Raw genomic sequence first — 110,444 nt, 5'->3', positions numbered from 1 at the left:
TTTCCTTTCAATTCGAGATCAGGTGGCGACGAGACGAGATCAGGGGCCGGGCGCTGGAGCACGATCGCCCAATAGGCGGCCGTGCCCCAATGGAGGACGCGATTTGCTCACCGGATTTCGGACAAGGGAAATTCCGAAGTCAGCGGCTGGGCGCCGGCCCAACCGCTTCGGCGACGAAGGATGCCGCGATCAGGTCGTCGGCATCCAGTTGCAAGGAACCGTCGCCAGATCCCATGATGGCGGCCACCTTGTGAAAGGTTTTCATTTCATGGCCGGAAATTTCGGCGTCTTGCATTCGGGCCCTGAGATCGGCGATACGCCGCCCCAAGGCAGGGGACGTTCCAATTTCACGTTTCGACATAGCCTTGTTTCTCCTCCCCCAACCCGCGCTTGTTTTGCCCACCCGTTCGCTTGCCCGCATAGTGCCTTTATGAGGCTCCACGAATACAAGGCCCCGAACGCGTAGTTTTGGCCAAGGTTCCAACAGGGCCAGATCACGAAATAATTCCAGAGCCCTGCGCGGGCCGAACTCTGTTCCGGCTTCCGGTAAGCGGCGTGGCAGCACTGGCAGGCAGGGGTAGGATCGCGCGACCGCGTGAGGTCATGCAACATAAGCCATTGAAATTATTGGCGATCCCGACAGGATTCGAACCTGTGACCATCGGCTTAGAAGGCCGGTGCTCTATCCAGCTGAGCTACGGGACCGTCGGCCGGCCAACGGCCGGCTGGATGCTTGGGCCTGCCGCCTTTCAGTGCGTCCAGGGCGTCCTGCGGTCATAGCGGAAATTCTCCGCATAGGAAATCTGGCGGCGCTTGGTCTCTTTCGGTTCCTCGACACGGAAGGCAAGCCCTTCCTTTTCCGCGTAGGCCACCGCTTCTTCGCGGGTGTCGAAGGTGAGCCGGATCTGGCTTCTCATGTCACCCGACGTGGTGTAGCCCATCAAGGGATCGATCTTCTTGCGCATCTCGGGGTCGAATTCCAGCACCCAATGGCCGGTCTTGGCCTTGCCGGACTGCATCGCGGTTTTGGCTGGGCTGAAAATGCGCGCGGACATGGCCACCTCTTTGTTGGCAAGGCGGCATCGCCGCCTCTTCGCCCGTCATTACTGCGCATTGGCAGCGGCGGCAAGGTTTTTGCACTTGCCATGTACCACCGAAATGAATAGGCAACAGACCGTTCGGAGTGTAGCGCAGGCTGGTAGCGCATCTGGTTTGGGACCAGAGGGTCGGGAGTTCGAATCTCTCCACTCCGACCATTTCTCATTTAAAATGCGACACCGATGACACCGAAGGGGTTTTGGCCCTTATCCGCGTGTCATTATTTCAGGCTCGCTTCCATCGCCATTGCCGGCTTAAGCTGGGGCAAACGGGGGGTGGCGGTGCTTGGGATAGATGCTTGGGTGTCGCTGTTCGGGCCGGCCTATTTCGCCTATGCGGGCGTGACGGTTCCGTTCATGGTGGCATGGGCGATCGCCTGTGCCGCCTTGGCGACGTGGAACAATCGCGAGAGCCGCAGGCACGGCAGGCTCGCACCTGGCATCGTCGCCTCCCGTTCGTGGGCAGCCAGCATCGGGATTTTTGTGCTGGTCGCGGCCTGCTATATTGCCGCGCACTCGGCCGTCTATCTGTTGGTCCGGCATTTCGTCAGAATGTGGCTGTGATTGGCCGCAAGCTCACCGGCCGGCAGTGTTACGTTGAGAGCACACCCTCTATATCGGTTTTCGAAAAATCGGCTCCGACATACAACAGCCGGCAAGCGTGCTCCTTCGCCACCTCGTAGGAGAAACAATCGCCGAAATTGAGCGCGGCCGGATGGCTGCCCTTGCCCCATCGCGCATAGGCTTCGGCGATACGCCGGGCCGAGGCCGGCGTTACCACCACCACCTCGAAACCAAGCCCGTCAATCAGGCTGGACAGCTCGGCGGCGACGCCACGATGGGCCGCGACGATCAGCGCCTCGGCAACGGTGCCGGCGGAGATCAGGAGGTCGTTCTCGGCTGCGAGCGCGGCCATGCAGGCGTCGGCCTGAAGTTCATTCAGGACGATCGCCATAAGCGCCGACGTATCGACCGCGATCATTCTGGCATGCCGTCATCGCCATAAAGGAAGTCCTGGCTGCGGGCAGCGGATGGTCCGGCCTTCATCTTGGCCGCCCCTGCCGCACGCGCCGCTTCCATGAGCGTCCGGCGACCTTCCTTGCCGGGCATTGCCTTGATGGGAACCAGCCGCACGGCCGCATGGCCGTGACGGGTCAGAATGACCTCGTCGCCCGCCTCAGCGCGGCGCACCAGCTCGGTCAGCTGTCCCTTGGCGTCGGTAACGGATACCTGCATCGAATACTCCGCATGGACCATTCTCCGGTCCAAATCTTTCAATCGAGAAATAGACCATCGAGTGGTCTATTTCAAGAGTTTCGACAATGCGGGGGTGGTCCGTGTCGTTGGGATGGATGTCCGCTGCGGCGGCACCCGCTCGACGCATTTTGAACGCAAGCTCGCCGGGCGAGAACCCCAAGCGCCTCATTCCCGGCGAGCCTACAACCTGATTTGGAACGCAATCAGGACCGGGGTCAGCCGGCAAGCTCACGCAGCAAGATGGATGCCAGTCTTGTTTCCCAAAATGGGACTCAGGTCGAGACGGAGGACCGCCGGAACCGTGAGGTCATCAAATCTCGAACTCGCCCTGCCCTTCGTCCATGGCATTGACGGTTTCGGCGGCCAGCGTCCTTGTAATCGGCATCTTGCGCTCCAGGGCGGTACGATCCAGGCGCTCCACCACACGCATCGCGGTTGCCAGAGAACGCTCGATGCGCCGCACCAAATACTGCACGACATGCGGCTCGACCTCGACCTGGCGGTCGGCGAACAGCTTGGTGATGACACCGGCGAGCAGGAGATCATCGGGCTCATGGATCTCGACGGTCGCCGCAGCCTTGAGCCGCGATGCAAGATCGGGCAGCGATACACCCCAGGCCGAGGGAAAGCGGCGTGCGGTCAAAAGCAGCGTCGAGCCGGCGCCACGCACCGCATTGATGAGATGGAACAGGCCCAGTTCGTCGACCGCGCGTGCGTCGACATCATCGATCAGGGCCGGGCGGGCACCAAGATTTGCGATGCTGTCGCCAATGCGCCTGGCGTCGACAGTCACCGCCTTGGCGCGCGCACCCCAGATCGAGGCCAGATGCGTCTTGCCGGAGCCGGCTGGGCCCGCCAGCACCACCACCGGTGCTGGCCAATCCGGCCAGCGGTCGACCAGTGCGGCCGCCTGGTTGTTGGTACCGGAGACGACCAGCTCGTCACGCGAGTAACCGGTGCCATGGCCGAGATCGAGCGGCAACTGGCGTGGCGGGTCGGTTCGCTGCGCGGTCACTTCAGCGACGCGGTTGCGAGCGGTGGCCGCCGCCGCGATCGGCTGGCAATGCCGGCGCGGGTTCTGTCGCATGGCCTTTGTAGAGCGGCGATTCGAGATAACGGGCGATGGCAAATCGCACCAGCACCGCAACCGCCGCCGAAGCCGGCACGGCAATCAAAAGGCCGACGAAGCCGAACAGCGCGCCGAAGGCGAACAGCGCGAACATCAGCCATACAGGATGCAGGCCGACGCTTTTGCCGACCAGCCTGGGCTGCAGGATGTTGCCTTCGATGAACTGGCCGATGAAGAAGACCACCGCAACCGCGACGATCATCGTCCAGTCCGGCCAGAACTGAACGAAGGCGACGCCGACGGCCAGCACCAGCCCGGTCAATGAGCCGACATAGGGGATGAAGGAGATCAGCCCGGCGAACAGGCCGATGAGGATGGCGAAGTTCAGCCCGGTCAGCGTAAGGCCGGTGGCGTACATGGCGCCCAGCACCAGGCAGAGCGTACCCTGGCCGCGCACGAAGCCGGCAGTGGCGGTGTTGACGTCGCGCGCGATGGCGCGGACCGTGGCGACGTTGTCGCGCGGCACCCAGCTGTCGATGACCGCCACCATGCGGTCCCAGTCGAGCAGCATGTAGAAGGCCACGACCGGCGTCACCACGAACAGGCTGACCACCGAGACCAGCGCCACGCCCGAACTCCAGATCGAAGTGAAAACCGTCGTGAGCAGGCCGAAACCGGAGGTCAGCAGTGAGTTCAACCCATCGCGCAAGCCATTGGCGTTGACGCCGAATTTCTGTTCCAGCCACTTCGGATCAAAGGAGGTGATCAGGCTCTGCAGCCGGGTCAGGTACTCCGGCAGCTTGCCGGCGAAATCGGCCATCTGTGTCGCCAGCACCGGAATGAGGATGACCAAGGCCAGCACCAGCACGATCAGGAATGTGATGAGGATGACCACCGTCGCCATGAAGCGGCTGAGGCCGAGCCGCTGCAGACGGTCGGCGACCGGATCGAGGAAATAGGCAAGCACCATGCCGGCGACGAAGGGCAGCAGGATGTCGCTGAAGACATAAAGGAAGAGCGCCAGGATCGCGGCACCCGCCAGCCAGAAGAATATCTGGCGCCGGAACGTGGCCGACGCCTCGGCCTCTGCCGCCGTCTCGCCTTCCGGCACGACGACAACCATCTGGCCGTCGTCGGTCTTGCCCAGCGCCGCCTTGCGGGCGGCCGGCTTGCGGGCAGGCCTGCCGTCGATGGGCTTGTCAGCCTGATTTACCGCCTTCGCCATAGCCGCTCATATGCCTCAGCCAAGCCACGAGATAGGCCGCGGCCGAAGCCACGGTCAAGACCCCGGACAGCAATATGAGGCCTGGCCGCAGAGGGTCGAGGTGCACGGCAAAGGCGAGTTCGCCCAGCACAACCGCCGCCAGCACGATCTGGACGGCGGTATTCGCCTTCGAGACCAGGAACGGTTTGATCTCGACCGGATGGGCCATCGCCGTGGACAACAGGACCGCGCAGACGATCAAGGCGTCACGCGACACCATGGTGACGACCAGCCACAGCGGCAACTGCCCGATGATGCCCATGACGACGAACACCGAAACCAGCAGCAGCTTGTCGGCGATCGGATCGAGATAGGCGCCGAACCTGGACTGCTGGTTGAAGCGGCGGGCGATGAAGCCGTCGACGCCGTCGGAAATGCCGGCAACGACGAAGCCGGCAAAGGCCCAGTCCCAACGCGCCTGCAGCATGGCCAACACCACGGCAGGCACCAGGACAACGCGCAGCATGGTGATCAGGTTGGGGATGGTCAACGCATTGTCCCGCCGTATTATGCGTTGAGATAGATGAGGGAGATGGAGGGCCGAGGCAAGGGAGAGCCGGCTGGGGCCAGCCGCAAGCACTGAGTGCGATGCCCCCGGCTATCCACGCTTTTGTCGGCCAAACGAAGCCCGGTTCGGCCGTTATCCTTGCGGACCGAAACCGTTCATGCGAAGAGCCCGCAAACGAGCAGGAACATTGCGATGAGCAAGCGCGAAACCGGCCAGCATAAAACGGGCCAGAACAAAACGGCCAAGCGCGGAAACGGGCTCACCTATGCGCAGGCGGGCGTCGATATCGATGCCGGCAACCTCATGGTCGAGAAGATCAAGCCGCTGGTGCGCGCGACGCGCAGGCCGGGCGCCGATGGCGAGATCGGCGGCTTCGGCGGCCTGTTCGATCTGAAAGCGGCCGGTTTCACCGATCCGGTGCTGGTAGCAGCCAATGACGGCGTCGGCACCAAGCTCAAGATCGCCATCGAGGCGGGAAAACACGACACGATCGGCATCGACCTTGTCGCCATGTGCGTCAACGACATCGTCGTGCAGGGCGCCGAACCGCTGTTCTTCCTCGACTATTTCGCCACCGGCAAACTCGATCCCGATCAGGGTGCCGCGATCGTCGGCGGCATCGCACAGGGCTGCCGTCAGGCCGGCTGCGCGCTGATCGGCGGCGAGACGGCGGAAATGCCGGGCATGTATCACGGCAAGGACTATGACCTTGCTGGCTTTGCCGTGGGTGCGGCCGAACGCGGCCAGCTCCTGCCCACCGACGACATCGTCGAGGGCGACGTGCTGCTCGGGCTGGCCTCTTTTGGCCTGCATTCGAATGGTTTCTCGCTGGTGCGCCGCATCGTCGCCGCCAGCGGTCTGGCGTGGAACGATCCAGCACCGTTCAACGACGAGGCGACGCTTGCCGAGGCACTGCTCGAACCCACCCGCATCTACGTCAAGTCGATCCTCAAGGCGATCCGCAACACGCATGGCATCAAGGCGCTGGCGCACATCACCGGCGGCGGTTTTCCGGAAAACATTCCGCGCGTGCTGCCCAAGGACTTTTCCGCCGAACTTGACCTCAATGCCATCGACGTGCCGCCGGTGTTTTCCTGGCTGGCCAAGACAGGCGGCGTGGCGCCGGAGGAGATGATGCGCACCTTCAATTGCGGCATCGGCATGATTTTGGCTGTCGCTTCCGGTCAGGCGGCGCAGGTCGCTGCCGTGCTGCAGGAAGCCGGCGAGACGGTGACGCCGATCGGCCGCATCGTGCCGCGTCGCGACGCCGGCGTCATCTATCGAGGTTCGATCGGCCTATGAGCACGCAGAGAAAACGCACCGTTGTCCTGATTTCGGGGCGCGGCTCCAACATGACCGCGCTGATCGCGGCGGCCAGCGATCCGGCCTTCCCGGCCGAGATTGCCGGCGTCATTTCCGACAAGGCGGACGCCGCCGGCCTCGGCATCGCCAGGGCACGCGGCATCGCCACCCAGGTCATTTCCCGCGCCGACCATGGCAGCAAGCAGGCGCATGACGCGGCGATCGACGCGGCACTTGCGGCCTTCAACGCCGACATCGTGGCGCTGGCCGGCTATATGCGCATCCTGACCCCCGGCTTTGTCCAGAAATGGCAGGGCCGCATGATCAACATCCACCCTGCCCTGCTGCCGGCCTTCAAGGGGCTCGACACCCATGCCCGCGCATTGGCCGCCGGCATCCGCATCCACGGCTGCACGGTGCATTTCGTCACGTCCGAGATGGACGATGGCCCGATCATCGCGCAAGCGGCCGTGCCGGTGATGGTCGGCGACAATGCCGATACGCTGGCCGCGCGCGTGCTCAAGGCCGAGCACCGGCTCTACCCGCTGGCGCTTGGACTGGTCACCGAAGGCAAGGCACGCATGGAGGACGGGCATACGGTTCTTGCCCACTTCGCCGACGATGCCGACAACGGCACCTCGGTGGTGATGGCGCCCGATCCGCTGCGCGAGGAAGCCGACCTCGAGCACCTGGCGCGGATCACGCCCTGAGCGAGAGCGCAGCGATGAAACAGCTGCTCCTGCTGCGTCACGCCAAATCGAGTTGGGACGACCCTGACCTCAACGGTTTCGACCGACCGCTGGCGGAACGTGGGTTGAAGGCGGCCCGGCTGATCGGCCGCGAGCTTGGAGCGCGCAACTGGCTGCCGGATCAGGCGCTGGTGTCGCCGGCGCTGCGCACCCGCGATACCTGGCGGCTGGTGGCGGCGGAACTGCCAGTGCATCCCCGGGTCGCGTTTGCCGAGGCGCTCTACGATGCCGCAGCGGCGGATATTCTGGGTCAGCTACGCAAAGCGGACCCTTCGACCAGCTGCCTGCTGGTTCTCGGCCACAATCCGGGCCTTGAGGAGCTGGCAAAACAGCTTGCCGGACCGGGATCGGAGGCGAAGGCGCGCAAGAGGCTCGAGGAAAAGTTTCCGACAGCAGCCCTCGCGCGCTTCGTCCTTGAAGACGATTGGTCCGGGGTGTCGGCCGCCAGGCTGACACATTGCCTGCGGCCGAAGGATCTGAGCTAGAAGTCTAATGTCCGCGGGTGCGGCAGATCAGACCCGCCGCAGCCGCGACATCAGTTGCCCCAGATGCCCTGGCCAGGCTCGGGCCAGTCGGTGGCTGGCTTCATCTTGGTGTCGGCGGTCTTGTGTTTGATCATATCCGTATCGTTGACGGCGCCCGCGGCGGCGTGATCCACGCCGGCGACCGGGGCGACGACCGGCTGGTTGGCATTGTCGGAGCCATAGTGGTCGCTGCCGGCGAATGCACCCCCGGCTGCGACAAGGATAGCGGCGGTAGCGAGAGCAAGTCTGTTCATTTCAATCTCCTGTTCATCCGTTGGGCGGCGTCTTGGGAGGACGGTTCCGCTGAGGAGAAGACCAGAAGCAGCCTGGTTTTATTCCTGGACGTGAGATGTTTTGCCGACTGAGAAGATCGGCGGCCTTCGGTCTGACCTCATTCAAAACAAGAGCGGCGGGCCAGACCAACCGCTCTTTGTCGTCAAGCCAGGCGAGGCCGGCGTGGATCAGTTGCCCCAGTTGCCCTGGCCGGGATCAGGCTGATTGGAATCGGGCGTCAGCTTGAAACCGCGGTGTTCGACCGGCTTGCGGATCGAAGCCGTGTAGCTGTGGTCAATTTTACCCACGGGCGCGGTGACCGCCGGCTGATTGACATTGTCAGAGCCATAATTGTCGCTGCCGGCGAACGCGCTGCCCGTGGCAACGAGAATGGCAGCGGCGGTAAGTGCGATCCTGTTCATTTCTCTACTCCGATAGGTCTGGTCTGTCCGTCAAGTGGCGTGCCTTTGGGAGGAATTTCGCGTCGCTCGGACCAGCTGAACGTGGGTTTTTCGTTCGTCGGCTTCCAATCACGAAGATGTTCCTTCACGGCCCGATTTCGCACCTCAAGGCTGGATAACGGATTTCGGCAGAAGTGTTTTCATCAACATTATCAGCCGCTTGTTGCGCAACTCACGGAGCATTACGCTTTGTTTCGCCGAGGCGGCGTTCGCCGGGCGCTCACGGCGCGTCAACATTAATTGAACCAATTGGTTCGATCCGTGACCGGCGCGCTGGCCGGCACTTGTTCGACGGCTATCCGGCACGACTGAACCCGACTGGCTCGCCTGATTCCATTTGTCACAAAAAACAAGAGCGGCGGGCCAGGCCCACCGCTCTTTGTAGTCACGCGATGCAAGAAGGGATTAGCGGCCCCAGATGCCCTGGCCCGACTGGGCCGGAACGTTGGCATTGGCATCGGCCTGCGCCTTGTCCGCCTTCAGGATCGAACCGGTGTGGAAGGTGTCGACGTTGGAGGTCGACTGGCTGGCAACCGGCTGGTTGGCGTTGTCGGAACCGTAGTTGTCGCTGCCGGCAAAAGCGGTGCCAGTGGCAACGAGGATGGCAGCGGCGGTGAGTGCGATTTTGGTCATTTCAAGTACTCCTGAATTCAAAGTTGGATGGATTGGCAGTCGCGATTAGCGGCCGAAGAGGTTGCGGTCAGCGCCCTGCGGAGCCTGGACCGACGCGGCCGTCGACTTCGAGGTCGAAGCAGTGACCGAATGGTCGACAGTGGCGGCAGGCTGGTTGGCGTTGGCCGAGCCATAATTGTCGCTGCCGGCAAAAGCAGTGCCCGTGGCAACGAGGATGGCGGCGGCGGTAAGAGCGATCTTGGTCATTTTATTTACTCCAGAATTTCTTTGTTCTGTCCGTCTAGTGGCGTGCCCTTGGGAGGATTTCGCGTCGCTCGGACCACCTCCAGATGGGGAAGGCCCTTTGGAATTACCAGTCGCGTCGGCTTTGCAGTATTTCATCATATTATGGACAATGCATATTGCATTGCAGCATTCTTAGCCTGAATTCTCAAACGTTTTCAGGAGATTAGCGTTTCTCCCGCAGACGCAAACACCAACCGACTCACGCCTATTGTTCACTGTTTACGATACAATCCGTCAACCAGAACCGAACCGTTCGGTTCGATCTATGTTTCAAACGAGGCATCTAGCCCGCGAAAACCCATCGCCGGCCGCAGCCAAGCCGCATTTGCCTTGCGTTGCGATCGATACTATCGATCATCCGGGTTCCGATTGCCGAATGGGATCGTCGATCGAGCCTTGGTGGCCGTTGAGACCGAAGTGGATGCTGGAACGGCAATAGACATGCGATTGCTGCTTGTGGAGGACAATCGCGAACTGGCGGACTGGCTAGGCAAGACCTTGCGCCAGGCGAATTATGTCGTCGACATCGTCCATGACGGCGAGGATGTCGAGCACGCGCTTGCCGCCGGCGACCACGCGCTTGTCATTCTCGACCTTGCGTTGCCCCGCATGGGCGGACTGGAAGTGCTGCGCATGCTGCGAGCCCGCGGCAACCGGGTGCCGGTGATCGTACTGACTGCCAATGCCAGCCTCGATGGCCGGGTCAAAGGCCTCAACGAAGGCGCCGACGACTATCTGGCGAAGCCCTTCCAGGTAGAGGAACTCGAAGCGCGCATCCGCGTGCAACTGCGCCGCGCCAATGACCGGACGGCACCGGTCGTTGCCTGCGGCGACCTCATCTTCGACACCAACACCAGGCTGTTTTCGCTCGGCGGTGAAACACTGGCCCTGACACCACGCGAACATGCCGTGCTTGAACAATTGATGATCAAGGCGGGACGCACGGTAAGCAAGGCCGCCCTGTCGGCAGCGATCTACGATTTCGAGACCGACGCCGATCCAAGCGCCATCGAGATCTATGTGCACCGTGTGCGCAAGAAGCTCGAGGGGTCGCGGGTCCAGATCACCACTTTGCGTGGCCTCGGCTATCTCTTGCGCCATGAGGACCTGGCGCCATGATGATTTGGCGCTATGAAGACTAACAGCCTGCGCCTGCAATTGCTGGCCTGGGTCGTGCTCCCCCTGGCCGGGCTTGCGACGATCAATCTGTGGACCAGCCAGCGCAACGCTCTGGCAACCGCCGATCTGGTCACCGACCGCATGCTGGTCGGCTCGGCCCGCGCCATCGCCGAGCAGGTCGCCATGGCCGATGGCGTACTCGATGCTACCATCCCGCCGGCGGCGATCGAGATGTTCGATACCGGCGATCGCGACAGCGTCTACTATCGCGTCGAGACCGCCGGAGGACGGTTGCTGACCGGTTACCCCGATTTGCCGCAAGCGCCGCGGCATGCGAGCGCCGAGGCGAGCTATCGCGACCATATGTTGCGGCTCTTGACGCTCAGCCACGCGGTGATCGGCGCCGGCGGCGATTCCCCCATAACGGTCACCGTGGGCATAACGCTCTCCGGGCATGATGCGATGGTGAAGCGGCTGTGGTTCAGCGCCTTCGTCCAGCAACTGGCGCTGGTGGCGATCGCCGGCGTGTTCGTGCTGCTTGGCCTGCGCCGCGGCCTGGCGCCATTGATGAGCCTGCGCGACGCGGTGCGTTCGCCAAGCCGAAGCGACCTCGATCCGGTTGACGTGCCGGGCGCGCAGAGCGAAATCCGGCCTCTGATAGAGGCGCTCAACGCCTACATGGAACGGGTGCGCGCGCAGATGGGAGCGCAGCGCCGTTTCATCGCCAATGCCGCACATCAATTGCGCACGCCGCTGGCGCTGCTATCGACGCAGGCAAGCTATGCGCTACGCGAAACCGCCACCGATGCGCGCCAGGAAGCGCTGGTGGCGCTGCAGGCCAGCTCCGGCAAGCTGGCGCGGCTGGCCGAACAATTGCTCACCCTGTCGCGTGCCGAGCCTGGCAGCCGGCGGCCACGCGCCGATCGCATCGACCTGACAGAAGCCGCCCGCCATGTACTGGAAACGCAGGCGCCCGCGGCGATCGCCCGCAAGATCGATCTCGGGCTGGAGGAAACAGGGCCGGTTGCAGTCATTGGCGACGGCACCATGCTGCGCGAGATGATCGTCAATCTTGTCGACAACGCGCTGCGTTACTCGACGGCAGGCGCCAGCGTGACGGTGAAGCTGGCCGCCATCGATAGCGAAGCCGTGTTGACGGTAGCCGATGACGGACCCGGCATCCCGGCCGAAGAGCGGGATCACGTGTTCGAGCGCTTTTATCGCATCGCCGGTTCGACCGAGGAAGGCAGCGGCCTGGGCCTCGCCATCGTGCGCGAGGTTGTCGAGAATGCCGGCGGCCGCGTCACCCTCGGGGATGGCGCGGCCGGCGGTCTGGTGGTCGAGGTCAGGTTGCCCCTGGCCTGAACCGACCCGCACCAAGCGCGGGCTCGTACTGTCCTCGGAACAAAATCAGGTGCCCTGCTCGTTGAACGGCGCCGGCCGCCACTTGACGACATAGTTCTCGAAGCGGGTGATGATGAATTCCACCACCAGCGCCATAACCGCCAGGATGATCATGGCGGCGAAGACGCCATTGGCGTTGAAGGCGCCCTGCGCGGTCGAGATCAGCAGGCCCATGCCTTGCTTGGCGCCGAGGAATTCGCCGACCACGGCGCCGACCAAGGCAAAGCCGAAGCTGACATGCAGGCTGGCCAGGATCCAGCTCATCGCCGACGGGATAATGACGGTGCGGGTGATCTGGAACGGCGAGGCACCGAGGATCTGGGCGTTGGCGATCATTGCCCTGTCGGCCTCGCGAACCCCCTGGAAGGCGTTGGCGAAAACGACGAAGAACACCATCACCACGGCGAGCGCCACTTTCGAGGCCATGCCGAGCCCGAGCGCGATGATGAAGACAGAGCCGAGCACGACGCGCGGCACGGAATTGGCGATCTTGATGTAGATCGAAAAGACATCGGCCAGCAGCCGGTTGCGGCCGAGAATGATGCCGGCGGCGATGCCGCCCAGTGCGCCGATGGCGAAGCCGAGGAAGGTTTCCTCCAGCGTCACATAGATCTGCAGCCAGAGCGGTCCCTGCGAGGTGCCCTCGGTGATCCAGGACCAGATCTGTTCCCAGATGCCCGAGGGGCTGGCGAAGAAGAACGGGTCGATGATGTTATAGTCGGCGCCGAGTTCCCACAGGCCAAGGAACGCAACGAGGATAGCCAGGCGCAGGCCGATGACCAAAGCATGGCGGCGGCGCAGCCGGGCCCTCGCCCGGGCCTCGGCAACGGCAATGGAGGCATCGCGGACGGCGGCATGGGAAGCGGTGGGAGAGATAGCGGTCATGTTGGTGTCTCCTCTCAATGCCCGCTCTGCAAGGTGCGGCTCTGGCCGAGCTGCACTTCTTCGCGCAGGTCGTTCCAGATCACCTTGGCGATCTCGACGAATTTCGGGTCGTAACGGATGTCGGCCATGACACGCGGACGCGGCAGGTCGATGCGGTAGACGCTCTTGACCGTTCCCGGCCCGGCGGTGAGCACATAGACCTTGTCGGCCAGCGCCACCGCCTCCTCCAGATCGTGGGTGACGAAGACGACGGAGGATTTCTGTTCCGACCACAGGCCGAGCAATTCGTCTTGCATGGCCGTGCGCGTCTGCATGTCGAGCGCACTGAACGGCTCGTCCATAAGCAGAATCTTCGGCTGGTTGATGAAGGTGTGGGCAAGGGCGACGCGCTTGCGCATGCCGCCCGAAAGCTGGTGCGGATAATGTTTTTCGAAGCGGCCGAGGCCGACGCGGGCGATCCAGTCGCGGGCCCGATCATAGGCCTGCGCCTTGGGGATCCCGCGATAAAGCGGACCGGCGGCGACATTGTCGATGACGCTTCGCCAGGGAAAAAGCGCATCGGCCTGGAAGACGAAACCGATGTCGCGGCTGATATCGGTGACCGGTTTGCCCATGACGCGGACATGACCTGTGGTCGGCCGCAGCAGGCCGGTGACGAGGTTGAGCGTCGTCGACTTGCCGCAGCCGGTCGGCCCGACGACGCAGGCGAATTCGCCACGCGCCACCGTCATGGTGAAGTCGCGGATCGCCGTCATCATATGGCCGTCGGGCGTGACGAAGCGTAGCGTCACATCATCGATAGCGATCGCGGCATCGGCCGGCGGCGCGGCCTGAGACAACTTCTCAGCCGCCATCGTTTGCACTTGCATGGCATACTCCTGTGGCGATGATGCGAGAATGCCTGCGGCCAAAACTTGTGGTCGCCATCTCTCGACATCGGTAGGAGCGCCGCTGCCAAATCGATTCAGGCCAGCGGCGCAACTTGTTGTTCCTCAAGAGCGAACCGGGTAACCCGCCTCGCCTGCCTGCCTACTTGGCGGCGTCGACGAATTCCGTCGTGAAGGTTTTCGACAGGTCGATCTGCTTGCCCTGCAGGCTCTTGGAGAAGGTCGACAGAACTTTCAGCACCGTCTCGGGGCCATCGGCCGGCATGCGTCCGTCGGGCGTGAACATCGCCTTGCCGCCGGCGAGCCCCTGGATATAGAGATCCTTGTTGCCGGCGTAATAGTCCTTCGGCATCTTGTCGGCGATCTCCTCGGCCGAATGGCCGGCGATGAACTTCATCGTCTTGACGAAGGCATTGGCGAGCTTCTGTGCTTCGTCCTTGTGGCCTTCGACCCAGGAAGACTGGACGTAGAAGGATGCCGCAGGATAGTCGCCGCCCAGCGCTTCCTTGGTCTTTTCGGGCGTGCGCATGTCGACCAGGACACTGGCCTCGCCGGTCTTGAGCAATTTCGCGATGGTCGGCTCCGTGGTCATGCCGGCCTGAATTTGGTCCTGCTTGACGGCGGCGATGAAGGTGTTGCCGGCGCCTACCGGCAGCAGCGTGTAATCACCCGGCTTCAGGCCGCTGCGGACGGCAAGATATTGGGTCAGGAAATCGGTCGACGACCCAAGCCCGGTGACGCCCAGCGTGGCGCCCTTGAAGTCGGCCGGCGACTTGATCTCCGGGTGCTTGGCGGAGACCAGTTCGACCTCGCCAGGGGCCTGGCTGAACTGGACGATCGACTCGATGTATTTGCCCTTTGACTGTAGGTCGACAGTGTGGTCATAAAAGCCGACAACGCCCTGCACGGCGCCGGCCAGCAATTCATTCTCGGCCTCGACGCCGGCTCGCGAGTTGATCAGTTCGACGTCGAGCCCCTCATCCTTGAAGTAGCCGAGCTGCTGGGTGAGCACGGCCGGCAGGTAAATCTGCTTTTCCATGCCGCCGACGATGATGGTGATCTTGTCCGCGGCGGACGCCGCGGTCGCGCCCGTGCCGACAATGGCGAGCGTCAGCGCCGCCGAACGCAAGATGCACTTCGAGATCAAACCGGTCATGTAACTTCCTCCACCTGGGCGGCGCGCCATCCAGGCTGCGCCGCATTCCTCCTGCCGGCCACTCCCGCACCGGTCACGCGGCGAACGCCGCAATGAATCAATTGCATGCCCAAGCTTTCAGCTGGCTTTCAGCCACTTTAGCAACCGGGGAATGAAAACAGCCAGGATTTGCTGGTTACGACGCGCCAAAACCCAATACGTCGCGCATGTCGTATTCGCCGGGAGCGCGGCCCGCCACCCACAATGCCGCGGCGATGGCGCCGCGTGCAAACATGATGCGGTCGCCAGCCGAATGCGCCAAGGTGACGGTCTCGCCTTCCGTGCAGAAGCTGACGCTGTGCTCACCAATGATGGCGCCGCCCCGCGCCACCGCGAAGCCTATCTCGCCCGCCGGCCGCGCGCCGGTGACGCCATCGCGGACGCGCCTCGCAACCGTCTCCAGCCCGATTTCGCGTCCGCCGGCAACAGCCTGCCCCAGCATCAGCGCCGTGCCCGAAGGCGCGTCGATCTTGTGGCGATGATGCGCCTCGAAAATCTCCACATCCCAGTCATCGGGGTCGAGCGCCCGCGCTGCCTGTTCGACCAATCCGACCAGCATGTTGAGCCCGAGCGAGAAGCTGCCGGAGCGCACGATGGCAATGGTTTTCGCGGCATGGGCGATGGTGGCCATCTCGGCGGCCTCGAAGCCCGTCGAGCCAATCACCAGGGCTGGCCCGCCCCTCCCGGCACACAATCTGGCCAGTTCCACGGAGGCCGCCGGCGTGGTGAAGTCGACCACCACGTCGGCTGTGGCGAGCGCCTCGTCGCGGCTCACCAGCCCGTCGCCGACACTGCCCGGACGGTGAAAGCAGCCGGTGAGCGCCAGACGCACATCGGCCCGCACCGCATCCGCCATCTGGCGACCCATGCGGCCGAGAGCGCCTGATATGGCGATCCTGATCGGCGGCTGCGGCATCGGCTCCTGCTATTTCCACATGCCGCGCATGCGCGCGCCAATATCGACGCGCACCTCCGGCCGAGGCGCCCTGTCCTGCGCCGCTTGCGCGGCCGGCCACGAAAGCTGCTGGAACGCGGCGAGGATGGAGGCCGGAATGAAACGGGTGCGCGAGGCGTAGACATGGCGGTCGCCGCGTGCCGCCTGGCCATGCGGAAAGAAGCGCTGGGGCATGACGAGGTTGAGATTGTCCTTGGCCCGTGTCATCGCCACGTAGAGCAGCCGTCGCTCCTCCTCGATATCTTCCTTGGTGCCGACACCGAGATCGGCCGGAATGCAGCCATCGACCGTGTTCAGCACGAAGACGTTCTTCCACTCCTGGCCCTTGGCCGAGTGGATGGTCGACAAGATCAAATAGTCCTCGTCGCGGTGCGGAGGGCCGGCCTGGTCGCTGGTTGCGTCCGGCGGATCGAGCGTCAGCTCGGTCAGGAAGCGTTCGCGCGAAGCATAGCCCAAGCCGATTTGCTCGAGTTGCAGCAGGTCGGCGCGGCGCGTGATCGCATCCTCGTGGATGCGCTCCAGATGCGGTTCGTACCACAGCCTGACCTGTTCGAGATCGGCCGGCCATTTGGCGCCGGCGCGCAAGCCGGAATAGAGCGAGACGAAGCCGGGCCAGTCGTCGGCGGCGCGCTGCGGCGGACGCCAGCCGGCCAGTCCCATCGCCTCGTCCAGCGCCGACGTCATGGCCTCGACGACCTGCGCGGCCGCGGAAGGGCCAATGCCGGGAAGAAGCTGCAGCACGCGAAAGCCGGCGACACGATCGCGCGGATTTTCGGCAAAGCGCAGTACCGCCAGCACGTCCTTGACATGCGCGGCATCGAGGAATTTCAGGCCACCGAACTTGACGAAAGGGATGTTGCGCCGCGTCAGCTCGATCTCCAGCGGCCCGCTGTGGTGCGAGGCGCGAAACAGCACCGCCTGCGACTTCAGCGCGGTACCGGCCTCGCGCTCGGCAAGGATGGTGTCGCAGACGAAGTTCGCTTGCTCGACCTCGTCGCGCACGGTCACAAGTCTCGGTTTGTCGGCGGATTTGCGTTCCGACCACAGGTTATTGGTGAAGCGCTCCGAGGCTTCGCCGATAACCGCGTTGGCGGCCGCCAGAATGGTCTCGGTCGAGCGATAATTGCGCTCCAGCATCACCACATCGGCGGTCCGCGCGAACTGTCCGGGGAAGTCGAGGATGTTGCGCACTTCGGCGGCCCGGAACGAATAGATCGACTGCGCGTCGTCACCGACGACCGTCAGCCCGGCGCCGTCGGGCTTGAGTGTCATCAGGATCGAGGCCTGCAGCCGGTTGGTGTCCTGGTATTCGTCGACCAGCACATGGTCGAACCGTCCGCCCAGATGCGTGGCGATTTCAGGCTCGGCGGTCATCTGCGCCCAGTAGAGCAGCAAATCGTCGTAATCGAGCACATTCTGCGCCTGCTTGGCCTCCACGTAACCGGCAAACAATTGCTTGAGCTGCTCGGCCCAGCCGGCGCACCAGGGGAAGGCGGACCCCAGGACCTCACCCAGCGGCGCCTGCGCGTTGACGGCGCGCGAATAGATGGCAAGGCAGGTGCCTTTGGTCGGAAAGCGCGCTTCCGTCCTGGAGAAACCGAGTTCGTGGCGCACGAGATTCATCAGATCGGCGGAATCCTCGCGATCATGGATGGTGAAGGCCGGATCGAGGCCGATCTCCAGCGCATAGTCCCGCAGCAGCCGCGCGCCGATACCATGAAAAGTGCCGGCCCAGGTCAGTGCGTCCGTGATCACCGCGGCGTCGCGGCCGAGCACTTCGCCGGCGATGCGCTCGACACGTCTCGCCATTTCGGATGCGGCGCGCCGCGAAAACGTCATCAGCAGGATGCGGCGCGGGTCGGCTCCCCTGACGATCAGGTGGGCGACGCGGTGCGCCAGCGTGTTGGTCTTGCCGGAGCCGGCGCCGGCGATAACCAGCAGCGGGCCTGCAATCTTGCCGTCGCCATGTTCGACGGCCTTGCGTTGGGCGTCGTTCAGCCGGACGAGATAAGCCGGCTGGCCGGTCTGTTCCAAAAACGTCGAATCATGGGCGGCGAGGTTCATCGCCCATCAAGCATCGTTTCCGCTTTGTTCGCAACAGAGAAGCAGCTCCGCCAATACAGCGGGAGCAATCAGCGTTTCGGGTCAACGCCCATCGACGCCGACTGCCGGCGTAGCGCCTCGCGGTCGTTTGCGGGCGCTGGCAGCAAGAGCGGATCGACACTGTCGGGAACCTCGTCGATCATCTTGCGGGCGAGACGGTAAGTGACAAAGGCCAGCGTGCCAACCAGAAGCAAACGGATCATGCGGCGGTCCTCCTTCGCTGGGTCAACCTGAGGCAGGGGATTTTGTTCCCTCGGCGCAATCGTGCAACCAAACCGACACCGCCTCGTTCTGCGGGTGGAGGAAGTAGCCATGAAAAAGCTGGGACTGATCCTCGCGCTGGTGACTTTGGCTTTCTCGGCCTGCGACAACAAATTGCCGCCGACAAAGGCGACTGGGGCCGATCAAGATCTCGCCATTCCTGTCGTGAACAATGGCATTGCCAGCCAGTGAATGGAGCATTGCGCAAAAACGATTGCGGGATCTTCACCGCATTGCCGCGATGCATTCCTCGAGACGCTCGAGGCGGAACTTGGCATTGCGCAGCTCGTGGCCTGCGTCCTGGCGCAGCTGTCGTGTCTGCGCCGAGGCGGCGGTCAAGTCTCGTTCGAGTTGAGCGATGCGGGCGCGCACCCGCCGCGCTTCGTCCTGACGCACCGCCTTTATCCAGCTCCGCCCGCGCATCTATGAACCCGCAGCATCCAAAAGCGTGCCACAGCCATGACAGTAAAACCCTAACTTCCGCCGAGCGCGAGCGTTCTAACTTTAACGAAATCTAATTTAGCATGCAGGAGAGAAGGCCGGCGCCGCTTGGGAGGTAATCTGATAGCGCCGGCCAGGCGGATATCAGGTCCGCCGCGTGAGCGAGGCTAGCTGAGTCTTGCCGTAGCGTCATGCCAGATCAAGGATTTCGGCCTTTCCCCGGCGTTTTCCCCCGCTAAATGCCGCGAAAATCCCCCCGGGGGTTCAGGTCCCAAGCCGCTGCCTGGCGATGGCGGCATGGAAACTGGCGCCGAACAACAGCCCGTCGTCGTTGAAGTCGTAACTGGAATTGTGAAGCGGTGCCGAGGCCTCGCCGTTGCCGAGGAAGACGAAGCAGCCCGGCACGTGGTCGAGGAAGCGGGCGAAATCCTCCGACGCCGTCATCGGCTCGCGGGCGACCGCGATATTGCCGCGTTCGAAAACAGTCCCGGCGGCGGCAAAGGCCGCGTCGACCAGTTCGGCATCGTTGCGCAAAGGCACGAATTCCCTGGTGTAGTTGACCTCGGCGGCAACGTTGTAAGCGGTAGCGATGCCTTCGGCGATGATGCGCATCTGGCATTCGATCTTGGCGCTCACCTCGGGGCGGAAGCTGCGCGCGTCGCCAAGGATGCGGGCGATACCCGGCAGTGCGTTGCGGGTGCCATCGGTGATCAGTTCGGTCACCGAAACCACGGAGATGTCGGCCGGGCTCAGCCGGCGCGAGACGATGGTCTGCAGGTTGGTAACCAGCGCACAGGCGGCGACCAGCGTTTCCTGACCCGAATGCGGCCGCGCAGCGTGACCGCCCAAACCCCTGAGCACGATCTCGAAGACGTCTTCGGCCGACATGACCGGGCCGGCGCGGGTCTCGAAATGTCCAACCGGCAAGCCCGGCATGTTGTGCAGGCCAAAGATCTCGTCGAAGGGAAAGCGCTGCATCAGGCCATCGTCGAGCATCGCCAACGCGCCTTTTCCCCATTCCTCCGCCGGCTGGAAGATGAAGCGCACGGTGCCGTCGAAACCGCCCTCCCCGGCCATGAGCTTGGCCGCACCGAGCAGCATCGCCGTGTGGCCGTCATGGCCGCAGGCATGCATGATTCCGGGATTGCCGGAGCGGTATGGCGCGGTTGATTGCTCTGATATGCGCAGAGCGTCCATGTCGGCTCGCAGCGCGATCGCGCGGTTGCCGCTGCCGCGCTTCAAAGTCCCGACGACCCCGGTGCCGCCGACACCCTCGGCGACATCGTCCAGGCCGAATTCGCGCAGCTTGGCGGCAACGAAGGCCGCGGTGCGCTCCTCCTCGAAGCCGAATTCAGGGTGCGCGTGCAGATCATGCCGCCATTCGGTCATCTCCAGCTTCAGCACATCACGATCGATTTCAGCCATCGCCTGATACCTCCTGATCCGCAAGCTGGGCGACGATATCAAGCAGGATGTTGGCGCCGGCGACAAGCTCGGCATCGGCGGTATGTTCGCGCGGATTGTGGCTGATGCCACCGGCGCTCGGCACGAAAATCATCGCCGCGGGCGCGAGGCGCGCCATCATCTGCGCATCGTGGCCGGCGCCTGAGGTCATGCGCTTGGATGCATACCCGCGCTTCTTCGCGGCAGCTTCGATCAATTCGACAATGCTGATATCGAAGATCACCGGCTCGAAGCGGGCCAGCCGCTCGACCGAGATCGTGACGCCATCATCGGCCGCGAGGTCCTCAAGAAACGCGGCGAGTGCGGCTTCCTCGGCTTGCAGGCGATGCTCGAAAGGGTCGCGCAGGTCGACGGTGAAGACGGCGCGCGAGGGAATGACATTGATGGCGTCTGGCTCGAACGCATCGTGCCGACCGTTGCAACGGTCGGCGTGTTCGAAGCTTTGGCGCGGTCGTGCAGGAACGTGACGACACGCGCGGCCGCATGCCCGGCGTCATTGCGCATCGACATCGGCGTGGTGCCGGCGTGGTTGGCGACGCCGTCTATGGTGATGCGCTGCCAGGAGATGCCTTGCAGGTTTTCCACAGCACCGATCGGCACGCCTTCGCGTTCCAGAACCGGGCCCTGCTCGATATGCAATTCGAGATAGACGTGCGGCTTGAGGAAGCCTGGCTCCTCGTCGCCGGCATAGCCGATGCGGGCCAGTTCCTCTCCCAGCACGCTTCCGTCGGTGCCGACGGCCGCCAGCGCCTCGTCGATACCGACGCCGCCGGCATGGACCAGTGAACCCATCATGTCGGGGGAATAGCGAACCCCTTCCTCGTTGGTGAAGGCGGCGACCGCGAGCGGTCGCGACGGGACAAGAGCCGACGCCTTCAACGTCTCGATCACCTCCAGCCCGGCGAGCACGCCGTAGCAGCCGTCATAGATGCCGGCATCGATGACGGTGTCGATATGCGAGCCGACGAGGATCGGCGCATGGCCGGCATTCGCCGGCGCCTGCCAGACGCCGAACATATTTCCCATGCGATCGATGGCGATTTCGAGACCGGCCTCGCGCAGCCAGCCGACGAAGCGGTCGCGACCCAGCCTGTCGGCGTCGGAGGCGGCCAGCCGCACCAATCTGCCCTCGCCATCACGACCGATGCCGCCGAGTTCGCGGATGCGGCCAAGCAACCTTTGTGCGTCGATCGAGGTCATCGCATCGATCAAGGTCATGGCGTCGCTCCAGAAAGCACCTTGCCGGCAAGCACATCCGCCGGACTCGTGCCGACGAGTTCGGCATAGCGGCGGGGATCTGTCGCGCCTTCGGTGTTGACGACCAGCACGCGCGAAGTGGTGTCGAGGCCAAGCTCGGCCTTATGATCGGCCATCGCCCGGATCAGCCCGGCAAGGCCGACCCCGCCGCTTTCACCGGCAACGATGGCCGGATCGTTGCCGGCCGGGCGTGCCAGCCGCCGCATCACGGCGATGGCTTCGTCCTCGTCGACGGTCATGAAGGCATCGGCGACGCGTGCCAGCACGCGCCAGGCGACCGGCGAGGCCTCGTAGCATTCGAGCATCGCCATGACTGTCGCCCCGCCATGCGCAATCTTGACCGGGTGCCCGGCCTTGGCGGCGCCGAAAACGCAGGCGGCACGGGCGGGTTCCACCACCGTGAAAACCGGCCTGGCTTCGCCAAGCACGATGGCGAGATGGCCGGCGACCGCCGCCGCGATGCCGCCGACGCCGGCCTGCACGAAGACATGGGTCGGCGGTTCGGATGTCTGACCCAGCGCCTCACGCACGATCGCGGTGTAGCCCTGCATGACGAGGCCCGGAATGCGTTCGTAGCCCGGCCATGAGGTATCGGAAACCACCGTCCAGCCCTTCTCCGCAGCGACGCGCGCCGCCTGCCTGACCGAATCGTCGTAATTGCCGTCGACGCGGATCATCTCCGCCCCATAGCGGGCGATGGCCGCGACGCGCCCGTCACTGACGCCGGCATGGACAAAGATCGCTGCCTTTGCGCCGACAAGCTGGGCGCCTTGCGCGACGGAGCGGCCATGATTGCCGTCGGTAGCACAAGCAACCGTCATGGTCGCCGCGACCGACCGGACTTCGGGCCGATCGAGATCGCCGACATCGACGGAGCGGCCGAGCCGCTTGCTTGCCTCCTCCAGGACCAGGCGGAAGACCGCATAGGCGCCGCCCAGCGCCTTGAAGCTGCCTAGGCCGAGGCGAAAGCCCTCATCCTTGACATGCAAGGTGCCGAGACCGAGTTCGCCAGCCAACGCCGGCAGGGCGTGCAGCGGCGTCGCCAAGTGATTGTCACGGCGGGCAAGGAAACGCTCGACAGTGTCGGCCCCGGCGATGCCGAGGGTTTCGGCGTCGGCCTCGTCCAGCGGCTGGCGGTGCAAGGCATGGCGATTGGGCAGGAACATTGGCGGTCTCTCCTTGGCGTCCAAGAGAAGATATATTGCAAACCCTGCGCAAAAAGCGCCGTAATTTGGCTCTCGAAATGCAAGTTTGTTTCGTCAGGATAGCAATGTCTCAGTCGCCAGCCTCACTCGACAGCTTCGATCTCGCCATCCTTGCCATCCTGCAGCGGGACAACACGACGCCGCAACGGCTGATCGGCGAGGCGGTGAACCTGTCGGCGCCAGCCGTGCAGCGCCGCATCAAGCGCATGGAGCAGACCGGCGTCATTACCGGCAATGTCGCCATTGTCGAGCCGGCGGCCGTCGGCCAGCCGATCACTATCTTCGTCGAGGTGGAGCTCGAGAGCGAACGCACCGAACTGATCGACGAGGCCAAGCGGCAATTCTCGGCGGAGCCGCAAGTACAGCAATGCTATTATGTCACCGGCGAGGCCGACTTTATCCTCGTCATCACCGTGGCCGACATGGGCGCCTACGAGGCGCTGACGCGAAAACTATTCTTCGGCAGCAACAATGTGCGGAAGTTCCGCACCTTCGTCGCCATGGACCGCGTCAAGGTCGGGTTGACGGTGCCCCTGCCTGGATGAGCCGGTGCACCCTTGCCACGTTTCTGACATTCTGGATCGCCAATTGGAGGGGGAGGCGCGCATGGGCGAAACCACGAAAGTCGCGATCATCGGTGCCGGGCCGGCGGGCCTGGCGGTTGCCGCATGTCTTCGCCAGGCCGGGCAGGACTTCGTCATGCTTGAAAAGGAGCAGCAGGCCGCGCCAGCCTGGCGGCGTCACTATGACCGTGTGCATCTGCATACGACCAAGCGTTACTCCTCGCTGCCCTTCGTTCCCTTCCCAAGGGATTATCCGCGCTATGTGCCGCGCCACCTCGTGGTCGAGTATCTCGACGCCTATGCAAAACGCTTCGCCCTGGAGCCCCGCTTCGGCGAAACGGTGCGGGCGGTCGCCAGGGAGGGCCGCGGTTGGCGGGTGGAATCGACCTCCGGCGCCTTACGCGCTTCGCATGTGGTGATCGCGTCCGGCTACAATGCCGAACCCTTGCTGCCCAGATTTGCCGGCATCGAGGCCTTCAAGGGCAAGACGCTGCACAGCGCCGACTATCGCAACGCCGCGCCTTTTGCCGGCCAATCGGTGCTGGTCGTCGGCATGGGCAATACCGGCGCGGAGATTGCGCTCGACCTGGTGGAAGGCGGCGCCCGACCGACGATCTCGGTGCGCGGCGGCGTTCACATCGTCCCGCGCGAACTGTTCGGCGTGCCGATCCAGATGGTCGGCATGGCGACGCGGCTCGGGCCGCAGCGCATCAACGACGCGCTGTTCCCCGTCATCCTCGATCTGGTGCTGGGGAGGCTGGAGAAGTTTGGGCTCAGACGGCCGAAGCAGGGACTGCTGCAGCAGATCGCCCTTGCGTCGCGCATTCCGGTGATCGATGTCGGCACCATCGGCAAGATCCGGGAAGGTGCGATCAAGGTGGCGCCCGACATCGCCGAAATCTCGGAACGGGGCGCCCGTTTTGCGGACGGCAAGCACGGCGAATTCGACGCCATCCTCTTCGCCACCGGCTACCGGCCAGGCTATGCTAGGTTCCTCGAACCCGGCGTGGAGCCCGGCCCCAGCGGCGTCAATGTCCAAGCTTCGGATCTCGGCCTCTATCTGGTCGGCTTTCACAACGCGGTCACCGGGCTGTTGCGCGAAATCGGCATCGAAGCCCAGGCGGTCGCCGATGACATCCGCCAGCGGCAAAACAGGAAAAAAGTGGCCGAAACACTGCCGGTGTGATCCCAAGCCGCGCCCTCAATCCACCGCGGGCGATGTCCTGAGCATCATGCCGGCGATCTCCTTCGTCAGTTTGGCGGCGACAAGTGCCGTCATGTTGGAGAGGTCCTGGCTCGGATTGTATTCAACGATATCAGCGGCAACGATCGGCTGGTTGATGCTTTGAATCAGGTTGATGACCTGCCGCGTCGACAGGCCGCCGGGCTCGCGGTGGGAGACGCCGGGCGCAAAGGCTGGATCGAGCCCGTCGAGATCCATCGAGATATAAACCGGGGTCTTGAGATCAAGCGTCAGGCTTTCGCCGAAATGCGCGGCCTCCTCGACCTCGACGCCAAAGCGCTTGAACTGATCGCGGTGATGGTCGTTCACGGCGCGCAGGCCGATCTGGATCAGCCGGTCGGCTAGCCGTTCCTCCATGATGCGCGCGAAGGGCGAGGTGTGCGAACGCGGATTGTCACCGTAGGCATGATAGATGTCGGGGTGGGCATCGATATGCACGATCGTCAGGCTCGGGTGGCGACGGCGCACCGCGCGCAGCACCGGCCAGGTGATCGCGTGGTCGCCGCCCAGGCTGATCAGCGGGTGGCCTGCCTCCAGGGCGCGACCGACTTCGCTTTCGATGCGCTGCCAGGGATCGCCCGGTTTGTCGAAGTCGATGTCGCCATGATCGATGAAGCGGCCGGTCAGGTCGAAGCCGGTCTCGCTCCATGAGGAGTAAGCATCGCTGGTGAGTTCGCGCCTGATGAGCGGCGGCGCCTTGGCCGCACCCTGGAGATAGGATGAATTCTCGTCATGCGGTATTCCCAGAAGCGAAATCGCGCCAGCCATCGACACTCTCCCATTGCGACGGACGAATTGACATCAGGCGCAATCGATAATCGCGGCCGCTATGCACTCAGCTCTTGCGTCCGGCGCAGCCAGACCTTGTTGTCGTGAAAGGCAGCGCCGCCATAGGGTGCGGGGGCGTCGGCGCCGGTCAGCACATTGATGCCCTCGCCGCGCTCATGCGCGCTGTTCGGCCAGATACCTTCGGCGATCACGACGCCGCGCTTGATGCCGTCGAACAATCTGGCGTGCAGCACCACCTCGCCGCGCATGTTGCCGATCTCGACACGGTCGCCCTCGGCCAGCCCTAGAGCCGCCGCGTCCTCGGGATGCAGCAGGAGTTCCGGGCGGCCTTCCTTGGCCTTCGACACCGGTGTTTCGGAAAAGGTCGAGTTGAGGAAGTTGCGCGCCGGCGATGTCGTCAGCCGGAACGGATGGGCTTCGTCAGCCACCTCGATCAGGTCGACATGATCAGGAAATTCGGGCAATCGCGCCACCGGGCCGAACAGGCCCATGCTCTTCGGCGGCCGGTTGGGAGCCGCCTGCCCGGTCCAGTCGGCGCGAAAGCGGAATTTGCCATCCGCATGGCCAAAGCCCCGGATGAAATGCGCCGTGTCGAAATCCGGCTGCAGATCAATCCACTTCTGCTCTTCCAAGCTGGCGAAGCTGCCCAACCCGCGCTTGCCGAGGATGATGTCGATATGCTGCTGCTCGGTCAGCCCGAAGCCCGGCCTGTCGGCGACACCAAGGCGCTCGGCCAACTGCTCGATGACGAAATGGTTGGTGCGCGGCCCTTCCGGCGGTTCGATCAGCTTGGGGCCGAGCGTGATGTGCTGGTTGCCGCCGCCCTTGTAGATGTCGTCATGCTCGACGAACATCGTCGCCGGCAGCACGACGTCGGCCAGCTTGGCCGTGTCGGTCATGAACTGCTCGTGCACGCAGGTGAACAAATCGTCTCGCAAAAATCCCTGCTTCACCAGCCGCTGCTCGGGCGCGACATTCACCGGATTGGTGTTCTGAATCAGCATCGCCGTCACCGGCGGTCCGCCATAGAGCGCGTCACTGGCGCCGGTCAGCACCGGGCCGATGCGCGAATGGTCGAGATAGCGGATCGAGGGATCGCGCATGCGCGTGCCCTCGAGCACCTCCTGGTTGAGTTTGAAGATGCCGGAATTGGAATGGAAGGCGCCGCCGCCCTCATACTGCCAGGCGCCGGTGACGGCGGCGATGCAAGACGCGGCATGCATGTTGACGGCGCCGTTGCGCTGGCGGGCAAAGCCGTAGCCGAGGCGAAAATAGGTCTTTTTCGTCGTGCCGACGAGGCGCGCGAAGGTCTCGATCTCGGCGACCGTCAAACCGGTAATATCAGCCGCCCATTCCGGCGTGCGGGTAACGAGATGCGCCTCCAGGCCCGTCGGATCGTCCGTATATTTCTGCAGATAGGCGCGGTCGGCCAGGCCCTCGCGAAACAGGACGTGCATGACGGCACAAGCGAGCGCGCCGTCGGTGCCGGGCTTCAGGACCAGACCGATGTCGGCCTGCTTCATCGTCGCATTCTCATAGACGTCGATGACCACGATCTTCGCGCCGCGTTCCTTGCGCGCCTTGATGGCGTGGGTCATCACATTGACCTGCGTGACCACAGCGTTGGTGCCCCAGATCACCACGCAGTCGGATTTCGCCATCTCCCGCGGGTCCGGTCCGCGCAGCGCGCCTGCCCCCATCATCCAGCCGGTCCAGGCGAGATTGGTGCAGATCGAGCCGAAGAAGCCCGAGTACTTTTTCGCGTGGCGCAACCTCTCAATGCCGTCGCGCTGCACCAGCCCCATCGTGCCGGCATAGTAATAGGGCCAGACCGTCTCGGAGCCGTACTTCGCTTCGGCCGCGTCGAATTTCTCGGCGACGAGGTCGAGAGCGGCCTCCCAGCTAGATTCCTGCCAGACGCCCTCGCCCTTGGCGCCCTTGCGCACCAGCGGCTTCAGCAGACGATCGGGATGATGGACGCGGTCGGCATAGCGGGCGACCTTGGCGCAGACGACGCCCGATGTGTAGCTGTTGGCCTTGGCGCCATGGACCCGGCCGATGCGGTTGCCGTCGAGCAGTTCGACCTCGAGAGCACAGGTCGACGGGCAATCATGCGGACAGGCCGAATGGCCGATGCGGAGGTTGGCGTGCTGGTTCATGGCCCCTGTTTAGCGGGTTTCGGGAGTGGCGTGTAGGGCCAGATAATCAGCCAATCTCCCCCTCGTCGGGAGATTACGCATCCTACTCCGCCGTGCCTTCCTCATATTCGGCCGACATGGTCAGCCATTTTTCCTCGTGGCCTGCCAGCGTCTGCGCAAGCTGCGAGCGCTCCTTGGCGAGCCGCGTCGCGGTCGAGGGGTCCTTTTCATAGACCGCCGGATTGGACAGCTCGTCCTCGATGCCGTCGATGCGTTTGCGGATGCGATCCATCAGCGCCTCGGTGGCGCGGATTTCCTTGGCCAGCGGTTCGAAGGCGGCACGGCGAGCGGCCGCGTCGCGGCGACGGTCGGCTTTTGACGCCTTGTCCGCTTCGCGCTTGCCACGGCGGTCGCCGGAGACGCCGGTGACCAGCGTCTTATAGTCCTCCAGGTCGCCGTCATAGGAATTGACCGCACCGTCCTTGACCAGCCACAGCCGGTCGGCGGTCGCTTCCAGAAGATGGCGGTCGTGCGAGATCAGGATAACGGCGCCGGGAAATTCGTTCAGCGCATGGATCAACGATTCGCGGCTGTCGATGTCGAGATGATTCGTCGGTTCGTCGAGGATGAACAGGTTCGGCCCCTCGAAGGCAGACAGGCCCATCAGAAGGCGCGCCTTCTCGCCACCGGACAGGTCCTTGGCGGGCGTGTTCATTTTCTCTGTCGTGAGGCCGAACTGGGCGACGCGGCCGCGCACTTTCGATTCCGGCGCCTCCGGCATCAGCCGGCGGACGTGCTCATAGGCATTTTCCTCAGGACGCAGATCGTCGAGTTGGTGCTGGGCGAAGATCGCCACCTTCAAACCCGGCGCCACCGTCATGGTGCCGGTTTCCTGCTTCAGACGACCCGACAGAAGTTTGGCGAAGGTCGACTTGCCGTTGCCATTGGCACCGAGCAGCGCGATGCGGTCGTCGGCATCGATGCGCAGCGTCATCTTCTTCAGGATCGGCTGACCCTCGGTGTAGCCGACATTGACGTTGTTCAGCGCCACGATCGGCGAGGCCACGGTCTTCACAGGCTCGGGAAAAGAGAACGGCCGTACCGTGTCGTTGACGATGGCCGAGATCGGCTTCATCTTTTCCAGCGCCTTGATGCGCGACTGTGCCTGCCTTGCCTTGGAGGCCTTTGCGCGAAAACGCTCAACGAAGGATTCCATGTGCTTGCGGGCGGCTTCCTGCTTGACCCTGCCCTTTTCCTGCAATTCCTTCTGCTCGGTATACTGGCGCTCGAACTGGTCGTAGCCGCCGCGCCAGAACGTCAGCTTCTTCTGGTCGAGATGAACGATCGAATTGACGGCACGGTTGAGCAGATCCCGGTCGTGCGAAATCAGAAGCACCGTGTGAGGATACTTTGAAACATAGTTCTCAAGCCACAGCGTCCCTTCAAGGTCGAGATAGTTGGTCGGCTCGTCGAGCAGCAGAAGGTCGGGCTCTGAAAACAGCACGGCGGCCAACGCGACGCGCATGCGCCAGCCGCCGGAGAAGGACGAGGCCGGACGGCGCTGCGCGGCGTCGTCGAAGCCTAGGCCGGCCAGGATGGTGGCCGCGCGAGACTCGGCCGAATGGGCGTCGATATCGGCCAGCCGCATGTGGATGTCGGCGATGCGGTGCGGATCGGTGGCGGTCTTTTCCTCTTCGACGAGCGCGGAACGTTCGAGGTCGGCCTTGAGCACGATCTCGATCAGCGGGTCCTCGGTGCCGGGCGCTTCCTGCGCCACCTGACCGATCCGCGTATTCTTCGGCAGGCTGATCGAACCCGTCTCGGAGGGAAAATCGCCTGTTATGGCCTTGAACAGCGTCGTCTTGCCGGTCCCGTTGCGGCCGACAAGACCGGCCTTGGTGCCGGCCGGCAGGGTGAGCGAGGCGTGGTCGAGAAGCAGGCGCCCCGCCATGCGGAGCGAGAGGTCGTTGATGATAAGCATGGCCGCGCTTTTGCACCGGACATCAACGCTTCGCAAGACCTTGCGGGCCAGTTGGCCGCACAAGGCCTGGAAACGGCGCCCACAACCGCGCCGTCAGAGCCGCGACAGCGCCCGCCGTGCAGTCGGCAAAGGCTCAGGCAGCCGCCTTGCCGCGCTTGGTCGTCTTGGCCACGACTGCCGGCGCAGCGGCCGGCTTGCGGCCAAGTCCCGTTGACTTCGCCAACGCCGACCGGGTCGCGGAGTAATTCGGCGCGACCATCGGGTAGTCCGGCGGCAAGCCCCATTTGGCGCGATAGTCGTCAGGGCTCAAACCGTAGTCCGTCCTGAGGTGTCGCTTGAGCGACTTGAACTTCTTTCCGTCCTCCAGGCAGATGATGTAGTCGGGAAACACCGACCTTTTCGGATTTACGGCCGGAACAAGGCTCGGGCTTTCCACGACAGCCGCACCAGCCAGCTTTCGAACCGAGGCGCTGACGCTGGCAATCAAGTCAGGCAGGCCCGAAGCCGGGAGCGGATTGTTGCCTACATAAGCCGAGACAATATCGGCGGTTAGCTCGATAACGATCTTATCCTCGATATTTGACAATTCTTTCACCCTGTTTGCGACAAAGTCGTCTACCCCAGTGAAGACTTCTGTCGATGTATCTCTTTAACCGCGCCCCCAACGGACCCGCCAAGTCCCAAAACGAATCAAGACTTGGCGTCAACTACTTTTATGGGAAATCGACCTCGTGCAAATTAGAAAATCTAATACTTGGATACGGCAGACTTGGTTGAACGGCTGTCAGCCAATATCTCAAGAATACGCTTCCAGCGGGCACAACGCCCGAAATCCTTCTGCTCGATCGCCTTTTCGGCCTTCATCGCCGCGTAAAGTGGTGCCTCGGCGCCAAATTCCTTGATCAGCCAATGCGCTTCCTGCCTGGCGAGACGTTCATTGTCGTCAAACATAGTTTTCCGCCTCCGAACGTTCCAGTCCGACCGCGATGCAACTGCCTATGACAAGGACGGCTCCGGCAATGGCTGTCGTCGTCAACCGTTCGCCGGACAAGGTCAGCAGCAGTGTCGAAGCGATCGGCGTGAGATAGGCAATGACAGCCACCTTCCCGCTGCCTCCCAGTTTCAGGGCCCGCGACCAGAAGTAATAACCAAGCCCCATGGGGCCGGCACCGAGATAGAGCCCGAGGGCCAGATCCACCCCGGTGGGCCAGGCGACGCCTTCGCGAGCGGACCATATAAGCGTCAAGGCGACGCCAACCAGCGACGATGGCAGCAACAGGCGGTCCGGCGAAGGGGCGAGCCGTCCCACCATCACCGAATAGAAAGCCATGCACAGCGCGGACCCGAATGCGCACAGATAGCCGGCGAGATCACCCTGAAACCAGGTGCGGTCGCGGCCTCCCGAAATCACCAGCGCGACGCCCACGAACCCAAGGGCCGCTGCAAGACCCAGCAAAGCCGGACGCCGGGGATTTTCGAAGGCGATCACGGCCGCGGCAACCATCAAGGGCCAGGTGTAGGCCACGAGATTGGCTTCGATCACCGGCATCGAGGCGAAGGCGATATATTGCAGCACCATGGTGCCGACCAGACCGATGAAGCCGACCGCGAGCGGCACCAGCGCGGTGCTCGCCGTGATTGCCGTGGCTTTCTCCCGGCTCATCAACCGGATGGCCGCGAAGACCAGCGTGGCCCCTACAAATTGCAGGAACTGCACCTGCGACACCGGGTGACTGGCCAGCAGGGATTTGCCGACCAGCGCATTTGTCGACCACAACGCCACCGCGCCGGTGGCGAAGACCAGCGCGGACATCGAGCCTGATCCATGCCGAAAGAAGCGCCATGGGGCTCTATCTCTGCGTTCGACCATGATCCTGTCCGAAAACCGGCTCCCTTTTTTCCGGATCATGGATCGTTACCATGATTCCCTGGCCCCACCCGGAACCGGTGCTTCGGCCGGGGCCGGCGTCGGATGTTCCGCCTCGAACCGGCGATAGGCCGGCAGCTGATTGGTCCACACGTCCTCGGCCAGTTCATTGACCCATTCGCGGTCGTGATCATTGTCGGCGGCAAGGTAAAACATCCTGTTGTCGTCGACATAGGGCTTGGCCACGGAGCGCTGGTTGAGCACCAGGGTGACGCGTTCGCCGAACTGGATCGGCGCCGTGCGGTGCAGGACGCCGAGGAACTGCCCGAGCGTCGCATATCTCATCTTGTGATCGATGCGCATGATACGGTTGCGCGGAATCTCGCGGCCGGATTCGAGAATGGCGCGGCCGGTCTCGGAATCATCGCAATAGATTTCGAGATGGCCGCCGACCAGCGGATCGCTGATCGACAGCGGAATGAGTTCGGTGACCGGGACGCCGTCGCAATGCCATTCGACGGCGCCATCCCTGGGATTCATGAAGGTAACGGTCGAACCGACGATCGACAGCGGATAGGGTTCCAGCTTCGTGCCCATCATGTCGGACAGGCGCTCCAGGCGCAACTTGTCGTTCAGCAACTCCTTGATTTCAGGTATGAAACGGTCGGCGCCGGTGATGAAGGTCAGATCGAGATGCTTGTGCACGGCATGGCTGGCCTTGAGCTTCAGGGCGGCCTCCTCGATCGCGGCAAGCAGTACCGGATCATAGCCATGCAGATACTGCGCAACGCCGAAGCTCGACACCTTCCAGGCGGTTTCGTGGCCGATAATGGCCTCGCGGCTCATCGCATAGCGCAATTCGGGTATCGTATGTGCGTTCATTGTACTTCTCCAAGTGGGGGCAAACACTTGGCTAACAGTCGATTAAATTAGCTCCCCCTGTAAAATTAGGAATGCTAGTGCTACCGTAAGCCAAGCTTAAGGTCGAAACCGTGCGTCTGCTCAGTCAGGTCAACCTCAATTCGCTGAAAATCGTGGAGAGTGCTGCGAGGCACGGCAATTTCACGCGTGCCGGAGAAGAACAGTTCATCACCGCATCGGCGGTCAGCCAGCGCGTCAAGAGCCTGGAGGACCAGCTGCGTTTCAAGATTTTCCAACGCGGCGGCAATGCGGTATCGCTGACACCGGAGGGCGAGACCTATGTCTCGCGCGTTCGCGAGGCGCTGGAGCGTATCGTCGCCGCCAGCATGGAAGCGACCGGGCAATCACAGGAACATGTGCTGAAAATATCCGTGCTGCCGACATTTGCCGCGCGCTGGCTGTTTCCGCGCCTGCCGCTGTTCCAGCAGCAACATCCCGATATCGTGATGCGGGTTTCGACCTCGTACGCGACGCATGAGTTCACGACTTCCGAATTCGATCTGGAAATCCGCTATGGCGACGGCCATTTCAACGGACTGCCGTCCGACCTGCTGTTTCGGGAAGACCTGACCCCGGTATGCAACCGCAAATTGTTCCATGAGGTTCTCGGCGACAAGCCGGTATCAAAGGTGACGCCGGATGACCTCAAGCACTTCACGCTGCTGCATTCCGACACCTGCACACAGAACTGGCAATCCTGGCTTGGTTTCGCCGGGGCCAGTTTTGTGCTCAGCGAGACCAAAAGCATCTATTTCGACTCTTGCATGATGTCCTACGAGGCGGCCAATGCCGGAATGGGTTTTGCGGTCGCCAACCGTGCCTATATGGCCAGCGACATCCGCGCCGAGAGGCTGGTCGCTCCCTTTGCCGTCCACCATCCGAACACGGCCGGCTGGTATTTCGTCTCGCCCCACAAGAGCCTTGCCGCGCGCAAGGTGCTGCGGTTCAAGCAATGGGTGATGGCGGAAGCGGCTCTGACACAGAGCCAATTGGATGGCGAAGTCACCGGCCTGGCTTCCGCGGCTGTGTGAAAATGCGGAGATGGTCCGCGCCAACCGCTTGCCCTCGCCTCTAGAAAGAACAAGTTGGATCAGGCGAAAGCCCTGCCCTCCTCGGTGCGCTGGAAATGCGCCAGATCGAGCGGCACTGACGGGCGACCCAGGACCGTCAGGATCATATGCGCCTGGCCGCGGTGATGGGTCTGGTGGTTGAAGACATGAGCCAGCGCGGGCGCCAGGCGTTGCGAGACGGTGCGCATGTCCGATACGGTCATATAGGTGAAACGACCCGACAGCGCCTTGTCGCTCAAGCCGCTGAGCCAGTCGATAATCCGCCGGTCCTCGGCCTCGCGCGCTGTCCTCAGGACAGGCAAGGCCCGGTACAATATAGCGTCCAATGTCGTTGGCGCGGCGCCTTCGCCGGTGAAGCGCTTCATCCAGATGCGATCGGCGGCGAGCAGGTGGTTGAGCGTGCCCATCAGCGAGCCGAAAAAGACGCCGACGTCGCGATTGAATTCCTCGTCGTTGAGATCGTCGGCGGCATCGTAGATGCGGCCATTGGCCCATTGATTGTATGCCGCAAACATCATGAAGTGCTGTTTCATTTTTTCCCGCCGGTCCGTTTCGGGTGTCGGGAGCGATACCTAGACCGCAAAGGAACCCGCGCCAATGACCATTCTGCTTTACGAACTCGTCGGGCGTGACGAGGGCCGCCCGTTCAGTCCACATTGCTGGAAGGCAACAATGGCGCTGGCCCACAAGGGGCTCGAAATGTCGACCGCGCCGACGCGTTTTCTCGAAGTGCCCGCCGTTGAGGGCGGCGTTTCGAAAACCGTTCCGGTGATCCGCGACGGCGACAAGGTCGTCACCGATTCCTTTGCCATCGCGCTCTATCTCGAAGAGGCCTATCCGGATCGGCCTAGCCTGTTTGGCGGCGAAGGCGGCAAGACGATGGCGCGCTTCATCGAGCGCTGGTCGCAATCGACCATCCACCCTTACGTCACCACGGCGGCGCTCGTCGACCTTCATGCCATGCAAGACGAACAGAATGGCTCGTATTTCCGCCAGAGCCGGGAGCAGCGCTTCGGCAAGCGGCTGGAGGACGTCGTCGCCGCACGCGACGCCGGCCTGGCAACCTTCCGGGCGGCACTGGAACCGCTGCGCTCCATGTTGAGCTACCAGCCATTCATCGGCGGCGCCTCGCCGCTATTTGCCGACTATATCGTCTTCGGCGCATTGCAATGGGCGCGCATCGCATCGCCGTACAAGTTGCTCGAAGACAGCGACGTGGTGGCGCAGTGGTTCACCCGCTGCCTCGACCTGCATGGCGGGCTTGGACGAAAGGTTGCGGCGGCGGCGTGACGCCGCAAAGGCCTTCTATCCGCAGGGCAGATCGAGCCTGTCAGCCTGTTGCGAAAATCAGGGGCCGAACAGCTGACCTTACTTCGCCGCCTTACTTCGCCGCCTTCTTTGGCTTGCTGGCTTTCGGCTTGCTGGCTTTGGCGACGAGCTTTTCTTGCTTGGGCGCGGCTTTTGCCTTGCTGGCGTCAGGTGCCTTCTTGGCCGGCTTCTTGCCCACCGTCGGCTTCCCCGCATCCTCCCGGTCGACGTCGGCTGCCGCCTGATGCCAATGGCGTTCGTGCTGACCGGCCGGGTGCCCTTCTTCCTGCCAGATCTGATGTGCACGGTTGCGAATGCGCTCCTGACGATCGTCTGTCATGGTCATGTTGTCTCCATTCGGGCCGACTTCAGCGCGGCGCCGACCGGGCGACTATAGCAAGCAAACCGTTGCTGTGCAGCCGTCTGATGCCGACGGCCGACGGGATCAGTCACGGAAGCACCGACCATTCCGGCCCTGAGCTGTCGCTCCGGGCGTTCGCTTGGCGGACCACGCCTCACCCCTCTCCTCAGCCCTCTTGGCAATCAGCCGGGCGGCTTGTATAGAGCCCGCCACTCTCAATTCGAATTCAGACAAGGACGACCCATGGCGCTCGAACGCACTTTTTCCATGATCAAGCCGGACGCAACGCGGCGCAATCTCACTGGCGCGATCACCAGGATGCTGGAAGAGGCCGGCCTGCGCGTTATCGCCTCGCGCCGGGTGTGGATGAGCCGCCGCGAGGCGGAGGGCTTCTACGCCGTCCACAAGGACCGCCCGTTCTTCGGCGAGCTGGTGGACTCCATGTCCTCGGGCCCGACCATCGTGCAGGTGCTGGAAGGTGAGAACGCCATCGCCAGGAACCGCGAAGTGATGGGCGCCACCAATCCGGCCAACGCTGCCGAAGACACCATCCGCAAGGTGCATGCGCTCTCGATCGGTGAGAATTCGGTGCACGGCTCGGATGCGCCGGAAACGGCCGCGCAGGAGATCAAGTACTGGTTCTCGGATACCGAGATCGTCGGCTGAGCCGACACTGCACGTTCCAGGCGAGAAGGCCGGTGTTTCGCCGGCCTTTTTCTTTGCTGGCGCTCAACTCTCGCGCACGAATCGCAGCACATCGGCATGCAGCCGATCCATATGGGTGTACATGAGGCCATGCGGCGCGCCCTCGTAAACGAGGAAACGGCAGTCCGGAATGAGCCTGGCGGACGGAATGCCCGTCAGCTCGATGGGCGCCGAGCGGTCGCGGTTGCCATGGACGAGCAAGGTCGGCACGGTATTATTCGGATGGCGGCCGCTTCCAGCGCTGGGCTGCCTGGGCATCGGTTTCCTTGGCCTCGACCCAGCCGCCCTCGGAGCCGTCGGTGCGATGTTCCTTCTTCCAGAAGGGTGCACGCGACTTGAGATAGTCCATGAGGAAGTCCGCCGCCTCGAACGCCGCCTGGCGGTGCGCCGAAGCGGCTACCACCAGCACGATGTTCTCTCCCGGCGCGATCTTGCCATGGCGATGGATGACGGTGAGGCCTTGCAGCGGCCAGCGCTCGCTGGCTTCGGTTGCGATGCGGCCGATCTCGGCTTCAGCCATGCCCGGATAGTGCTCGAGTTCGAGTGCCGAGAGCGCGCCCTGCTCGTCGCGGCACAGGCCTGAGAAGGTGACCACCGCGCCAATGTCGACGCGGCCTTGCGTCAGTGCGGCGATCTCGGCGGCGACGTCGAAATCCTGGCGCTGAATGCGCACGGTCGCTACCAGGACGGCCGACATGACTGTCAGCCCCCGGTCATCGGCGGGAACAGCGCGATTTCGCGCGCGCCCGATATCTTCTCGCGGTGGTCGACATGTTCTTGGTCGATGGCAACGCGGATCACGTCGGGATACTGCAATGCGTGTTCGTAGCCTTCGCCGCGCGACCGCAGCCAGCGCAAGAGGTCGGCGACCGTCTCTATGCCGGCCGGCAGTTCGACATCTTCTTCCGGCATGCCGATCCGTTCGCGAACCCAGGCAAAGTAGATGAGACGGGTTGTCATCTCACTCGTCCATGATGTGCTTGAGGCCGGCGCGGAAATAGTCGTAGCCGGTGTAGAGCGTCACGAGGGCCGCGATCCATAGCAGCACGAGACCGGTCTGCGTTGTCAGTGGGAAGACCTTGTCGCCGGCCGGCCCCGCCAGCAGGAAAGCGATGGCGACCATCTGAATGGTGGTCTTCCACTTGGCGAGCTGCGTCACCGGCACCGAGACCTTGAGTGCCGCCAGATATTCGCGCAGGCCAGAAACCAGGATTTCGCGGCACAGGATGATGATGGCCGCCCACAGCGACCAGCCGGCGATGCCGGCATGGCGGTCGGTGTCGGCCGCAAGCAGCAAGAGGCACGTGGCGACCAGCAGCTTGTCGGCGATCGGATCGAGCATCTTGCCGATGTTGGAGGTCTGCTGCCAGGCACGCGCAAAATAGCCATCGAAATAATCGGTAACGGAAGCCAGCAGGAAAATGACCAGCGCCGACCAGCGAGCGAAGTCGCTCGATTTCAGATGGCCTTCGAGAAAAAAACACAACACGACCAGCGGCACCGCGACGATACGGGCGTAGGTCAGCATATTAGGCAGGTTGAACGCGCGCTGGGCCATGTCTGGTGGACTCTTTCTGCCTGCGTACTCAAATCAGAAGCTGTTGTAGGGGGTCAACAGGCCAGATTCGACTGGCCAGCTGAAAATGTGCGAATTTTTTCAACTTTCGTGGAAATGATTGTAGACCAATTTGGCGACCTGCTCGGAAATGCCATCGACTTTTCTCAGATCCTCGATCGCGGCGCGGCTGACCGCCTTGGCGGTTCCGAATGCCAGCAGCAGGGCGCGCTTGCGGCCGGGGCCGATGCCGGCGATTTCATCGAGCGGGCTCTTGACCATCTCCTTCTTGCGGCGGGCCCGGTGCGAGCCGATGGCGAAGCGGTGGACCTCGTCGCGCAGCCGCTGGACGAAATAGAGCACGGGGTCGCGAACCGGCAATGAAAACGAGTCCCTGCCCCTGACGAAGAAACGCTCGCGGCCGGCATCGCGGTCCTGCCCCTTGGCGATGCCGATGGCGACGACCCGGTCCTCGATGCCGAGATCCGACAGGATCTTGCGCACCGCCGTCATCTGGCCCTGGCCGCCATCGATCAGGATGACGTCCGGCCATGCCGGGAAGCTGCCGGAAATGTCGTCCTCGATATCATCGCCCGCCTCGGCCGCCATCGCCTCGCCCGCTGCCGCATGCTCAGCCACGGCGACATCGCCATGCTCCTTGAGCAGCCGCGAAAAACGCCGCTCCATCACTTCGCGCATCATGCCGAAATCGTCGCCTGGCGTGATCTCGGTCGAGCGGATGTTGAATTTTCTGTACTGGTTTTTCACAAAGCCTTCCGGCCCCGCGACGACCATGGCGCCGACCGCGTTGGTGCCCATGATGTGCGAATTGTCGTAAACCTCGATGCGCACCGGCGGCTTGGCCAGGCCGAAGGTCTCGGCAAAGCCGGCAAGCAACCGCGCTTGCGTCGAGGTTTCGGCCAGGCGACGGCCGAGTGCCTCACGCGCATTCTGCAGGGCGTTGTCGGTCAGGTCCTTCTTCTCGCCGCGCTGCGGCACGGAAATCGCCACCTTGCGGCCGGCGCGGGTCGAGAGCGCCTCGGCCAGCAGTTCCTGGTCCTCGACGGTCTGCGACAAGAGAATGGCACGCGGTGTCGGTTTGTCGTCATAGAATTGCGCCAGGAACGAGCCCAGGACTTCCGATCCCTCCAGCGCCGGATCGGCCTTCGGGAAATAGGCGCGGTTGCCCCAGTTCTGGCCGGTGCGGAAGAAAAACACCTGGATGCAGACCTGGCCGCCTTCCTGGTGGATGGCGAACACATCGGCCTCGTCGACGGTCGCCGGGTTGATGCCCTGATGACTCTGCACGTGCGACAGGGCCGCCAGACGATCGCGATAGATGGCGGCGCGCTCGAAATCGAGGTCTTGCGAAGCCTGCTGCATGGCAGCCGAAATCTCGGTCTTCACCTTCTGGCTGCGGCCGGACAAAAAGTCCTTCGCTTCGGCGACCAACTCGGCATAACCCTCATGCGAAATTTCGCCGGTGCACGGACCCGCGCAGCGCTTGATCTGGTAGAGCAGGCATGGCCGCGTGCGGTTCTCGTAGAAAGAATTGGTGCAGCTTCTGAGCAGGAAGGCGCGCTGCAGGGAATTGATGGTGCGGCCGACGGCACCGGCCGAGGCAAAGGGGCCGAAATAGTCGCCCTTGCGCGACCGCGCGCCGCGATGCTTGTAAATGCCGGGCGAGACATGGTCGCCGGTCAAAAGGATATACGGGAACGACTTGTCGTCCCGCATCAGCACATTGAATCGCGGCCGCAAACGCTTGATGAGATTGGCTTCGAGCAGCAGCGCCTCGATCTCGGTGCGGGTGACGACGAATTCCATCGTCGACGTCTCGCGCACCATGCGGCCGATGCGGTTGGTGTGGAATCTGCCTTGCGCGTAGTTGGTGACACGCTTCTTCAGGCTGCGCGCCTTGCCGACGTAGAGCACGTCGCCGGCGGCGTTCATCATCCGGTAGACGCCGGGCGCATTGGGCAGCCGCTTGACCAGCGTCTGGATCACCTCGGCGCCGACCATGCCTTCGGCATCGCCTGCATGCGGCGTCCAGTCGATGGCCGTGAAGGCGACATCCGGGCCAACCGGTTCGACGATCTCCTCCAGCGCCTCGTCCTCGAGGTCGATTTCGGGAGGAAGATCATCAGCGCCGCCGCGCGCCTTGTTCTTGTGATCCAAAGGACTCATTCCGCCATGCCTGTCACATCGGGCGTCTGCCATGCAAGATGCTGGCCGCCGTCGAGCGCGACCATCTGACCGGTGACCGAGCGCGCCTGCCAGAGATAGCGGATGGTGGCGCCGAATTCCGGCAATTCCGGGCCGCGCCTCAGAATGAGGCCAGCGACCTGCGCGTCAAAATCCGAATCGTCCTGGCGCACGTTCTTCAGCGTCGGGCCTGGCCCGATCGCATTGACGCGGATGCGCGGCCCGAGCGCCTGGGCCAACATCTGCGTCTGCGTCCACAATGCCGATTTCGATAGCGCGTAGGAAAAATAGCGCGGCGTCGGCCGCCAGACGCGCTGGTCGATGATGTTGACGATCAGCCCGTCCTGCCCTTCCGGCAAGGAACGGGCGAAGTTCTGCGCCAACAGCGCCGGGGTTTTCAGGTGAATGGCAAAATGGCGGTCCCAAGCGCGCCAGTCGAAATCCTCGACGGAATCATCGACGAAGAGCGAAGCATTGTTGACCAGCAGCGAGATTGGGCCCAGCGCGGCCTCCGCCTGGCCGACAAGGTCGCCGACGGCATCCATGTCGGTCAGGTCGGCCGCAACCACGGCGGCGCGCCCGCCCGACCGGTTGATCCCCGCGGCCAGCGCATCCGCCGCATCGTGCGAGCGATTGGAATGGATGGCGACCGCAAAGCCATGGCTGGCAAGGTCCTCGACAATCGCCTTGCCGATCCGTTTCGCCCCACCGGTCACCAGCGCCACGGCAGTGGCTTTGCTCATATGTGTCAATCCTCAATTTCGGCCCGAAAACGCGACGCCGACGAAATATGGCCCGGCATGCGTTAAACGGCGTTCGCACCTGGGGCAACATTGTGGCGAAGTGCCCAGTTCGACGTGCCGGGCCCTCTTGGACTCGCAACCGCCGGACCGCAATATAGGTCGCTGGAGTCCTTGCACCAAGCCGCGTGCAGCGCAGCACGAACTTGCTGCTGACATTTCGCTGTTGCGAAGATGCAACGTCAAGGTTCTGCCTCATTCGCGCCGGGGAATGACCCAAGTTCAGGTTCGGTTCAGCCGCATTTTGACACGACATTTGGAACCGACGAACGCCAGATCCGTTTCACCCCCCGGACGGGTCGATGGCGATCGTGAGAAACAAGCCTGTGTCCTGTGGCTTAAGGAGTAAAGAACAATGCAAGCCAATCTCAAATTCGCACGGCCGCTGGCTGTTGCGCTCGGGCTCTTCGCCCTCGGTGGTACCGCTTATGCCGCGGACGTCGTTTCGGAAGAGCCGCCGGCACCCGCTCCGGTCGCCGAACTTCCGGTCGCCTCGTGGGCCGGTCCCTATGCCGGTATCAACCTTGGCTACGGCTTCGGCGGCAAGACCAAGGAAAAGGATTTCGGCGTTTCGACCGATACCAAGGGTTTTGTCGGCAGTGTCTTCGGCGGCTATCAGTGGCAGCAGGAGAACTTCGTGTACGGCGGTGAAGCCGAACTCGGCTACAACGGCGTCAAGGGTGACGACAACGGCATCCACTCCAAGGGCGGCATCGAAGGCTCGCTGCGTGCCCGTCTCGGCTACGCCGTGACCCCGGAAATCCTGCTCTATGGCACCGGCGGTCTCGCCGGCAGAAGCCTGAAGGTGGAAGACTCGGTCATTCCTGCCAGCGACACCGCAACCATGCTCGGCTGGACCGCTGGCGTCGGCACCGACATCAAGCTGACCGACAATGTCTTCGGCCGCGTCGAGTATCGCTACACCGACTTCGGCAGCAAGAGCTTCGACGGTATCGGCAAGGTCAAGGCGACGGACAACCGCGTCACCTTCGGCCTCGGTATGAAGTTCTAAGTCGTTCAAGCCACGACACGAAAAGCCGGGCCTCGCGCCCGGCTTTTTTTGTGCCGGTCGCTCAGGCCGGAACCGCGGACTTCAGCTCTGGGAATTTTTCGTCGAAACGCGCCGCCCAGCGGGTCAACCGGCCGCGCCCCTTCTCCCACCGACCGCCAAAGCGGAGCGAGAGATAGCCGAGGCAGGCACGCAATGCCAACTGACCGGCCGTGATCTTCTTCGGCAGCTTTGGCGGATTGGCGTTGAGCAGATCGAGTGCCGCCATGATCTTCGCCCACTGCCGGTCGAGCCAGGGCTGATAGACCATCTCTTCAGGCCGGGTGCGGCGTTCGTAGACCATCGACAGCGCGCAATCGCAGATACCGTCGGCCAGCGCCTCCAGCACTTCCGCTTCCAGACGCCTGTCGGGATTGCGTGGAAACAAGGCGTTCTTCGAAATCCGGTTGAGGTGCTGGGTAATGGCGCGGCTGTCGTGAACCGAACGGCCATCGTCGAGCACCAGCACCGGGATCTTGCCGAGCGGATTGGCGCCGATCAGTTCGGCCGGCCTGTCCTCGGTCTTGACCGGCACCTCATCGAGGGCGATCCCGGCATAGGCCGCTGCCATCCTTACCTTGGAGCTGTAGGGAGAGGCGGACGCGTAGAGCAGCTTCGGCATGATCGGTTTCCTGTTTGCAAACATCCAGTGTTGACCGCAGGACTGTCGCGATCAATTGCCAGAGTGCAAAAAAACAGCGGCCAGAAACCGGCTGCGGTTTCCGCCCTGGCATCACGACAAGCCTGATACCGGTACTCTGGAAAGTATCAGCAGGCCACGACAAAAAGCCGCCCGATTCGAACGTGCGCCCACACTTTTCCGGCACCCATGCTTCGCAGGCGCTAAGCGTCACGCCGATACATTCGCCAACCACCGCAAGGAGCAAAAAAGTTGGGCGAGCGAGGCAGCCAACCGGCGCCTCGCTTTGCTTGCCCCTCGGCCCCTTCCCGATGCTCAGCCCAGAGGGCTGAACCCGCTGCCGAACATGCTCCGATCCAGAGCGTCAGAGCGTCCTTGCTGGATCCCGAAGGACACGCGACGCCAACGATCCGTCTACTTCTTGGCCGGAGCCTTCGCCTTCGCAGGCGCTGCCTTTGCCTTCGGCGCCGCGGCTTTCTTCACCGCCGGCTTGGTCGCGGCGGCGGCTGCTTTCGCAGCTGGCTTGGCCGCCGGCTTCTTGGCCGGTGCCGCTTTTGCTGCCGGCCTCGTCGCGGCTTTCGCGGGAGCCGCCTTCTTGGCAGCGGGTTTGGCTGTGGGTTTGGCCGTCGCCTTGGCAGCAGGCTTCTTGGCCGGCGCCGCTTTCGCCGCCGCTTTCGCGGGCGCCGCCTTCTTCACTGCCGGCTTCGCGACAGTCTTGGCCGCCGCCGGTTTCTTGGCCGGCGCCTTCGCTGCCGGCTTTGCCGCCGCCTTGGCAGGCGCTGCTTTCTTCACTGCTGTTGCGGCCTTCGCCGCGACTGCTTTTGCGGGTGCTTTCTTTGCCGGTGCCTTGGATGCCGGCGCTTTAGATGACTGCTTAGCCATGTCATGCCCCTTCACGTTATGCCGATGGCCGTGAATGACCCCGGCGCGCAATGCATATCTGACTCGCGTCTCGCTAGCCAGCGAAGCAATGGTATGATTTTCTCAACTTAAATTTTAGTTGCGATCCACACACAATCACACTCATCATCGCAAAAATCCGCTGCTGATCTTCTGACGTCGCCAGCAAATCGATACCGGCATTCCCGATGCGATCTCGCCATCAAGATCCGAAGATTAGCGAGCGGCTTCACGCGTGATCCTTGGCCGTGAACATCATAACCCGCCGCGTCATCGAAGCGATCATCTTTTGCAGGCGCGCGGTTCGCGCGGATCACGAGCGCGATGCGACGGTCGATCTGAAGATCACCTTGTCAAGCATGGCTTGAGCATCGGCTTTCCGACTGACAGAATACTCTGTAGAACAGAGTATTCTGTATGAGATGCGATTGCGCCGTCGGTTTCGGCCATACAGAAGCAAATGGCACCGCAAAATCGCCAAGCCATATGGCGACAACCCAAGGCTTTGCCGCATTGGAGCCTGTTGATGAGCGCCGATGACATTATCCACCAGAGTACACGGCTCAGGATCATGGCAGTCCTGAACATGTTGGAAAGGCGCGAGACCCTGGAGTTCGTCCAGTTGAAAGCCATGATCGAAGTCACCGACGGCAATCTCGGAGCACATCTCGATACGCTGGCCAGAGCTGGCTATGTCGATATTGAAAAGCTTTTCGTCGGACGCCGGCCGCAGACACGGATCAGGGTCACGACGGCCGGGCGGCGGGCCTTTCGCGGTCACATTGCCTTTCTTCGCAAGATCATCGATCAGGCAGAGGCAACGCGTCGCAGAAAATAGCAAAGCGACGAGCCTTGGTTCACCGCCTCACGATACGGCGAGCCGCCCGTCGACAGTTCGACGGCGGCGGAATTGCCGCGTGTTTCGACAAGGAGCGCGTTGTGATCACCGCTGATAGCCGAGACAGATGGCGCCGAGCGCGACGACGGCGCAGGCGCCGATCCGCCGGGGCGTCAGCGTCTCGCCCGCGCCCTCTTCAGGCCGCAGGCGCGAAAAAGATCGGAAGGAGAACGAGGTGCGTTCAGCGCAGGACGCGGCAACGGCCGTTATAGACCATCCAGCGATCGAAGCCCGAGACGCAGAACTCGACATTGTCGCCGATCGAGGCAAAGCCCTGGCCTTCCTCGATCAGATAGAAGATCGACCGGTCCCGGCCATCCGACAGGCTGACGGTTGCCCGGCAATAATGACGGCCGATCGGCCATTCCTCGCTCGCCTGCTGATAGCGATGCTGGCGAATGTCGCGAAAATCGGTGATGGCGACGTCGGGCAGATGGGGCACGTGATGCACCTGGTAGGAGAACCGATGCGTGATCTTGCTCAGCACCCATGTCTCGCCACAGATGCTGCCATCGTCCTCAGTATAGACGCCGAGGTCGGCCGCCTGGACCGCCCGGGTGACACCGAGAGGCGCGGCAAGGGGCGTGCAGAGCGAAATCAGGGCAGCAAGTGCGGATTTGGCGAAGCGAGTCATGGCAGCCTCTCAAGGTCGATTGCGCGCACTGTGCGGATTCGCTCGGCGGCGGTCAAGCGGTTGCCGAAACAATGGTTTCCAGAAACCGGCGCCGGGCAGTTGCTGTAAGCAGCAACCCGCGGGTAACGGCTAAGTTCCCCAAGGACTGATCGTGCGGTCGTAAGGAACGCGGCGATCGAAACTGGCTATCCCGGCGGCGGGACCTGCTCGCCGGCCAGCCATTCCAGCGACCAGTGGGCCGGCTTGCCCACGGCGAGCAATTTGTGCAGTGCCGGCAGCATGGTTCGCAGTTCGCCTTCCAGCGTGAAGGGCGGATTGACCACCACCATGCCGGTGCCATCGAGGCTGGGATCGGAAGAGGCTGGCCTGATCTCGAATTCTATGTCGAGGATTTTCGAGATGCCGGATTGCTTCAGCGCTTTCCTGAAGGCGATCACCGCCTTGCGGTCCTTGATCGGATACCACAGCGCGTAGATGCCACTGGGCCAGCGCCTGTGCGCCTTCACCAGCCCGTCGACGAGGCGGCCGAACTCACCCTCTTCCTCGAAGGGGGGATCGATGAGCACCAGGCCGCGCTTTTCCTTCGGCGGCAGGTGCGCTCCGAGCGCAAGCCAGCCGTCCAGTTCCATCACCTTTGTCTGAAAATCGCCGGCGAACTCGATCTTCAGCCTGGCGGCGTCTTTCGGGTGCAGTTCGATCGCCGACAACCGGTCCTGCTTGCGCAGGAGATTGCGCGCGAGCAGCGGCGAGCCCGGATATTTCTTTACGCCGCCCTCCGGATTGAGCGAGCGCACCGCCGCCAGATAAGGCGCCAGCAGCGCCGCCGCCTTCGCATCGAACGCGGCATCTATCAGCCTGCCGATGCCGCCCTGCCACTCGCCTGTCTTGTGCGCTTCGAGTGACGACAGATCGTAGCGGCCAATGCCGGCATGGGTGTCGATGACGCGAAACGCCTTGTCCTTCTGCTTCAGGTAGTCGAGCAGGCGCGTCAGCACGACATGCTTGACGACATCGGCAAAATTGCCGGCGTGGTAGGCGTGGCGATAGTTCATGTGGGACCCCTGCCCCAACGTGGCGGCGGCGGCTGCGAATTCGGATTTTCCGGTCGCCCGCCAGCAGAACGCAAGGACAGCAAGAAACCGATCAGGCCGACCGCCATCAGCGAGAAGCCTATCGGCCGCGCGCGGCCGTCGATTTCCCCGACACCGGAGCGCAAGACAAGGTCGACCGCTCGCATCGGCATCGCCCGGGCCGACCGTGAAGACGTAAGCGCCAGGGCTGACGGTGGCGATCAGGCCAGCCTCGTCGCGAAAGATCTTGTCGGGCAGTTGCGGGCTGGCCTGGCGCGGATTGTCCACATGGTTGAACTGCAGCGTCGAGGCAAGCACCGTGCGGCCATTGGTGGCCGCGGTCAGCGTCAACACAGTGCGCTGCTGCGAAACGATGCGTTCGGCCCTCGCGGTCAGGTCCACCAGCACCCGCACCGGCGCATCGCGATCCCTAAGCGATACGGTCAACGGCTTGAATCGGCCCTGCTCGTAGACCCGCCAGGTGCCGATTTCGCGGCCGGAAAAATTGGCCGTCGCCCAGGGATAGATGAGACCGATGCCGGTGCCGGCCAGCAGGATCAGGACGAAGAGAAAGCGCATTCAGGCGGTCACCTTGCAATCAAACCTTGCCGGACGGTCGGCTTATATCGGCGCCGTCGCGCAGGCGTTCCATTTCGTCCAGCAGCATGTCGAGGCCGAGTTCGAAGGTCTTGTCGAATTCGGCGGCGCCAAAAAAGCGCCCGGCCTCCACGACGTTTGGATAGTCCCTGGCCAGTTGCTCGTCGCTGACCGTGTTCACCGCGGACGGGCCTCTGGAATAGCCCGCGTTCTCGTCCAGCACCGCGCCCATCAGATAATAGCCCACGGCGCGGAAGAGCCGCGCACTGAGTTCCGCGTCGAAGCCGCCATCCTTGAACAAGCCGATAATGCCGTTCAACCAGGCAAGGCAAGTCGGCGAATTCATCCGGTAGGTAACAATGAAAGTGGAATAGGCGGGATGCTCGCGGCCGATGCGGCGGAAATCGTCGACGGCAACACGCATTCTTTGCCGCCAGGGAAGGCTGGTGTCAGGCACTTCAAGGGCGCCGATCAGCCGGTCGATCAGCGCCTCGTGCAGATGCGCCACCGAGGGGAAGTGATGATAGATGCTCATGGCCTCGCAGCCGAGCGCGGCGGCGAGCTTGCGCATCGAAAAGCCGGAAAGGCCCTCCCTCTCGATCACCTCGAAAGCCGCGTCCTCGATCATTTCGCGCGACAGACGCCCGCGCGCTCTCTGTTTCGTGATTGATTGATCCATGGCGCCGCTTGACAACTTACAGTGTAAGGTTCATTTTCGCCGTCACCTTACATCGTAAGGCTAACAAAGACCAGAGGAGAAAACCATGTCGTACCATCGCATCGTCAAATCCGTGCAGTCTTCGTCCCAGCATGTGTTCTTGTCCGCCGCCGCGGCCTGTATCCTGTCGCTTGGCTCCGCGCCTGCCCATGCCGACGACTATGATGCAACCCTCAAGGACATACAGTCGACCATGGGCGGCGTACCAAGCTTTGTAAAACAGTTTCCCAAAACCGGTCTGCCCGGTGCCTGGGCCGAGGTCAAGGCCATCGAGCTCAGCGACAAGACGGCGCTGCCGCCCAAGGTCAAGTCGTTGATCTCCTTGGCCGTGGCGGCGCAGATTCCTTGCACCTACTGCATCTGGTCGGACACGCAGGACGCCAAGCGCGCCGGCGCCACGAACGAGGAGATCGAGGAAGCCGTGGCGATGGCGGCGCTGACGCGCCACTGGAGCACTATATTCAACGGCATGCAGGTCGATTTCGACACATTCAAGAAGGAAATGGGCGGGCAGTAAGCCCGCCGGCAAGAAGGAAATGGGCGGGCAGTAAGCCCGCCGGGCGGGCAGTCCCGCCGGGAGTAACATAGCCAAGCTGGAGCACCGCGCCGCGTCAGGAGCGGTCTGCCACACGACAACAGGCGTCCCTGTTTTGTGGTTGCCTGAACGAGATGGCCCGCTGAGAAACGGACCATCTCGACCATTTTTGCGGCCCGCGCGCCAGTGCGGCGGTCAACCTGGATGCGTGGTCGCGCCATGGACAGCAGCTAGCCTATGCCCTCAAATGCCATTGCCGAGATGGCCGGCATTCCACTATGACTTCGATGCGCCTGCAGGCGAGAAGGGGATGTCGACTCATACCTTGGCGGATGAGGGCCTCGAATGCACAGAGGACACGGGCGGCCCGACAGAGAGAAATCGGCGTTAAAAGTCATTCCTGCGGGCCGATTTTGCCTTCTAATTTTGACTCTTGGTCTGCTCTGCGCCGCTGCCAGTTGCGACGTGGATTCCGTCAGCAGAGAGATACTGGCAAAGTATTCACGGCCAGGCGTTTATGTCTGCAGTCCCAGCGGATTTGGGCAGCAATCTCATTGCAACCTGAAGATTTGACGCCTTCTGAATCGCTCTTCATTTCAGACAGTGCCCAGGGGCGACCCACCCCAATGATCTCACAAGGATACTCCGCCCTATTCCTCGACATCAGGCTTTTGATGGCACCCGAGAACAGATCGCGGCTGCCTGCGAAATCTGCTTGGATCGAGCCAATATGCTGATTCAAAATGAAGAACCGCGCCATTGGCGATCCGCGCCCGCGCCGGGAACGCGTCGGCCATGATTAACCAATGGCAAACACAATTGGTTAAGAAATCTCTAATTTAGTTGACTTGAATTTCCACAGGTATATTTTCAGGGCGTTGGGATGTGCAATTTGGGCGAGCAATCGGCGATGATGGCATGGGGCGCGTGATCGCGATCTTGGGGCGCATGGACTGCTGAACGGCAGATACAAGCCGGGCGGCAGCGGCCTCGTAACTCAGCTAGTGACAAGCGCACATCAGTGATGGCGATCCGCGGATGCGGAGATTGCCGCGTTTAAGGACGTGGCCGGGCAGTGCTTTGCCCTGCCCGGCGGTAGCGTGTGCGGTGCGTGGAGGAAAGCATGAGTAAGGTCATCAAGGTTCTGAAACTTGGTTCCAGAAACGATCAAAGGGGCAACGGCAACGACCATAACCGAGGCCGTGCGCTGGTCGCTGGAGGCGCGGGCTTCCTGGGATCGCATTTGTGCGAACGACTTTTGCAGGACGGATACGACGTCGTCGCACTGGACAATTTCCATACCGGCAAAAGATACAATCTCAATACGCTGCTGCGCGATCCGAGATTCAGCTGCATGGAGCACGACATCGTCGATGCTTTGCCTTTGGACCTTCGGTTCGACGAGATCTACAATCTAGCCTGCCCTGCTTCTCCGCCACATTATCAGGCAGATCCGATCCATACCTTCAAGACCAGTGTGCTTGGCGCGCTGAACCTGTTGGAACTCGCGCGTCGGAACAATGCCAAGATATTCCAGGCCTCGACTTCCGAGGTCTACGGCGATCCGTTCGTGCACCCGCAGCCCGAAAGCTATTTCGGCAATGTGAACACGCACGGACCGCGCTCCTGCTATGATGAAGGCAAGCGTTCGGCCGAAACCCTTTTTTTCGACTATTCGAGGACGTATGGCCTCGATATTCGCGTAGCCCGTATCTTCAACACCTACGGTCGTCGCATGCAACCCGATGACGGGCGCGTCGTCTCGAACTTCATCGTCCAGGCGTTGCGTGGCGAAGACCTGACCGTCTATGGCAGCGGCCTGCAGACCCGCTCCTTCTGCTACGCCGACGACCTGATCGAGGGCTTCATGCGGCTGATGAATGCGCCGAGTGCGCCTGCCCATCCGGTCAACCTCGGCAATCCCGGCGAATTCACCATCATGGAACTCGCGACACTGGTTGTCAGCTATACCAACTCCAGATCGAAAATCGTGCATCGGCCATTGCCGATCGACGATCCCAGACAACGCAAGCCGGATATTTCCTTCGCCAGGAGCAATCTTGGCTGGGAGCCGAAGATCAGCCTGGCCCAAGGGCTCGCGCATACCGTCGACTATTTCGACGCCCTGCTCTACGGGAGCCGGATTACCAAAGGGGCCGCGGCTTCATGAGCCAGCCGGCAGTCCTGGTGACAGGGGGAGCCGGCTTTATCAGCAGCCATACGTGCAAGCTGCTTGCCGCGGCCGGTTATCTGCCGGTGGCATTCGACAACATGTCCCGCGGCAATCGGAAATCCGTTGCCTGGGGTCCGCTTGTCGTCGGCGATATCCGCGACCGGGATGCATTGCGGGCGGCGATCGAAGCCTATCGGCCCGCATCCATCATCCATTTCGCGGCGCTCGCTTATGTTGGAGAGTCCGTCGATCAGCCGGCCGAATACTATTCCACCAATGTCACGGGCACCATCGCCGTACTCGACGCCGCACGCGCGCATTCGATTGAGAACATCATCTTCTCCAGCAGCTGCGCCACCTACGGCGTTCCGGAAGCGCTGCCTATTCGTGAGACCTCTCCGCAAAATCCGATCAGCCCGTATGGGCGCACCAAGCTGATAGGCGAACAGATCATCAGCGACTATGCCAACGCATACGGAATGAAGTTCGCCATCCTGCGCTACTTCAATGCCTGCGGGGCCGATCCCGACGGGGAGCTCGGCGAGTGGCATTCGCCGGAAACGCATCTGGTTCCCAGGGTGCTGATGGCGGCGTCAGGCATCATCGACGAGGTCGAGGTCTTCGGCACGGATTATGAGACATCGGACGGGACTTGCGTGCGCGACTATATCCACGTCAGCGATCTGGCCCGCGCCCATTTGAAAGCTCTCCAACATTTGGAGGGCGGTGGACAAAGCCTGGCGGTCAACCTCGGCACCGGGCGAGGCGTGTCCATCAAGGAGATTGTCCAGGCGGTCAGCCGGATGACGTCAAGACCTGTTCCGGCCGTCTTCAGGGCCCGGCGCCCGGGAGATCCGGCCGAACTCTATGCCGACCCGAGCAAGGCGCGCGCGCATCTTGGCTTTGTGCCGCAGCTTTCCGACATCGACACGATCGTCAGGACCGCCGCCCCATTCTTCGGGCTGCGGACGAAACCGGTGATACTGCCACCAAGCGACGGCGCGGTAGCGGTCGCTGCTCGATAGATCAGAGATAGCGCGGGTGGCAGCTTGCGCGTTGGCCAAATCCGCTGGGGCTGCAGATGTAAGGCGAGCCTCCTAACAACTCACCTTCATCGACAGGACTGAAAGCGACCTTCACGGGTCCCGTTGTGCGGATCGCGATCGGCGGTGGCGGAGCAAAAGCGTAAGTTCTTTCAGTGGTGCGGATAGTCCTTGTCATCAGCACCTCAGGCTCGATCCTGAGCGAACGCACGATGTATCCAGCCTGGACCGGTCGGACTGAAGGCTTGCTCCGGAGCGGATGCGCGACCGGTGCAATGAGGACGGAACCGGTTCTGGTCGTATCCATCCCCTGACATCCTGCAACCAGAGAGGTCATCGTCACCACAACAATAGAGAGAGCTTTCTTGCTTAGGCGAGAAGCGCCCATTGCGGAATTGTTCCCCATGTGTCCCTTGCCTTTGAGTATAAGCTGGGGCGCGTTGCGACACCTGCGCCGCTTCACGCCGTTTCAGTGACCACTCGCACATCACACACAAATATTAGACATCACTAATTATTAAATTTCATGAAAACCATATGGTGTTGGATCCATCGTCTCGTCGTCTGTCAGAGAGAAGTGATTGCGCCAATCGGCGGTCGGTGCGCCGACAATTCCAGCCGGACTGCTCAGCGTTTTATAAGCGATTCGCAAGCTTCTTCACAGGCCTGGCAAAAGCGGCCTGCCTGAATCCGCCCCTCCGGACACGCCGTCACCGATGTGGTATCGGGAGGGGCCAACGGAGCCAGGAACGGCGCCTGCCGCGGCGAATAGGATTCGCCCGACCTGCTGTAAGCTTCTGATTTCGTGCATGTCGTTGTCCCGGAACCGAGGACACTTCCGAGCCATATGCATCAGTTCTTGGAGTCGATCAACTTGCGGGCCTCTTCGAACCGCGCGGCCTTGGTATCACCAGATTCGAATTTTCGGTATTCGTCGGAAGGACCTTCGGGAGTTCGTTTGAAACTGTACCATTCTCCGTCCGGATCCTTGCGTTGCTCGATCGTTCCATCCTTGATTCGGTGGCTGTAGCAGGTGCGGCGCTGTTTGCCCTTGTAGCTGTTGGACCGCCAAGCGACATCCATGCACATCTTGCCGTCTTTGGTCACCAGCCACCTGCCCTCTGCGACAGACGCTGAATCCTGCCCCGACGTCCAGGCCTCAAGGCGCCGATTGCCCTTCGCGAAATAGGCCGCTCCATTTTCCCATATCCATGTGCGATCGGCATACAGAAGCTGCAGCTCATAGGCAGTTGGAACAGTGGCGGCAATTGGAGCAATAGCGCTATCCGCTTTTGCAGGTGCGCTGTCCTTGGCGGCAGCCGCGTGGGACGTTCCCGGGAGGGCCACCTGGCCGCAGAGGGCCAGGACAAACAGGAGCAGCGTGAAACGTGCGGACCGACGACGTTCCCTGCGCCGCAGACGATCTACGCCATGCGGCGGCGACCTGGTCGGAGCTATCGGTACAATCAGCGTTGGCATGTCTGTGCGGCCCAGGGCAGCGCTATCGGCGCGACAGCCTTTGCGAATTATTTAACAGCCGCGGGAGCTGCGATGTCAACTTTCGCGGCGCCCGCTGTCGCCAAAATTAAGGATTGCGTCGTATACTCCCTCGCCTTTGACAATCGCGCGCAAAAGCAACATCCGCAGACGTCAGAGAGGACGCGGTTCCAAATGGGCGACGATCCGGAATTGAATCAGGCCGAGGTTCAGCAATACCTGCAGCAGCCGATCGCTCGGGACCCGGCTGCTCGCAATTACCTGAACCTCGACACGGCGATCTTGCTGGGGATCCTGTTCATCGCGGTCGTGTTCAGGTTCCACAACATAACCTTGCCGCTGGTCGACGCTTTCAGCTGGCGCGAGACAAGCACGGCAATGATGGCCGACAATTTTCAACAGCGCAGCTGGAACATCTTCTTCCCGGAGGTGAGTTGGACCGGACCCGGCCCGAGTTATCAGGGCCGCGAGTTCCAGATCGTCAGCTATCTGACCGCCCTGCTCTACCAACTCTTCGGCTGGCACGACTGGTTTGGCCGCGTGGTTGCGGCCTTCTTCGGTCTGGTGACGGTGTTTTCGCTGCACAGGTTGACGGCGCTATGCTGGGGCCAAACGCATGCCCATGCGGCGGCGCTCGCCTACGCGCTGATGCCGGCGGCGATCATGATCGACAGCTCGTTCCTGCCCGATCCGTCGATGCTGGCACTGGTAACAACAGGCGTTTGGCTGTTCGCCAAATACTGGGCTGGCGGCAGCCGATGGCTTTTGCCGCTCGCCGCCGTCAGCTTCACGCTCGGTGCGCTGGCAAAGCCGCCGGGCGTGGCGGCGGGCGCCGTCATCTTCTACCTGATGGTGCGCTGGATTCTGCAGAAGAAACGACGGCAGGCGACCGAGGTCTTCCTGTGGGGATTTTTGAGCCTGGCCATCATCGGCGCCTATTTCAGCTGGGCCATCTATCTCGGCCGCAGCTATCCACCCTATCACGTCGCAGGCAGCGGCTACATCTGGAACTCCGGATTGTGGACGTTCGTCAATGATGGCTTCTACTTCAAATCCGTGTGGAACACCTCTGTCTGGTGGTTCTACGGCTATCCGTTCATGGCGCTGATCGCGGTCGGTTTCTGGATACCGCCCGGCCCCGCCGAAGACCCGACGCAGCGCACCCTTTCGGCCATTCCCTATATTTGGCTGGGTGCGGCCATGATCGTCTACCTGGCGGCGGCGCGCGAAATCACCAGCAACCCCTGGAATTACCACATTTTCCATGTGCCGTTCGCGATGTTCTGCGGCCGCGGCGCGCTTCTTCTGGCAACGTTTGCATCGGGAACCGTTCTGTCGCCGGTCGTGCTGCGTTCGATCTGTATCGTTGTCGTGACCCTCGTGTGGTCGACCTTTCCTCTCGTGAGGACAATGAAGGCGCCGGTCGCGATGAACGGCAAGCTGCTCGGCGAGGAGTTGGCGCGGTTGGCGCAACCGGGCGACCTCGTCGTGGCCATCGCGCCGGAGGTCGGCGATCCCGTCGCCGTCTACTACAGCAGGGCACGCGGCTGGGTGTTCCCGCCTGGCGGAGGCGATGTCGAATGGTCGAAATTCGTCGCGGACGACGCCACCGCGATCGCTCAGCTCGAGGAGTTGCGCGGTCAAGGCGCGGATCTGTTCGGCACGGCCAAGAACGCTGCCGACAATCAGGACCAGTTGTTCATCGAGCATCATGGGGGGGTCGTCGACTATCTGGACAAGACCGCAACCAAGCTTGTGGATTCGGATGCTTTGCTGGTCTATAGGATCACCCGTCCATGAGAGCTGCGACAGCTGTGGGCCTTGACAGGATATGGCCCGACGGCTCAGCGGCCACGCATCCGCCCCGCGGAAGGCCGGCAAGGCGGTGGGCCAGGCGAACCGCCCCAGGATGACGCCTTGGACGTTCAGTCGCCACGATGCCGCCGCTGGAACTGGGCGGTGAAAACCGGCGGAGAATTGGTTGAAAAGAGCAATCTCGATAATGGTGACGCTGGCCCTGCTGGCTTGGCTGGCAAGCGACTCGCGCTGGCGGATGGTCGGCGATGCCTTCGACCGCATCACGCCAGCTACGTTCGCGGTGGCGACGATCGCCTTTTTCGTCACCTATGTCTTGCGTGCGCTACGCGTCTGCGACGAGTTCCGCGACGAGGTGAATGGCCGTTTCGGAGCCTGCCTGCGCGTCATTCTGATCCACAATGCGATGATCAACGTCGTACCCTTCCGGGGCGGCGAGACGGCCTTTCCCTTGCTCCTGCGCCAGGTCTTCGGCGTGCCGATCATGCGCGCCAGCGCCTCGCTGCTGTGGTTCAGGCTGCAGGACGCTTTCGTCGTCGGCGTGCTGGCGCTGGCGGTGTGGCCGGGCCTGCATGCGGCGATAAGGATCGCTGGAATCGCCGCCTTGATCGCTGCCGCCTGGTACCTGCCGCGCTGGGCGCGCGCGCCGCATGACTGGGCCGGGCGCGGCAGGATCGTGGCGAAGCTCGGCCTGCTGCGCGACACCTTCACCGAGGCGACCGGGCGCTCGCGTTACGGCTGGTGGTGGACGATCGCCAACTGGTCGCTGAAGCTCGCCGTGCAGGGATGGCTGCTGGCCCTGATACTGGGAACATCCTTCACGACGGCCTTTCCAGGCGTCGTCGGGGCCGAAGGCGCCGCAATATTGCCGGTGCAAGGCGTCGCCGGCTTCGGCACTTATGAAGCGGGAGCGGCGGCGGCGCTGCTCACATCCGGAATTGCGATGAAGAGCGGTCTGCAGGCGGCACTGGCGCTGCACCTGTTCATCTTCTGCTCGGCTATCGCCACCGGCGCGATAGCCTGGCTGTTTCCCTCGAAATCGACGCTGCCAGGGACTCCGGCCGTCGGACCTGCAAGGAAGCCATCCCAATGAACATATTGCCCATCCCTGCTTCGGGGCTGCCTGATGGCGCGGTGATGCCGGACCATACGCTGTCCATCGTCGTGCCCATGTACAACGAAGCCGAAAACGTCGAGCCGCTGCTGACGCGGATTCACCAGGCGATGGAGCGCTACGAGCAGCCGTGGGAGGTCGTGCTGGTCGATGACGGCAGCACCGACGCGACGGTGAGCGAGATCAGGCGCCTGGCTGCGCATTATGGCCCGCATGTGCATGCGGTCGAACTCGTGCGCAATTACAAGCAGACCGCCGCGATGCAGGCCGGCATCGACGCGGCGCGCGGCGATGTCATCGCCACGATCGACGGCGACCTGCAAAATGATCCCTTCGACATCCCGCGCATGGTCTACCGCCTGCTGAGCGAGGATCTCGACTTGGTGGTCGGCTGGCGCAAGGACCGTCAGGAGGGGCTTTTGATGCGCAGGCTCCCTTCGCGTATCGCCAATGCGCTGATTGCACGCGTCACCGGCGTGCGCCTCAAGGACTATGGCTGCAGCCTCAAGGTCTATCGCGGCAGCGTCATCCGCAGCGTCAAGCTCTATGGCGAGATGCACCGCTTCATCCCGGCATGGCTGGCTACCGTGACGACCCCCAGACGCATCGCGCAGGAGGTTGTGACGCATCATGCCCGCATCCACGGCCAGTCCAAATACGGCATTTCGCGCACCTTCAGGGTCGTGCTCGATCTGGTGTTCATGTATTTCTTCATGCGCTATCGCACACGGCCCGGACATTTCTTCGGTGGCATCGGCATCGCGCTTGGCGCGCTAGGTTCGCTGATACTTGCCTATCTGCTTTGCCTGAAGCTGTTTTTCGCGCAAGACATCGGAACACGGCCGATGCTGTTCACTGGCTTCTTTCTGCTGATCGCCGGAGTGCAGATGGTGACGTCGGGCGTGCTGGCGGAAATGCTGGCCCGCGTCTATCACGAGGCAAACGGATCATCGGCCTATGTCGCGCGGCCACGGCCGGCGCCCGGCGACGATGACGGCTGGCTCCGCCCGAGCCGGCCTTCATGAGGAGATCGGAACGCCAGGGATATTCATGGCCACGAGCCCGTGGCGGTCGAAGGGCAAGAGATAAGGCGCAACCCTGCGCCCACCTCTCGCCCTCGACTCGCGCCCCCAGCGAAGACCTCGGCGGCAGCCCTCGGTCAGGCACCGCCACTTACACATGTCGCGGCGAATAGGATTCGCCCGACCTGCTTTAAGCTTCTGATCTGCATGTCGTTGTCCCGGAACCGAGCACACTTCCGGGCGACATGCATTTAGGTCCAATGCTCTAGTAACGCGAACGGCAGCTGGCGCGCTGGCCGAAACCGCTCGGGCCGCAAATCCAGGGCGAATGCCCCAGGAACTGACCGCCATTGCCCGGGCTGTAGGAAACCTTCACCGGTGCCGGCCTATCAATCCGTTGCGGCCGCACGAAGGCCGCGTAGGCCTCCTCCCTGGTACGCGTCACGACACTCATCTGTGTAAGCGGTTTGCGGTAGAGAAGCTTTGTCTTGACGTGATGGACCTTCCCAGCGTGATGGGCCATTTTGCCGAACCCGTAGTCGATGGTTCGCCCGTTGATCGAGCCGGTCTTGGTTGTATCCATGGTCTGGCAGCCGGACACCATCGAGACGAGCACAAAAGCAGCAACAGCACAGGTATATTTTCTGCCGTTGTTGGCCAAACTTTCCATAAACCTGTTCATCTACGGCTCCCTAGCTTTAAACATAACTCGGTTTTGTGCGGGCGGTATACTTTATAGTCTGCTTCTTTCCGCACTTTTTAAGTGATCATCTCCGCTCAATCTGCATACGTATATTAGCACGAACTTATTAAAATTCGTGCAAACAGCATAATGAACACAGTCTTTCGGTGTTCGCTCGGATATGACGAAAATTCGATTGATTGCATCGGAGGCTGGCGGGGAGCCTGGCGTGGGGGTGCTTCGGCAAACGAAGCCTTCGCGCCGGTGGCAACGGCGATCAGCGCTCAGGCTGGCAGAGTCGGAAGGGCTGTTGCAGGTGTTAGGGGACGCTCAGCGCTGCGTTTCCCAACCTGGATCGAAGTAGAAATTGCGGGCGCCGATTTCGCCCATGCCGGCGCCCGAAACTGGGAAAGCCATCTTGACGAGATGAACGGCGCCGGCACCCTGCTGCAGTCCGTAAATGCCCTCCAGGCCGCGGCCGTAAAAACCCGCGAGCGGAGCCGTTAAAGCCATGCCGGCGAGCGAAGCCTGCAAGACAAATTTGCCGATACTCGGCCGCAGGGAAATCTTGTTCTCGGTGACGTGCTTGGCAATGATCACGATGGTCAGCAGGCTATATAAAGCTGCATTGAACGCGGCGAACCAGTAAAAACCCGTGGCGCTCTGCGGATTTTGTACAAGGAGCACGGGCAACGACGCACCGACGGCAAGCGCCACATAGGGGATGACGACACGAACCGGCAGGAGATCCTTCGGGCCGCGGCCCTTCGGTGTGACGCGAAAATCGACAAACGATTTGGTCAGATAGTCGCGGACGGCCGACAGCGTGCCCGCCAGCACCCACGGCCAGCGCGCGAAGAAATGAAACAGCATACCTTCCCAGCTGAGTGCCTTGGCCGTTACCGGTCGTGAGAGCGCGAACGCCTTCAACATCATCACCAAGACGATCGGCGTAACCGAACTCGGCGCATAGTGGAGAATGAAATCCAGATACGTCACATTGGCGAAGTTCCGGCCAGAAAACAGCGCGTAGATCGGCATGAGATACGTGGAGAGCGCGAGCAGTGCGAACAGCGGGTACCAAAGCTGGCAGAAAACGAACTGCAACCTCAATCGCAACCTCAGCTTGGAGAGATACATGGGCGAGTATTCGAGCAGGATGGTGGTCAGGCTCCTCGACCACTGGAATTCCTGAGTGACGAGGTCGGCGAAAGTCTGCGGGCCATCACCGTGCGCAATGGCGTCGATTGCATGCACGCCGCGCCAGCCCCCCGCGTTGATCAGCATGGAGGTCGAGTGGTCTTCGGCCAGTTCTGGGCCAAGCCCGCCCGCCTGCTTCAATGCGGCGGTGCGCACTGCATAGTGCGAGCCTATGCACAGTGGCGCTCCGACGCTCGTGTAGCCGGACTGCAGCAGGCCGTGCAGCATTCCCTCCACGAACAGTCGGCCGCGGGCCGACCAACTCTCGGCGGCATTGTTGTCGCAAATGCTCGGCGCCGAGACATAGCCGACAGCGGGGTCGGCGAAGGCCGCCAGCATCTCGCGCAGATAGGTCTGCGTCGGCACGTGATCGGCGTCCATCTGCGCGACGAAGTCGTAGCGTTCATAGCCGTAGTGATCATAGAAGAAGGCGAGATTGCCTTCCTTGCAACGGGTTCGGCGCGGCCAGGTCTTGCGATGATAGTCTTCCCGGCCTCGCCGCGTCGAAATCTGGATGTTTCGCGCCTCGCACCATGCGATCGTCTCCTCGGAAGGGTCCTCGTCGGCAAGCCAGGTGTCGTGAGGATAATCCTGCGCAAGCATCGCCTCGAGCGTGCGCGCAACCACGAAAAACGGTTCGGATGGCGCTTTCGTCACCACCATCGCCACACTCGAACTCGCAGCGACCGTGTAAAATTTGGACGGCCTTTTCGACACAAGCACGAATAACAGGAAATACATCGGCATCAGCGTCAGCCAGGCCAGCACCGTCGTCGCGAAGGCGTATGGCCCGATGTACTCGACATGCTCGGGCCTTAGCCACCAGATCCAGAAAAAACCGAGCGTGACGAACCAGAATGCCAGCGCCAGCCTCAGGATCCATTGCTGAGTGGCAGACAGGACGGGAACCAGAAAAGGGCCCTTCTGCGCCGCCTTGGCCAGAGCCGCCCGAGACCCGCGTTTCGGCCTCGTCTTACCGCTGATGGTCGCTACGTCCGCGGAAACACTCATACACGTACCGCCGCCACTCTAAGCGTCAGCCGAAGACGGCCGACAACCTTCAACCCCGGCGCCAGAATCCATCGCAAATTTATTAGAGTCAACTAAATTAAGAGCTTCTTAACTATGCTTCTTGGGAACTGGTTAACCTAGCGCCTTTGAAGCGCCGGGCCGATCCGGCGGTCGCGTGCGCCCGACCAGCGCTGGACAGGCAAGCCGGACGTTTTGCGTTGAGGAATTCACCGAGAGGGGGATGGTCCCCATGTCTGGATGAGGACAAGCAGCGTTAACCACGTTGCGAGCGCCAAGGTTAAGCAACCGTTAATTGTGCTTGACTCTTGGCCCCGACCGGCTCTTAAATTAGCTAGGGATGATATATCGGGATGTTGACGCGAATTTGTGAGTATCGCGGCGAACTTTCTCTCTGAAGCTCTTCAGTATCGGAGCCTTGGGGATAATTTTGGGTGGGTCCGTGCAAAGTTCGCACACTCGCCAATGGTCGCTCCGAAATCCCGCAGATTACGCCAATAGAGCCGATGGGTGTTGGATGGGCGTGTCGATCAGGCATCAACGCGCCGGGCGAAGCCTTGGCTTTCGTAGGAAGTCGGGCCTTGGGAGGCAAACAATGAAACGCTCCGCAGCAAATGCGCTTGTAGTCACGCTGGTTTTGGGCGGAAGCGCCGCGTTCCCCACGGCGGGAGGCGCCGGCTCCGTCCCCGTGACGGACCCCGTTCAGACGAGCAGCGCCGCGTCGGCATTCGGGTCGTACGATCCGTATGGCGATTTCACCAATGACAAGACCGCCAGCATCGAGGAACTGTTCCTGCCTTGGGAAGACGTCGATTTATCGACGCTGCCTCTGGCCGATGCTTATGCCCAGCAGCGCGGGCGCTCGCTGTTGATCACGATCGAGCCGTGGACCTGGTCGAAGGACTGGCGCATCACCCCGCCCGAGCTGCGAGACGGCATATTGGGCGGCAGATATGATGCCAATATGCAGGCGATCTGCGGCTTGGTGGGACAGATGAAAAGCCCGGTGACCATTCGCTGGGCGCAAGAAATGGAAGACAAGAACGGTCGCTTCACCTGGGCCAACTGGGCACCGAAGGACTGGATTTCCGCCTACAAGCGCGAAGTCGATATCTGCCGCAAGGCCGCCCCCACGGCCAAATATATGTGGTCGCCCAAAGGCGATGAAGGCTTGGAAAAATACTACCCTGGTGACGACTATGTCGACGTGATCGGCCTGTCGGTGTTCGGCCTGCAGAAAAAGGACAACGACGAGGCCGGTCACGACCGTACGTTCGCCGAGTTGCTGAAGCCAGGCTATGATCGCGTTGCGGGGTTCAACAAGCCGATCGTGGTGGCGGAACTCGGCTATGTCGGCAAGCAGGACTATGTTTCGAAGTGGCAGGACGATTCTCGCAAGTCCTATGCGGAGTTCCCGGCGCTGACTTCAGTTGTCTACTTCAACCAGAAGGAAGTGTGGCCGTGGCTGGGGGGCTATGGTCTGCCCGACTGGAGGGTGACCCAGCACGTCCTGCCGTAGACGCGTCGTCCCGATGCGTCCCGACACGATCGGGATGGATCTCCATCTTTCTGTTTGTTTGCCATCCATGCCGAACCAGCGTTTCGGCATGATGGTGAGGCGTGGCGTGAATCAGTCCGTGGAGTAGTTCCGTGAAACGAGTGCTGGGTAATTGTCTTGGAGCGGCATTCGCCTGCTCCGTTCTTGTTCTTGCCTTACAGGTCCCCGCGACAGCCAAGACAGCGGCCAAAATCGCCGAGCAGGCGCAAAAGGGCGCCGTGGTGCCCGACGAAGGCGTCTACCAGATCTATCAGAACCGTTCGTGGATGTGGGGCAATCACGGGGCCGCGTTCTTTGCCGTCAGGCAGCGGCAATTTAACGCCTGGTCGACGGAAAAGGGCCAGCCGGGCTATGGCGACGGGATATGGTTCATCCCCGGCGGCGGCAAGTTGTGCTACCGCGCGCAATGGCACGGCTCCTGGGGCGTGAAGGGCTCAATGACCTGCTTCGAGCATCGCCAGACCGGCAAGGCGATCTACAAGCGCAAGTCGCCTGATGGCGAGTGGTACGTTTTCAGGAGTTCGCATCGGAACCGGTCGGACGAGTCCGCGAAATTGAAATACGGCGACTACGTCACCAGGAAACAGACACGGATCAAGGCAAGGCTTTAGAACCGTCCTCCGCGAAAGCCGCCGGGCTGGAGTTGTTCATCGTTTCCAGGCGAACGTCGAACTGCTCTTCGTTCTAGCGCAATTCGCCAGGCAAGGCGCTGCGCGCTTTTCCCGGGATAGGTCCACACTTTCCGTGGAATTGCTCTACGCCTTGCGCTCCCAGCGGCGGTCCGCGGCTTGCTGCCAGTAGGTCACGGCGTGGCCGGCGTCCTTCATCGTCTTCCAATGCGCCCGGGCCATCTCGACCTGGGCCGCGTCATGGCCGTCGAACAGGAACACCGCACGCTCATAGCCGCCGAGGTCGGGCGGAGCCGCGCCGTCTACGAGGAACCTGATCTTGGCTTGGTTGGGATTGCCCTCGCCGGTGGTCAACAGGATTGGCTGTTCACCGGGATAAGCTTCGCGATCGGTCGCGTGCGCCAGGAAAGAATCGTCGCGGAAAGTCCACAGATGCTGGTCGAGCGCGTCGCGCCGCTCCTCGGTGCCGGTCTGCACCACGGCGCGCCAGCCGCGATCGACGCTGCGCTCGAGCAGGCCCGGCAGCGCATCCTCCAGCGTCGATTCGGTCAGATGGTAGAACAGCACATCGGCCATGGACGAACGTCAGCTCTCGTAGTGATCACGCACCAGCCGGTCCAGCAGCCGAACGCCGAAACCCGAACCCCAGGACTGGTTGATCTCGTTCAACGGCGAGCCCATCGCGGTCCCGGCAATATCGAGATGCGCCCAGGGCGTGTCCTTGACGAAGCGCTGCAGGAACTGCGCGGCAATGATCGCGCCGCCGTAGCGGCCGCCGATGTTCTTCATGTCGGCGTTCTTGGAATCGATCAGCTTGTCGTATTCAGCGCCGAGCGGCATGCGCCACAGCCGTTCCTGCGTTGACTGTCCGGCCGCGGTCAGCCTTTGCGCCAGTTCGTCGTCGTTGGAGAACAGGCCGGCATAATGCAGGCCGAGCGCAACCATGACGGCGCCGGTCAGCGTTGCCAGGTTGACCATGAATTTCGGCTGGAAGCGGTCGTTGCAGTACCACAGCGCGTCGGCCAGAACGAGGCGCCCCTCCGCGTCGGTGTTGAGCACCTCGATGGTCTGTCCGGACATGGAGGTGACGATGTCGCCGGGGCGCTGGGCATGACCGTCGACCGCGTTTTCGACAAGACCGATGATGCCGACGACATTGGCCTTGGCTTTGCGCGCGGCAAGCGCATGCATCAACCCGGTCACGGCGGCGGCCCCGCCCATGTCGCCCTTCATGTCCTCCATGCCCGAGGCCGGCTTGATCGAATTGCCGCCGGTGTCGAATGTGACACCCTTGCCGACGAAGGCGACGGGCCTGTCCTTCGGCTTGCCGCCGTTCCACTGCATGACCGCCATGCGGGCGCCCCGGGGCGAGCCTTGCGCGACGCCGAGCAGCGAGCCCATGCCGAGCTTCTTCATCTCCTTCTCGGTCAGGATCTCGACGTTGACGCCGAGTGCCTCGAGTTCCTTGGCGCGGGCGGCGAACTCGACAGGTCCCAGCACGTTTGCCGGTTCGTTGACGAGATCGCGTGCCAGAAGCACACCGTCGATCACCGCCTCGGCATCGCTGAATGCTTTCTTGGCGCCTGCGGGGTCGGCGGTATGGATGGTCACCTTGACCGGCTTTTTCGGATCGGGCTTACCGTTCCCTTGGCCGCCCCCCTGGCCGCCCCCTTGGCCGTCGTCCTTATCCTTCCTGGTCTTGTACTTGTCGAAGGAATAGCTGCGCAAAAGAATGCCCGCCGCGAGGTTCGCGGCGTCCTTGCCATCGGGCGAAGCGCCGGCCAGGTCGAGCACCACGGCCACGTCGGTTGCCTTGCGCAGCGATGCCGCAATGGTGCCGCCGAGCTTCAGCCAGGCATATTCGTCGAGCCCCGCGACCTTGCCGGCGCCGATCGCGACCAACCTGTCGAGCGACGTCGTTTCCGGCGCCAGGATTTCAACGATGCCGGCGAGCTTGCCGGTAAACTCGGCGATCGGGAAAGCCCGATCCAGCGTCTTGCCCGGATCGTAAGCCCTGGCCGCATCGCTCAGGCCGCCATTATCCGCCGACAGCACGAAGACCGTGCCCTTCCTGCTCGCCGCCGCCTGGGGCGCGGCGAATTTCGCAAAGGCGATCGACGGTCTCGGGTTCATCATGTCCTGCTTTCGGGGATTGGGCGACTTTGCGCGAAGCGGTTTGAAGTGATCCGCGACATTTGGTCGTTTTCCGGCATTTGGCAAGACTTTGCCAAAATGGCTACCCATATGAGACGTGGAATCGAAGGCGATTCGTCGCGGCACGGCCCCGCTTCATGCCGCAACCTGTTGTTAACCATCGATGTTCGTCCTTTCTTATCCATTGCCGCCGACACTCCGACCCGCTGCGGCACGCGACGTGGGACGGGAACCGGATCGCCTGCCTGATGCAGCCCAACGGAGCCAGTTGTGCGGGCGTCGCCGGACAGCTACCCTTAGCGTGGTGGCATGATGCCGTTCGAGAAAATCGAGTAAAGCCTTCATGAAGGTCATTGAACGCTACATCATGCGGCGCACTTTCGTTGTCTTCATCGCAGCGCTGGTCTGGACGCTGGCCATCGTGTGGACGACGCAGGTGCTGGCCAAGATCAATCTGGTCACGGACAGCGGCCAGTCGGCCTTGACCTTCTTCGAGGTCGCGTCTCTCATTCTCCCTTCCATCGTTCCGATCGTCGTGCCTTTCGCGCTCGTGGTGGCGGTCGCGCAGACACTCAGCGTGATGAATTCGGATTCGGAACTCGCGGTGGTCAATGCATCGGGTGCCTCGCGCTGGACCATCGTGCGGCCGATCATGCTGCTGGCGCTGGCCGCCAGCGTCTTTTCATTCGCCGTGGACAACGGCATCGACCCCTATGCACGACAGAAGAACCGCGCCCTGGTGGCGGAGTCGCGCGCCGACCTTTTGTCGCTGATCATTCAGGAAGGCACCTTCCGCAAGATCGAGGAAGGACTGTTCCTGCAGATTGGCGAGCGGCTTCCCGACAACCGGCTGGGTGGCATCTTCGTCGCCGATTCCCGTGAGGAAGGCGTCAATCTCGTCTATTATGCCAAGACCGGCAGCATCATCGAGCGGGGCGGCGAAAAGGTGCTGATGATGAATGACGGCGTCATCCATCGCAAGACGCTGACAGGCGACCTCAGTGTTATCCGGTTCACGTCCTATGCCTTCGACATGTCAGCCTTCATGTCGGCGGCCAACCAGGTGACGCTCCTGCCAAAAGACCAGACCACCCAGTACCTGCTCAATCCAAGCCCCAACGACAAGAACTACCAGCAAAGTCCGCAGGAGTACCGGGCGGAGATCGACCAGCGGTTTTCGGAATGGACATACTCCATGGTTTTCGCACTGATCGCGCTCGCGGTCGCGGGAGACGCGCGTTCGCATCGCGAGGCGCGCGTCAATCCGCTGATCACCGCCATCGCGATATCGCTGTTCGTACGCTGGCTGGGGTTCTTCGCCGCAAGCAAGGCCGACGAGGTCCCGCAATATTCCTATGTGGTGTATGGCATACCGATCGCGGCTTCCGCGGTGGCGATCTGGTTCATCGTGTCGAACCGGACCATGGAACTGCCGGTTGCCTGGGCGGACTGGATGACAAACCTGGCCAGCCGCATCGGTGACGGGTGGAATGCCCTCAAGTCTCGTTTGTCCAGGCGCGACACCTCGGGCCAGGGAGTCGGCTGATGGGCTGGACGCTGGGCCGTTACTTCTTCTTCCGTTACGTGGCGATCACGATCTGGTTCTTCATCGGCCTTCTGGCGCTGGTGTTCCTGATCGATTTCACGGAATTGTCGGGCCGCACCACTGGCCTGCCGGGCTTCACCTATGGGACGGCGATGGCCATTTCAGGCCTTCGAATGCCCATGATCATGCTGCAGACGGTGCCGTTTGTCGGCTTGTTCTCGGCGATGGCGACGCTGGTTTCGCTCAACCGGCGTTACGAACTCGTCATCGCGCGGTCCGCGGGCGTCTCCGCCTGGCAGTTCCTTTTGCCGTGCTGCATCGGCGCGTTGCTGTTCGGCGTCGTGTCGGTCGGGATCATCAACCCGCTTGCCGCCCACGCTTTCTCCTTGTCCGAACAGATCGAGACCGAGCTGCGCTCCGGCAAGTCCAATACCGTTTCAGCCGATGCCGCGCCCTGGATTCGCCAGAAAACCAGTTCCGGTGACACGATCATCGGCGCGCGGGCCATCCTCGACCAGGGCCTGGAGATGGCCGACGCCGTGTTTTTCATCCTCGACCAGCAAGGCAACATCGTCGAGCGCAAGGACGCCGCACGGGCCTACCTGCGCGACGGCTATTGGGAATTGCAGGATGTAAAGACGTTCAGGAACGGCACCATCCAGCCCGTCGCGAGCGATCGTGTGCAGACCAATCTGAAGCCGGAATTCGTGCAGGAGCGGCTGGCGCGCCCGGAGACAATTCCCTTCTATGACCTGCCCGGAAAAATCGAGGTTGCCCGTTCCTTCGGCCTCAAGGCAAATGCCTTTGCCATGCAGTTTGATTCGCTGGTGGCGTTGCCGTTCCTGCTCGTCGCCATGACGCTGATTGCTGCAACAGTTTCAATGCGATTTGCGAGGATGGGACAATCGGCAACGATGATTCTGGGTGGCGTCGTTGCCGGGTTTCTGCTTTATGTCGTTTCGGTGCTGGTGAAGGCGTTCGGCGTGGCGGGGTTCGTGCCGACTGCCATAGCCGCCTGGGTGCCGGTCGTGGTAGCTATGTTCTTCGGGGTGACTTTCCTGCTATACAAGGAAGACGGCTAGTGAGGGAGGCGTTTTTGCCCAGCGACAGGCAGGCCCATTTGGCGCGCCTTTATGCGGCGAGCGCCTTGGCGTGCCTGCTTGCCTGCGGCGTCCCGCTGCCGGCCTTCGCGCAGGAGGTCGGCAACTTGGCGACCACCGTTCCATCCGGTTCGCAGATGCTGCTGGCCGCCGACACGCTGGAATACAACAACGACAACCAGACCGTGACCGCCGTCGGCGGCGTGCAGATCGACTACGGCGGCAACCGCCTCGTCGCCCAGAAGGTCGTCTACAACCGCAACACCAAGCGGATGGTTGCCAGCGGCAATGTCGAGATCGTCAACAGCGACGGCACCAAGATCAATTCGCAGCACATCGACATCACCGACGATTTCGCCGACGGTTTCGTCAACGCGCTGCGCGTTGAAACGGTCGACAAGGCCTATTTCGCCGCCGAAAGCGCCGAACGCATGGGCGGCGTGCTGACCACCTTCCACAATGGCGTCTACACCGCTTGCGAACCGTGCGAGGACAAGCCCGACAAGGCGCCGACATGGCGCGTCAAAGCCAGGAAGATCATCTGGAACGGTGAGAAGAAGACGGTTCGCTTCGAGAACGCGAATTTCGAGTTCTTCGGCTTTCCGCTGGCTTACCTGCCGGCGTTCGAGATCGCCGATCCCACCGTGAAGCGCAAGAGCGGCTTCCTGATCCCCAGCATCGGCTACAACAGCCATCTGGGGTATAGCGTCAAGGTTCCCTATTATTTCGCCCTTTCGCCGACATATGATCTGACGGTGACCGGAAGCGGTTACACCAAGCAGGGCTTCCTCGGCGAAGCCGAATGGCGCCAGCGCTTCAACAACGGCGAATACACATTTAAGGTCGCCGGGATCCAGCAGCAGAATCCGGACGCCTTCCTCGACAGCGCCGCGTTCCCCTCGACCGCTGGCCACAATATCGATTCCGGCGCGGTGGGCGATCCGAACAAGTTCCGCGGCATGATGGGCACGCAAGGGCAGTTCGCCATCAACGAACGCTGGAATTTCGGCTGGGACGTGTTGCTGCAGACCGATAAGAATTTCTCGAATACCTACAACATCGCCAAGTACAATTCGTATGTCCATCAGTCCTCGGTCTACCTGACTGGTCTCAACGACCGTAATTATTTCGACGTGCGCGCCATGCATTTCGAGGTCCAGGAAGATACGCCGAACGACAATGCCGCCGCGCGGAGCGGCCAGCAGCCGTGGGTGCTGCCCTCGCTCGACTATGCCTATATCCCCGACACATCGGTCGCCGGCGGCCAGTTGTCGCTCAACGTCAACACGCGCGTCATCCGCCGCGAAGATCTCGACGAGGCTTTCAACACGCCATACGACTCTTCTACGCTTGCTCAGCGCGTGCGCGGCATCGAAGGCGAGTCCGGCCGCCTCACCGCCGAGGCCGAGTGGAAACGGAGCTTCGTCACCGATGATGGGCTGGTATTGACACCGCTGCTGGCATTCCAGGGCGACGTTGATTACGTCCGCGCTTCATCAGCTTCGCTTGCGGCCATTCAGGAGATGGCCGCCAACCCTGTGATAAATACCAGCGAAGACATGCGCTCGTCCTTTGCCCGCTACATGGCGACCGCCGGGATCGAGATGAGCTGGCCGCTGTTGTTCTCGCTGGCCAGCGGGTCGAGCCACGTTGTCGAGCCGATGGCACAGGTGTTCCTGCGTCCGAACGAACAGTATGTCGGCGGCCTCTCCATTCCCAATGAAGACGCGCAGAGCATGGTTTTCGATGCGACCACGCTGTTCGAGCGCGACAAGTTCTCCGGTTATGACCGTATCGAGGGCGGCTCGCGTGCCAATGTCGGGCTGCGCTATTCCGGTTCCTACATCAATGGCTGGGGGACCAATGCCATCTTCGGCCAATCCTATCAGATTGGCGGCGAGAACTCCTTCGCGGCCCCCGACCTGGTCAATGTCGGCGCAAATTCAGGCCTTGAGACCACCAAGTCCGACTATGTCGGCCTGTTTGGCATAACCAGCCCCAATGGATTCGCGGCCTCGGTCAGCGGCCGGTTCGACGAACAGAGCTTCGAGATCCGCCGCGCCGAGCTGAAAGCTGCCTATTCCGGCCTGCCGGTGTCGTTGAGCGCCAAGTATGCCTTCATCCAGGCCCAGCCGCTCTACGGTTTCACCACCGACCGTCACGAGGTAACGCTCGGCGCATCCACGCATCTTGCCGAGAACTGGCGCGTGTTCGGGACAGGAACCTACGATTTGCAGGAGGGCCTGCTGGTCAAGGACGGGGTGGGCTTCGCCTACAACGATTCCTGCTTCACCTATCTGATGACGTACGCACAGTCGCGTGACCTGAACACCAGGGAAGTGACGCAAAGCATCGGATTCAACCTCTCGTTCCGCACCCTCGGCGACTTCGGCTCGTCGAGCAACGGAGTCGACACCATCCAATAGGCGGCGACATCGTTTCGCCGCATAGGGCTGGCACGGATTCGCGCATCCGGAAGGGGCATCCGGAAGGGGACGGAACGGGCGGAGCCGGGAATAGAATTGGGATGCCAAGGATGAGGAAATACCTCTTTTCAGCAGGGTTCGCGTTGCTTGTGGCGGCGACGTCCGTATCAATGACCGTCATGACGCCGCCGGCTTTCGCCAGCGAGATCAAATACGTCGTCAACGACATGCCTATCACCACCGGTGATATCGCCCATCGTGCCGCCTTCTTGAAGCTGCAGCGCAAAAAGGGTGATGCTGGCCAGGAAATGATCGACCAGACGCTGCGGCTCGCCGAGGCCAGGCGGCTTGGTATCCGCATCAGCGATGCACAGGTCGAGGCCGCCTATCAGCGCTTTGCCACCAACAACAAGATGCAGCGCGGCCAGCTCGACGGCGTCATGGAAAAATCCGGCGTCGGCAAGGACCATTTCAAGGAGTTCATCCGCGCCCAGATGGCCTGGAACCAGGCCTTGAGCGCGCGCTACCGTTCCGGCGAAGGCGGCAGCGTGACCGAACAGGACGCGGTGCGACGCATGCTCGACAAGGGCGGCGCCAAGCCGAGCGCCATGGAATACATGCTGCAGCAGGTCATCTTCGTCGTGCCGGCGGCCGAACGCAGCGCGACGCTGGCCAAGCGCAAGCGCGAGGCCGACGCCATGCGCGCTCGCTTCAACGGCTGCAACACGACGCGCGAGTTCGCCAAGGGCCTGATCGACGTCACGGTTCGTGATCTCGGCCGGGTTCTGGCGCCGCAACTGCCGCCAGACTGGGCCGAGCAAATCAAAGCGACCAAGGTCGGCGGCGCCACCGTTACGCGCGAGACCGAACGCGGCGTCGAATTCATCGGCATCTGCTCGTCGCGCGAAGTGTCGGACGACAAGACCGCCCAGATGGTGTTCCAGAGCGAAGGCTCCAACGACAAGGCCGCCGACGATCTCAGCAAGAAATATGTCGACGAACTGAAGGCCAAAGCCCGCATCGTCAAGCGCTGACGTGAGTAGCGCGATGACCGCGCTGGCGTTGAGTGTCGGCGACCCATCCGGTATCGGCCCTGAAATAGCCATCGCCGCCTTCCTTGCGCGTGACGCTGTCAGCTTGCCCCCGTTCTATCTGCTGGCCGACCCGGCTGTGGTCGCCGCGCGCGCGCGCCACCTTGGCGTTTTGCTGCCCGTCGAGGAGGTGACGCCGGTGCAGGCGATCGAGGTCTTTGGCCACGCCTTGCCGATCGTTCCGCTGACGGCGCGCTTCATCGACAGCCCCGGCCGGCCGGACCCGGCCAATGCGGCCGGCACCGTCGAAGCGATCGACCGAGCGGTCGCCGCCTGCCTTGCCGGTGAGGCCGCCGCGGTCGTGACCTGCCCGATTGCCAAGAAGCCGCTCTATGATGCGGGCTTCCTTTTTCCCGGCCACACCGAATATCTGGCGCATCTCGCGGCTCGGCACAGCGGCGTCGAGGCGATGCCGGTAATGATGCTGGCAGGCCCCGACCTGCGCACGGTTCCCATCACCATCCACATCGCCCTGGCCGAGGTGCCGAAAGTCCTGAGCACCGAATTGATCGTCGCGACCGCGCGCATCACCGCGGCCGACCTTGCCAGCCGCTTCGGCATCGCCAGGCCGCGGCTCGCCATTGCCGGCCTCAATCCGCATGCCGGCGAAGGCGGCTCCATGGGCACGGAAGACGAGCACATCGTGCGCCCGGCGGTCGACATCCTGCGCGCCGAAGGCATCGATGCTTTCGGCCCCCTGCCCGCCGACACGCTGTTCCATGCCCGGGCGCGGGCGGGCTACGACGCGGCGCTTTGCATGTATCACGATCAGGCCTTGATCCCGGCCAAGGCGCTGGCCTTCGACGAGGCGGTCAACGTCACGCTGGGGCTGCCCTTCATCCGCACCTCGCCCGACCACGGCACCGCCTTCGACATCGCCGGCGAGGGCATTGCGCGGCCCGACAGCCTGATCGCGGCGCTGAAGCTCGCCAGAAAACTCGCCGACACCGACGCAAGGGCGGCGGCCGCATGAGCATCGATGGGCTGCCACCGCTGCGCGACGTCATCGAGCGTCATGGACTGCAGGCGAAAAAGGCGCTTGGGCAGAACTTCCTGCTCGACCTCAATTTGACAGGCAAGATCGCGCGCAGCGCCGGCGACCTGACAAATGCCACAGTGATCGAGGTCGGGCCCGGGCCCGGAGGGCTGACGCGAGCGCTGCTTTCCAACGGCGCCCGCCGGGTCGTCGCCATAGAGCGCGACGAACGCTGCCTGGCAGCGCTTGCCGAAGTCTCGGCTCATTACCCCGGCCGGCTGGAGGTGATTTCGGGCGACGCGCTGAAGACCGACTTCGCCGCCCTCGCCGCGGCGGCTGGAGATAGTAGGCAGGTGCGGATCGTGGCCAATCTGCCCTACAACATCGGCACGGAACTGCTGGTCCGATGGCTGACGGTCACGGACTGGCCGCCCTTTTACGCCTCGATGACATTGATGTTCCAGCGCGAGGTCGCCCAGCGTATCGTCGCAGCGCCCGACAGCGACGCCTATGGCAGGCTGGGTGTGCTCGCTGGCTGGCGCACGCAGGCCAGGATCGCCTTCGACGTGCCGCCTCAGGCCTTCACGCCACCGCCCAAGGTCACCTCTTCGGTGGTGCATCTCGAGCCCCGCGCGACACCCCTGCCCGCCGATGTGAAGAAACTCGCTCGGGTCACGGAAGCCGCCTTCGGCCAACGCCGAAAAATGCTACGGCAGAGCGTGAAAAGCCTCGGCGGCGAGGCCTTGCTCGAACGAGTGGGGATCGACCCGACACGACGCGCCGAAACGCTTAGCGTCGAGGAGTTCGTGCGGCTGACTAATGCGGTGTAGCTCTCTTCTCGCCGCTCACGCAGGGCTATCCGGGAGAAGGAAAAAAGCGGTCAATCCGTCTTCTCGTCCAGCAAGCCCGACACGAAATCGAAAAGACCTGGCCGGCGGTCGCGGCGCAGCCGCTCGGCCACGACGATGCCGCGTACTTCGGCGAAAGCACGGTCTAGATCGTCGTTGACGATGACGAAGTCATATTCCTTCCAGTGCTCGATCTCGTTGCGGGCGTTCTTCAGCCGCGTTTCGATGACTGCTTCCTGATCCTCGGCGCGGCGCTTCAGCCGAGCCTTCAATTCCTTCATCGACGGAGGCAGGATGAAGATCGAGACGATGTCGGCGCGCATCTTCTCCTTGAGTTGCTGGGCGCCCTGCCAGTCGATGTCGAACAGCATGTCGCGTCCCTGCGCCAGCGCCAATTCGGCAGGTTCGCGCGGCGTCGCATAGCAATTGCCATGCACCTCGGCCCATTCGAGCAGCGCGTCGGAATCACGCAGCCGCTCGAATTCGCGCATCGTGCGGAAATGGTAGTGAACGCCCTCGATTTCCGAGCCGCGGCGAGGCCTTGTGGTGACCGAGACTGACAGTTCGAGGCTGGAATCGCTCTCCAGAAGGTTGCGAGCGATCGTCGACTTGCCGGCACCCGATGGTGACGACAGGACGAGCATCAACCCCCGGCGGCGGATGCGGGACCCCAAATCCCTGGCAACCATCGGTTCCTTGGCAACCATCGGCTACTCCAGATTCTGGACCTGTTCACGAAACTGATCGACGACCGCCTTCAGTTCCAGTCCGATCGCGGTGACGGCGGCGGCATTCGACTTCGAACACAGCGTATTCGATTCGCGGTTAAATTCCTGTGCCAGAAAATCGAGCTTGCGGCCAACGGCGCCGCCGCCCTCGAGCAAGGCCCGGCCAGATGCGACATGCGTTTTCAGCCGGTCGATCTCCTCGCGAATATCGGCCTTGGTGGCAAGAAACGCCGCCTCCATGTGCAATCGGCTTGCATCCAGATTGGCGGATGCATCCATCAACAGCCTGACCTGCTCGGCGATGCGTTCGCGGATCGCCGCCGTATCGCGCGACGGATCCGCTTCCGCGCGCAGGGTCAGTGTCTCGATGACGTCGATATGACCGGACAAAAGCAGGGCCAATGCGGCACCTTCGCCTTGCCGGGCCTGTTCCAGGCCGTTCAGCGCCACGTCGAGCGCGGCCATAATGGCGGTGTCGAGCGCGGCCCGCGCCTCGTCGGTTTCGATGGTTTCGGGAACGTCGAGCACACCACGCAGCGACAGCAAACCGTCAGCCGTTGCGGGCGCAACGCCGAACTGTTCCTGCAATCGCTTGGCCAGGCCGGCAAGATCCTTCAAAAACACCTCGTTGACCACAGGTTGCGCCTGCGCGCCGGCGGCACGGCCGATGGTCAGCGTCGCCTGGAAGTTGCCGCGCGCGAAACGCTTCTGCAGCGTTTGCCGAAGCACAGGCTCCAACCGCTCGAACCCCTGAGGCAGCCGCAACCGCACCTCGACGCTCTTGCCGTTGACGGATTTGACTTCCCAGGCAATGGAGGTGCCGTCATGCTCGGCGACGGCGCGCGCAAAACCAGTCATGCTCTGCAAATTCATGTCGCCTGCACATCCCTAGCGCCTCACCCCGAAACCGGTTTTCCGGAGGGACGAGTGCGGCTTAACTTAAAATGACCATTCCGCGAATACGTCGAAATTGGACGCCTGGCGTTCTTCAAATGTCAGGCCGCCGCCTTCCAGGCAACGCTTTTCTTTGCCTTACTGGGCCGCGCCCGCATCACCGCCAGCATCGCCATTGTCGCCATCGATGCCGCTGTCAATGGCAGGCTTCTCGTCAGCTGGCTTCTCGTCAGCTGGCTTGTCGTCAGCAGGCTTGTCGGCACTGCCGCTGGCACCGGCGGCAGCAGCGGCCTTGGCTGCCTCATCGGCCTGCTTCTTCTGCAGGGCGCGATAGCGGGCGACGTTTTCATTATGCTCGTTCAGCGTCGAGGCAAAGACGTGACCGCCCGTGCCGTCGGCGACGAAATAGAGATCGTCGGTCTTCGACGGGTTGGCCACGGCCTCGAGGGCCGCGCGGCCTGGATTGGCGATGGGCGTCGGCGGCAAGCCGCTGATCACATAGGTGTTGTAAGGCGTCTGCTTCTGGATGTCGGACTGATAGATCGGGCGATCCGCCGGCTTGCCCTTGCCGCCAAACAGACCGTAGATGATGGTCGGATCGGACTGCAGGCGCATGCCCTTGGCCAACCGGTTCAGGAAGACGGCGGCCACGCGCGAGCGTTCGTCGCCCTTGCCGGTTTCCTTCTCGACGATCGAGGCCAGGGTGACAAAGTCCTCGACGCTGGCCAGGGGCAGATCCGGCGCGCGCCGCTGCCACACCTCATCGACCAGTTTCTTCTGATCGGCGAGCAGCTTGTCGACCATCTGCTGACGCGTTGCGCCACGCGTGAAGCGCAGCGTGTCGGTGGCAAGGCTGCCTTCAGGGGGTGTCTTCGCCGGCATATCGCCGCTCAAAGCCGGTTCGTCGGCGATGCGCTGCAAGGCCTGCTCGACCGTCAGCCCCTCGGGAATAGTCAGCGAATACATCACCGACTTGCCGCTCTTCAGCAGTTCCATGATGTCGCGCATGGATGCCCTGGGCTTGATCTCGTACTCACCGGCCTTGAGCGCGGAATCGTTGCCGAAGGCACGCACCCCGAGGCGGAATACGCGGGCGTCGCTGATCAATCCGCGGCGCTCGAGCTGGTCGGCAATGTCCTGAACGCCGGTGCTGGGCTTGACGAGGAAAGTGTCGCCATTGGCGGATGGGCCGGGTTCGGTAAACTCCTGCTTGCCGAAATAGAGGGCCACGCCCGCCGCCAGAACGATCAGCATCACCGCCGAGATGACGAAGTTCATGAACACGACGACCTGGCTGCGCGAAGCACGCGAGCGTTTCGGCGGCGGTGTTCCGGCTTCCGGCCGCAAGGCTTCGCTGGCCGTTTTCGGCACGATCGGCCCGGTGTTCGCCGGCCTTTGCCCGAATTCTCCGTTGCCCGACGGATTAGTGTTCATGTCGCCCTACCGTTCGATCTCTCAACGAATCCCCTGCGGCAGAGTAGGGGCGAATATGGCAAAATTGACGGCACGCCAAAGCATTGCCCGGTAACCGGACCGTCAGCCATTATACCGCTGGAAGACGAGCGAGGCGTTGGTGCCACCGAAGCCGAAGGAATTGGACAGTGCCACGTCGATCTGGCGGGCGCGTGGCTTGTTCGGCACCAGGTCGATCGCGGTTTCGCGTTCTGGATTGTCGAGGTTGATGGTCGCCGGTGCGATATTGTCGCGGATGGCGAGGATCGAAAAGATCGCTTCGGCCGCGCCTGCCGCTCCCAGCAAATGGCCGATCGACGACTTGGTCGACGACATCGAAATCTTCGACGCCGCATCGCCGACCAGCCGCTCGACGGCGCCGAGTTCGATCGTATCGGCCATGGTCGAGGTGCCGTGCGCATTGATGTAGTCGACATCGGCCGGCGTAAGCTTTGCCCGGTTCAACGCCGCCGTCATGCAACGGAAAGCGCCATCGCCATCTTCAGCCGGTGCGGTGATGTGATAGGCATCGCCGGTCAGGCCGTAGCCGGTCACCTCGGCATAGATCTTGGCGCCGCGCGCCTTGGCATGCTCAAGCTCCTCCAGCACGAGGACGCCGGCGCCCTCGCCCATAACGAAGCCGTCACGGTCGCGGTCATAGGGCCGCGAGGCCGTTTGCGGGGTATCGTTGCGCTCGGTCGACAGCGCCCGGCATGCGGCGAAGCCGGCGAGCGACAGCCGGGTCACCGGCGATTCGGCGCCGCCAGCCAGCATGATGTCGGCATCGCCGAAGATGATCAGCCGGGCGGCGTCGCCAATGGCGTGCGCGCCGGTCGAGCAAGCGGTGACGACAGCGTGGTTGGGGCCTTTCAACCCGTGCCGGATCGAAACCTGGCCCGACACGAGATTGATGATGTTTCCGGGAATGAAGAACGGGCTGATGCGACGCGGGCCGCGTTCCTTGAGGATGATCGCGTTCTCGGCGATGCCCTCAAGACCGCCGATACCGGAGCCGATCAGCACACCGGTGGCGCAACGCTCCTCCTCGGTTGATGGCTGCCAGCCGGAATCCTTCAGCGCTTCATCGGCGGCCGCGATCCCGTACAGGATGAAGTCGCCGATCTTGCGGAGTTCCTTCGGCTCAAGAATGGCTTCGGGATTGAGCGTGCCGTTGGAGCCGTCGCCGCGCGGAATGACGTGGGCGATCTTGCAGGCAAGATCGTCCACCTCGAACTCGGTGACGCGCTTGGCAGCGCTGCGGCCGGTCAGCAGTTCCTTCCAGCCGTGCTCGAAGCCCATACCGAACGGCGAAACCAGGCCAAGGCCCGTGACGACGACACGCCTCATCGCAGGTCCTCCCCGGTGACGACTGCGAAAAGCGTCAGGCCGAAGCCTTGTCGATGTACTTCACCGCATCGCCGACCGTCAGGATGGTCTCGGCCGCGTCATCGGGGATCTCGACGCCGAATTCTTCTTCAAACGCCATGACGAGTTCAACCGTGTCGAGGCTGTCAGCGCCCAGATCATCGATGAAGCTCGCCTGCTCCGTCACTTTGTCGGCATCGACGCCAAGGTGCTCGATGACGATCTTCTTGACGCGCTCTGCGGTGTCACTCATTTGGGGCATCCTCGTCTATTGTTTGTCTGTCTTCGTTAGCGGGCGGAATGCCGCTAATCAAGCTGAAAGATGGTCCTGCCGGAAACGCAACGGCCACGGACCGGTTTTTGCCCGAACCGCCGGGTTGCGGGCCGCATTACACGAAAAATAGCCGAGGTCCAAGCCGAAATGGTGGGTTTTCACAGCCCGTCGGCGTTGCTGTCGGACCTCGCTCAGATCATCGCCATACCGCCATTCACATGTATGGTCTGCCCGGTTACGTAGGCGGCCTCGTTCGAAGCCAGATAAGCAACGGCGGACGCCACTTCGGCACTGGTGCCCATGCGCTTGGTGGGGATCGCCGCCATGATCGCCTCTTTCTGCTTGTCATTGAGCTTGTCGGTCATCGCCGATTCGATGAAGCCCGGCGCGACGCAGTTGACGGTGATGTTGCGGGTGGCGATCTCCTGCGCCAGCGATTTGGACAAGCCGATCATGCCGGCCTTGGAGGCGCAGTAATTCGCCTGGCCGGGATTGCCGGTCACCCCGACCACCGAAGTGATGTTGATGATGCGGCCATGGCGGCGGCGCATCATTGGGTGAGTGAGTTCACGGGTCAGCCGGAAAACGGCGGTGAGATTGACCTCCATCACCGTATCCCAGTCGGCGTCCGACATGCGCACGAACAGGCCGTCCTTGGTGATGCCGGCATTGTTGACCAGGATGTCCACGCCTTCGAGATCGGCCTCCGCCTTCTGGCCGAGTGCCTTGACCTCGTCACGGTTCGACAGGTTGGCCGGGAACAGCTTGACCCGGTCGCCCAATTCGGAGGCCAGCGTCTCCAGTTTCTCAACGCGCGTGCCGTGCAGGCCGACGGTCGCGCCTTGCGCATGCAACACCCTGGCGATCGCCTCGCCGATGCCCCCCGATGCGCCGGTGACAAGCGCCTTGCGGCCGGTCAGTTCGAACATCTCTTGTCCTCTTCTCAAATCGTACGGACGGTTATCGATAAACATCACCCCGATGGCCAATCGTTACCACCAGAATGACCAGCCGCTTGTCCTGTACATCGCAGATTACGCGGTAATCCCCAATCCGATATCTCCAAAAAGTCGTCAAAGAAGATGTCGGCGGCGAAGAATTCAAGTCACAGCGCAGCCACAGCCGCCTCGACCTCGGGTGCGGAACCCACGGAGGCGGTGGCGATGTCGCGGTTGATGCGACGAGCCAGTCCTGAAAGCACCTTGCCGGCACCGATCTCGTAAAGCGTGGTGACGCCGTTGGCGCCGAACCATTCCACCGTTTCGCGCCAGCGGACGCGACCGGTCACCTGCTCGACCAGGCGCCCGGCGATCCCGTCGGGATCGGTCAACGGCTGCACCGATACGTTGGACACCACGGGAACGATTGGCGCGGTCTTTGTCACGCCGGCAAGTGCCTCGCGCATGACATTGGCGGCCGGCGTCATCAAGGCGGAATGGAAGGGCGCCGAAACCTGCAGCATCAGCGCCCGTTTGGCACCTTTTTCGGTGCACAGTTTCGCTGCCAGTTCAACCGCCGCCTTCGCGCCTGATATGACCAGTTGGCCGCCGCCATTGTCGTTCGCCACCTGGCAGACGGCCCCCCTGCCAGCCCCCAGGGCGGCCTCAGCACAGGCGGCTTCGACATCGGCCTGCTCCAACCCGATGATCGCCGCCATGGCGCCCTCGCCGGCCGGCACCGCTGCCTGCATGGCGTTGCCGCGGATGCGCAGCAGGCGGGCGGCATCGGCAACGGAAACGAAGCCGGCGGCGGCGAGTGCCGAATATTCGCCCAGCGAATGGCCGGCGACATAAGCGATCTTGTCCTTCAGCGAGAAGCCGCGCGATTCCATCGCCCTGATGGCGGCAAGCGACACCGCCATCAGCGCCGGCTGCGCGTTGGCCGTCAGCGTCAGCGTCTCTTCGGGACCTTCCCAGATCAGCTTCGACAGGTTTTCGCCGAGCGCGTCATCGACTTCCTGGAAAATCCTGCGTGCCTCGGGAAAGGCATCGGCAAGATCCTTGCCCATGCCGACAGCCTGGCTACCCTGTCCCGGAAAGGTGAATGCAACGGCCATGCGAGGGCTCCCCTGACTGGTTTTGCTTGCCTGATACTACGAATTTTCCCTGCCTGTGACGCAAGGCAGGCCGCCAAGTCAAGCCACTTCAGCCCATGCCAATGGGCCTATCCCCGCGCGAGTGCCTGTTCCGAAAGGCTTTTTGGCGATCACACCTGATGAAAACCGCTCACGAATCGTTCGCTGGCTCTTCTTATTTCCGCCACAGGCGCTAGCTTTGCGTGACAATTATATGACAATCGAATGACGTGGGTTGTCTTTGGGCGGGAAGTTGAAGTGGCAAAGAGTTTCAAACGTGCCGGCAACGCGGCGCCGCAGTTCCTGGAAGACGATCCGTCCACCGGCTATCTGCCGGGCCGTAGATGGCCTGTTGTCCGCTACGGGCTGATCAGCCTGGCGATCTCGGCCGTCCTGGTGTTCGCCATCGAACTGATCGTGCGCGGTGATGTCGCCGGCACCGTTTCCTTCTTCCTGCAGCCGTTCAAGCCGGGCTGGACAACCATCGTCGTCTTCGCGCTGGTCCTGATCGGTCTCGACGCGGTGCTCGGCCGCAGCCATCAGAGCCTGATGATCGTCGCGCCGCTGACCTTGTCGCTGGCCTTTGTCGGCCACCAGAAGTCGCATTATCTCGGCGATCCGCTCTACCCGACGGATTTCCTCTACGCCCGCCAGATCTTCGCCCTGCTGCCGCTCTTGGTGCGCGAGCGGCCAATGACAGCGCTGGCCATGGTCGCGGGCATCGTCGCCGGCCTGTCCCTGCTCGTCTACGGCTGGCGGCTATGGCGCCGCAAGGTTCCGGCCCTCAGCCGCAAGGGCCGCCTTGCCCGGCTGACGCTGGCGGTGCCGCTGCTCGCCTTCTTCGTCTCGATCATGGATTACGCCACCTTCTCGTGGACCAGGGACCGGCTGCAGATCATCCCGATCATGTGGGACCAGAAGGAAAACTACGCCTCCAACGGCTTCGCGCTCGCCTTCGCGCTCAACGTGCCGATGGCGCATGTCTCGGCACCGCCGGGCTATTCCGACAAGGCGATCGCGGCGATCGAGCGGCCCGAGGTGACCGCCTCGGTGCCGGCCCAGAAGCCGGACATCATCATCGTCATGAGCGAATCCTTCTGGGATCCAACCAAGCTGCCCGGAGTCACCATCACTCCCGATCCGATGCCCAATGTGCGGGCGCTCCGCTCGGGCTCGATGTTCTCGCCCGAATTCGGCGGCATGACCGCCAACATCGAATTCGAAGCGCTGACCGGCTTTTCCAATGCTTTCCTGCCGGCCGGCAGCATCCCCTACCAGCAATATGTCCGCACCCCGACGCCGTCGATGGCGACCTTCCTGAAAAGCCAAGGCTACAGGGCACGCGCCATCCATCCAGGCACGAACTGGTTCTGGAACCGCGGCGCGGTCTATGCCGATTTCGGTTTCAACGACTTCAAATCGGAAGAGACGCTGCCGCCCATGGAAAAGCGCGGACCGCTGGCATCCGACGCGGCGATGACCGACGAGATCATACGCGAAGCGGACGCCAGCGAGGACCCGGTGTTCTTCTTCGCCGTCAGTCTGCAGAACCACGGCCCCTATGAACCGAACCGTTATTCGAATCCGACCCATTCGGTGCAAGCGCCGATCAGCCAGTGGGCGCGCGACTCGCTGCTCTCCTACGCCGAAGGTTCAGCCGACGCGGACCGCGGCCTTGAACGGCTGATCGAATGGGCCAAGAGGCGCGAGCGGCCCACGATTGTCGCCTTTTTCGGTGACCACCTGCCGCCGCTCGGACCGGTCTATGTCGAGACCGGCTTCCTGAAGGACAACGTCGCGCCGCGCAAGGAACCGACGCCGGAAGCCGCCCTCGAACATCACGCGACACCGCTGATCATCTGGTCGAACCGCTCCGGCCCGGTCGAGAATCTGGGCACGGTCAGCCCCGCGTTCCTGCCCTATCATATCCTCACCGCCGCCGGCATCACCCACCCTTACTACACCGGTTTCCTGGGCGAGATGCGGGAGCGCTATCGCGTCGTCGACCGCAACCTGCTGCTCACGCCGGCCGGGGCGGCCACGCCAGACTGGTCGCGTCAGAAAGAGATTGACCCGGCGATCCGCGACTTCCGGCTGATCCAGTACGACATGATGTTCGGCAAGCGCCATGCCGCGCCCGACTTCTTCCCCGAAACGGTCGACAAGATCGTCGCCCATACGAGTTGAGCCGATCGGCGGGCGCTTAATTTCCCCTGCCGCCCGCCTTCGGAGCAGCCGCTCAGTTCGTCAATTGCAGCTTCGAAAATTTGTTGGCGATCTGCAGAAACACGTTCGGCAGCTTGGCCGGATCATTGATGGCATAATAGTCGCTGGGATTCGAGGCGGAGGCGCTGTAATGGGTGCGGTTGGCGACCGTTGACGGCATGGCTCAACCCTGTGCGACCTGACATTGCGGTTAAGGGCCGGTTGCCGGGAAAATCGCCGGCCTTGCCGGGCGCTGCCACGTGGGTTCCTGCGGCCTGCGACATCAGGGATGCCGCTTGGCCTTGCTTTATCAGCGGATTGCTTTATAGACGCCGCCAATCTGCCGGTCCCAGCTGGGGGCTGAACGGAGGGCCGGAGGTTTTTTCGAGAACCTTCGTGTGAAGCCAGAAGCGTTTCCGCCTCCCGTGTCTCCGCTCTCGACCGTCTCGTCATGCTCCTTTCTTCCCCGCGCCTTTCGAGGCACATGCGGGTCAGAGAAGTTGCAGAGGCTTTTGCCGCCGGGAACCGGGAGAGAAACGAAGAAAGGCACCAAGACATAATGGCTCTTTACGAACATGTGTTTCTTGCCCGGCAGGACCTCTCGCAGCAGCAGGTCGATGCGCTTGTCGAACAGTACAAGGGCGTCATCTCAGCGAATGGCGGGTCTGTCGGCCGGGTCGAGAACTGGGGACTGAAGTCCCTCACCTACCGGGTCAACAAGAACCGGAAGGCATACTACACGCTGATGGACCTCACCTGCCCGCCGGCAGCGCTCAACGAGATGGAGCGCCAGATGGGTCTGTCCGAGGACGTGCTGCGCTTCCTGACCATCAAGGTCGAGGCGCATGAGGAAGGCCCTTCGGCCATGATGCAGAAGCGCGAAGAGCGCTCCGAGCGCGGTGGCTTCGGCGATCGCGACCGTGGCGATCGGCCGGCCCGCAGCTTCGGCGACCGCGGCGATCGTGGCCCGCGTTCGTTCGGCGATCGCGAAGGCGGCGACCGTGGTCCGCGCCGTCCACGCGAAGGTTTTGAAGGGGGTGCAGAATAATGGTCGACATCAACCAGATCCCGACCCGGCGCCCTTTCCATCGCCGCCGCAAGACCTGCCCGTTCTCCGGCGCCAACGCCCCGAAGATCGACTACAAGGACGTGCGTCTTTTGCAGCGCTACATTTCCGAGCGCGGCAAGATCGTGCCGTCGCGCATCACCGCCGTCAGCCAGAAGAAGCAGCGCGAGCTCGCCAAGGCGATCAAGCGCGCCCGTTTCCTCGGCCTGCTGCCCTACGTGGTTCGCTAATTCTTCCGAACGGGCGGTTCGCCGCCCGTTCCTGTCACCGGCCATGACGGGCATGACCGGTTAGCGTCAAATCCCGAGTTGAGGTCAAAACCTCTAACTGCCGCGACAGGCAGGACAGCGACACCGGCGGCAACGCCCTTTTGCTTCCTGACCTGTTCCAAAGAATTCGGCGTCGGCCTTGTGGACGGACGCCCAACCAAAAGGAACATAATCATGGACGTCATCCTTCTCGAACGCGTCTCCCGCCTCGGCCAGATGGGCGATACCGTCAAGGTCAAGGACGGTTTTGCCCGCAACTTCCTGCTGCCGCAGGGCAAGGCGTTGCGCGCCAACGAAGCCAACAAGAAGAAGTTCGAAGGCCAGCGCGCCCAGCTCGAAGCCCGCAACCTCGAGCGCAAGTCGGAAGCCGCAGAGGTTGCCGAAAAGCTGGACGGCAAGAGCTTCATCGCCGTTCGCTCGGCCGGTGAGACCGGTCAGCTCTACGGTTCGGTGTCGACGCGCGATATCGCCGACCTGCTGACCGCGGAAGGCTTCACGGTCAACCGCAACCAGATCCAGCTCAACCAGCCAATCAAGACCATCGGCGTCACCAATGTGGCAATCGCGCTGCATCCGGAAGTCGAAGTCACCATCACGCTCAACATCGCCCGCACGGCTGACGAAGCCGAGCGCCAAGCCAAGGGCGAGACGCTGACCACCGCCGAAGCCATTTATGGCGACGACATCAACGACAATGCGCGGCCGGAAAACTTCTTCGATCCGAATGCCGAGTTCGAAGGCGGCGAAGAAAACGCCTGATCACATACGCTCCGAGCGCCGGACCGGCGCTCCGATCGTGCTGTCGATTTCCAGTCATTTCTGGACCAATGCCCGGGCCTCTCGCCCGGGCATTTTTGTGCCAAAAGGAACTTTTCGAAACCCTATATATTGATGCAGAGTAGGACAGCCTGTCTGACCGTGAGGGGACACCGGACCATGAATATTCTGTTGAAGCGCGTTCTCGACCGCCTGGTGCGCACGGGCAGCCTCAAGGTAACCGGGCCGAAGGGCACGACGTTCATCTTCGGCGACGGCAGCGGCGAGCCGGTGCACATGCACATCAAGACCAGGCATGCCGAGCGCGCCATCACCTTCGATCCGATGCTGGCGGTGCCTGAATCCTACATGGACGGCGAGCTGGACATTCTCGAAGGCGGCGTGCTCGGACTGATGCGCATTGCCTTCCAGAACATGGGCAGCGGCGGCATCGACGCGACATGGTCGAAAGCCATCGAGGGCCTGCGCCACGCCTTCCGCCGCCTGCAGCAGATCAACACCGCCGCTCGCTCGCGCCGCAACGTGCAGCGCCACTACGATCTGTCGGGCGAGCTTTACCGGCTCTTCCTCGATGAGGACATGCAGTATTCCTGTGCCTATTTCGAGCAGCCGGACATGACGCTCGACGAGGCGCAGGCCGCCAAGAAACGTCATATCGCCGCCAAGCTCAGGCTGAAGGCCGGCCAGACGGTGCTCGACATCGGCTCCGGCTGGGGCGGGCTCGGCCTCTATCTGGCCAAGGCCTTCGATGTCGACGTGCAGGGCGTGACGCTGTCGACGGAACAGCATGGCGTCGCCACCGACCGGGCCCATGCGCAAGGGCTGGAAAACCACGTCCATTTCGAGCTGAAGGACTATCGCGAGCTCAACGAACGCTTCGACCGCATTGTCTCGGTCGGCATGTTCGAGCATGTCGGGGTCAACCATTACCGCACTTTCTTCGACAAGGCGGCAACATTGCTGAAGCCTGATGGCGTCATGCTTTTGCACACGATCGGCCGCTCCGGCGTGCCGTGGGCGACCAGCGCCTTCATCCGCAAGTATATTTTCCCGGGCGGCTACATCCCGGCGATGTCCGAGGTGCTGCCGGCGATCGAGAAGTCCGGCCTCGTGGTCACCGACGTCGAGATCCTGCGGCTCCATTATGCCGACACGCTGAAGCATTGGGGCCTGCGCTTCGCCGCCAACCGCGACAAGGCAAAGGCGATCTATGACGAACGCTTCTGCCGCATGTGGGAGTTCTATCTGGCTGCCTCGGAAGCTGCCTTCCGTTGGCAGGACCTGGTGATTTTCCAGTTCCAGATCACCAAGAAGAACGACACGCTGCCGATGACGCGCGACTATATGGCCAAATGCGAGAAGGCGCTGGAGTTGCGCGACATGGGCCGCCGCGAGGCGGCTCCTGTCGAGAAGTCCGCCAAGCCCGCCCGCCGACGCAAGGTGGCGGAATAGGAACAGCGCTGACAGGACGCGTTATTGGCGCTTGCCATTATAGGCTCCTGCCCCGAAAAAGGCCTCGTGATCGTCGCGAGGCCTTTTTTCATGACTTATCTCCTCTACACAGCCGCGGCGCTTGCCGAGATCGCCGGCTGCTTTTCGGTGTGGGCGTGGTGGCGGCTGGAGAAATCGCCGCTCTGGCTGCTGCCTGGCTTTGCCTCTCTGATTGTGTTCGCCTGGCTTCTGGCGTTGGTCGACACCAATGCAGCCGGCCGCGCCTATGCAGCGTATGGCGGTATCTACATCGCTGCCTCGCTCGCCTGGTTGTGGCTGGCCGATGGCGTGCGGCCCGATCGCTGGGACCTTGCCGGCGCGGCGCTCTGCATGGCCGGCGCCTCGATTATCCTGCTTGCACCCAGGGGGGCATAGGCCGTGGAGCTGCCGGCCGCTCTTCGACAGGGTGTCGATCGCCTTTTGGAAAAGGTGGCGCTGCCGGACCTGAAGCAGGCGGCGAAAACCCTGTCCAACCGCTACCGCGCCGAATTGCGCGACGGTCGCCTGCACATGGCGCAGGACATGGCGGTCAAGGCCTATCTGACGACGCGCATGCCGGCGACCTACGCCGCGGTCCGCGCCAGCCTCGATGCGCTCGCCGAAGCCCGGCCGGATTTCGCACCGGCGACGTTGCTCGACGTCGGCGCCGGTCCCGGCACCGTGCTTTGGGCCACCAGTGATCTCTGGCCTGAACTGGAACTGGCCACGCTGCTTGAGGCGAGTGCCGCGGTGCGCAAGGTCGGTGAGACGCTTGCCGCCGATGCGATCACGGCCCGGACCGTCTGGCGGGCCGGTGATGTCACGACCGACATTGCCGACCTGCAGTCCGCCGACCTCGTCACATGCGCCTATGTGCTGGACGAGATCGCGCCGGCGGCCCTGCCCAAAATGGTCGACCGGCTTTGGCAACTCACCAAGGACACACTGTTGATCGTCGAGCCGGGCACGCCGGCGGGCTGGCTGCGCATTCTAGCTGTACGCGCACAATTGATCGCGGCCGGCGCGCATGTGCTGGCGCCCTGTCCCCACGAGGCGCCCTGCCCGCTCAACCCGCCGGACTGGTGCCACTTTTCCCGCCGCGTAGCCCGCTCGCGCCTGCATCGCCTGGCCAAAGAGGCGGAAGTACCGTGGGAAGATGAGAAATTCATCTATGTCGCCGCTTCGCGCCAGCCGGCTGCCTTCCACGCCGCGCGGATCGTCGCGCCGCCGAAATCCGGTTCCGGCAAGGTCGTGCTCAAGCTTTGCGAGCCAAATGGCAGCGCCGGCGAAAGGCTCTTCACCAAACGCGACGGTGACGCGTTCAAGGCGGCGCGGCGGGCGGATTGGGGCGATGCACTGGCGTGAGGATGAAAGAGACACGACAGCCTCGCAATCCGGTGTCGCCAGCGCTCACTTTCCTGTTTTGTTCTCCTGCGAGAAACGCTAAGTTGCCAACTCTCGATTCGAGTCAATTGCGATTCTTTCCACGGAAAAATTTTGGCTGTGAATCGCGAGTACCAAAGCCGCTTCTTCACGGGCTGTTGCAGATAAGTCAGCACTGACTTGTCCAGTTCTGATATCGACAGACGGGGATCGAAATCGGGGACATCATGGCAGAGGCAGCACGAAAATTCGGCGTGGCAGAGCAACCGCTCTATCGCGAATCGCCCAACAACATCGAGGCCGAGCAGGCGCTGCTTGGCGCTATACTTGTCAATAACGATGCCTTCTACCGGGTGTCCGACTTCCTGAAGTCCGGCCATTTCTACGAACCCCTGCACCGCAAGATCTTCGATGTCGCGGCCGAGCTGATCCGCATGGGTAAGGCGGCGACGCCGATCACGCTGAAGACCTTCCTGCCGGCCGACGAAAAGGTCGGCGACATGACGGTGGCGCAGTATGTGGTGCGGCTGGCGGTGGAAGCCGTCACCGTCGTCAACGCCACCGACTACGGCCGCGCCATTTATGATCTGGCGACGCGCCGGGCGTTGATCACCGTCGGCGAGGACATGGTCAACATCGCTTATGACGCCCCTGTCGACATGTCGCCTTCCGAACAGATCGAGGACGCGGAGCGCCGCCTGTTCGAGCTGGCCGAGACAGGGCGCTATGACGGCGGCTTCGAGAGCTTCACCGACGCGGTCAAGACCGCGGTCGACATGGCCAACGCCGCCTATATGCGTGACGGCGGTCTGTCGGGCCTCGCCACCGGCATGCGCGATCTCGACCGCCGCATGGGCGGCCTGCAGTCGTCCGATCTGATCATCATCGCCGGCCGTCCGGGCATGGGCAAGACATCGCTCGCCACCAACATCGCCTTCAACATTGCCGAGATGTATGAGCCGGCGCAGCAGGCCGATGGCTCCTTCAAGGCGGCCAATGGCGGCGTGGTCGGTTTTTTCTCGCTCGAAATGTCGTCCGAACAGCTCGCAACCCGCATCATTTCCGAACAGACGGAAATTTCGTCCTCCAAGATCCGCCGTGGCGAAATCAGCGAAATGGACTTCGAAAAGCTGGTCGCCTGTTCGCAGACCATGCAGAAGATCCCGCTGTTCATCGACCAGACAGGCGGTATTTCCATTGCCCAGTTGTCTGCCCGCGCGCGTCGTCTGAAGCGCCAGCGCGGCCTGGACCTGATCGTCATCGACTATATTCAGCTGATGCAAGGCTCATCCGCCAAGTCTTCGCAGAACCGCGTGCAGGAAATCACCGAGATCACCACCGGCCTGAAGGCGCTGGCCAAGGAGCTGGCCGTGCCGATCATCGCGCTGTCGCAGCTGTCGCGCCAGGTCGAAAGCCGCGACGATAAGCGCCCGCAACTCTCCGACCTGCGCGAATCCGGTTCGATCGAGCAGGACGCCGACGTGGTCATCTTCGTCTATCGCGAGGAATATTACCTCAAGAACCGCGAGCCGAAGCTCGGCACTGAGGAATACGTCAAGTGGGAAAACGAGATGAACGAGATGCGCGGCAAGGCCGAGGTGATCGTGGCCAAGCAGCGCCATGGGCCGACGGGCTCTGTCACGCTCGCCTTCCACGGCGAATTCACCCGCTTCTCCGATCTCGCGGAAGAGCACCATATCGCGGAAAGGTTTGAGTAGCCTCTTGCCAGCGACCTCGCCAATAGCAACGGGTCTCGGCGCTCTGCGGCGCCCCGCTCTGTCCTGCCGGACATCTCCTCTACACGGGGGGAGATTGGCTGTCGCGCGCGGCGCCCGCCAGCGGGCGGGAAGGTAAAGCGTGGTCAAATCCCGCGTCCAGTTCATCTGCCAGAATTGCGGTTCGGTGCATCAGCGCTGGGCCGGCAAATGCGATGCCTGCGGCGAGTGGAACACGCTGGTCGAGGAAGGCACATCTGGCGGCATCGGCTCGGGCCCTGCCAACACGCGCAACGCCCGCAAGGGCCGCGCGGTGGTGCTGACCACGCTTTCGGGCGATATCGAGGACGCGCCGCGCATCATCTCGGGTATCGGCGAACTCGACCGCGCCACCGGTGGCGGTTTCGTTCGGGGCTCTGCACTTCTGGTCGGCGGCGATCCCGGTATCGGCAAATCGACGCTGCTCACCCAGGCCGCGGCCGCACTTGCCTCCAAGGGCCATCGCATCGTCTATGTCTCGGGCGAAGAGGCAGTTGCCCAGATAAGGCTGCGTGCGCAGAGGCTCGGCGTCGCCTCGGCGCCGGTGGAACTCGCGGCCGAAACCAATGTCGAGGATATCCTTGCCACGATCGCCGACGGCAAGCGGCCCGATCTGGTCATCCTCGATTCGATCCAGACGCTGTGGACCGACCTTGCCGATTCGGCGCCGGGCACCGTCACACAAGTGCGCGCGGCCGCGCAGGCGATGATCCGCTACGCGAAATCCACGGGTGCCGCGATCGTGCTGGTCGGCCATGTCACCAAGGAAGGCCAGATCGCGGGTCCGCGCGTGGTCGAGCACATGGTCGATGGCGTGCTCTATTTCGAGGGCGAAGGCGGCCACCACTTCCGTATCCTGCGCACGGTGAAGAACCGCTTCGGACCGACCGACGAGATCGGGGTGTTCGAAATGTCGGACAAAGGTCTGCGCGAGGTCTCCAATCCATCCGAGCTTTTCCTTGGCGAACGGCACGCGAAATCACCGGGAGCAGCGGTTTTCGCCGGCATGGAAGGCACCAGGCCGGTTCTGGTCGAAATCCAGGCGCTGGTCGCGGCCTCCTCGCTCGGCACGCCGCGCCGGGCGGTGGTCGGCTGGGACGGCGCGCGGCTGTCGATGATCCTGGCAGTGCTGGAGGCGCATTGCGGTGTGCGTTTCGGGCAGCATGACGTCTACCTCAACGTCGCCGGCGGCTACCGCATCAGCGAGCCGGCGGCCGATCTCGCGGTCGCAGCCGCACTGGTTTCCTCGCTCACTGGTCTTGCCCTCCCCGCCGATTGCGTCTATTTCGGCGAAATCAGCCTTTCGGGCGCGGTGAGGCCGGTTGCGCATGCGCAGCAGCGCCTCAAGGAAGCCGAAAAACTGGGTTTTGGTAGCGCGGTTCTGCCCTTGGGCAGCGAGGAACTTGCTGGGGGGATTGGGGCCGGCGCTTTCCAACCCACCGAGCTTGCCGACCTCGTGGCGCGCATAGCCGGCTCACGGCGCGGCCGTGCCGACGATGAAGAATGACGCGGCTCGTCGAGTCGTGAACAAGAGATCGGAGTGGGGCCAAAGACATGCCGATTACGCTGCTTGACGGAATTCTCGTCGGCTTCACCCTGGTCTCGGCGATGCTCGCCATGGTTCGCGGCTTTTCGCGCGAGGTGCTTTCGGTCGTCTCCTGGGCGGCGGCGGCGGCGGCGGCCTTCTTCTTCTACAAACCGGTCCTGCCCTACCTGAAGCCCTATATCGACAATGAGAAGATCGCCATGGCGGCGGCCGCAGGCGTGGTCTTCATCATCGCGCTGATCGTGGTTTCGGTCATCACCATGAAGCTTGCCGACTGGATCATCGATTCGCGCATCGGCGCCCTCGACCGCACGCTCGGCTTCCTCTACGGCGCCGCGCGCGGCGTCCTGGTCGTCGCTGTCGCGCTGCTGTTCTTCAACTGGCTGGCCGGCGCCAAGGCCCCGGCCTGGGTCACGGAAGCCAAGTCGCGGCCGCTGCTGGAACAGATCGGCGCCAAGCTCGAGAGCCTGCTGCCTGAGGACCCGGAAAACGCCATCCTCAAGAAGCTCAATCCGAATCAGCCGGCCGCCGAGACGCCCGTCGCGCCCGACGCACCGGCGGCGGATGCACCAGCCGGCGGCGACGACGCCAATGCGCCAGCGCCCGACGACAACGACGCCGGTCCTGCCGACAACACCACCAAGCCGGCGCCAGCGCCCGCGAACTGAGGTCCGAACGGGGCGTCTGGCGATCGATCCATGTGAACGATCGCACGCGGTGCGTTGCTTTCGACGCGCGACCGCCTTATATGGCGATTTTAGCGGAGCTTAAGATGGCAGACGCAGACGACGTGCTTTCCGCCGAGGCTGACGATCATTTCCATGACGAGTGCGGCGTGTTCGGCATCTTTGGCCGGCAGGATGCGGCGGCCATTGTCACACTCGGCCTGCATGCGCTGCAGCATCGAGGTCAGGAAGCGGCCGGCATCGTCTCCTATGACGGCACCCAGTTCCATGTCGAACGCCATGTCGGCCTGATCGGCGACACCTTCACCAAGCAGCGCGTCATCGACAGCCTGCAAGGCAACCGCGCCATCGGCCACACGCGCTACGCGACCACCGGCGGCGCCGGCATGCGCAACATCCAGCCCTTCTTCGCCGAATTGGCCGATGGCGGCTTTGCCGTCGCCCATAACGGCAACCTCACCAACGCCATGACGGTGCAGCGCGCGCTGCAGAAGCAAGGCGCGATCTTCTCCTCCACCTCCGACACCGAGACGCTTTTGCATCTGGTCGCGACCAGCAAGGAGCGCGACCTCAACTCGCGCTTCATCGACGCGGTGCGTCAGGTCGAGGGCGCCTTCTCGCTGGTGGCGATGACGGCCAAGAAGATGATCGGCTGCCGCGATCCGCTCGGCATCCGCCCGCTGGTGCTGGGCGATCTCGACGGCGCCTGGATCCTGGCCTCCGAGACCTGTGCGCTCGACATCATCGGCGCGCGTTTCGTGCGCGACCTGAAGCCCGGCGAGATGGTCGTCGTCACCTCCAAGGGCATTGAGAGCCTGTTCCCGTTCGAACCGCAGAAGACCCGCTTCTGCATCTTCGAATATGTCTATTTCGCCCGACCCGACTCCTCGGTCGAGGGCCGCAATGTCTATGAGGTGCGCAAGCGCATCGGCGCGGAACTGGCTCAGGAAAATCCGGTCGACGCCGATATCGTCGTACCGGTGCCGGATTCCGGCACGCCGGCGGCAATCGGCTTCAGCCAGGCGGCGGGCATTCCCTTCGAACTCGGCATCATCCGCAACCACTATGTCGGCCGCACCTTCATCCAGCCTGGCGATTCGATCCGCCATATGGGCGTCAAGCTCAAGCACAACGCCAATCGCCGCATGATCGAGGGCAAGCGCGTGGTGCTGGTCGACGACAGCATCGTGCGCGGCACCACCAGCCAGAAGATCGTGCAGATGGTGCGCGACGCCGGCGCCAAGGAAGTGCACATGCGCATCGCCTCGCCGCCGACCAGCGCATCGTGCTTCTATGGCGTCGACACGCCGGAGAAGTCGAAGCTGCTGGCTTCGCGCATGTCGGTGGAAGAGATGGCCGAGTTCATCCGGGTCGATTCGCTCGGTTTCCTCAGTATCAACGGTCTCTACCGCGCCGTCGGCGAGGCCAGCCGCGACGACGAGCAGCCGCAGTTCTGCGATGCATGCTTCACCGGCCAGTACCCGACCCGCCTGCTCGACTTCGAAGGCCACGACAATGTGCGCACGCTATCGCTTCTGGCGACAAGCGGGTCGTAGAATTGGCGGATCCTCATCAGCCTTAGCCAGAGTTCCGGAAGCCATCGCATGACCCTCGACCTTACCAGCCGCGTCGCGGTCGTCACCGGCGCCTCGCGCGGCATTGGCTATTTCATCGCCAGGGAATTGGCTGCGGCCGGCGCGCATGTCATTGCGGTTGCCCGCACCGTCGGCGGGCTGGAAGAACTCGACGACCAGATCAAGGCGGCCGGCGGCCAGGCGACATTGGTGCCGCTCGATCTCGCCGACATGGCCGGTATCGACCGGCTGGGCGGCGCCATCCACGAGCGCTGGGGCAAGCTGGACATCCTCGTCGCCAATGCCGGCGTGCTTGGCGTCATCTCGCCGATCGGCCATGTCGAGGCCAAGACCTTCGAAAAGGTGATGACCATCAACGTCACCTCGACCTGGCGGCTGATCCGCTCGGTCGACCCGCTGCTGCGGCTTTCGGATGCCGGCCGGGCGATTATCCTGTCGTCCAACGCGGCGCATTCGGCGCGCGCCTTCTGGGCGCCTTACGCGGCATCGAAGGCGGCGGTGGAGACCATGATGCGCTCCTGGGCGCATGAGACGCAAAGTCTGCCGCTGCGCGTCAATGCAGCCGACCCCGGCGCCACCCGCACCGGGATGCGCGCACAAGCCGTGCCCGGTGAGGATCCCGAGACATTGCCGCACCCCTCCGAGATCGCCAAACGCATCGTGCCGCTGGCCAGCCCGGATCTCAAAGAGACCGGCCTGATCTTCCAGGCCAAGCACAACCGCTTCGTCGCCTACCGGCAACCGGAATAAAACGCGGGTTCGAAACGGATTAAAACAGCCTTCGGCTACGTTCTTCTGACGTGGGACATTCGAAACCGGAGGACCGACATGCCAAGACTCGCCACCGTTGCCGCCACCGCCCTTGCCGCCGCTCTTGGAGCTACGGTCGGCGTGGCCGTTTCCCAAGATACCAAGATGAGTTTCTTCGTCACCAGCGTCGGCTCCGGCAAGGGGGGCGATCTCGGCGGCCTGAAGGGCGCGGATGCCCATTGCGCGTCGCTGGCGGAAGCCGCCGGCGTCACCGGCAAGACCTGGCACGCATATCTCTCGACCAGCGCGGAGGATGCGCGCGATCGCATCGGCAAGGGGCCCTGGTTCAACGCCAAGGGCGCCAAGATCGCCGATGATGTCGCCTCGCTGCACAGCGACGCCAACGGCATCACCAAGCAGACCGCGCTGAACGAGAAGGGTGAGACGGTCAACGGCCGCGGCGATACGCCCAACCGACACGACATGCTGACCGGCTCCAAGCCCGACGGCACCAGGATCGCCGACCAGACCTGCGGCGACTGGACGATGAGCGGCTCCGAAGGGGCGGCGATGATGGGCCATCACGACCGCACCGGTCTCGACGATTCGGCGGCGGCGAAGTCGTGGAATTCTTCGCATGCCTCGCGTGGCGGCTGCAGCCAGGAGGCGCTGAAAGGCACAGGCGGCGACGGCCTGTTCTATTGCTTTGCGACCGACTGAACCACGGCGGAGGGCAATACCGCAGCTAGGAACCCGACGGATCATCACGCGGCTGTGATCTGAGGGGAGAAGCCGCTGGGCGGTCATGCTTTCGTCATTTCCGAGGAGTTGTTAGGATCGAACGAATCCCGCAACGAGAGCCCGATCTGGGCAGAACAAGGAAAACTCCATGGCTACGACCGCAGCATTGGTCTGGTATCTGGTAATCGCCGGCCCGCAGGGCGGCATGGTCGTGCTGCCCAGCACCTTCGACAAGCGCGAACAGTGCACCGCCGCCATCACCGAGTATCAGAAGCAGCCGACACCCGCCGGCTGGTCCGTGCAGTGCGTGCCGAGCGCCTCGCCCTTCACCGACGAAGGCGACGCCGAAGAGCCGGCAGCTCAGTAAGCATCAGATATCACAAGGCCCGCGACCGCTGCCGCGGGCCTTGTGATTCATCACCGCGCGCTCACCGTCAGTTCCGGCTTCTGGTTGATGGTCTGGAACACCACGCAATAGCGCTCGGTCAGCTTCAGCAGCGAATCAATGCGCTCCGGAGGCTCCGCCGTGTCGAGATTGAAATTGAGCCGAATGGCGCGAAAGCCGACCGGCGCATCCTTGGCGACACCAAGCGTGCCGCGAAAATCAAGGTCGCCTTCGGCTTCAACGGTAGCGGCGCCGAGCTTGAATTCGAGCGCCGTCGCGACCGCCTTCAGCGTCACCCCGGCGCACGCCACCAGCGCCTCGAGCAGCATGTCGCCGGAGCACAGTTCGAGCCCCGAGCCGCCTGTTGCCGGATGAAGGCCGGCGATTGCCAACGCCCTGCCCGTCTCCACCTTGCAGGCCACCGACTGTTCGTCGATCGAGCCCTTTGCCCTTAGAGTGATCAGTGCTTGCGTGGCGTCGTCGCGGTAGGCCTGCTTCAGCGGCGCCTGCATGGCCTTCAGCTCGGTTGCGTCCATTTTCGTTCCTCCGACAGGCTTTCTGCTTTGATAGCATGGTCCTGCGAGACGTGTGAGGCAATCCAAACATGACGACCCAAGCTGTCAGGAACTGGTTTCGGCGGAAACAACAGCAGTGGGCGCGCCATCGTCTGATCCCTTTGACTTCATCCGCCTCGGCCATAGCTATGCGGGAGTCTTTTCCGCGGAGGTCTCATGCGTTCCAAGCTGAAACTCGTCTCCCTTGTCCTCTTCATGCTTGCCGGTTTCGCGCAGCCTCTCCTGGCCGAAACGGCGGAGCGGCCGGCACCCGCGGGCGGCGTGCTTTCACTGCTGCCGTCACCTGAGATCACCGACCATTCGATCACCATTGGCGGACGCAGCCTGCGGTATCAGGCAAAGGCCGGCACGCTTCCGCTGCTCTCCGGCAAGGGCGAGATCACGGCGGAGATCTTCTATGTTGCCTATACGCTGAAGCCGCGGGAGAGCGTGGCGACGGAAGCACCGCGGCCAATCACCTTCGTGTTCAACGGCGGCCCGGGCGCCGCTTCAGCCTATCTGCATCTCGGCGCGCTCGGACCGCGCGTCGTGGCGACCGGAGCCGGCGGGGAATTCCTCCCCTCGCCGCAAAAGCTCATCGACAATCCCGACAGTTGGCTCGACATGACCGACCTCGTCTTCGTCGACCCGGTGGGAACCGGCTACAGCCGCGAGGCGCCCGGCCAGGATACGCACGACTTCTGGGGCGTCAGCCAGGACGCCAGTTCGATCGGCGCCTTCATCAGGCTCTATCTCGCCCAAAACAGCCGCATGGGATCTCCGCTGTTCCTCGCCGGTGAGAGCTATGGCGCATTCCGGGCGGCACTGCTTGCCAGGACGCTACAGGAAGATATCGGCATCAGCCCGAGCGGCATCGTGCTGATCTCGCCGGCGCTGGAATTCACCCTGGTGCAGCCCGACGAATTCGAGCCGCTGCATTGGGCTCTCGAACTACCCTCCCTCGCCGCGGTTCGCCTGCGCAGTGAAGGTGTCAGCGGCGACACTTTGCGGAAAAAGCTCGCCGAGGTCGAGCATTATGCACTTGGCGAGTACCTCAGTGCGCTCACCAGTGGGCTGGAGCAAGGCGGACGGCTGGCGGGTGATCGCGTGGCCGAGATCACCGGCCTGCCTCTCGACCTCGTTCACCGCAACTTCGCCCGCGTCCCGACCTCGCTCTTCGCAAGGGAGTTTGGCCGTGCCACGGGCAAGGTGCTCAGCCCTTATGACGGCATGATCGCGACGGCGGACATCGCTCCCCAGAGTGCCCGTATCGCTGGCCCCGATCCGGTGCTGGACCGTAGTGTGCCGGCGCTGACCTCGGCCTTTGTCGCTTACGCGCGCGACGAGCTGAACTTTGGCACCGATGTCAGCTACCGCTTGCTGAACGGCGATATCAGCCACAACTGGGACTACGGGACGAGCGCCTCGCGCCAGGGCTATGCCGGTGTGATGGATGATCTGCAACGGGCGCGGTCCTTGAATCCCGCGCTGGGCGTCGTCATCGTCAACGGCTACACCGATCTCGTCACTCCCTATCTGGCGTCGCGTTATCTGGTCAGCCAGATCCCGTCGCTCGCCGGCGCCAGGCCGATCCGCCTCGACGTCGTTGAAGGTGGGCACATGATGTATCTCGAACCGGACGGACGGCGCGCGCTGAAGCAGGCCGCTTCGGAGCTTTACCAGGCAACCCAGTAGACAACGGGACATCGAGTCTCCGGGCAACCAAGGCCCGGCGCCGATGCAGGCCCGGTGGCGGGCGCAGTGATCAAGCTGTCCCAAATGGGACATTGACGGACAAGGCCCCAAAACCGTCTGATCGGGCAAGGTTTCGTCATTCCATTTTCCGGTGGTCCCACAATGTCACATACGCTCTCGACCACACCGAGGCAGGATGGGTTTCGCGCCCCTGGCGAATTCGAACCCAAATCGAGCTGTTGGCTGATCTGGCCAGAACGGCCGGACACCTGGCGTCTGGGCGCCAAGCCCGCGCAGAGGCTGTTCGCCAATGTCGCTACGGCGGTCGCGCAAAGCGAGCCGGTGACGGTGGCGGCATCCAGCCGCCAGTGGCAGAACGCAAGAGCGCGATTGCCCAGCCATGTGCGCGTCGTGGAAATGTCCACCAATGATTCCTGGCTGCGCGACAGTGGCCCCAATTTCGTCGTCAATGTTCGAGGCGAAGTGCGCGGCGTCGATTGGATCTTCAACGCTTATGGCGGTTTCGACGGCGGCCTCTACTCGCCTTGGGATCTCGACGACCTCGTGGCGCAAAAGGTCCTCGAGATCGAGAGGATGGACCGTTATCGCGCACCGCTGATCGCCGAGGGCGGCGGGCTGCAATGCGACGGCCAAGGCACGCTCATCACAACCGAGCAGTGCCTGCTCAATCGCAACCGTAATGCCCATCTCGGAAAGGCGAAGGTGGAACAACAGCTTGGCGACTATCTCAGCGTCGACAAAATCATCTGGCTGCCGCGCGGTTTTGCTTTCGACGAGACGGATGGCCATGTCGACGACCTCTGCTGCTTCGTTCGTCCGGGCGTCGTGGCGCTGAGCTGGACCGACGAGCGGGACGATCCGCAATATGAGATCGTACGCGAAGCCGAAGAGGTGCTGCGCTCGGCCCGCGACGCGCGTGGCCGTCGCCTGGAGGTTCATCGGCTGCACCATCCCCTGCCGATCGAGATGACGATGGAAGAAAGCGAGAGCGTGGACCGGGTCGATTCGACCTGGGCACGGCCGACCGGCAACCGGATCGCGGCGAGTTACATCAACTATTATCCGGGTAACAGCGTCGTGGTCGTGCCGGAATTCGGCAGCGATCTTGACGGGAGGGCAAAGCAACAGCTGGCCACGCTGTTTCCCGACCACAAGATTGTCGGCATCGAGAACTCCCGCGAAATTCTGCTCGGAGGCGGCAATGTCGCCTGTATCACGTTACCCGTTTATGCGCCCCACCGGCATTGAGCGGCAAGCGTGCCGAAGTGAAATCAGAACGGTGCGCCGCATCGGCCCGCCAGGCAAAAGGAGATACCCATGCGCGCTCTGCTCTTCCCAATCCTGACCGCCGCGCTTGCCTGCGGCATCAGCTTCGGTGTCGCCCGGGCGGACGATGAGAAGGTGGTCAACGTCTACAACTGGTCCGACTACATCGCCCCGGACACGGCTGAGAAATTCGAGAAGGAGACGGGCATCAAGGTCCGCTACGATGTCTATGACGGCAACGAGGTCCTTGAGACGAAACTGCTCACCGGCGGCTCGGGATATGACGTGGTCTATCCCTCGGCCTTTCCGTTCCTGAAGAACCAGGTGAAGGCAGGCGCTTTCCTGCGGCTCGACAGATCGAAGCTTTCAAACCATTCGAAAATCGATCCGCAAGCCTTGTCGCTGATCGCGGGCGCGGATCCGCAGAACCTGTACGCCGTGCCTTACATGGCCGTCACAGACGGGATCGGCTACAATGTCGCTGCCGTCAAGCAACGGATGCCGGATGCGCCGACAGGTTCCTTCGCCATGGTCTTCGACCTCGACGTCGTCAAGAAATTCTCCGATTGCGGCGTCGCCATGATCGATGCTCCGGCGGAGATCATTCCTATGGCTATGAACTATCTCCACATCGATCCCAGGTCGACCAATCCGGACGACCTCGCCAAGGTCGAAGAGCTGATGGGCAAGGTGCGTCCCTATATCCGTTACTTCCACTCGTCGAAATACATCAACGACCTGGCGAATGGCGACATCTGTGTCGTGCTGGGCTGGTCGGGCGACATATTGCAGGCCAAGACCCGTGCGGCGGAATCCGCGAAGAAGCTGGAGATTGCATATTCCATTCCAAGGGAAGGCACGCTGATAAACTTCGATACGATGGCCGTGCCGAAGGATGCGCCGCATCCGGAGAATGCCCAAGCCTGGATCGATTTCAACTTGCGGCCCGATATCGCAGCGGCCAATTCCAGTTATGTTTCCTATGCCAATGCGATCCCGGAATCCCTGCCACTGATGGATCAGGCCGTCGCAAAGGATCCCGGCGTTTTCCCATCTGACGATGTAAAGGCCAAGCTGTTCGTGGTCGAAAACAACGACGCAAAGCTGCTGCGGCTGCAAAACCGCATGTGGACACGCGTCGTGACGGGACAGTGAAGCTGGCGAACCATCAGTTGGGCGAGGCCTTCCAGCCTATGGCCAACAGCTCGACCTGGGAGTGCACACCGAGCTTGCGGTAGACCTGCTTGATGTGGTTGCGCACGGTGCCGGGTGAAATCGACAGGTTTCGCGAAATCGTCTTGGCGCTGCCACCCTCGATCAGGAGCCGCGCGATCTGCCTTTCCCGGGCGCTGAGTTGCGACCCCGCGGCTTCGATTGCGGAACCCTTGTCGCGAAGACGGCACAAATGAAGCAGCCTTTGCAGAATGAGCTTTGTCGCGCTGCTCGCCGCGCCGGCCACAGCCAGATCACGCTCACCAAAACGCGGTGCGCCTTCCCGGCGAAGAAAGGTTACATAGCCGGCGGTCAGTCCGTCGAGGTTGAACACGCCGGTTATTTCATCGAAGCTGCCGGAGGGCCCGTAGAATTCGCGGTAATACGGCGTGCGCTGGAAATCGCCTTGGCTGAGAGCCGACAACGGCAGCAGGAAATCCTGTCTGGTGCTGGCGAACCTCTGGAAGAACGGATCCTGGCGATAGACGCGCGCATCATAGTCGCGGTTCCAGCGATCGGGTCCGGCATCGTCGATGGTCAGGGATGTTATGTCGCGACGATAGAAGCCAACATAGACACGATCCGAGCCAAGCAGCACCCTTGCCGCTGCGCTGAAGCGGGCCGACAAGTCTTCGGGCGTTGCCGCCAGGGCCGCGGCGGCCACGCCACCACTCCAGCGTTCAAGCCGGTCGAGAGAAAAATTCGACTGCATCCGCGCCCAGACTAACGCAAGCCCCGCCAACTTCAAGCTGGCGGGGAACCGCGAGGTCGCCGGTGAGATCAGTCCGGCGGCCGCTTCCGCAGCTCATCGCACCATCGACTGGTTGGACTCACGCCTTGGCCTGCGACCTCACATGGGCGATGTAGCCGCGCACGTCGCCGGCCGGACCAGCATAGGCCTTGCCGAGCTTCTTCTCCATCGCAGCCATGTATTCCTTCGCCCATTTGGGCAGGGCGTAGTCGATGACGGCGAGGAATTCGAGCGTTGCCGCAAGACGGATGTCCGCGATCGACGGGTTCTTGCCGCCGATGAACGGCTTGCCATCGCGGAAGAAGGAGTGGAAGACCTCGAGCGGCTCGGCAATGGCGGCGACCGCGGCCTTCTGCGCCTCCGATTTCCTATCCGGGTGGGCGTCGCTGTGACCGACTTCGCCGGCATATTGCGGGAAGCCGAGCGCCGGATAAGTGGCGCGCGCGACATAGGGATAAAGCGTACCGATCAGATAGAACATGGCGCTGTCTATCATCGCCCGCTTGGCTGGCGCCTTCGGGTAGAATTTCTCCAGCCCATGCTTGTTGGAAAGATATTGCATGATGGCGCAGCTCTCCCACAGCACGCCGCGCGGCAGGCCCTTGTCCTCGATCATCGGCGTCAGGTGGGCCGGATTACGCGCCATGTATTCGGGCGAGCGCGTGTGCCCCCACGCATCGGTCTCCGCATGGTCGAGCCCGGCGGCGCGGGCAAAGACGCGAACGGTCATGTTGTTGACGCTCGGCTTCAGCATGCTGATGGTCAGCGCCGATTTCCTTGCCGGTTTCGCCTTGGCCTTGGCCGCGGTCTTGCCGGCGGCCTTTGGCGCCGTCTTGGTCGCAGCTTTTGCTGCCGCTTTTGCCGCTGGTTTGGCGGCCGGTTTCCCTGCGCTTTTCGCCACTGCTTTTGCCACGTGTTCCTCCCTTGCCTGTTCAGCCTTCAGTATGGATTTTTGGGCGCCCGGTCCGCCGACAATGTCGCGCGCGCGCGTTCCACCAGCGCCTGGATCGCATCAGCCAGATGCACCTCGGCGATGTTGTAGTCGCCACGCGTGACGCGAAGCTTATGCGCCTCCATCAGCACATCGGCATGGGTGAAGCCTGCAGGCGGCTCGAAACGATAAGAGGCAAGCTCGATCAGAAGGCCGAGCGGATCCTCGAAATAGATTGAATCCATGAAGCCGCGATCCTTGACGCCACTGTGTTTGACGGCGCGCTCGTCGAGCCGGGCGACCGCCTGCAGGAAAGTGACGCGGGACACCGAAAAGGCGATGTGATGCACGCAGCCCGGGTCGGTCGGGGTGCGGCGCTGCACGACCGTGCGGGTCTCGTCGGTGAAGATGGTGATCAGCCGGCCGTCGCCCGGATCGAAATAAAGATGGCTTTCGCTCGGCTTGTCGAGATTGGGCTGCTCGAAGATGAAAGGCATGCCCAGCACCCCTTCCCAGAAATCGATCGAGGTCTGGCGACCGGCACCGACCAGCGTGATGTGATGGACGCCTTGCGACTGCAGTTTCTGCATCGGCCTTCTCCCCGCAATATCCGCTCTGGCAGAGGCGGCCCGTCACGCCGCGCCCGCACATGCTACATCTGGCATGAGCTGAGCGCCAATTCGATGTCCGTCCCCCGGCGTTCTGCGCGCCTGCCTTCGTTTCCGGCTTTATGAGATGATGCTAAACCAATCGGCCGTGCCGCGCCAGAAGCCGCAGCCGGGACAGGCTGCATTTCGCGCCACTGCCGCCTGCCCCAAAAGCAAGCGCGGTCCTGGAGCAGCGCCGTGCGGGATTTCGCCCGTATAGCTGGCTGGTGCGGAGCCGACAGGGGCTGGGGCCGCCTTCACTCAAGCAGGCGCACGCCTTATGGCCGATATCGCCATTCTCGATACACGCGAAAGGGTCTTCGCCGGAATCCTGCTGACGGGCGCCGCCTATTTGCTGTTTTCGACGCAGGACGCCTCGATCAAACTGCTGGTCACCGGCATGACCGTCTGGCAGATCATGTTCTTCCGCAGCATCACCATTCTTGGCGCCTGCGCAGTGATCGGCGGGCGGCCGCTGTTCGCCGATACGGTGCGCTCGCCGATCGTGCGGCCGATGCTGGTGCGCAGCGCCTTCACGCTCGCCGCCTGGCTCTGTTACTACAATGCCGCCCGCAGCCTGCAACTCGCCGAACTGACCACCGTCTATTACGCGGCTCCGATCATCGTCACCGTGCTATCGGTGGTCCTGCTCGGCGAAAAGGTGCCCGTTCTGCGCTGGCTGGCGGTTCTGATCGGCTTTGCCGGCGTCTTTGTCGCCTGCGATCCCGCCCATCTTGGCCTGTCCGTGCCCGTGTTGCTGGTACTGACGGCGGCCTGCCTTTGGGGCATCGCCATCGTGCTTCTGCGCAAGACGGCGCTTGCCGAGCGCTCGACGATCCAGCTCCTCCTCAACAATTTCTATTTCCTGGTTTTTTCGGCGGTGCCGGCGCTGTCGTGGTGGCATACGCCGGACCCGGCACAATTGCTGCTTCTTGCCAGCGTCGGTGCGCTCGGCGGCTTGGCGCAATATCTTCTCTTCGAGGGCATGAAGCGTACGCCGGCATCGATCCTGGCGCCGCTCGAGTACACCTCGCTGTTGTGGGCGTTCGCGCTCGGCTTCGCGATCTGGGGCGACGTGCCGCGCCGCGAAGTGTTCCTGGGTGCCGCCCTTATCGTCGCCGCCGGCCTGCTGATCGTCGGCGGCGAACATTTCCGCAAGCGGCTTTGACGTGGATGGTCACTACTCCCGACGCGACGATGTCAGGACGAGGCAAGGTAGGCTGCCGGCATGACTGAGATCACGGCCACCGCGGAAACCGCCGAACGCACGCTGGGTATCCTGCTGGTATCATCCTCGGCGGCTGTATTCGGGCTGACCGGCGTTCTGACCAAGTCGATCCATGCCGATCCGCTGACAATCACCTGCTGGCGCGGCTTTGTCGGCGCGATCCTGATCAGCCTCTACGTATTGTGGCGCCGCCGCCGTGCCGGCAACCGTGAACCGCTGCGGCTTGGCTGGCGCGGCTGGCTGCTGGCCGTCGAAGGCGCACTGGCCAGCATCGCCTTCATTTCCGCTTTCAAGTTCACTTTCGTCGCCAATGTCGCGGTCATCTACGCGACGTCGCCCTTCATTGCCGCCGTACTGGCCTGGATGCTGGTGCGCGAACCTTTCCGGCTGCAGACGATGGTGGCGGCGGCGGTGTCGCTGTGCGGGGTCGCCATCATGGTGTGGTCGGGTTTTGCCACCGGCAATTTGTTCGGCGACGGGCTGGCGCTGCTGATGACGGCCGGCAGCGCGCTGTACATGATCATGGTTCGCGCGTTCCGTGACACGCCCGTTGTGTGGGCCGGCGCGGTTTCGGCCTTCCTGCTGTTCATACTCGGATGGTTCGTCACCGATCCCCTGGCGGTCTCATCAAGGGACGCCATCCTGCTTGCCACCTTCGGCGCGTCCTTCGCGCTGGCTTCCATTCTGTGGACGGAAGGCTCGCGGCTGATCCCGGCGCCTGAATCGGGCCTGCTCGGTTCGGCGGAAGTGCCGTTCGCGATCCTGTTTGCATTTCTGTTCCTGGCCGAAATCCCGCCGATGGCCAGCATGGTCGGCGGGGCCATCGTGCTCGGCGCCGTCTTTGCCCATGCCGGCCGCGATTGGCTGAAGGCACGCTCGCGACAGGCGTCTTCAAATATTTCTTAAAAAATTTCGGAAGTCACGGAACCATCACCGTGCCCGGACATTATTAGTGTGACGGGCCACCCCCCAAGTCCCCCCAAACCCCTCGGCCCGTCCTACTCCAAGCCGACCGCAAGGTCGGCTTTTTCTTTGCGACAGCTTTTGCTTTGCAACAGACGGGTCGACCGCAAGTCGGCTTTCCATGCCAAAAGACCGGCGACGGAACTTCGCGCCTCGCCAATCAACCAAGCGGTCCGGACAAAGCGAGGCTACCGCCGAGCAGCGTCGCCAGATCGCCCGCGGGCGCATCGGCACCGGCGCGCAGCCGGATCGCGAAATCAGCCATCGGAACCGGCGGCAAGCCAAGTTCGCGGGGCGCTTCGACAATGCCGGAATGGGCAAAGCGCGGGGTTCGCAAGGTCAGCGCAACACCGGCATTTACCGCAGTGCGCAGCCCGGCCAGGCTGGCGCTGCCGGCAGCGATGCGATAGCGGCGGCCGGCCGCGTCGAGGGCGGCGAGCGCCGCCTCGCGAAATCCGCAATAGGGGTCGAGCAGCGCCAGCGGCAATTCTTCCTGCCGCGAGGCCAGTCCCTTGTTCGAACACAGCCATATCATCGGCTCGCGCAGCACGCCGACCTCGTCCGGCACGGCAGCCTGGCGCATGACGATCGCCAGATCGAGGCTGCCAGCTTGTAACGCCTGCCCCAGTTCGGCGGAGCGGCCGACACGCAATTCGATCCTGACGCGGGGATGGCTGGAGGCGAAGGCACGCAGCAGGTCCGGCAGGCCGCTATCGGCGAAATCCTGCGTCGTGCCGATGGCGACGCGCCCGGCAGCGCGTGCGCCCTTCAGCGCCAGCCAGGCCTCGCGATGCACAGCAAGAATACGCCTGGCGTGCCCGACAAGATCCTCGCCTGCCGGCGTCAGGCCGCGCCGCCTGCCCTGCGGCGCCAGAACCGGCTCACCAACGATCTCTTCCAAGCGCTGCATCTGCGCCGTCACCGCCGAGGGTGAGCGGCCGACATTGGCCGCCGCCTGCGCCAGCGAACCGCTGTCGACGAAAGCAAGGAAGGTTCTGAGCAGGTCGGGATCAAGCGTTTCCATAATTCGATATTATCGAATCGTCATTTGAAAACAATTCAGTTTTTTCGATCAAAAGATGATGGCATGGTCTTCAACGGCGCCCACGCCGCTAAAAACCAAGGAGAGAAGAATGCCCATCATCAATGTCAGCGTCACCGGCAAGCCCGACGCCACCCTGTCGGCCAGCATCGCCAGGGAAATAACCGAGATCACCGCCACGCATCTGCGCAAGGATCCGACGATCACCGCAGTTGCCGTGTCCTATCTCGATCCGCAGCACTGGTTCGCCGGCGGCAAGTCGCTCGCCGAGCACGGCACCAACACATTCTGGCTCGACATCAAGGTGGTCGACGGCACCAACACAAAGCTCGAACTGGAGGCCTATCTCAAGGCGATCTTCGATGCCCTTGGCCGCCTGCTAGGCGGCGTGCACCAGGAGAGCTATGCTTTCGTGCATGAGGTTCCGGCAGCGGCCTATGGCTACGGCGGCAAGACGCAGGAGTTCCGTTTCATCAGCGGGCGGCTGAACGCGGCGTGAGGGCGCCCCTTCCGCATTGACCTTGCCTCGACTTCCGCTAGGCTCTGCCCCCGAAGCGGCCGCACAAGAGCCGCAATGACAAAATCGTTGGGAGAGACGCGGCATGATCCTGACACTGGCGCTGCTTGCGGGTCTGGTTGTGGCCTGGTTGCTGATCGGCGTGGTGGAAAAATTCCGCCTCGGCCTGCGCTTCACCCAAGCGCTGCTCTACGCACCGTTCAAGCTCGCCTACCGGATCAGCGACAATCGCATTAAGATCGCTCGCAAGGCGCAGGTGCCGGTCATCTATGTCATCTCGCACCAGTCGCGCTTCGAGCCGGCGCTGATGCTGTCGCTGCTGCCCGACGACACGCTGCATATACTCGACGAGGTCTCGGCGCGTTCGCCTTGGCTCGAACCGTGGCGCGAACTCGGCCGCACCATTGCCTTCAACGCCGAACATGTCTTCGTCAGCCGCCGGCTGGTGCGCGTGCTGAAGGGCAAGGGCCGGCTGGCCGTCTATCTGCCGGACGCGGTCGAGCCCGACGTCAAGACGTTTCGGCTGTTCCGCGCCGTCACCCGCATCGCCATGCAGGCCGACGCCCGCATCGTGCCGATCTTCGTCGCCGGCGCCCGCAACCTGCCGGTGTCGCTGACGTCGGCGGACAAGGCACCGCGTCACTGGTTTCCACGGCTGTCGATCAGTGTCCTGGAGCCGATGACGATCGCCGAACTGGTGGCGCGCAATCCGGACCAGGCTTCCAACACCAATGCGCTGTTCGACCGCGTCGCGGAGGCCCGGCTTTTTGGCACCGACCTCGACCGCGGCCTGTTCCTTGCCATGCGCGACGCCGCAACCAGGATCGGCGCTTCGCATCCGATCATCGAGGACGTCATTTCCGGGGCGCTGAGCTACCGCAAGATGTTCATCGGCGCGCGGGTGCTGGGCAGGCGCTTCGAGGCGGTGACGGCGCCGGGCGAAGCTGTGGGGGTAATGCTGCCCAACGCCAACGGCGTCGTGCTGTCGCTCGTCGGCCTGCTCTCGGCGGGCCGTGTGGCGGCGATGATCAACTACACGGCCGGGCCGGCAAGCGTCACCGCGGCTGTCCGCACCGCCGTCATCCGCACCGTTGTCTCTTCGCGTGCCTTCGTCGAGAAGGCCGATCTCGCCGATATCGTCGCCGCGGTCGAGAAGGGCGGCGCCGGGCTGCTGTGGCTGGAAGATGTACGCGAAAGCGTCACCACGCTGGACAAGCTTGCAGCCGCCTTGCTGTGGCGCCTGCCGCTGCAGCGACAGGACGCGGCAAAGCCCGGCGTGATCCTGTTCACCTCGGGCTCCGAAGGCACGCCGAAGGCCGTTGTTCTGTCGCAAAAGAATCTCCTCGCCAATGCCATGCAGGCCGAGGCGCGGATCACCATTTCGCCAGCGGACATCCTGCTCAACGTGTTGCCGGTGTTCCATTCGTTCGGCCTGACGGGCGGCACCATCCTGCCACTGGTCACCGGGGTAAAGCTGTTCCTCTATCCCTCGCCTCTCCACTACAAGCTCATCCCCGAGATCGCGCGCAAGGTGAAACCGACCATCATGTTCGGCACCGACACGTTCCTCGCCAACTATGCGCGCACCGCCAAGGACGGGGATTTCTCCAGTCTGCGCTTCGTCGTCGCCGGCGCCGAGGCGGTGAAGCCGGATACCCGCCGCGTTTATCGCGAACGCTTCCAGGCCGAGATCATCGAGGGCTTCGGACTGACCGAGGCGGCGCCCGTGGTTGCCGTCAACACCGCGATCCACGGCCGCGACGGCACGGTCGGCCGGCTTCTGCCGGCCATTCGCATGAAACTGGAGCCAGTCGAAGGCATCAACGATGCCGGCCAGTTGTGGCTCGACGGGCCGAACATGATGATGGGATACATGACCGCGGACCGCCCCGGCGAACTCCAGCCGCTGACCGGCTGGCACGACACCGGCGATATCGTCGCCGTCGACCGCGAAGGCTTCATCAGCATTCGCGGCCGCGCCAAGCGCTTCGCCAAGATCGCTGGCGAGATGGTGTCGCTGGGTGCGGTCGAGATGCTGGTGCAGTCGCTTTGGCCGGAAGAACGCCATGCGGCGGTGGCGGTGCCGGACAAGAGGCGGGGCGAGCGCATCGTGCTGGTCACCACCGCCGACGATGCCAGTGCCGAGGAGTTGCGTCAGTTCGGCAAAAAGGCCGGAGCGGCCGAACTGATGGTGCCTAACGACATCGTCAAGGTCGAGGAAATCCCGGTACTCGGCTCCGGCAAGACCGATTATGTGTCGACGAGAAAGCTGGCGATCGACCGGCTCGGACTTGGCGTGGCGGCCTGAGTCGGACCAAGGACTTCGGCCGACTTTCTAACCTATGTCCGAAGGCGGCACTTTCTCGCCTTCCAGCTTGGCTCGCTTGGAATAGGCGCGCACGCTGAATGGGAGAAAGATCAGGTAGCCCGCGACCGATGCCGTCAGCGTGTACCAGGGATAGGTCATCAGCAAGAGAATGTAGAGGACGACGGCGAGGATGACCGGCAGCACCCTGTCGCCGGGGATCTTGATGCTCTTGCCTGAATAGACTGGCAAGCGGCTGACCAGCAGGAAGGCCACCAGGATGGTGAAGCCGGTGGCGACGAAGGCGGCCGGCCGGCTGGGCTCCACCCCAAGCCGCAGGAAATAGAGATAGAGCGGCAGCATCACCAGAACGGCGCCCGCCGGCGCCGGCACACCGACGAAATATTCGGTCTGCCATATCGGGCGGTCGGCCTTCTCGTCGTCGAGCACATTGAAACGCGCCAGCCGCAGCCCGCAAGCGATCGCAAACAGTAGTGCCGCGATCCAGCCTGGCGAGCCGGCGCGGTCGAGCAGGAAGGCATAGAGCACCAGTGCCGGCGCAACGCCGAAATTGACGATGTCGGCCAGGGAATCCATCTGCGCGCCGAATTTGGAGGTCGCCTTCAGCATCCGCGCCAGGCGGCCGTCAATGCCGTCGAGAAAAGCGGCCAGCAGCACCATCACCACCGCCGGCTCGAAACGCCCCTCGAAACCGAAGCGGATGCCGGACAGGCCAGCGCAGATGGCAAGCACGGTGACCAGATTGGGCAGCACCATGCGCATGGGGATCTCGCGGATGCGCGGACCGCCGCTGGCATGGGCCTCGAATTTTTTATACTGCGTGCCCACCGTCAGGAAATCCGCACGAGAGGCGTGCCGGCGACACCGCCGAATTCGGCGAGCACGGTTTCGCCGCCGACCGCCGTCTGGCCAACGGCGACGCGCGGCGTGGCGGTCAAGGGCAGGAACACGTCGACGCGCGAGCCGAAGCGGATCAGGCCGAAACGCTCGCCGGTGCCGATCGAAGCGCCGGCCTCGGTCCAGCAGACAATGCGGCGCGCCACCAGGCCGGCGATCTGGACTGCCGCCACCGTGCCGTTGGGGCTCTCGATGACGAGGCCGTTGCGCTCGTTTTCCGTGCTCGCCTTGTCCAGCTCGGCATTGAGGAATTTTCCCGGCCGATGTTCGATTCTGGCGATGCGGCCGCGCACCGGAGAGCGGTTCACGTGACAGGAAAAGACGTTCATGAACACGGAGATACGGGTCATCTCGACATTGCCGAGGCCAAGCTCGCGCGGTGGCACGGCCGGCCCGACCGCCGAGACGATGCCATCAGCGGGGCTTACCACCAGGCGATCGTCAACAGGCGTGACGCGCTCGGGGTCACGGAAGAAATAGACGCACCAGGCGGTCAGGATCAGGCCGATCCAGAACAGGATCGAGGAGAAATAGCCGACGAACAGCGTCGCCGCGCCAAACGCCGCGATGAAGGGATAGCCTTCGCGATGGATCGGTACGAACGCGTTCTTGACCGTGTCGACAAGGCTCATGGGCTGGGGGCGGTCCCTGTTTCAGGTCCGGCCTCAATAGCCGAAACACCCCCTGCCCGCAACGCGACAATCGCCGGCGCGGATGAACGGGCAAGTGCGGGCCTGTGACCGCGGATAGCCTGGCGCTCCGTGTGTCGTGAAATTGGATCCGGGTCGCATGCCTGCGTCATGCCCTCAAAAGCCATCCTTTGACAGCGCCAGGACAGCCAGAGTGGCCGAGAAACCTATCTGCGCCGACGCCGCCCTTGCGCAGACCGGCACCTGTGGCGTCAGCGTTCTTCCTGCGCGAAAATACAGCGGTCCGCTGTCGGGAGACTCTCATCTCGCCCGTCCTTGGTGGGAAGCGCTTCATCGCAAGGGCGGATGACGCGCGCAACGGAGGCTCCTGATCATGCGAATATCGTCCGGCGACAAACCGCATATCGTCATGGAAGGTCTCGCCTTCGGGGAATCGCCACGCTGGCATGATGGGCGCCTGTGGGTCTGCAATTGGGGCACCGGCGAGATCATCGCCGTCGATGCCGACGGCAGCCGCAAGATCATGCTCACGATTCCGGCTGTCCTGCCCTACTCAATCGACTGGCTGCCGGATGGTCGCCTGCTGGTTGTCTCAGGCCGCGAGGGCCTGCTGTTGCGGCAGGAAGCCGATGGCTCGCTCGTCACCCACGCCGACCTGCGCGGCCTGTCGAAAAGCCCGTGGAATGAGATCGTCGTCGACGGGCGCGGCAACATCTACGTCAATGGTGGCGGGCCGGCGCCGGCGACCGGCCAGCATTTCGGTCCCGGCACCATCGTGCTGGTCACACCGGATGGCGCGGTCAGGCAAGTGGCGGACACTATCGCCTTTGCGAACGGCATGGCGGTGACCCCGGACAACAAGACGCTGATCATTGCCGAATCCCATGCCAACCGGCTGACCGCGTTTGACATTGCCGCCGACGGTTCCTTGTCCAACAGACGCACCTGGGCCGATCTCGACGGATATCCCGACGGCATCTGCCTCGATGCCGAAGGGGCGGTCTGGTATGCCGACGTTCCCAACAAGCATTGCGTGCGGGTGCGCGAAGGCGGTGACGTCTTGCAGACCGTCACCGCCGATCGCGGCTGCTTTGCCTGCATGCTGGGCGCTGCGGACAGGAAAACGCTGTTCATCACCGCCGCCGAGTGGCGCGGCTTCGAACATATGACAAGCGACGCCCGCACCGGCAAGGTGCTCGGCATTGAAGCGCCGGCACCGGGTGTGGGGTGGCCTGGCTAGAGTCCCGGCACGCGCTGATAATTGGCGATATCAGCTCGCACTCCGAGCCGGGCGATCGTCTCCTGCGGGTTGAAGGCGATGCGCTCGTGAGCAGCCTTGACGATCGGTACCACATTGTCGACGGCAGCCTGGCTTTCCCATTCGACGATGGTGACCAGGTTGAATTCGCCCGGTCCGGAGAATTGCTCGAGCAGAAAGTCCTGGACGAAGCCTTGCTGCAGACGCAGCAACTCATGCGTCATCTTCACCTTTGCGAGGATTTCATCGCGGGCATTGGCGGGCACCACGAACTTGTCGACCCTGAACACGCTGCCGCCGTTAACATCCTGATCCGTAAAGCTCATATCCATTTGATTCCGTCCTCGACGATGCTGTTTTGCGGCTCTCGGGCGACGGTCTACAATCTCAACCTAAGTTGAGGTCAAGAGCTTTTTTGAGCTACGACATCTCCGATGTGCGCCGGCGTACGACGACACCCAGTTCGTCGCTTTCGCGGGCAATGCGCAGCCGCTCCTCGGCTTCGGTCGCCTCGCGCTGGCGGTCCCACATCGAGGCATAGAGGCCGTGCTTTCGCATCAGCTCGACATGAGTGCCGCGCTCGGCGATCTGGCCGTCCTTCAGCACGATGATCTCGTCGGCGGCAATCACCGTCGACAGGCGGTGGGCGATGACGATGGTGGTGCGGCCCTTGCTGACGAGGTCGAGCGCGGCCTGGATCTCCTGTTCTGTATGACTGTCCAGTGCGGAGGTCGCTTCGTCGAGCATCAGGATCGGCGGTGCCTTCAGGATGGTGCGGGCGATCGCCACGCGCTGCTTCTCGCCGCCGGAAAGTTTCAGCCCGCGCTCGCCAACCATCGACTTATAGCCGTCAGGCAGCTTCTCGATGAACGGCCCGATCTGGGCGAGTTCGGCGGCCTTGCGCACCTCCTCCTCGTCGGCGCCGACACGGCCGTAGCGGATGTTGTAGGCGATGGTGTCGTTGAACAGCACCGTGTCCTGCGGCACCATGCCGAGCACCGCGCGCAGGCTGTCCTGTGTGACATCCCTCACGTCCTGGCCGTCGATCAGAACCTGGCCACCCTGCACGTCGTAGAAGCGGAACAGCAACCGCGAGATGGTCGACTTGCCCGCGCCCGACGGCCCGACAATGGCAACGGTCTTGCCGGCCGGCACCTCGAAGGAGACGCCCTTCAGGATCTTGCGGTTCGGATCATAGGAAAAGTGGACGTCGCGGAACTCGACCTTGCCGGCGCTGACGGCCAACGGCTTGGCGTTGGGCTTGTCGACGATCTCCTGCGGCACGTCGAGGAGGTCGAACATGTGCTCGATGTCGGTGAGGCCCTGGCGGATTTCGCGATAGATGAAGCCGATAAAGTTGAGAGGCACGGAGAGCTGTACCAGCATGGCATTGATGAAAACGAAATCGCCGACGCTCTGGGTGCCGGCCTGCACCTCCAGCGCCGACATGCACATGACGACGACCGTGCCGACGCCGAAGATGAAGCCCTGGCCGAAGTTTAGCCAGCCGAGCGAGGTCCATGTCTTGGTTGCGGCGATCTCGTAACGCGCCATCGAGCGGTCGAAGCGCTCGGCCTCCATGCGCTCATTGGTGAAATACTTGACCGTCTCGAAGTTAAGCAGCGAGTCGATCGCCTTGGTGTTGGCGTCGGTGTCGCTGTCGTTCATGTCGCGGCGGATCGAGATGCGCCAATCGCTGGCCTTGACCGTGAACCAGACGTAGAGGCAGACGGTGACCGCCACCACGGCCACATATTTCCAGCCATAGGTGAAACCGAATATGCCCGCGGTCAGCGCGAATTCGAGGATCGTCGGCGCGGTGTTGAGCATGATGAAGCGGACGATCGTTTCGATGCCCTTGGTGCCGCGCTCGATGATGCGCGACAGGCCGCCGGTGCGGCGCTCCAGGTGGAAGCGCAGCGACAGCTGATGCATGTGCACGAAGGTGCGGAAGGCAAGCTGGCGAACCGCATGCTGGCCGACCCGGGCAAACAGCGCATCGCGCAGCTGGTTGAAGCCGAGCTG

114 protein-coding genes, 2 tRNA genes and 3 pseudogenes (1 of these 119 cut by a window edge) are annotated in these 110,444 nt (G+C 62.8%); 52 read left to right on the top strand and 67 right to left on the bottom strand.

All coding sequences use genetic code 11. The annotated features are described in order from the left end of the window. Positions 1-139: 139 nt before the first annotated feature. The 3 genes from FJ936_RS25790 to FJ936_RS25780 form a co-directional block, all read right to left on the bottom strand. Complete coding sequence (locus tag FJ936_RS25790) at positions 140-361, bottom strand: hypothetical protein (RefSeq protein ID WP_015318427.1); 222 nt, start codon at positions 359-361, stop codon at positions 140-142. A 267-nt stretch (positions 362-628) separates the two neighbouring features. After that, positions 629-705, bottom strand: a tRNA-Arg gene (locus tag FJ936_RS25785). Between the two features lie 44 nt (positions 706-749). Beyond that, positions 750-1,055 (bottom strand): ETC complex I subunit, encoded by a 306-nt coding sequence (locus tag FJ936_RS25780; protein WP_015318428.1) that lies wholly within the window; start codon positions 1,053-1,055, stop codon positions 750-752. Positions 1,056-1,179: 124 nt separating this feature from the next. Between FJ936_RS25780 and FJ936_RS25775 the strand changes: the two genes are divergently transcribed. Continuing rightward, a tRNA-Pro gene (locus FJ936_RS25775) sits at positions 1,180-1,256 on the top strand. Between the two features lie 24 nt (positions 1,257-1,280). Then, positions 1,281-1,661 carry a hypothetical protein gene (locus tag FJ936_RS25770; RefSeq protein ID WP_224594032.1) on the top strand — a complete coding sequence of 127 codons (381 nt, stop codon included), beginning with the start codon at positions 1,281-1,283 and terminating at the stop codon, positions 1,659-1,661. Positions 1,662-1,689: 28 nt separating this feature from the next. Here FJ936_RS25770 and FJ936_RS25765 read toward each other — a convergent pair whose 3' ends face one another. The 5 genes from FJ936_RS25765 to FJ936_RS25745 form a co-directional block, all read right to left on the bottom strand. After that, complete coding sequence (locus tag FJ936_RS25765; RefSeq protein ID WP_015318430.1) at positions 1,690-2,079, bottom strand: type II toxin-antitoxin system VapC family toxin; 390 nt, start codon at positions 2,077-2,079, stop codon at positions 1,690-1,692. After that, positions 2,076-2,333 (bottom strand): type II toxin-antitoxin system prevent-host-death family antitoxin, encoded by a 258-nt coding sequence (locus FJ936_RS25760; RefSeq protein ID WP_015318431.1) that lies wholly within the window; start codon positions 2,331-2,333, stop codon positions 2,076-2,078. The genes FJ936_RS25765 and FJ936_RS25760 overlap by 4 nt, the downstream gene beginning before the upstream one ends. A 331-nt stretch (positions 2,334-2,664) precedes the next feature. Then, positions 2,665-3,369: a DnaA regulatory inactivator HdaA gene (gene hdaA / locus FJ936_RS25755; RefSeq protein ID WP_140790610.1), complete on the bottom strand. Its 705-nt coding sequence runs from the start codon at positions 3,367-3,369 to the stop codon at positions 2,665-2,667. Position 3,370: 1 nt separating this feature from the next. Continuing rightward, entirely contained in the window at positions 3,371-4,546 is a 1,176-nt protein-coding gene (locus FJ936_RS25750) for an AI-2E family transporter (RefSeq protein ID WP_140726476.1), read from the bottom strand. A gap of 76 nt (positions 4,547-4,622) precedes the next feature. Beyond that, positions 4,623-5,177: a CDP-alcohol phosphatidyltransferase family protein gene (locus FJ936_RS25745; RefSeq protein WP_015318434.1), complete on the bottom strand. Its 555-nt coding sequence runs from the start codon at positions 5,175-5,177 to the stop codon at positions 4,623-4,625. 210 nt (positions 5,178-5,387) lie between these two features. On the opposite strand from FJ936_RS25745, the gene purM reads away from it, so the two are divergent. Genes purM through FJ936_RS25730 form a run of 3 tightly spaced genes read left to right on the top strand, consistent with a single transcriptional unit; the run spans position 5,388 to position 7,731 of the window. Further along, entirely contained in the window at positions 5,388-6,497 is a 1,110-nt protein-coding gene (purM, locus tag FJ936_RS25740; protein WP_140790557.1) for a phosphoribosylformylglycinamidine cyclo-ligase, read from the top strand. Next, complete coding sequence (gene purN / locus FJ936_RS25735; RefSeq protein WP_140790559.1) at positions 6,494-7,207, top strand: phosphoribosylglycinamide formyltransferase; 714 nt, start codon at positions 6,494-6,496, stop codon at positions 7,205-7,207. Before purM ends, purN begins: the two co-directional genes overlap by 4 nt. 14 nt (positions 7,208-7,221) lie before the next feature. Continuing rightward, complete coding sequence (locus tag FJ936_RS25730; RefSeq protein WP_140790561.1) at positions 7,222-7,731, top strand: histidine phosphatase family protein; 510 nt, start codon at positions 7,222-7,224, stop codon at positions 7,729-7,731. A gap of 50 nt (positions 7,732-7,781) precedes the next feature. Here FJ936_RS25730 and FJ936_RS25725 read toward each other — a convergent pair whose 3' ends face one another. The 4 genes from FJ936_RS25725 to FJ936_RS25710 form a co-directional block, all read right to left on the bottom strand. Next, positions 7,782-8,024, bottom strand: coding sequence for a DUF680 domain-containing protein (locus tag FJ936_RS25725; protein ID WP_140790563.1), 243 nt, complete (start codon positions 8,022-8,024; stop codon positions 7,782-7,784). A 207-nt stretch (positions 8,025-8,231) separates the two neighbouring features. Next, entirely contained in the window at positions 8,232-8,465 is a 234-nt protein-coding gene (locus FJ936_RS25720; RefSeq protein WP_140790565.1) for a DUF680 domain-containing protein, read from the bottom strand. A gap of 444 nt (positions 8,466-8,909) precedes the next feature. Further along, positions 8,910-9,137, bottom strand: a complete 228-nt coding sequence (locus FJ936_RS25715) for a DUF680 domain-containing protein (RefSeq protein WP_015318440.1) — start codon at positions 9,135-9,137, stop codon at positions 8,910-8,912. A gap of 45 nt (positions 9,138-9,182) precedes the next feature. After that, positions 9,183-9,383, bottom strand: coding sequence for a DUF680 domain-containing protein (locus FJ936_RS25710; RefSeq protein ID WP_015318441.1), 201 nt, complete (start codon positions 9,381-9,383; stop codon positions 9,183-9,185). 480 nt (positions 9,384-9,863) lie between these two features. Here FJ936_RS25710 and FJ936_RS25705 point away from each other — a divergent pair, with 480 nt between their 5' ends. Beyond that, complete coding sequence (locus FJ936_RS25705) at positions 9,864-10,541, top strand: response regulator (protein WP_140617181.1); 678 nt, start codon at positions 9,864-9,866, stop codon at positions 10,539-10,541. Positions 10,542-10,553: 12 nt separating this feature from the next. Beyond that, a complete protein-coding gene (locus FJ936_RS25700) occupies positions 10,554-11,906 on the top strand; it encodes a sensor histidine kinase (RefSeq protein WP_140617182.1) in 1,353 nt (450 codons plus the stop codon). A 45-nt stretch (positions 11,907-11,951) separates the two neighbouring features. Here FJ936_RS25700 and FJ936_RS25695 read toward each other — a convergent pair whose 3' ends face one another. The 6 genes from FJ936_RS25695 to FJ936_RS30605 all read right to left on the bottom strand — a co-directional run bounded on the left by FJ936_RS25695 (position 11,952) and on the right by FJ936_RS30605 (position 18,173). After that, positions 11,952-12,830, bottom strand: a complete 879-nt coding sequence (locus tag FJ936_RS25695; RefSeq protein ID WP_015318444.1) for an ABC transporter permease — start codon at positions 12,828-12,830, stop codon at positions 11,952-11,954. A 14-nt stretch (positions 12,831-12,844) separates the two neighbouring features. After that, entirely contained in the window at positions 12,845-13,699 is an 855-nt protein-coding gene (locus tag FJ936_RS25690) for an ABC transporter ATP-binding protein (RefSeq protein WP_141907137.1), read from the bottom strand. Between the two features lie 160 nt (positions 13,700-13,859). Then, positions 13,860-14,873, bottom strand: a complete 1,014-nt coding sequence (locus FJ936_RS25685) for an ABC transporter substrate-binding protein (RefSeq protein WP_140617183.1) — start codon at positions 14,871-14,873, stop codon at positions 13,860-13,862. A gap of 175 nt (positions 14,874-15,048) precedes the next feature. Next, the gene (gene dapB, locus FJ936_RS25680; protein ID WP_141907136.1) at positions 15,049-15,828 is read right to left on the bottom strand and encodes a 4-hydroxy-tetrahydrodipicolinate reductase; all 780 of its coding nucleotides are present in this window, start codon (positions 15,826-15,828) and stop codon (positions 15,049-15,051) included. A gap of 9 nt (positions 15,829-15,837) precedes the next feature. Next, positions 15,838-17,931: an ATP-dependent helicase gene (locus FJ936_RS25675; protein ID WP_141907135.1), complete on the bottom strand. Its 2,094-nt coding sequence runs from the start codon at positions 17,929-17,931 to the stop codon at positions 15,838-15,840. A 68-nt stretch (positions 17,932-17,999) separates the two neighbouring features. Then, positions 18,000-18,173: a hypothetical protein gene (locus tag FJ936_RS30605; protein ID WP_015318449.1), complete on the bottom strand. Its 174-nt coding sequence runs from the start codon at positions 18,171-18,173 to the stop codon at positions 18,000-18,002. A 109-nt stretch (positions 18,174-18,282) separates the two neighbouring features. Between FJ936_RS30605 and FJ936_RS30600 the strand changes: the two genes are divergently transcribed. Then, on the top strand, positions 18,283-18,423 hold the full coding sequence (locus FJ936_RS30600) for a hypothetical protein (protein WP_015318450.1): 141 nt from the start codon (positions 18,283-18,285) through the stop codon (positions 18,421-18,423). Between the two features lie 33 nt (positions 18,424-18,456). Here the strand turns inward: FJ936_RS30600 and FJ936_RS25670 are convergent, their stop codons facing one another. The 4 genes and pseudogenes from FJ936_RS25670 to FJ936_RS25655 form a co-directional block, all read right to left on the bottom strand. Continuing rightward, positions 18,457-18,627 (bottom strand): hypothetical protein, encoded by a 171-nt coding sequence (locus FJ936_RS25670; RefSeq protein ID WP_224525574.1) that lies wholly within the window; start codon positions 18,625-18,627, stop codon positions 18,457-18,459. Between the two features lie 309 nt (positions 18,628-18,936). After that, a complete protein-coding gene (locus FJ936_RS25665) occupies positions 18,937-20,097 on the bottom strand; it encodes a M20 aminoacylase family protein (protein ID WP_015318452.1) in 1,161 nt (386 codons plus the stop codon). After that, positions 20,090-21,336: pseudogene (locus FJ936_RS25660) on the bottom strand (Zn-dependent hydrolase). Before FJ936_RS25660 ends, FJ936_RS25665 begins: the two are co-directional and overlap by 8 nt. A 14-nt stretch (positions 21,337-21,350) precedes the next feature. Beyond that, the gene (locus FJ936_RS25655) at positions 21,351-22,559 is read right to left on the bottom strand and encodes a diaminopropionate ammonia-lyase (RefSeq protein ID WP_141907134.1); all 1,209 of its coding nucleotides are present in this window, start codon (positions 22,557-22,559) and stop codon (positions 21,351-21,353) included. A 104-nt stretch (positions 22,560-22,663) separates the two neighbouring features. Between FJ936_RS25655 and FJ936_RS25650 the strand changes: the two genes are divergently transcribed. Next, on the top strand, positions 22,664-23,143 hold the full coding sequence (locus FJ936_RS25650) for an Lrp/AsnC family transcriptional regulator (protein ID WP_140617189.1): 480 nt from the start codon (positions 22,664-22,666) through the stop codon (positions 23,141-23,143). 61 nt (positions 23,144-23,204) lie between these two features. Continuing rightward, complete coding sequence (locus FJ936_RS25645; protein ID WP_140790575.1) at positions 23,205-24,347, top strand: NAD(P)/FAD-dependent oxidoreductase; 1,143 nt, start codon at positions 23,205-23,207, stop codon at positions 24,345-24,347. 15 nt (positions 24,348-24,362) lie between these two features. Here the strand turns inward: FJ936_RS25645 and speB are convergent, their stop codons facing one another. From speB to FJ936_RS30595, 7 genes are all read right to left on the bottom strand, one after another. Next, entirely contained in the window at positions 24,363-25,172 is an 810-nt protein-coding gene (gene speB, locus FJ936_RS25640; RefSeq protein WP_140790577.1) for an agmatinase, read from the bottom strand. Positions 25,173-25,231: 59 nt separating this feature from the next. After that, a complete protein-coding gene (locus FJ936_RS25635) occupies positions 25,232-27,352 on the bottom strand; it encodes a molybdopterin oxidoreductase family protein (protein ID WP_140790579.1) in 2,121 nt (706 codons plus the stop codon). 82 nt (positions 27,353-27,434) lie between these two features. Continuing rightward, on the bottom strand, positions 27,435-29,312 hold the full coding sequence (gene abc-f / locus FJ936_RS25630; RefSeq protein ID WP_141907133.1) for a ribosomal protection-like ABC-F family protein: 1,878 nt from the start codon (positions 29,310-29,312) through the stop codon (positions 27,435-27,437). Positions 29,313-29,445: 133 nt separating this feature from the next. Further along, positions 29,446-29,898, bottom strand: a complete 453-nt coding sequence (locus tag FJ936_RS25625; RefSeq protein WP_015318459.1) for a MucR family transcriptional regulator — start codon at positions 29,896-29,898, stop codon at positions 29,446-29,448. 161 nt (positions 29,899-30,059) lie between these two features. Further along, on the bottom strand, positions 30,060-30,263 hold the full coding sequence (locus tag FJ936_RS25620; RefSeq protein ID WP_015318460.1) for a hypothetical protein: 204 nt from the start codon (positions 30,261-30,263) through the stop codon (positions 30,060-30,062). Next, positions 30,256-31,182 carry a DMT family transporter gene (locus tag FJ936_RS25615; RefSeq protein ID WP_140790583.1) on the bottom strand — a complete coding sequence of 309 codons (927 nt, stop codon included), beginning with the start codon at positions 31,180-31,182 and terminating at the stop codon, positions 30,256-30,258. The genes FJ936_RS25620 and FJ936_RS25615 overlap by 8 nt, the downstream gene beginning before the upstream one ends. 45 nt (positions 31,183-31,227) lie before the next feature. Further along, positions 31,228-32,061 carry a hypothetical protein gene (locus FJ936_RS30595; protein WP_015318462.1) on the bottom strand — a complete coding sequence of 278 codons (834 nt, stop codon included), beginning with the start codon at positions 32,059-32,061 and terminating at the stop codon, positions 31,228-31,230. Between the two features lie 110 nt (positions 32,062-32,171). Between FJ936_RS30595 and FJ936_RS25600 the strand changes: the two genes are divergently transcribed. Continuing rightward, positions 32,172-33,131: a LysR substrate-binding domain-containing protein gene (locus tag FJ936_RS25600; protein ID WP_015318463.1), complete on the top strand. Its 960-nt coding sequence runs from the start codon at positions 32,172-32,174 to the stop codon at positions 33,129-33,131. A 59-nt stretch (positions 33,132-33,190) separates the two neighbouring features. On the opposite strand, the gene FJ936_RS25595 is transcribed toward FJ936_RS25600, so the two are convergent. Then, positions 33,191-33,703, bottom strand: a complete 513-nt coding sequence (locus FJ936_RS25595) for a DinB family protein (RefSeq protein ID WP_140617195.1) — start codon at positions 33,701-33,703, stop codon at positions 33,191-33,193. Positions 33,704-33,767: 64 nt separating this feature from the next. Between FJ936_RS25595 and FJ936_RS25590 the strand changes: the two genes are divergently transcribed. Next, the gene (locus tag FJ936_RS25590; RefSeq protein WP_140617196.1) at positions 33,768-34,460 is read left to right on the top strand and encodes a glutathione S-transferase family protein; all 693 of its coding nucleotides are present in this window, start codon (positions 33,768-33,770) and stop codon (positions 34,458-34,460) included. 91 nt (positions 34,461-34,551) lie between these two features. Here FJ936_RS25590 and FJ936_RS25585 read toward each other — a convergent pair whose 3' ends face one another. Further along, positions 34,552-34,824 carry a DUF2934 domain-containing protein gene (locus FJ936_RS25585; RefSeq protein WP_140790585.1) on the bottom strand — a complete coding sequence of 91 codons (273 nt, stop codon included), beginning with the start codon at positions 34,822-34,824 and terminating at the stop codon, positions 34,552-34,554. Positions 34,825-35,082: 258 nt separating this feature from the next. On the opposite strand from FJ936_RS25585, the gene ndk reads away from it, so the two are divergent. Then, entirely contained in the window at positions 35,083-35,505 is a 423-nt protein-coding gene (gene ndk, locus FJ936_RS25580) for a nucleoside-diphosphate kinase (RefSeq protein ID WP_140790586.1), read from the top strand. Between the two features lie 63 nt (positions 35,506-35,568). On the opposite strand, the gene FJ936_RS25575 is transcribed toward ndk, so the two are convergent. The 6 genes from FJ936_RS25575 to FJ936_RS25550 all read right to left on the bottom strand — a co-directional run bounded on the left by FJ936_RS25575 (position 35,569) and on the right by FJ936_RS25550 (position 40,047). Continuing rightward, positions 35,569-35,754 carry an alpha/beta hydrolase gene (locus FJ936_RS25575; RefSeq protein ID WP_140790588.1) on the bottom strand — a complete coding sequence of 62 codons (186 nt, stop codon included), beginning with the start codon at positions 35,752-35,754 and terminating at the stop codon, positions 35,569-35,571. A 4-nt stretch (positions 35,755-35,758) separates the two neighbouring features. After that, positions 35,759-36,241, bottom strand: a complete 483-nt coding sequence (locus FJ936_RS25570; protein WP_140617200.1) for a molybdenum cofactor biosynthesis protein MoaE — start codon at positions 36,239-36,241, stop codon at positions 35,759-35,761. 5 nt (positions 36,242-36,246) lie between these two features. Beyond that, positions 36,247-36,504, bottom strand: a complete 258-nt coding sequence (moaD, locus tag FJ936_RS25565; protein ID WP_140664705.1) for a molybdopterin converting factor subunit 1 — start codon at positions 36,502-36,504, stop codon at positions 36,247-36,249. A 1-nt stretch (position 36,505) separates the two neighbouring features. Next, on the bottom strand, positions 36,506-37,102 hold the full coding sequence (gene pgsA, locus FJ936_RS25560; protein ID WP_015318470.1) for a CDP-diacylglycerol--glycerol-3-phosphate 3-phosphatidyltransferase: 597 nt from the start codon (positions 37,100-37,102) through the stop codon (positions 36,506-36,508). A gap of 99 nt (positions 37,103-37,201) precedes the next feature. Next, positions 37,202-39,286, bottom strand: a complete 2,085-nt coding sequence (uvrC, locus tag FJ936_RS25555; protein ID WP_140790590.1) for an excinuclease ABC subunit UvrC — start codon at positions 39,284-39,286, stop codon at positions 37,202-37,204. Then, positions 39,283-40,047 (bottom strand): SDR family oxidoreductase, encoded by a 765-nt coding sequence (locus tag FJ936_RS25550; RefSeq protein WP_140790592.1) that lies wholly within the window; start codon positions 40,045-40,047, stop codon positions 39,283-39,285. The genes uvrC and FJ936_RS25550 overlap by 4 nt, the downstream gene beginning before the upstream one ends. 412 nt (positions 40,048-40,459) lie before the next feature. On the opposite strand from FJ936_RS25550, the gene FJ936_RS25545 reads away from it, so the two are divergent. Continuing rightward, complete coding sequence (locus tag FJ936_RS25545; RefSeq protein ID WP_140717897.1) at positions 40,460-41,116, top strand: outer membrane protein; 657 nt, start codon at positions 40,460-40,462, stop codon at positions 41,114-41,116. Positions 41,117-41,177: 61 nt separating this feature from the next. Here the strand turns inward: FJ936_RS25545 and FJ936_RS25540 are convergent, their stop codons facing one another. Next, positions 41,178-41,774: a glutathione S-transferase family protein gene (locus FJ936_RS25540; RefSeq protein WP_140790594.1), complete on the bottom strand. Its 597-nt coding sequence runs from the start codon at positions 41,772-41,774 to the stop codon at positions 41,178-41,180. Between the two features lie 432 nt (positions 41,775-42,206). Then, the gene (locus tag FJ936_RS25535; protein WP_181171290.1) at positions 42,207-42,584 is read right to left on the bottom strand and encodes a hypothetical protein; all 378 of its coding nucleotides are present in this window, start codon (positions 42,582-42,584) and stop codon (positions 42,207-42,209) included. Between the two features lie 634 nt (positions 42,585-43,218). Between FJ936_RS25535 and FJ936_RS25530 the strand changes: the two genes are divergently transcribed. Continuing rightward, positions 43,219-43,530: a transcriptional regulator gene (locus FJ936_RS25530; protein WP_140717903.1), complete on the top strand. Its 312-nt coding sequence runs from the start codon at positions 43,219-43,221 to the stop codon at positions 43,528-43,530. Positions 43,531-43,771: 241 nt separating this feature from the next. Here the strand turns inward: FJ936_RS25530 and FJ936_RS25520 are convergent, their stop codons facing one another. From FJ936_RS25520 to FJ936_RS25505, 4 genes and pseudogenes are all read right to left on the bottom strand, one after another. Then, positions 43,772-44,224: a hypothetical protein gene (locus FJ936_RS25520; protein ID WP_015318477.1), complete on the bottom strand. Its 453-nt coding sequence runs from the start codon at positions 44,222-44,224 to the stop codon at positions 43,772-43,774. Positions 44,225-44,409: 185 nt separating this feature from the next. Then, complete coding sequence (locus FJ936_RS25515) at positions 44,410-45,276, bottom strand: 23S rRNA (adenine(2030)-N(6))-methyltransferase RlmJ (protein WP_140790600.1); 867 nt, start codon at positions 45,274-45,276, stop codon at positions 44,410-44,412. Continuing rightward, positions 45,273-45,873 (bottom strand): annotated as a pseudogene (locus tag FJ936_RS25510) (hypothetical protein). Before FJ936_RS25510 ends, FJ936_RS25515 begins: the two are co-directional and overlap by 4 nt. Positions 45,874-45,892: 19 nt before the next feature. Further along, a complete protein-coding gene (locus FJ936_RS25505) occupies positions 45,893-46,570 on the bottom strand; it encodes a TetR/AcrR family transcriptional regulator C-terminal domain-containing protein (RefSeq protein WP_140717913.1) in 678 nt (225 codons plus the stop codon). 85 nt (positions 46,571-46,655) lie between these two features. Here FJ936_RS25505 and FJ936_RS25500 point away from each other — a divergent pair, with 85 nt between their 5' ends. After that, the gene (locus tag FJ936_RS25500; protein WP_140717915.1) at positions 46,656-47,126 is read left to right on the top strand and encodes a carboxymuconolactone decarboxylase family protein; all 471 of its coding nucleotides are present in this window, start codon (positions 46,656-46,658) and stop codon (positions 47,124-47,126) included. 493 nt (positions 47,127-47,619) lie between these two features. On the opposite strand, the gene FJ936_RS25495 is transcribed toward FJ936_RS25500, so the two are convergent. After that, entirely contained in the window at positions 47,620-47,904 is a 285-nt protein-coding gene (locus FJ936_RS25495) for a hypothetical protein (protein WP_140790602.1), read from the bottom strand. Positions 47,905-48,267: 363 nt separating this feature from the next. Between FJ936_RS25495 and FJ936_RS25490 the strand changes: the two genes are divergently transcribed. Then, positions 48,268-49,314, top strand: a complete 1,047-nt coding sequence (locus FJ936_RS25490) for a UDP-glucuronic acid decarboxylase family protein (protein ID WP_140717917.1) — start codon at positions 48,268-48,270, stop codon at positions 49,312-49,314. Then, positions 49,311-50,342 carry a UDP-glucose 4-epimerase GalE gene (gene galE, locus FJ936_RS25485; protein ID WP_141907132.1) on the top strand — a complete coding sequence of 344 codons (1,032 nt, stop codon included), beginning with the start codon at positions 49,311-49,313 and terminating at the stop codon, positions 50,340-50,342. Before FJ936_RS25490 ends, galE begins: the two co-directional genes overlap by 4 nt. 870 nt (positions 50,343-51,212) lie before the next feature. Here the strand turns inward: galE and FJ936_RS25475 are convergent. Beyond that, positions 51,213-51,839 (bottom strand): DUF995 domain-containing protein, encoded by a 627-nt coding sequence (locus tag FJ936_RS25475; RefSeq protein ID WP_167331129.1) that lies wholly within the window; start codon positions 51,837-51,839, stop codon positions 51,213-51,215. Between the two features lie 192 nt (positions 51,840-52,031). Here FJ936_RS25475 and FJ936_RS25470 point away from each other — a divergent pair, with 192 nt between their 5' ends. The 3 genes from FJ936_RS25470 to FJ936_RS25460 all read left to right on the top strand — a co-directional run bounded on the left by FJ936_RS25470 (position 52,032) and on the right by FJ936_RS25460 (position 55,811). Continuing rightward, complete coding sequence (locus FJ936_RS25470) at positions 52,032-53,657, top strand: glycosyltransferase family 39 protein (RefSeq protein WP_041163479.1); 1,626 nt, start codon at positions 52,032-52,034, stop codon at positions 53,655-53,657. A gap of 181 nt (positions 53,658-53,838) precedes the next feature. Beyond that, the gene (locus FJ936_RS25465) at positions 53,839-54,765 is read left to right on the top strand and encodes a lysylphosphatidylglycerol synthase domain-containing protein (protein WP_041163480.1); all 927 of its coding nucleotides are present in this window, start codon (positions 53,839-53,841) and stop codon (positions 54,763-54,765) included. Between the two features lie 44 nt (positions 54,766-54,809). Then, positions 54,810-55,811, top strand: coding sequence for a glycosyltransferase family 2 protein (locus FJ936_RS25460; protein ID WP_210241783.1), 1,002 nt, complete (start codon positions 54,810-54,812; stop codon positions 55,809-55,811). Positions 55,812-56,073: 262 nt separating this feature from the next. Here the strand turns inward: FJ936_RS25460 and FJ936_RS25455 are convergent, their stop codons facing one another. Both FJ936_RS25455 and FJ936_RS25450 read right to left on the bottom strand, forming a co-directional pair. After that, entirely contained in the window at positions 56,074-56,490 is a 417-nt protein-coding gene (locus FJ936_RS25455) for a hypothetical protein (RefSeq protein ID WP_141907131.1), read from the bottom strand. 330 nt (positions 56,491-56,820) lie between these two features. Next, positions 56,821-58,701 carry a cellulose synthase catalytic subunit gene (locus FJ936_RS25450; protein ID WP_141907130.1) on the bottom strand — a complete coding sequence of 627 codons (1,881 nt, stop codon included), beginning with the start codon at positions 58,699-58,701 and terminating at the stop codon, positions 56,821-56,823. Between the two features lie 613 nt (positions 58,702-59,314). Here FJ936_RS25450 and FJ936_RS25445 point away from each other — a divergent pair. After that, on the top strand, positions 59,315-60,238 hold the full coding sequence (locus FJ936_RS25445; RefSeq protein WP_015318491.1) for a glycoside hydrolase family 26 protein: 924 nt from the start codon (positions 59,315-59,317) through the stop codon (positions 60,236-60,238). Between the two features lie 131 nt (positions 60,239-60,369). Further along, a complete protein-coding gene (locus tag FJ936_RS25440; RefSeq protein ID WP_015318492.1) occupies positions 60,370-60,888 on the top strand; it encodes a DUF995 domain-containing protein in 519 nt (172 codons plus the stop codon). Positions 60,889-61,032: 144 nt separating this feature from the next. On the opposite strand, the gene FJ936_RS25435 is transcribed toward FJ936_RS25440, so the two are convergent. After that, a complete protein-coding gene (locus FJ936_RS25435) occupies positions 61,033-61,482 on the bottom strand; it encodes a DNA polymerase III subunit chi (protein WP_141907129.1) in 450 nt (149 codons plus the stop codon). 9 nt (positions 61,483-61,491) lie between these two features. Next, positions 61,492-63,039 (bottom strand): leucyl aminopeptidase, encoded by a 1,548-nt coding sequence (locus FJ936_RS25430; RefSeq protein ID WP_141907128.1) that lies wholly within the window; start codon positions 63,037-63,039, stop codon positions 61,492-61,494. A 364-nt stretch (positions 63,040-63,403) separates the two neighbouring features. Between FJ936_RS25430 and lptF the strand changes: the two genes are divergently transcribed. The 6 genes from lptF (at position 63,404) to rsmA (ending at position 71,029) form a co-directional block, all read left to right on the top strand. Further along, positions 63,404-64,606, top strand: coding sequence for an LPS export ABC transporter permease LptF (gene lptF, locus FJ936_RS25425; protein WP_015318495.1), 1,203 nt, complete (start codon positions 63,404-63,406; stop codon positions 64,604-64,606). Then, the gene (gene lptG, locus FJ936_RS25420; RefSeq protein ID WP_181171237.1) at positions 64,603-65,688 is read left to right on the top strand and encodes an LPS export ABC transporter permease LptG; all 1,086 of its coding nucleotides are present in this window, start codon (positions 64,603-64,605) and stop codon (positions 65,686-65,688) included. Before lptF ends, lptG begins: the two co-directional genes overlap by 4 nt. Beyond that, on the top strand, positions 65,688-68,132 hold the full coding sequence (locus FJ936_RS25415) for an LPS-assembly protein LptD (RefSeq protein WP_181171403.1): 2,445 nt from the start codon (positions 65,688-65,690) through the stop codon (positions 68,130-68,132). The genes lptG and FJ936_RS25415 overlap by 1 nt, the downstream gene beginning before the upstream one ends. A gap of 101 nt (positions 68,133-68,233) precedes the next feature. Further along, positions 68,234-69,166, top strand: coding sequence for a peptidylprolyl isomerase (locus FJ936_RS25410; protein ID WP_181171404.1), 933 nt, complete (start codon positions 68,234-68,236; stop codon positions 69,164-69,166). 13 nt (positions 69,167-69,179) lie between these two features. Next, the gene (gene pdxA / locus FJ936_RS25405) at positions 69,180-70,196 is read left to right on the top strand and encodes a 4-hydroxythreonine-4-phosphate dehydrogenase PdxA (RefSeq protein ID WP_181171406.1); all 1,017 of its coding nucleotides are present in this window, start codon (positions 69,180-69,182) and stop codon (positions 70,194-70,196) included. After that, the gene (rsmA, locus tag FJ936_RS25400; protein WP_140726363.1) at positions 70,193-71,029 is read left to right on the top strand and encodes a 16S rRNA (adenine(1518)-N(6)/adenine(1519)-N(6))-dimethyltransferase RsmA; all 837 of its coding nucleotides are present in this window, start codon (positions 70,193-70,195) and stop codon (positions 71,027-71,029) included. Before pdxA ends, rsmA begins: the two co-directional genes overlap by 4 nt. A 50-nt stretch (positions 71,030-71,079) precedes the next feature. Here the strand turns inward: rsmA and gmk are convergent, their stop codons facing one another. The 3 genes from gmk to mltG all read right to left on the bottom strand — a co-directional run bounded on the left by gmk (position 71,080) and on the right by mltG (position 74,040). After that, positions 71,080-71,736 (bottom strand): guanylate kinase, encoded by a 657-nt coding sequence (gmk, locus tag FJ936_RS25395; protein ID WP_023773399.1) that lies wholly within the window; start codon positions 71,734-71,736, stop codon positions 71,080-71,082. Positions 71,737-71,757: 21 nt separating this feature from the next. After that, the gene (locus FJ936_RS25390) at positions 71,758-72,648 is read right to left on the bottom strand and encodes a YicC/YloC family endoribonuclease (protein WP_015318502.1); all 891 of its coding nucleotides are present in this window, start codon (positions 72,646-72,648) and stop codon (positions 71,758-71,760) included. Positions 72,649-72,807: 159 nt separating this feature from the next. Continuing rightward, entirely contained in the window at positions 72,808-74,040 is a 1,233-nt protein-coding gene (mltG, locus tag FJ936_RS25385; protein ID WP_246680532.1) for an endolytic transglycosylase MltG, read from the bottom strand. Here mltG and FJ936_RS30990 point away from each other — a divergent pair. Further along, complete coding sequence (locus tag FJ936_RS30990) at positions 73,946-74,197, top strand: hypothetical protein (RefSeq protein WP_224525637.1); 252 nt, start codon at positions 73,946-73,948, stop codon at positions 74,195-74,197. The two genes, mltG and FJ936_RS30990, sit on opposite strands and share 95 nt — an antisense overlap. Before the next feature lie 8 nt (positions 74,198-74,205). Here FJ936_RS30990 and fabF read toward each other — a convergent pair whose 3' ends face one another. From fabF to fabD, 5 genes and pseudogenes are all read right to left on the bottom strand, one after another. Beyond that, positions 74,206-75,468, bottom strand: a complete 1,263-nt coding sequence (gene fabF / locus FJ936_RS25380) for a beta-ketoacyl-ACP synthase II (RefSeq protein WP_023773396.1) — start codon at positions 75,466-75,468, stop codon at positions 74,206-74,208. Positions 75,469-75,502: 34 nt separating this feature from the next. After that, a complete protein-coding gene (locus FJ936_RS25375; RefSeq protein WP_006203723.1) occupies positions 75,503-75,739 on the bottom strand; it encodes an acyl carrier protein in 237 nt (78 codons plus the stop codon). Positions 75,740-75,951: 212 nt separating this feature from the next. Beyond that, the gene (fabG, locus tag FJ936_RS25370) at positions 75,952-76,689 is read right to left on the bottom strand and encodes a 3-oxoacyl-[acyl-carrier-protein] reductase (protein WP_140617222.1); all 738 of its coding nucleotides are present in this window, start codon (positions 76,687-76,689) and stop codon (positions 75,952-75,954) included. A gap of 31 nt (positions 76,690-76,720) precedes the next feature. After that, positions 76,721-76,828, bottom strand: a pseudogene (locus FJ936_RS30985) (type II toxin-antitoxin system RelE/ParE family toxin); the annotation flags it as partial. 37 nt (positions 76,829-76,865) lie between these two features. After that, positions 76,866-77,816 (bottom strand): ACP S-malonyltransferase, encoded by a 951-nt coding sequence (gene fabD, locus FJ936_RS25360; RefSeq protein WP_140617224.1) that lies wholly within the window; start codon positions 77,814-77,816, stop codon positions 76,866-76,868. Between the two features lie 243 nt (positions 77,817-78,059). On the opposite strand from fabD, the gene FJ936_RS25355 reads away from it, so the two are divergent. After that, positions 78,060-80,021 carry an LTA synthase family protein gene (locus FJ936_RS25355; RefSeq protein WP_140726369.1) on the top strand — a complete coding sequence of 654 codons (1,962 nt, stop codon included), beginning with the start codon at positions 78,060-78,062 and terminating at the stop codon, positions 80,019-80,021. A gap of 52 nt (positions 80,022-80,073) precedes the next feature. Here the strand turns inward: FJ936_RS25355 and FJ936_RS30590 are convergent, their stop codons facing one another. Next, entirely contained in the window at positions 80,074-80,220 is a 147-nt protein-coding gene (locus FJ936_RS30590; RefSeq protein ID WP_181171408.1) for a hypothetical protein, read from the bottom strand. A gap of 378 nt (positions 80,221-80,598) precedes the next feature. Between FJ936_RS30590 and rpsF the strand changes: the two genes are divergently transcribed. The 13 genes from rpsF (at position 80,599) to FJ936_RS25290 (ending at position 92,443) form a co-directional block, all read left to right on the top strand. Continuing rightward, positions 80,599-81,087 carry a 30S ribosomal protein S6 gene (gene rpsF, locus FJ936_RS25350; RefSeq protein WP_015318508.1) on the top strand — a complete coding sequence of 163 codons (489 nt, stop codon included), beginning with the start codon at positions 80,599-80,601 and terminating at the stop codon, positions 81,085-81,087. After that, on the top strand, positions 81,087-81,335 hold the full coding sequence (gene rpsR, locus FJ936_RS25345) for a 30S ribosomal protein S18 (protein ID WP_006203718.1): 249 nt from the start codon (positions 81,087-81,089) through the stop codon (positions 81,333-81,335). Before rpsF ends, rpsR begins: the two co-directional genes overlap by 1 nt. A gap of 213 nt (positions 81,336-81,548) precedes the next feature. Then, a complete protein-coding gene (gene rplI / locus FJ936_RS25340; protein ID WP_015318509.1) occupies positions 81,549-82,133 on the top strand; it encodes a 50S ribosomal protein L9 in 585 nt (194 codons plus the stop codon). A 177-nt stretch (positions 82,134-82,310) separates the two neighbouring features. After that, positions 82,311-83,603: a cyclopropane-fatty-acyl-phospholipid synthase family protein gene (locus FJ936_RS25335; RefSeq protein WP_140717947.1), complete on the top strand. Its 1,293-nt coding sequence runs from the start codon at positions 82,311-82,313 to the stop codon at positions 83,601-83,603. A gap of 90 nt (positions 83,604-83,693) precedes the next feature. Beyond that, positions 83,694-84,017 (top strand): YnfA family protein, encoded by a 324-nt coding sequence (locus FJ936_RS25330; protein WP_015318511.1) that lies wholly within the window; start codon positions 83,694-83,696, stop codon positions 84,015-84,017. A gap of 3 nt (positions 84,018-84,020) precedes the next feature. Beyond that, the gene (locus FJ936_RS25325) at positions 84,021-84,986 is read left to right on the top strand and encodes a small ribosomal subunit Rsm22 family protein (protein ID WP_140791944.1); all 966 of its coding nucleotides are present in this window, start codon (positions 84,021-84,023) and stop codon (positions 84,984-84,986) included. 245 nt (positions 84,987-85,231) lie between these two features. After that, positions 85,232-86,722 (top strand): replicative DNA helicase, encoded by a 1,491-nt coding sequence (locus FJ936_RS25320; protein WP_015318513.1) that lies wholly within the window; start codon positions 85,232-85,234, stop codon positions 86,720-86,722. Positions 86,723-86,861: 139 nt separating this feature from the next. Continuing rightward, complete coding sequence (radA, locus tag FJ936_RS25315) at positions 86,862-88,265, top strand: DNA repair protein RadA (RefSeq protein ID WP_023773385.1); 1,404 nt, start codon at positions 86,862-86,864, stop codon at positions 88,263-88,265. 47 nt (positions 88,266-88,312) lie between these two features. Continuing rightward, positions 88,313-88,972: a CvpA family protein gene (locus tag FJ936_RS25310; protein WP_140791946.1), complete on the top strand. Its 660-nt coding sequence runs from the start codon at positions 88,313-88,315 to the stop codon at positions 88,970-88,972. Between the two features lie 104 nt (positions 88,973-89,076). After that, entirely contained in the window at positions 89,077-90,546 is a 1,470-nt protein-coding gene (gene purF, locus FJ936_RS25305; protein ID WP_015318516.1) for an amidophosphoribosyltransferase, read from the top strand. Between the two features lie 48 nt (positions 90,547-90,594). Beyond that, on the top strand, positions 90,595-91,335 hold the full coding sequence (locus FJ936_RS25300; protein ID WP_140791950.1) for an SDR family NAD(P)-dependent oxidoreductase: 741 nt from the start codon (positions 90,595-90,597) through the stop codon (positions 91,333-91,335). A 78-nt stretch (positions 91,336-91,413) separates the two neighbouring features. Next, a complete protein-coding gene (locus FJ936_RS25295; RefSeq protein ID WP_181173075.1) occupies positions 91,414-92,055 on the top strand; it encodes a hypothetical protein in 642 nt (213 codons plus the stop codon). A 169-nt stretch (positions 92,056-92,224) separates the two neighbouring features. Continuing rightward, on the top strand, positions 92,225-92,443 hold the full coding sequence (locus FJ936_RS25290; RefSeq protein ID WP_015318519.1) for a hypothetical protein: 219 nt from the start codon (positions 92,225-92,227) through the stop codon (positions 92,441-92,443). Between the two features lie 50 nt (positions 92,444-92,493). Here the strand turns inward: FJ936_RS25290 and FJ936_RS25285 are convergent, their stop codons facing one another. After that, positions 92,494-92,997, bottom strand: a complete 504-nt coding sequence (locus FJ936_RS25285) for an OsmC family protein (protein ID WP_015318520.1) — start codon at positions 92,995-92,997, stop codon at positions 92,494-92,496. Between the two features lie 195 nt (positions 92,998-93,192). Here FJ936_RS25285 and FJ936_RS25280 point away from each other — a divergent pair, with 195 nt between their 5' ends. From FJ936_RS25280 to FJ936_RS25270, 3 genes are all read left to right on the top strand, one after another. Continuing rightward, positions 93,193-94,710 (top strand): peptidase S10, encoded by a 1,518-nt coding sequence (locus FJ936_RS25280; protein ID WP_140791952.1) that lies wholly within the window; start codon positions 93,193-93,195, stop codon positions 94,708-94,710. A gap of 162 nt (positions 94,711-94,872) precedes the next feature. After that, a complete protein-coding gene (gene aguA / locus FJ936_RS25275; RefSeq protein ID WP_140791954.1) occupies positions 94,873-95,979 on the top strand; it encodes an agmatine deiminase in 1,107 nt (368 codons plus the stop codon). A 69-nt stretch (positions 95,980-96,048) separates the two neighbouring features. Continuing rightward, positions 96,049-97,152 carry a polyamine ABC transporter substrate-binding protein gene (locus tag FJ936_RS25270; RefSeq protein ID WP_140791956.1) on the top strand — a complete coding sequence of 368 codons (1,104 nt, stop codon included), beginning with the start codon at positions 96,049-96,051 and terminating at the stop codon, positions 97,150-97,152. A gap of 13 nt (positions 97,153-97,165) precedes the next feature. On the opposite strand, the gene FJ936_RS25265 is transcribed toward FJ936_RS25270, so the two are convergent. From FJ936_RS25265 to FJ936_RS25255, 3 genes are all read right to left on the bottom strand, one after another. Beyond that, complete coding sequence (locus FJ936_RS25265) at positions 97,166-97,873, bottom strand: LuxR C-terminal-related transcriptional regulator (RefSeq protein ID WP_224593915.1); 708 nt, start codon at positions 97,871-97,873, stop codon at positions 97,166-97,168. A 166-nt stretch (positions 97,874-98,039) separates the two neighbouring features. Next, positions 98,040-98,873 carry a glutathione S-transferase family protein gene (locus FJ936_RS25260; RefSeq protein ID WP_140791960.1) on the bottom strand — a complete coding sequence of 278 codons (834 nt, stop codon included), beginning with the start codon at positions 98,871-98,873 and terminating at the stop codon, positions 98,040-98,042. A 26-nt stretch (positions 98,874-98,899) separates the two neighbouring features. Beyond that, the gene (locus FJ936_RS25255) at positions 98,900-99,481 is read right to left on the bottom strand and encodes a VOC family protein (RefSeq protein ID WP_140726392.1); all 582 of its coding nucleotides are present in this window, start codon (positions 99,479-99,481) and stop codon (positions 98,900-98,902) included. 337 nt (positions 99,482-99,818) lie between these two features. Between FJ936_RS25255 and FJ936_RS25250 the strand changes: the two genes are divergently transcribed. Then, a complete protein-coding gene (locus tag FJ936_RS25250; protein ID WP_140617238.1) occupies positions 99,819-100,706 on the top strand; it encodes a DMT family transporter in 888 nt (295 codons plus the stop codon). A gap of 60 nt (positions 100,707-100,766) precedes the next feature. After that, positions 100,767-101,672 carry a DMT family transporter gene (locus tag FJ936_RS25245; RefSeq protein ID WP_141907127.1) on the top strand — a complete coding sequence of 302 codons (906 nt, stop codon included), beginning with the start codon at positions 100,767-100,769 and terminating at the stop codon, positions 101,670-101,672. A gap of 217 nt (positions 101,673-101,889) precedes the next feature. On the opposite strand, the gene FJ936_RS25240 is transcribed toward FJ936_RS25245, so the two are convergent. Then, positions 101,890-102,753: a LysR substrate-binding domain-containing protein gene (locus FJ936_RS25240; RefSeq protein ID WP_140718274.1), complete on the bottom strand. Its 864-nt coding sequence runs from the start codon at positions 102,751-102,753 to the stop codon at positions 101,890-101,892. A gap of 109 nt (positions 102,754-102,862) precedes the next feature. Between FJ936_RS25240 and FJ936_RS25235 the strand changes: the two genes are divergently transcribed. Beyond that, positions 102,863-103,270 (top strand): 4-oxalocrotonate tautomerase family protein, encoded by a 408-nt coding sequence (locus tag FJ936_RS25235; protein ID WP_015318530.1) that lies wholly within the window; start codon positions 102,863-102,865, stop codon positions 103,268-103,270. Between the two features lie 103 nt (positions 103,271-103,373). Further along, positions 103,374-105,596 carry an AMP-binding protein gene (locus FJ936_RS25230; RefSeq protein WP_140791823.1) on the top strand — a complete coding sequence of 741 codons (2,223 nt, stop codon included), beginning with the start codon at positions 103,374-103,376 and terminating at the stop codon, positions 105,594-105,596. Positions 105,597-105,623: 27 nt separating this feature from the next. On the opposite strand, the gene FJ936_RS25225 is transcribed toward FJ936_RS25230, so the two are convergent. Both FJ936_RS25225 and FJ936_RS25220 read right to left on the bottom strand, forming a co-directional pair. Continuing rightward, positions 105,624-106,370: a phosphatidylcholine/phosphatidylserine synthase gene (locus tag FJ936_RS25225; RefSeq protein ID WP_224584719.1), complete on the bottom strand. Its 747-nt coding sequence runs from the start codon at positions 106,368-106,370 to the stop codon at positions 105,624-105,626. Between the two features lie 74 nt (positions 106,371-106,444). Beyond that, positions 106,445-107,143, bottom strand: a complete 699-nt coding sequence (locus FJ936_RS25220; RefSeq protein WP_140618445.1) for a phosphatidylserine decarboxylase — start codon at positions 107,141-107,143, stop codon at positions 106,445-106,447. 391 nt (positions 107,144-107,534) lie between these two features. Between FJ936_RS25220 and FJ936_RS25215 the strand changes: the two genes are divergently transcribed. Beyond that, a complete protein-coding gene (locus tag FJ936_RS25215) occupies positions 107,535-108,401 on the top strand; it encodes an SMP-30/gluconolactonase/LRE family protein (protein ID WP_140791821.1) in 867 nt (288 codons plus the stop codon). Here FJ936_RS25215 and FJ936_RS25210 read toward each other — a convergent pair. After that, positions 108,398-108,745: an antibiotic biosynthesis monooxygenase gene (locus FJ936_RS25210; protein WP_140618448.1), complete on the bottom strand. Its 348-nt coding sequence runs from the start codon at positions 108,743-108,745 to the stop codon at positions 108,398-108,400. The two genes, FJ936_RS25215 and FJ936_RS25210, sit on opposite strands and share 4 nt — an antisense overlap. 94 nt (positions 108,746-108,839) lie before the next feature. Then, positions 108,840-110,444 carry the 3' portion of an ABC transporter ATP-binding protein/permease gene (locus FJ936_RS25205; RefSeq protein WP_140791819.1) on the bottom strand. It continues 279 nt past the right edge of the window, so the window shows 1,605 of its 1,884 coding nt (coding positions 280-1,884); the start codon falls outside the window, past its right edge; its stop codon occupies positions 108,840-108,842.

The sequence above is a fragment of the Mesorhizobium sp. B2-4-13 genome (genome assembly GCF_006658535.1).
Lineage (GTDB): Bacteria > Pseudomonadota > Alphaproteobacteria > Rhizobiales > Rhizobiaceae > Mesorhizobium > Mesorhizobium australicum.
The sequence above is the reverse complement of the archived record's forward strand: the minus strand, read 5'-3'. Positions and strand labels throughout refer to the sequence as shown.

Bases quoted from the DNA above. Each gene is read 5' to 3' on its own strand.
- FJ936_RS25720 (WP_140790565.1), bottom strand. From the start codon at position 8,465: ATGAACAGGATCGCACTTACCGCCGCTGCCATTCTCGTTGCCACGGGC.
- FJ936_RS25750 (WP_140726476.1), bottom strand. From the start codon at position 4,546: ATGGTTGTCGTCGTGCCGGAAGGCGAGACGGCGGCAGAGGCCGAGGCG.
- FJ936_RS25280 (WP_140791952.1), top strand. From the start codon at position 93,193: ATGCGTTCCAAGCTGAAACTCGTCTCCCTTGTCCTCTTCATGCTTGCC.
- FJ936_RS25655 (WP_141907134.1), bottom strand. From the start codon at position 22,559: ATGTTCCTGCCCAATCGCCATGCCTTGCACCGCCAGCCGCTGGACGAG.
- FJ936_RS25585 (WP_140790585.1), bottom strand. From the start codon at position 34,824: ATGACCATGACAGACGATCGTCAGGAGCGCATTCGCAACCGTGCACAT.
- moaD (WP_140664705.1), bottom strand. From the start codon at position 36,504: ATGACAACCCGTCTCATCTACTTTGCCTGGGTTCGCGAACGGATCGGC.
- FJ936_RS25450 (WP_141907130.1), bottom strand. From the start codon at position 58,701: ATGAGTGTTTCCGCGGACGTAGCGACCATCAGCGGTAAGACGAGGCCG.
- FJ936_RS25445 (WP_015318491.1), top strand. From the start codon at position 59,315: ATGAAACGCTCCGCAGCAAATGCGCTTGTAGTCACGCTGGTTTTGGGC.
- FJ936_RS25240 (WP_140718274.1), bottom strand. From the start codon at position 102,753: ATGGAAACGCTTGATCCCGACCTGCTCAGAACCTTCCTTGCTTTCGTC.
- rsmA (WP_140726363.1), top strand. From the start codon at position 70,193: ATGAGCATCGATGGGCTGCCACCGCTGCGCGACGTCATCGAGCGTCAT.
- gmk (WP_023773399.1), bottom strand. From the start codon at position 71,736: ATGGTTGCCAGGGATTTGGGGTCCCGCATCCGCCGCCGGGGGTTGATG.
- FJ936_RS25620 (WP_015318460.1), bottom strand. From the start codon at position 30,263: ATGTTTGACGACAATGAACGTCTCGCCAGGCAGGAAGCGCATTGGCTG.
- FJ936_RS25295 (WP_181173075.1), top strand. From the start codon at position 91,414: ATGCCAAGACTCGCCACCGTTGCCGCCACCGCCCTTGCCGCCGCTCTT.
- fabG (WP_140617222.1), bottom strand. From the start codon at position 76,689: ATGTTCGAACTGACCGGCCGCAAGGCGCTTGTCACCGGCGCATCGGGG.
- FJ936_RS25435 (WP_141907129.1), bottom strand. From the start codon at position 61,482: ATGGCCGATGTGCTGTTCTACCATCTGACCGAATCGACGCTGGAGGAT.
- dapB (WP_141907136.1), bottom strand. From the start codon at position 15,828: ATGCCGCAGCCGCCGATCAGGATCGCCATATCAGGCGCTCTCGGCCGC.
- FJ936_RS25210 (WP_140618448.1), bottom strand. From the start codon at position 108,745: ATGAGCTTTACGGATCAGGATGTTAACGGCGGCAGCGTGTTCAGGGTC.
- FJ936_RS25430 (WP_141907128.1), bottom strand. From the start codon at position 63,039: ATGAACCCGAGACCGTCGATCGCCTTTGCGAAATTCGCCGCGCCCCAG.
- FJ936_RS25460 (WP_210241783.1), top strand. From the start codon at position 54,810: ATGCCGGACCATACGCTGTCCATCGTCGTGCCCATGTACAACGAAGCC.
- FJ936_RS25615 (WP_140790583.1), bottom strand. From the start codon at position 31,182: ATGGTCGAACGCAGAGATAGAGCCCCATGGCGCTTCTTTCGGCATGGA.
- FJ936_RS25475 (WP_167331129.1), bottom strand. From the start codon at position 51,839: ATGCCAACGCTGATTGTACCGATAGCTCCGACCAGGTCGCCGCCGCAT.
- FJ936_RS25545 (WP_140717897.1), top strand. From the start codon at position 40,460: ATGCAAGCCAATCTCAAATTCGCACGGCCGCTGGCTGTTGCGCTCGGG.
- purF (WP_015318516.1), top strand. From the start codon at position 89,077: ATGGCAGACGCAGACGACGTGCTTTCCGCCGAGGCTGACGATCATTTC.
- FJ936_RS25455 (WP_141907131.1), bottom strand. From the start codon at position 56,490: ATGAACAGGTTTATGGAAAGTTTGGCCAACAACGGCAGAAAATATACC.
- fabD (WP_140617224.1), bottom strand. From the start codon at position 77,816: ATGGCCGTTGCATTCACCTTTCCGGGACAGGGTAGCCAGGCTGTCGGC.
- FJ936_RS25470 (WP_041163479.1), top strand. From the start codon at position 52,032: ATGGGCGACGATCCGGAATTGAATCAGGCCGAGGTTCAGCAATACCTG.
- FJ936_RS25710 (WP_015318441.1), bottom strand. From the start codon at position 9,383: ATGACCAAGATCGCTCTTACCGCCGCCGCCATCCTCGTTGCCACGGGC.
- FJ936_RS25335 (WP_140717947.1), top strand. From the start codon at position 82,311: ATGAATATTCTGTTGAAGCGCGTTCTCGACCGCCTGGTGCGCACGGGC.
- ndk (WP_140790586.1), top strand. From the start codon at position 35,083: ATGGCGCTCGAACGCACTTTTTCCATGATCAAGCCGGACGCAACGCGG.
- FJ936_RS25390 (WP_015318502.1), bottom strand. From the start codon at position 72,648: ATGAATTTGCAGAGCATGACTGGTTTTGCGCGCGCCGTCGCCGAGCAT.
- FJ936_RS25705 (WP_140617181.1), top strand. From the start codon at position 9,864: ATGCGATTGCTGCTTGTGGAGGACAATCGCGAACTGGCGGACTGGCTA.
- FJ936_RS25285 (WP_015318520.1), bottom strand. From the start codon at position 92,997: ATGGACGCAACCGAGCTGAAGGCCATGCAGGCGCCGCTGAAGCAGGCC.
- FJ936_RS25690 (WP_141907137.1), bottom strand. From the start codon at position 13,699: ATGCAAGTGCAAACGATGGCGGCTGAGAAGTTGTCTCAGGCCGCGCCG.
- FJ936_RS25730 (WP_140790561.1), top strand. From the start codon at position 7,222: ATGAAACAGCTGCTCCTGCTGCGTCACGCCAAATCGAGTTGGGACGAC.
- FJ936_RS25505 (WP_140717913.1), bottom strand. From the start codon at position 46,570: ATGGATCAATCAATCACGAAACAGAGAGCGCGCGGGCGTCTGTCGCGC.
- FJ936_RS25695 (WP_015318444.1), bottom strand. From the start codon at position 12,830: ATGACCGCTATCTCTCCCACCGCTTCCCATGCCGCCGTCCGCGATGCC.
- FJ936_RS25645 (WP_140790575.1), top strand. From the start codon at position 23,205: ATGGGCGAAACCACGAAAGTCGCGATCATCGGTGCCGGGCCGGCGGGC.
- lptF (WP_015318495.1), top strand. From the start codon at position 63,404: ATGAAGGTCATTGAACGCTACATCATGCGGCGCACTTTCGTTGTCTTC.
- FJ936_RS25650 (WP_140617189.1), top strand. From the start codon at position 22,664: ATGTCTCAGTCGCCAGCCTCACTCGACAGCTTCGATCTCGCCATCCTT.
- FJ936_RS25410 (WP_181171404.1), top strand. From the start codon at position 68,234: ATGCCAAGGATGAGGAAATACCTCTTTTCAGCAGGGTTCGCGTTGCTT.
- galE (WP_141907132.1), top strand. From the start codon at position 49,311: ATGAGCCAGCCGGCAGTCCTGGTGACAGGGGGAGCCGGCTTTATCAGC.
- pgsA (WP_015318470.1), bottom strand. From the start codon at position 37,102: ATGGCCCAGCGCGCGTTCAACCTGCCTAATATGCTGACCTACGCCCGT.
- FJ936_RS25320 (WP_015318513.1), top strand. From the start codon at position 85,232: ATGGCAGAGGCAGCACGAAAATTCGGCGTGGCAGAGCAACCGCTCTAT.
- abc-f (WP_141907133.1), bottom strand. From the start codon at position 29,312: ATGCTTATCATCAACGACCTCTCGCTCCGCATGGCGGGGCGCCTGCTT.
- FJ936_RS25255 (WP_140726392.1), bottom strand. From the start codon at position 99,481: ATGCAGAAACTGCAGTCGCAAGGCGTCCATCACATCACGCTGGTCGGT.
- FJ936_RS25215 (WP_140791821.1), top strand. From the start codon at position 107,535: ATGCGAATATCGTCCGGCGACAAACCGCATATCGTCATGGAAGGTCTC.
- FJ936_RS25355 (WP_140726369.1), top strand. From the start codon at position 78,060: ATGACGTGGGTTGTCTTTGGGCGGGAAGTTGAAGTGGCAAAGAGTTTC.
- FJ936_RS30600 (WP_015318450.1), top strand. From the start codon at position 18,283: ATGAAAAAGCTGGGACTGATCCTCGCGCTGGTGACTTTGGCTTTCTCG.
- FJ936_RS25770 (WP_224594032.1), top strand. From the start codon at position 1,281: ATGACACCGAAGGGGTTTTGGCCCTTATCCGCGTGTCATTATTTCAGG.
- FJ936_RS25700 (WP_140617182.1), top strand. From the start codon at position 10,554: ATGAAGACTAACAGCCTGCGCCTGCAATTGCTGGCCTGGGTCGTGCTC.
- rpsR (WP_006203718.1), top strand. From the start codon at position 81,087: ATGGTCGACATCAACCAGATCCCGACCCGGCGCCCTTTCCATCGCCGC.
- FJ936_RS25235 (WP_015318530.1), top strand. From the start codon at position 102,863: ATGCCCATCATCAATGTCAGCGTCACCGGCAAGCCCGACGCCACCCTG.
- FJ936_RS25290 (WP_015318519.1), top strand. From the start codon at position 92,225: ATGGCTACGACCGCAGCATTGGTCTGGTATCTGGTAATCGCCGGCCCG.
- FJ936_RS30990 (WP_224525637.1), top strand. From the start codon at position 73,946: ATGAACACGACGACCTGGCTGCGCGAAGCACGCGAGCGTTTCGGCGGC.
- pdxA (WP_181171406.1), top strand. From the start codon at position 69,180: ATGACCGCGCTGGCGTTGAGTGTCGGCGACCCATCCGGTATCGGCCCT.
- FJ936_RS25220 (WP_140618445.1), bottom strand. From the start codon at position 107,143: ATGAGCCTTGTCGACACGGTCAAGAACGCGTTCGTACCGATCCATCGC.
- FJ936_RS25675 (WP_141907135.1), bottom strand. From the start codon at position 17,931: ATGAACCTCGCCGCCCATGATTCGACGTTTTTGGAACAGACCGGCCAG.
- purM (WP_140790557.1), top strand. From the start codon at position 5,388: ATGAGCAAGCGCGAAACCGGCCAGCATAAAACGGGCCAGAACAAAACG.
- FJ936_RS30595 (WP_015318462.1), bottom strand. From the start codon at position 32,061: ATGAACGCACATACGATACCCGAATTGCGCTATGCGATGAGCCGCGAG.
- FJ936_RS25715 (WP_015318440.1), bottom strand. From the start codon at position 9,137: ATGACCAAAATCGCACTCACCGCCGCTGCCATCCTCGTTGCCACTGGC.
- FJ936_RS25725 (WP_140790563.1), bottom strand. From the start codon at position 8,024: ATGAACAGACTTGCTCTCGCTACCGCCGCTATCCTTGTCGCAGCCGGG.
- FJ936_RS25540 (WP_140790594.1), bottom strand. From the start codon at position 41,774: ATGCCGAAGCTGCTCTACGCGTCCGCCTCTCCCTACAGCTCCAAGGTA.
- FJ936_RS25590 (WP_140617196.1), top strand. From the start codon at position 33,768: ATGACCATTCTGCTTTACGAACTCGTCGGGCGTGACGAGGGCCGCCCG.
- FJ936_RS30605 (WP_015318449.1), bottom strand. From the start codon at position 18,173: ATGATCCGTTTGCTTCTGGTTGGCACGCTGGCCTTTGTCACTTACCGT.
- FJ936_RS25765 (WP_015318430.1), bottom strand. From the start codon at position 2,079: ATGATCGCGGTCGATACGTCGGCGCTTATGGCGATCGTCCTGAATGAA.
- purN (WP_140790559.1), top strand. From the start codon at position 6,494: ATGAGCACGCAGAGAAAACGCACCGTTGTCCTGATTTCGGGGCGCGGC.
- FJ936_RS25665 (WP_015318452.1), bottom strand. From the start codon at position 20,097: ATGGCTGAAATCGATCGTGATGTGCTGAAGCTGGAGATGACCGAATGG.
- FJ936_RS25780 (WP_015318428.1), bottom strand. From the start codon at position 1,055: ATGTCCGCGCGCATTTTCAGCCCAGCCAAAACCGCGATGCAGTCCGGC.
- FJ936_RS30590 (WP_181171408.1), bottom strand. From the start codon at position 80,220: ATGCCGTCAACGGTCGCCAACCGCACCCATTACAGCGCCTCCGCCTCG.
- FJ936_RS25245 (WP_141907127.1), top strand. From the start codon at position 100,767: ATGACTGAGATCACGGCCACCGCGGAAACCGCCGAACGCACGCTGGGT.
- uvrC (WP_140790590.1), bottom strand. From the start codon at position 39,286: ATGAGTCCTTTGGATCACAAGAACAAGGCGCGCGGCGGCGCTGATGAT.
- FJ936_RS25230 (WP_140791823.1), top strand. From the start codon at position 103,374: ATGATCCTGACACTGGCGCTGCTTGCGGGTCTGGTTGTGGCCTGGTTG.
- FJ936_RS25595 (WP_140617195.1), bottom strand. From the start codon at position 33,703: ATGAAACAGCACTTCATGATGTTTGCGGCATACAATCAATGGGCCAAT.
- rplI (WP_015318509.1), top strand. From the start codon at position 81,549: ATGGACGTCATCCTTCTCGAACGCGTCTCCCGCCTCGGCCAGATGGGC.
- FJ936_RS25530 (WP_140717903.1), top strand. From the start codon at position 43,219: ATGAGCGCCGATGACATTATCCACCAGAGTACACGGCTCAGGATCATG.
- rpsF (WP_015318508.1), top strand. From the start codon at position 80,599: ATGGCTCTTTACGAACATGTGTTTCTTGCCCGGCAGGACCTCTCGCAG.
- FJ936_RS25250 (WP_140617238.1), top strand. From the start codon at position 99,819: ATGGCCGATATCGCCATTCTCGATACACGCGAAAGGGTCTTCGCCGGA.
- FJ936_RS25495 (WP_140790602.1), bottom strand. From the start codon at position 47,904: ATGGCGCGGTTCTTCATTTTGAATCAGCATATTGGCTCGATCCAAGCA.
- FJ936_RS25635 (WP_140790579.1), bottom strand. From the start codon at position 27,352: ATGAACCAGCACGCCAACCTCCGCATCGGCCATTCGGCCTGTCCGCAT.
- FJ936_RS25760 (WP_015318431.1), bottom strand. From the start codon at position 2,333: ATGCAGGTATCCGTTACCGACGCCAAGGGACAGCTGACCGAGCTGGTG.
- FJ936_RS25300 (WP_140791950.1), top strand. From the start codon at position 90,595: ATGACCCTCGACCTTACCAGCCGCGTCGCGGTCGTCACCGGCGCCTCG.
- FJ936_RS25685 (WP_140617183.1), bottom strand. From the start codon at position 14,873: ATGACCGGTTTGATCTCGAAGTGCATCTTGCGTTCGGCGGCGCTGACG.
- FJ936_RS25550 (WP_140790592.1), bottom strand. From the start codon at position 40,047: ATGAGCAAAGCCACTGCCGTGGCGCTGGTGACCGGTGGGGCGAAACGG.
- speB (WP_140790577.1), bottom strand. From the start codon at position 25,172: ATGGCTGGCGCGATTTCGCTTCTGGGAATACCGCATGACGAGAATTCA.
- FJ936_RS25490 (WP_140717917.1), top strand. From the start codon at position 48,268: ATGAGTAAGGTCATCAAGGTTCTGAAACTTGGTTCCAGAAACGATCAA.
- FJ936_RS25790 (WP_015318427.1), bottom strand. From the start codon at position 361: ATGTCGAAACGTGAAATTGGAACGTCCCCTGCCTTGGGGCGGCGTATC.
- FJ936_RS25310 (WP_140791946.1), top strand. From the start codon at position 88,313: ATGCCGATTACGCTGCTTGACGGAATTCTCGTCGGCTTCACCCTGGTC.
- FJ936_RS25500 (WP_140717915.1), top strand. From the start codon at position 46,656: ATGTCGTACCATCGCATCGTCAAATCCGTGCAGTCTTCGTCCCAGCAT.
- FJ936_RS25225 (WP_224584719.1), bottom strand. From the start codon at position 106,370: ATGGTGCTGCCCAATCTGGTCACCGTGCTTGCCATCTGCGCTGGCCTG.
- fabF (WP_023773396.1), bottom strand. From the start codon at position 75,468: ATGAGGCGTGTCGTCGTCACGGGCCTTGGCCTGGTTTCGCCGTTCGGT.
- aguA (WP_140791954.1), top strand. From the start codon at position 94,873: ATGTCACATACGCTCTCGACCACACCGAGGCAGGATGGGTTTCGCGCC.
- FJ936_RS25330 (WP_015318511.1), top strand. From the start codon at position 83,694: ATGACTTATCTCCTCTACACAGCCGCGGCGCTTGCCGAGATCGCCGGC.
- FJ936_RS25375 (WP_006203723.1), bottom strand. From the start codon at position 75,739: ATGAGTGACACCGCAGAGCGCGTCAAGAAGATCGTCATCGAGCACCTT.
- FJ936_RS25270 (WP_140791956.1), top strand. From the start codon at position 96,049: ATGCGCGCTCTGCTCTTCCCAATCCTGACCGCCGCGCTTGCCTGCGGC.
- FJ936_RS25520 (WP_015318477.1), bottom strand. From the start codon at position 44,224: ATGACTCGCTTCGCCAAATCCGCACTTGCTGCCCTGATTTCGCTCTGC.
- FJ936_RS25570 (WP_140617200.1), bottom strand. From the start codon at position 36,241: ATGTCGGCCGTCCTGGTAGCGACCGTGCGCATTCAGCGCCAGGATTTC.
- FJ936_RS25515 (WP_140790600.1), bottom strand. From the start codon at position 45,276: ATGAACTATCGCCACGCCTACCACGCCGGCAATTTTGCCGATGTCGTC.